Annotated in this window: 105 protein-coding genes, 1 tRNA gene and 2 rRNA genes (2 of these 108 cut by a window edge); 48 read left to right on the forward strand and 60 right to left on the reverse strand. The window is 36.1% G+C overall.

All coding sequences use genetic code 11. From position 1 onward, the window contains the following. The 4 genes from PFY09_RS16220 to PFY09_RS16235 all read left to right on the forward strand — a co-directional run. A 23S ribosomal RNA gene (locus tag PFY09_RS16220) occupies positions 1–2,592 on the forward strand (it extends 163 nt beyond the left edge of the window). A gap of 164 nt (positions 2,593–2,756) precedes the next feature. Then, positions 2,757–2,864: ribosomal RNA gene (gene rrf, locus PFY09_RS16225) — 5S ribosomal RNA — on the forward strand. 529 nt (positions 2,865–3,393) lie between these two features. Then, positions 3,394–4,515, forward strand: a complete 1,122-nt coding sequence (locus PFY09_RS16230) for a vWA domain-containing protein (protein ID WP_271160363.1) — start codon at positions 3,394–3,396, stop codon at positions 4,513–4,515. Between the two features lie 40 nt (positions 4,516–4,555). Then, on the forward strand, positions 4,556–5,995 hold the full coding sequence (locus PFY09_RS16235) for an AAA family ATPase (RefSeq protein ID WP_271162356.1): 1,440 nt from the start codon (positions 4,556–4,558) through the stop codon (positions 5,993–5,995). A 146-nt stretch (positions 5,996–6,141) separates the two neighbouring features. Here PFY09_RS16235 and PFY09_RS16240 read toward each other — a convergent pair whose 3' ends face one another. The 4 genes from PFY09_RS16240 to PFY09_RS16255 form a co-directional block, all read right to left on the reverse strand. Continuing rightward, positions 6,142–6,660 (reverse strand): hypothetical protein, encoded by a 519-nt coding sequence (locus PFY09_RS16240; protein ID WP_271160364.1) that lies wholly within the window; start codon positions 6,658–6,660, stop codon positions 6,142–6,144. A gap of 95 nt (positions 6,661–6,755) precedes the next feature. Then, positions 6,756–8,378 carry a VWA domain-containing protein gene (locus PFY09_RS16245; RefSeq protein ID WP_271160365.1) on the reverse strand — a complete coding sequence of 541 codons (1,623 nt, stop codon included), beginning with the start codon at positions 8,376–8,378 and terminating at the stop codon, positions 6,756–6,758. Between the two features lie 18 nt (positions 8,379–8,396). After that, positions 8,397–9,632, reverse strand: coding sequence for a hypothetical protein (locus PFY09_RS16250; RefSeq protein WP_271160366.1), 1,236 nt, complete (start codon positions 9,630–9,632; stop codon positions 8,397–8,399). A gap of 2,537 nt (positions 9,633–12,169) precedes the next feature. Then, positions 12,170–13,798 carry an acyl-CoA carboxylase subunit beta gene (locus tag PFY09_RS16255; protein WP_271160367.1) on the reverse strand — a complete coding sequence of 543 codons (1,629 nt, stop codon included), beginning with the start codon at positions 13,796–13,798 and terminating at the stop codon, positions 12,170–12,172. A 415-nt stretch (positions 13,799–14,213) separates the two neighbouring features. On the opposite strand from PFY09_RS16255, the gene PFY09_RS16260 reads away from it, so the two are divergent. The 3 genes from PFY09_RS16260 to PFY09_RS16270 are packed head-to-tail and all read left to right on the forward strand — an operon-like array spanning position 14,214 to position 16,955. Continuing rightward, the gene (locus PFY09_RS16260; RefSeq protein ID WP_087711657.1) at positions 14,214–15,092 is read left to right on the forward strand and encodes a DMT family transporter; all 879 of its coding nucleotides are present in this window, start codon (positions 14,214–14,216) and stop codon (positions 15,090–15,092) included. 12 nt (positions 15,093–15,104) lie between these two features. Continuing rightward, positions 15,105–16,187, forward strand: a complete 1,083-nt coding sequence (locus PFY09_RS16265) for a putative type IX sorting system protein PorV2 (protein ID WP_076396673.1) — start codon at positions 15,105–15,107, stop codon at positions 16,185–16,187. A 12-nt stretch (positions 16,188–16,199) separates the two neighbouring features. Beyond that, a complete protein-coding gene (locus PFY09_RS16270; protein WP_271160368.1) occupies positions 16,200–16,955 on the forward strand; it encodes a hypothetical protein in 756 nt (251 codons plus the stop codon). 190 nt (positions 16,956–17,145) lie between these two features. Here the strand turns inward: PFY09_RS16270 and uvrC are convergent, their stop codons facing one another. Both uvrC and PFY09_RS16280 read right to left on the reverse strand, forming a co-directional pair. After that, positions 17,146–18,936 carry an excinuclease ABC subunit UvrC gene (gene uvrC, locus PFY09_RS16275; protein ID WP_271160369.1) on the reverse strand — a complete coding sequence of 597 codons (1,791 nt, stop codon included), beginning with the start codon at positions 18,934–18,936 and terminating at the stop codon, positions 17,146–17,148. A gap of 168 nt (positions 18,937–19,104) precedes the next feature. Next, the gene (locus tag PFY09_RS16280) at positions 19,105–19,866 is read right to left on the reverse strand and encodes a hypothetical protein (RefSeq protein WP_271160370.1); all 762 of its coding nucleotides are present in this window, start codon (positions 19,864–19,866) and stop codon (positions 19,105–19,107) included. A 132-nt stretch (positions 19,867–19,998) separates the two neighbouring features. Between PFY09_RS16280 and hutH the strand changes: the two genes are divergently transcribed. The 5 genes from hutH to PFY09_RS16305 all read left to right on the forward strand — a co-directional run bounded on the left by hutH (position 19,999) and on the right by PFY09_RS16305 (position 24,687). Then, a complete protein-coding gene (gene hutH, locus PFY09_RS16285; RefSeq protein ID WP_271160371.1) occupies positions 19,999–21,486 on the forward strand; it encodes a histidine ammonia-lyase in 1,488 nt (495 codons plus the stop codon). 6 nt (positions 21,487–21,492) lie between these two features. After that, positions 21,493–21,948, forward strand: coding sequence for a DUF2059 domain-containing protein (locus tag PFY09_RS16290; protein ID WP_271160372.1), 456 nt, complete (start codon positions 21,493–21,495; stop codon positions 21,946–21,948). Positions 21,949–22,114: 166 nt separating this feature from the next. Beyond that, positions 22,115–22,561, forward strand: a complete 447-nt coding sequence (locus PFY09_RS16295; protein ID WP_268052840.1) for a GNAT family N-acetyltransferase — start codon at positions 22,115–22,117, stop codon at positions 22,559–22,561. A gap of 105 nt (positions 22,562–22,666) precedes the next feature. Continuing rightward, complete coding sequence (locus PFY09_RS16300; protein ID WP_271160373.1) at positions 22,667–24,163, forward strand: S8 family peptidase; 1,497 nt, start codon at positions 22,667–22,669, stop codon at positions 24,161–24,163. Between the two features lie 257 nt (positions 24,164–24,420). Next, a complete protein-coding gene (locus PFY09_RS16305) occupies positions 24,421–24,687 on the forward strand; it encodes a hypothetical protein (protein WP_116100027.1) in 267 nt (88 codons plus the stop codon). A gap of 55 nt (positions 24,688–24,742) precedes the next feature. On the opposite strand, the gene ygiD is transcribed toward PFY09_RS16305, so the two are convergent. Next, complete coding sequence (ygiD, locus tag PFY09_RS16310; RefSeq protein WP_271160374.1) at positions 24,743–25,570, reverse strand: 4,5-DOPA-extradiol-dioxygenase; 828 nt, start codon at positions 25,568–25,570, stop codon at positions 24,743–24,745. Positions 25,571–25,646: 76 nt separating this feature from the next. Then, complete coding sequence (locus PFY09_RS16315; RefSeq protein WP_076396693.1) at positions 25,647–26,159, reverse strand: YceI family protein; 513 nt, start codon at positions 26,157–26,159, stop codon at positions 25,647–25,649. An 848-nt stretch (positions 26,160–27,007) separates the two neighbouring features. On the opposite strand from PFY09_RS16315, the gene PFY09_RS16320 reads away from it, so the two are divergent. The 3 genes from PFY09_RS16320 to PFY09_RS16330 all read left to right on the forward strand — a co-directional run bounded on the left by PFY09_RS16320 (position 27,008) and on the right by PFY09_RS16330 (position 31,352). Next, positions 27,008–29,149: a S9 family peptidase gene (locus PFY09_RS16320; protein ID WP_271160375.1), complete on the forward strand. Its 2,142-nt coding sequence runs from the start codon at positions 27,008–27,010 to the stop codon at positions 29,147–29,149. A gap of 16 nt (positions 29,150–29,165) precedes the next feature. Continuing rightward, a complete protein-coding gene (locus PFY09_RS16325) occupies positions 29,166–30,248 on the forward strand; it encodes an acyltransferase family protein (protein WP_271160376.1) in 1,083 nt (360 codons plus the stop codon). A gap of 78 nt (positions 30,249–30,326) precedes the next feature. Continuing rightward, a complete protein-coding gene (locus tag PFY09_RS16330; RefSeq protein ID WP_271160377.1) occupies positions 30,327–31,352 on the forward strand; it encodes an LLM class flavin-dependent oxidoreductase in 1,026 nt (341 codons plus the stop codon). A 101-nt stretch (positions 31,353–31,453) separates the two neighbouring features. Here the strand turns inward: PFY09_RS16330 and PFY09_RS16335 are convergent, their stop codons facing one another. The 6 genes from PFY09_RS16335 to PFY09_RS16360 form a co-directional block, all read right to left on the reverse strand. Further along, positions 31,454–31,951, reverse strand: coding sequence for a hypothetical protein (locus PFY09_RS16335; RefSeq protein ID WP_271160378.1), 498 nt, complete (start codon positions 31,949–31,951; stop codon positions 31,454–31,456). A 94-nt stretch (positions 31,952–32,045) separates the two neighbouring features. Beyond that, positions 32,046–33,080, reverse strand: a complete 1,035-nt coding sequence (locus PFY09_RS16340) for a T9SS type A sorting domain-containing protein (RefSeq protein WP_084196513.1) — start codon at positions 33,078–33,080, stop codon at positions 32,046–32,048. 21 nt (positions 33,081–33,101) lie between these two features. Continuing rightward, on the reverse strand, positions 33,102–33,743 hold the full coding sequence (locus PFY09_RS16345; RefSeq protein ID WP_271160379.1) for a pirin family protein: 642 nt from the start codon (positions 33,741–33,743) through the stop codon (positions 33,102–33,104). A 132-nt stretch (positions 33,744–33,875) separates the two neighbouring features. Beyond that, positions 33,876–34,628, reverse strand: a complete 753-nt coding sequence (locus tag PFY09_RS16350) for a dioxygenase family protein (RefSeq protein ID WP_271160380.1) — start codon at positions 34,626–34,628, stop codon at positions 33,876–33,878. 251 nt (positions 34,629–34,879) lie between these two features. Beyond that, the gene (locus PFY09_RS16355) at positions 34,880–35,554 is read right to left on the reverse strand and encodes a LytR/AlgR family response regulator transcription factor (RefSeq protein ID WP_271160381.1); all 675 of its coding nucleotides are present in this window, start codon (positions 35,552–35,554) and stop codon (positions 34,880–34,882) included. A 6-nt stretch (positions 35,555–35,560) separates the two neighbouring features. After that, positions 35,561–36,655, reverse strand: coding sequence for a sensor histidine kinase (locus PFY09_RS16360; protein ID WP_271160382.1), 1,095 nt, complete (start codon positions 36,653–36,655; stop codon positions 35,561–35,563). 120 nt (positions 36,656–36,775) lie between these two features. Between PFY09_RS16360 and PFY09_RS16365 the strand changes: the two genes are divergently transcribed. Next, positions 36,776–37,027: a VF530 family protein gene (locus tag PFY09_RS16365; RefSeq protein WP_076396707.1), complete on the forward strand. Its 252-nt coding sequence runs from the start codon at positions 36,776–36,778 to the stop codon at positions 37,025–37,027. Between the two features lie 80 nt (positions 37,028–37,107). Further along, positions 37,108–37,608, forward strand: coding sequence for an FKBP-type peptidyl-prolyl cis-trans isomerase (locus PFY09_RS16370; RefSeq protein WP_076396709.1), 501 nt, complete (start codon positions 37,108–37,110; stop codon positions 37,606–37,608). Between the two features lie 223 nt (positions 37,609–37,831). Here PFY09_RS16370 and PFY09_RS16375 read toward each other — a convergent pair whose 3' ends face one another. Together PFY09_RS16375 and PFY09_RS16380 are read right to left on the reverse strand one after the other, a co-directional pair. Then, a complete protein-coding gene (locus PFY09_RS16375; RefSeq protein WP_108409723.1) occupies positions 37,832–38,209 on the reverse strand; it encodes a YchJ family protein in 378 nt (125 codons plus the stop codon). 191 nt (positions 38,210–38,400) lie between these two features. After that, entirely contained in the window at positions 38,401–40,542 is a 2,142-nt protein-coding gene (locus PFY09_RS16380) for a M3 family metallopeptidase (RefSeq protein ID WP_256038549.1), read from the reverse strand. 58 nt (positions 40,543–40,600) lie between these two features. Here PFY09_RS16380 and PFY09_RS16385 point away from each other — a divergent pair, with 58 nt between their 5' ends. Further along, on the forward strand, positions 40,601–41,419 hold the full coding sequence (locus PFY09_RS16385) for a head GIN domain-containing protein (RefSeq protein WP_271160383.1): 819 nt from the start codon (positions 40,601–40,603) through the stop codon (positions 41,417–41,419). Between the two features lie 120 nt (positions 41,420–41,539). Here the strand turns inward: PFY09_RS16385 and PFY09_RS16390 are convergent, their stop codons facing one another. The 5 genes from PFY09_RS16390 to PFY09_RS16410 all read right to left on the reverse strand — a co-directional run bounded on the left by PFY09_RS16390 (position 41,540) and on the right by PFY09_RS16410 (position 46,035). Continuing rightward, positions 41,540–43,417: a monovalent cation:proton antiporter-2 (CPA2) family protein gene (locus tag PFY09_RS16390; protein WP_076393107.1), complete on the reverse strand. Its 1,878-nt coding sequence runs from the start codon at positions 43,415–43,417 to the stop codon at positions 41,540–41,542. Between the two features lie 7 nt (positions 43,418–43,424). Beyond that, positions 43,425–43,946 (reverse strand): NAD(P)H-dependent oxidoreductase, encoded by a 522-nt coding sequence (locus PFY09_RS16395; RefSeq protein WP_271160384.1) that lies wholly within the window; start codon positions 43,944–43,946, stop codon positions 43,425–43,427. A 250-nt stretch (positions 43,947–44,196) separates the two neighbouring features. Then, positions 44,197–45,015 (reverse strand): TPM domain-containing protein, encoded by an 819-nt coding sequence (locus PFY09_RS16400; RefSeq protein WP_271160385.1) that lies wholly within the window; start codon positions 45,013–45,015, stop codon positions 44,197–44,199. Continuing rightward, a complete protein-coding gene (locus PFY09_RS16405) occupies positions 44,996–45,427 on the reverse strand; it encodes a TPM domain-containing protein (RefSeq protein WP_116098465.1) in 432 nt (143 codons plus the stop codon). The genes PFY09_RS16400 and PFY09_RS16405 overlap by 20 nt, the downstream gene beginning before the upstream one ends. After that, positions 45,427–46,035 carry a LemA family protein gene (locus tag PFY09_RS16410; protein ID WP_271160386.1) on the reverse strand — a complete coding sequence of 203 codons (609 nt, stop codon included), beginning with the start codon at positions 46,033–46,035 and terminating at the stop codon, positions 45,427–45,429. The genes PFY09_RS16405 and PFY09_RS16410 overlap by 1 nt, the downstream gene beginning before the upstream one ends. 76 nt (positions 46,036–46,111) lie before the next feature. On the opposite strand from PFY09_RS16410, the gene PFY09_RS16415 reads away from it, so the two are divergent. Continuing rightward, positions 46,112–46,597, forward strand: a complete 486-nt coding sequence (locus tag PFY09_RS16415) for a dihydrofolate reductase (RefSeq protein ID WP_271160387.1) — start codon at positions 46,112–46,114, stop codon at positions 46,595–46,597. 101 nt (positions 46,598–46,698) lie between these two features. Beyond that, complete coding sequence (locus PFY09_RS16420) at positions 46,699–47,268, forward strand: hypothetical protein (RefSeq protein ID WP_076393095.1); 570 nt, start codon at positions 46,699–46,701, stop codon at positions 47,266–47,268. Between the two features lie 50 nt (positions 47,269–47,318). Here the strand turns inward: PFY09_RS16420 and PFY09_RS16425 are convergent, their stop codons facing one another. The 4 genes from PFY09_RS16425 to PFY09_RS16440 form a co-directional block, all read right to left on the reverse strand. Further along, positions 47,319–47,849 (reverse strand): hypothetical protein, encoded by a 531-nt coding sequence (locus PFY09_RS16425; RefSeq protein ID WP_256038541.1) that lies wholly within the window; start codon positions 47,847–47,849, stop codon positions 47,319–47,321. A 3-nt stretch (positions 47,850–47,852) separates the two neighbouring features. Beyond that, complete coding sequence (locus tag PFY09_RS16430; protein WP_076393091.1) at positions 47,853–48,485, reverse strand: trimeric intracellular cation channel family protein; 633 nt, start codon at positions 48,483–48,485, stop codon at positions 47,853–47,855. A 68-nt stretch (positions 48,486–48,553) separates the two neighbouring features. Beyond that, complete coding sequence (gene coaD, locus PFY09_RS16435) at positions 48,554–49,021, reverse strand: pantetheine-phosphate adenylyltransferase (protein WP_072885455.1); 468 nt, start codon at positions 49,019–49,021, stop codon at positions 48,554–48,556. A gap of 91 nt (positions 49,022–49,112) precedes the next feature. Next, on the reverse strand, positions 49,113–50,099 hold the full coding sequence (locus tag PFY09_RS16440) for a D-alanine--D-alanine ligase (protein ID WP_271160388.1): 987 nt from the start codon (positions 50,097–50,099) through the stop codon (positions 49,113–49,115). A gap of 155 nt (positions 50,100–50,254) precedes the next feature. On the opposite strand from PFY09_RS16440, the gene PFY09_RS16445 reads away from it, so the two are divergent. The 5 genes from PFY09_RS16445 (at position 50,255) to murI (ending at position 55,625) form a co-directional block, all read left to right on the forward strand. Next, positions 50,255–51,358, forward strand: coding sequence for a PASTA domain-containing protein (locus PFY09_RS16445; protein ID WP_271160389.1), 1,104 nt, complete (start codon positions 50,255–50,257; stop codon positions 51,356–51,358). Between the two features lie 73 nt (positions 51,359–51,431). Next, on the forward strand, positions 51,432–52,505 hold the full coding sequence (locus tag PFY09_RS16450) for an RluA family pseudouridine synthase (RefSeq protein ID WP_268052862.1): 1,074 nt from the start codon (positions 51,432–51,434) through the stop codon (positions 52,503–52,505). 51 nt (positions 52,506–52,556) lie between these two features. Beyond that, the gene (locus PFY09_RS16455) at positions 52,557–53,507 is read left to right on the forward strand and encodes a PorP/SprF family type IX secretion system membrane protein (RefSeq protein ID WP_116547704.1); all 951 of its coding nucleotides are present in this window, start codon (positions 52,557–52,559) and stop codon (positions 53,505–53,507) included. A gap of 52 nt (positions 53,508–53,559) precedes the next feature. Then, on the forward strand, positions 53,560–54,684 hold the full coding sequence (gene hemW / locus PFY09_RS16460) for a radical SAM family heme chaperone HemW (RefSeq protein WP_271160390.1): 1,125 nt from the start codon (positions 53,560–53,562) through the stop codon (positions 54,682–54,684). Positions 54,685–54,794: 110 nt separating this feature from the next. Beyond that, on the forward strand, positions 54,795–55,625 hold the full coding sequence (gene murI, locus PFY09_RS16465) for a glutamate racemase (RefSeq protein WP_271160391.1): 831 nt from the start codon (positions 54,795–54,797) through the stop codon (positions 55,623–55,625). A 303-nt stretch (positions 55,626–55,928) separates the two neighbouring features. On the opposite strand, the gene PFY09_RS16470 is transcribed toward murI, so the two are convergent. Continuing rightward, positions 55,929–56,528 carry a nitroreductase family protein gene (locus tag PFY09_RS16470; protein WP_271160392.1) on the reverse strand — a complete coding sequence of 200 codons (600 nt, stop codon included), beginning with the start codon at positions 56,526–56,528 and terminating at the stop codon, positions 55,929–55,931. A gap of 79 nt (positions 56,529–56,607) precedes the next feature. Here PFY09_RS16470 and PFY09_RS16475 point away from each other — a divergent pair, with 79 nt between their 5' ends. Next, positions 56,608–56,964 carry a winged helix-turn-helix transcriptional regulator gene (locus tag PFY09_RS16475; RefSeq protein ID WP_271160393.1) on the forward strand — a complete coding sequence of 119 codons (357 nt, stop codon included), beginning with the start codon at positions 56,608–56,610 and terminating at the stop codon, positions 56,962–56,964. A gap of 18 nt (positions 56,965–56,982) precedes the next feature. Here PFY09_RS16475 and PFY09_RS16480 read toward each other — a convergent pair whose 3' ends face one another. From PFY09_RS16480 to PFY09_RS16495, 4 genes are all read right to left on the reverse strand, one after another. After that, positions 56,983–57,567, reverse strand: coding sequence for an RsmD family RNA methyltransferase (locus tag PFY09_RS16480; RefSeq protein ID WP_087705788.1), 585 nt, complete (start codon positions 57,565–57,567; stop codon positions 56,983–56,985). Positions 57,568–57,638: 71 nt separating this feature from the next. Next, a complete protein-coding gene (locus tag PFY09_RS16485) occupies positions 57,639–58,355 on the reverse strand; it encodes a DUF3822 family protein (RefSeq protein ID WP_087705790.1) in 717 nt (238 codons plus the stop codon). Between the two features lie 18 nt (positions 58,356–58,373). Beyond that, positions 58,374–58,868: a Smr/MutS family protein gene (locus PFY09_RS16490; protein ID WP_076393067.1), complete on the reverse strand. Its 495-nt coding sequence runs from the start codon at positions 58,866–58,868 to the stop codon at positions 58,374–58,376. Positions 58,869–58,949: 81 nt separating this feature from the next. Beyond that, positions 58,950–59,447 (reverse strand): metallophosphoesterase family protein, encoded by a 498-nt coding sequence (locus tag PFY09_RS16495; RefSeq protein ID WP_271160394.1) that lies wholly within the window; start codon positions 59,445–59,447, stop codon positions 58,950–58,952. Between the two features lie 493 nt (positions 59,448–59,940). On the opposite strand from PFY09_RS16495, the gene PFY09_RS16500 reads away from it, so the two are divergent. Beyond that, positions 59,941–61,485, forward strand: a complete 1,545-nt coding sequence (locus PFY09_RS16500; protein ID WP_271160395.1) for a serine hydrolase — start codon at positions 59,941–59,943, stop codon at positions 61,483–61,485. A 471-nt stretch (positions 61,486–61,956) separates the two neighbouring features. Here the strand turns inward: PFY09_RS16500 and PFY09_RS16505 are convergent, their stop codons facing one another. Further along, a complete protein-coding gene (locus tag PFY09_RS16505) occupies positions 61,957–62,436 on the reverse strand; it encodes a SixA phosphatase family protein (protein WP_076393059.1) in 480 nt (159 codons plus the stop codon). A 114-nt stretch (positions 62,437–62,550) separates the two neighbouring features. Between PFY09_RS16505 and ruvX the strand changes: the two genes are divergently transcribed. From ruvX to PFY09_RS16525, 4 genes are all read left to right on the forward strand, one after another. Further along, on the forward strand, positions 62,551–62,967 hold the full coding sequence (gene ruvX, locus PFY09_RS16510; protein WP_116098477.1) for a Holliday junction resolvase RuvX: 417 nt from the start codon (positions 62,551–62,553) through the stop codon (positions 62,965–62,967). Beyond that, entirely contained in the window at positions 62,964–63,536 is a 573-nt protein-coding gene (gene def, locus PFY09_RS16515; protein WP_271160396.1) for a peptide deformylase, read from the forward strand. The genes ruvX and def overlap by 4 nt, the downstream gene beginning before the upstream one ends. 77 nt (positions 63,537–63,613) lie before the next feature. After that, positions 63,614–64,174: a DUF5606 family protein gene (locus tag PFY09_RS16520; protein WP_271160397.1), complete on the forward strand. Its 561-nt coding sequence runs from the start codon at positions 63,614–63,616 to the stop codon at positions 64,172–64,174. A gap of 265 nt (positions 64,175–64,439) precedes the next feature. Beyond that, the gene (locus PFY09_RS16525; protein WP_271160398.1) at positions 64,440–67,553 is read left to right on the forward strand and encodes an SIR2 family protein; all 3,114 of its coding nucleotides are present in this window, start codon (positions 64,440–64,442) and stop codon (positions 67,551–67,553) included. 83 nt (positions 67,554–67,636) lie between these two features. On the opposite strand, the gene PFY09_RS16530 is transcribed toward PFY09_RS16525, so the two are convergent. Beyond that, on the reverse strand, positions 67,637–67,984 hold the full coding sequence (locus PFY09_RS16530; RefSeq protein WP_271160399.1) for a helix-turn-helix domain-containing protein: 348 nt from the start codon (positions 67,982–67,984) through the stop codon (positions 67,637–67,639). A 1,181-nt stretch (positions 67,985–69,165) separates the two neighbouring features. Between PFY09_RS16530 and PFY09_RS16535 the strand changes: the two genes are divergently transcribed. From PFY09_RS16535 to PFY09_RS16550, 4 genes are all read left to right on the forward strand, one after another. After that, entirely contained in the window at positions 69,166–69,690 is a 525-nt protein-coding gene (locus PFY09_RS16535; protein WP_271160400.1) for a hypothetical protein, read from the forward strand. Positions 69,691–69,929: 239 nt separating this feature from the next. Next, positions 69,930–70,697 (forward strand): nucleoside triphosphate pyrophosphohydrolase, encoded by a 768-nt coding sequence (mazG, locus tag PFY09_RS16540; protein ID WP_116098482.1) that lies wholly within the window; start codon positions 69,930–69,932, stop codon positions 70,695–70,697. Then, positions 70,698–71,777, forward strand: coding sequence for an FUSC family protein (locus PFY09_RS16545; protein WP_271160401.1), 1,080 nt, complete (start codon positions 70,698–70,700; stop codon positions 71,775–71,777). 2 nt (positions 71,778–71,779) lie between these two features. After that, positions 71,780–72,652: a hypothetical protein gene (locus PFY09_RS16550; RefSeq protein WP_271160402.1), complete on the forward strand. Its 873-nt coding sequence runs from the start codon at positions 71,780–71,782 to the stop codon at positions 72,650–72,652. 465 nt (positions 72,653–73,117) lie between these two features. Here PFY09_RS16550 and PFY09_RS16555 read toward each other — a convergent pair whose 3' ends face one another. Then, positions 73,118–76,834, reverse strand: coding sequence for a metallophosphoesterase (locus PFY09_RS16555; RefSeq protein WP_271160403.1), 3,717 nt, complete (start codon positions 76,832–76,834; stop codon positions 73,118–73,120). Between the two features lie 26 nt (positions 76,835–76,860). Between PFY09_RS16555 and PFY09_RS16560 the strand changes: the two genes are divergently transcribed. Next, complete coding sequence (locus PFY09_RS16560) at positions 76,861–78,033, forward strand: Pycsar system effector family protein (RefSeq protein WP_076393039.1); 1,173 nt, start codon at positions 76,861–76,863, stop codon at positions 78,031–78,033. A 47-nt stretch (positions 78,034–78,080) separates the two neighbouring features. Here PFY09_RS16560 and PFY09_RS16565 read toward each other — a convergent pair whose 3' ends face one another. From PFY09_RS16565 to PFY09_RS16650, 18 genes are all read right to left on the reverse strand, one after another. Next, on the reverse strand, positions 78,081–80,384 hold the full coding sequence (locus PFY09_RS16565) for a GAF domain-containing protein (protein WP_076393037.1): 2,304 nt from the start codon (positions 80,382–80,384) through the stop codon (positions 78,081–78,083). A 76-nt stretch (positions 80,385–80,460) separates the two neighbouring features. Further along, positions 80,461–81,846: an NADH-quinone oxidoreductase subunit N gene (locus PFY09_RS16570; RefSeq protein WP_271160404.1), complete on the reverse strand. Its 1,386-nt coding sequence runs from the start codon at positions 81,844–81,846 to the stop codon at positions 80,461–80,463. 16 nt (positions 81,847–81,862) lie between these two features. Beyond that, positions 81,863–83,356 (reverse strand): complex I subunit 4 family protein, encoded by a 1,494-nt coding sequence (locus PFY09_RS16575; protein ID WP_271160405.1) that lies wholly within the window; start codon positions 83,354–83,356, stop codon positions 81,863–81,865. Beyond that, the gene (gene nuoL / locus PFY09_RS16580) at positions 83,356–85,269 is read right to left on the reverse strand and encodes an NADH-quinone oxidoreductase subunit L (protein WP_271160406.1); all 1,914 of its coding nucleotides are present in this window, start codon (positions 85,267–85,269) and stop codon (positions 83,356–83,358) included. The genes PFY09_RS16575 and nuoL overlap by 1 nt, the downstream gene beginning before the upstream one ends. Before the next feature lie 2 nt (positions 85,270–85,271). Further along, positions 85,272–85,601, reverse strand: a complete 330-nt coding sequence (nuoK, locus tag PFY09_RS16585) for an NADH-quinone oxidoreductase subunit NuoK (RefSeq protein ID WP_034703571.1) — start codon at positions 85,599–85,601, stop codon at positions 85,272–85,274. Between the two features lie 4 nt (positions 85,602–85,605). Beyond that, positions 85,606–86,103 carry an NADH-quinone oxidoreductase subunit J family protein gene (locus PFY09_RS16590; protein WP_076393029.1) on the reverse strand — a complete coding sequence of 166 codons (498 nt, stop codon included), beginning with the start codon at positions 86,101–86,103 and terminating at the stop codon, positions 85,606–85,608. Further along, positions 86,103–86,660: a NuoI/complex I 23 kDa subunit family protein gene (locus tag PFY09_RS16595; RefSeq protein WP_027380121.1), complete on the reverse strand. Its 558-nt coding sequence runs from the start codon at positions 86,658–86,660 to the stop codon at positions 86,103–86,105. Before PFY09_RS16595 ends, PFY09_RS16590 begins: the two co-directional genes overlap by 1 nt. A gap of 91 nt (positions 86,661–86,751) precedes the next feature. Then, positions 86,752–87,816, reverse strand: coding sequence for an NADH-quinone oxidoreductase subunit NuoH (gene nuoH, locus PFY09_RS16600; RefSeq protein WP_271160407.1), 1,065 nt, complete (start codon positions 87,814–87,816; stop codon positions 86,752–86,754). Positions 87,817–87,895: 79 nt separating this feature from the next. Next, positions 87,896–88,894 (reverse strand): 2Fe-2S iron-sulfur cluster-binding protein, encoded by a 999-nt coding sequence (locus tag PFY09_RS16605; protein ID WP_076393025.1) that lies wholly within the window; start codon positions 88,892–88,894, stop codon positions 87,896–87,898. A gap of 42 nt (positions 88,895–88,936) precedes the next feature. Beyond that, on the reverse strand, positions 88,937–89,821 hold the full coding sequence (locus tag PFY09_RS16610; RefSeq protein ID WP_271160408.1) for a hypothetical protein: 885 nt from the start codon (positions 89,819–89,821) through the stop codon (positions 88,937–88,939). 1 nt (position 89,822) lies between these two features. Continuing rightward, positions 89,823–91,181, reverse strand: coding sequence for an NADH-quinone oxidoreductase subunit NuoF (gene nuoF, locus PFY09_RS16615; protein ID WP_076393023.1), 1,359 nt, complete (start codon positions 91,179–91,181; stop codon positions 89,823–89,825). 102 nt (positions 91,182–91,283) lie between these two features. Next, positions 91,284–91,793 (reverse strand): NADH-quinone oxidoreductase subunit NuoE family protein, encoded by a 510-nt coding sequence (locus PFY09_RS16620; protein ID WP_076393021.1) that lies wholly within the window; start codon positions 91,791–91,793, stop codon positions 91,284–91,286. 103 nt (positions 91,794–91,896) lie between these two features. Beyond that, positions 91,897–93,120 (reverse strand): NADH dehydrogenase (quinone) subunit D, encoded by a 1,224-nt coding sequence (nuoD, locus tag PFY09_RS16625; protein ID WP_076393019.1) that lies wholly within the window; start codon positions 93,118–93,120, stop codon positions 91,897–91,899. Positions 93,121–93,182: 62 nt separating this feature from the next. Next, positions 93,183–93,677 carry an NADH-quinone oxidoreductase subunit C gene (locus PFY09_RS16630; protein ID WP_076393017.1) on the reverse strand — a complete coding sequence of 165 codons (495 nt, stop codon included), beginning with the start codon at positions 93,675–93,677 and terminating at the stop codon, positions 93,183–93,185. Between the two features lie 5 nt (positions 93,678–93,682). Next, positions 93,683–94,243 (reverse strand): NADH-quinone oxidoreductase subunit B, encoded by a 561-nt coding sequence (locus tag PFY09_RS16635; RefSeq protein WP_271160409.1) that lies wholly within the window; start codon positions 94,241–94,243, stop codon positions 93,683–93,685. Positions 94,244–94,347: 104 nt separating this feature from the next. After that, the gene (locus PFY09_RS16640; RefSeq protein ID WP_027380112.1) at positions 94,348–94,719 is read right to left on the reverse strand and encodes an NADH-quinone oxidoreductase subunit A; all 372 of its coding nucleotides are present in this window, start codon (positions 94,717–94,719) and stop codon (positions 94,348–94,350) included. A 121-nt stretch (positions 94,720–94,840) separates the two neighbouring features. Next, complete coding sequence (locus PFY09_RS16645) at positions 94,841–95,017, reverse strand: hypothetical protein (RefSeq protein ID WP_271160410.1); 177 nt, start codon at positions 95,015–95,017, stop codon at positions 94,841–94,843. Between the two features lie 42 nt (positions 95,018–95,059). Further along, entirely contained in the window at positions 95,060–96,187 is a 1,128-nt protein-coding gene (locus PFY09_RS16650) for a GNAT family N-acetyltransferase (RefSeq protein ID WP_268052888.1), read from the reverse strand. Positions 96,188–96,292: 105 nt separating this feature from the next. On the opposite strand from PFY09_RS16650, the gene PFY09_RS16655 reads away from it, so the two are divergent. Together PFY09_RS16655 and PFY09_RS16660 are read left to right on the forward strand one after the other, a co-directional pair. Continuing rightward, positions 96,293–96,982: a zinc metallopeptidase gene (locus tag PFY09_RS16655; RefSeq protein WP_076393013.1), complete on the forward strand. Its 690-nt coding sequence runs from the start codon at positions 96,293–96,295 to the stop codon at positions 96,980–96,982. A 124-nt stretch (positions 96,983–97,106) separates the two neighbouring features. Next, positions 97,107–98,222: a hypothetical protein gene (locus PFY09_RS16660; RefSeq protein ID WP_271160411.1), complete on the forward strand. Its 1,116-nt coding sequence runs from the start codon at positions 97,107–97,109 to the stop codon at positions 98,220–98,222. A 126-nt stretch (positions 98,223–98,348) separates the two neighbouring features. Here PFY09_RS16660 and PFY09_RS16665 read toward each other — a convergent pair whose 3' ends face one another. The 9 genes from PFY09_RS16665 to rbfA all read right to left on the reverse strand — a co-directional run bounded on the left by PFY09_RS16665 (position 98,349) and on the right by rbfA (position 106,720). Next, on the reverse strand, positions 98,349–98,951 hold the full coding sequence (locus PFY09_RS16665; protein ID WP_271160412.1) for an IMPACT family protein: 603 nt from the start codon (positions 98,949–98,951) through the stop codon (positions 98,349–98,351). 126 nt (positions 98,952–99,077) lie between these two features. Next, positions 99,078–99,242 (reverse strand): bacteriocin-like protein, encoded by a 165-nt coding sequence (locus tag PFY09_RS16670; protein WP_268052890.1) that lies wholly within the window; start codon positions 99,240–99,242, stop codon positions 99,078–99,080. Between the two features lie 9 nt (positions 99,243–99,251). Then, positions 99,252–99,434, reverse strand: coding sequence for a bacteriocin-like protein (locus PFY09_RS16675; protein ID WP_214588570.1), 183 nt, complete (start codon positions 99,432–99,434; stop codon positions 99,252–99,254). 101 nt (positions 99,435–99,535) lie between these two features. Beyond that, on the reverse strand, positions 99,536–100,567 hold the full coding sequence (gene ribD / locus PFY09_RS16680; protein ID WP_271160413.1) for a bifunctional diaminohydroxyphosphoribosylaminopyrimidine deaminase/5-amino-6-(5-phosphoribosylamino)uracil reductase RibD: 1,032 nt from the start codon (positions 100,565–100,567) through the stop codon (positions 99,536–99,538). Positions 100,568–100,627: 60 nt separating this feature from the next. Beyond that, on the reverse strand, positions 100,628–102,433 hold the full coding sequence (locus tag PFY09_RS16685; protein WP_271160414.1) for a DUF349 domain-containing protein: 1,806 nt from the start codon (positions 102,431–102,433) through the stop codon (positions 100,628–100,630). 78 nt (positions 102,434–102,511) lie between these two features. Further along, positions 102,512–103,249, reverse strand: coding sequence for a shikimate dehydrogenase family protein (locus PFY09_RS16690; RefSeq protein ID WP_271160415.1), 738 nt, complete (start codon positions 103,247–103,249; stop codon positions 102,512–102,514). Between the two features lie 61 nt (positions 103,250–103,310). After that, positions 103,311–105,104: an endonuclease gene (locus PFY09_RS16695; protein ID WP_271160416.1), complete on the reverse strand. Its 1,794-nt coding sequence runs from the start codon at positions 105,102–105,104 to the stop codon at positions 103,311–103,313. A gap of 47 nt (positions 105,105–105,151) precedes the next feature. Continuing rightward, positions 105,152–106,357 (reverse strand): ABC transporter permease, encoded by a 1,206-nt coding sequence (locus tag PFY09_RS16700; protein WP_076392999.1) that lies wholly within the window; start codon positions 106,355–106,357, stop codon positions 105,152–105,154. 3 nt (positions 106,358–106,360) lie between these two features. Continuing rightward, positions 106,361–106,720 (reverse strand): 30S ribosome-binding factor RbfA, encoded by a 360-nt coding sequence (rbfA, locus tag PFY09_RS16705; RefSeq protein WP_076392997.1) that lies wholly within the window; start codon positions 106,718–106,720, stop codon positions 106,361–106,363. Positions 106,721–106,810: 90 nt separating this feature from the next. Between rbfA and mce the strand changes: the two genes are divergently transcribed. The 10 genes from mce to PFY09_RS16755 all read left to right on the forward strand — a co-directional run. Further along, positions 106,811–107,209, forward strand: coding sequence for a methylmalonyl-CoA epimerase (gene mce, locus PFY09_RS16710; RefSeq protein ID WP_271160417.1), 399 nt, complete (start codon positions 106,811–106,813; stop codon positions 107,207–107,209). Positions 107,210–107,271: 62 nt separating this feature from the next. Beyond that, positions 107,272–107,345, forward strand: a tRNA-Ile gene (locus PFY09_RS16715). Positions 107,346–107,468: 123 nt separating this feature from the next. Then, entirely contained in the window at positions 107,469–108,188 is a 720-nt protein-coding gene (locus tag PFY09_RS16720; protein ID WP_271160418.1) for a hypothetical protein, read from the forward strand. Between the two features lie 123 nt (positions 108,189–108,311). Beyond that, the gene (locus tag PFY09_RS16725; RefSeq protein WP_271160419.1) at positions 108,312–108,590 is read left to right on the forward strand and encodes a helix-turn-helix domain-containing protein; all 279 of its coding nucleotides are present in this window, start codon (positions 108,312–108,314) and stop codon (positions 108,588–108,590) included. After that, positions 108,583–108,972 (forward strand): hypothetical protein, encoded by a 390-nt coding sequence (locus tag PFY09_RS16730; protein WP_271160420.1) that lies wholly within the window; start codon positions 108,583–108,585, stop codon positions 108,970–108,972. The genes PFY09_RS16725 and PFY09_RS16730 overlap by 8 nt, the downstream gene beginning before the upstream one ends. A 4-nt stretch (positions 108,973–108,976) precedes the next feature. Then, entirely contained in the window at positions 108,977–110,293 is a 1,317-nt protein-coding gene (locus PFY09_RS16735) for a DUF3987 domain-containing protein (RefSeq protein WP_271160421.1), read from the forward strand. 84 nt (positions 110,294–110,377) lie between these two features. After that, entirely contained in the window at positions 110,378–111,580 is a 1,203-nt protein-coding gene (locus tag PFY09_RS16740) for a site-specific integrase (RefSeq protein ID WP_271160422.1), read from the forward strand. Positions 111,581–111,668: 88 nt separating this feature from the next. Beyond that, on the forward strand, positions 111,669–112,547 hold the full coding sequence (locus tag PFY09_RS16745) for an ATP-binding protein (RefSeq protein WP_271160423.1): 879 nt from the start codon (positions 111,669–111,671) through the stop codon (positions 112,545–112,547). Continuing rightward, positions 112,525–113,607, forward strand: a complete 1,083-nt coding sequence (locus PFY09_RS16750; RefSeq protein ID WP_271160424.1) for a DUF3871 family protein — start codon at positions 112,525–112,527, stop codon at positions 113,605–113,607. Before PFY09_RS16745 ends, PFY09_RS16750 begins: the two co-directional genes overlap by 23 nt. A 69-nt stretch (positions 113,608–113,676) precedes the next feature. Beyond that, positions 113,677–115,343 carry the beginning of a YobI family P-loop NTPase gene (locus PFY09_RS16755; protein ID WP_271160425.1) on the forward strand. It continues 2,164 nt past the right edge of the window, so the window shows 1,667 of its 3,831 coding nt (coding positions 1–1,667); the start codon lies at positions 113,677–113,679; the stop codon falls past the right edge of the window.

Genomic DNA, 115,343 nt, shown 5'->3' on the forward strand with positions numbered 1-115,343 from the left:
CAAACCAGGAGAACTGAAACATCTAAGTACCCTGAGGAAAAGAAATCGAAGAGATTCCGTAAGTAGTGGCGAGCGAAAGCGGATTAGCCCAAAAGTCTTTATATGTTTAAAAGAATGTTCTGGAAAGAACAGCCATAGAGGGTGATAGCCCCGTATTTGAAAGGCATACATAGATGATAAATGAGTAGGGCGGGACACGTGAAATCCTGTCTGAATATGGGGGGACCATCCTCCAAGGCTAAATACTCCTGAAAGACCGATAGTGAACAAGTACTGTGAAGGAAAGGTGAAAAGCACTTCGAATAGAAGGGTGAAATAGAACCTGAAACCGTACGCCTACAAGCGGTCGGAGCAGATTAATTCTGTGACGGCGTGCCTTTTGCATAATGAGCCTACGAGTTAATTTTACTAGCGAGGTTAAGGACTTCAGGTCCGGAGCCGGAGCGAAAGCGAGTCTGAATAGGGCGCATAGTTAGTAGGATTAGACGCGAAACCTTGTGATCTACCCATGGGCAGGTTGAAGCTTTGGTAACACAAAGTGGAGGACCGAACCTATTGACGTTGAAAAGTCTTCGGATGACCTGTGGGTAGGGGTGAAAGGCCAATCAAACTGGGAGATAGCTCGTACTCTCCGAAATGCATTTAGGTGCAGCGTCGTATATAAGTTTATTAGAGGTAGAGCTACTGATTGGATGCGGGGGTTTCACCGCCTACCAATTCCTGACAAACTCCGAATGCTAATAAATGTTCTACGGCAGTGAGGGCATGGGTGCTAAGGTCCATGTCCGAGAGGGAAAGAACCCAGACCAACAGCTAAGGTCCCCAAATTTCTGTTAAGTTGAAGCAACGCGGTTGGACTGCATTGACAGCTAGGATGTTGGCTTGGAAGCAGCCATTCATTTAAAGAGTGCGTAACAGCTCACTAGTCGAGCGGTCCGGCATGGATAATAATCGGGCATAAACAGAATACCGAAGCTATGGATTTATAATTAATTATATCTGGTAGGAGAGCATTCTATCGGCGCAGAAGCAGTATCGTGAGGTATTGTGGAGCTTATAGAAAAGAAAATGTAGGCATAAGTAACGATAAAGGGGGCGAGAAACCCCCTCACCGAAAGACTAAGGTTTCCTCAGCCATGCTAATCAGCTGAGGGTTAGTCGGGACCTAACGCGAACCCGAAAGGGGTAGTGGATGGACAATGGGTTAATATTCCCATACTTGCTCACACTAAAAAGGGGACGGTTCGACGTAGCTATTGAAGACGGACGGAAGTGTCAAGGCCTAGCCTTCGGGCGAAGCTGTTATAGTGAAATCGGATCCAAGAAAAGCCGAAGTGAAGCAACCCGTACCAAAACCGACACAGGTGGTCGAGGAGAGAATCCTAAGGTGCTCGAGTGAGTCGTGGCTAAGGAACTAGGCAAAATAGTCTCGTAACTTCGGAAGAAGAGACGCCAACAGCAATGTTGGCCGCAGTGAAGAGGCCCAGGCGACTGTTTATCAAAAACACAGGACTCTGCTAAATCGAAAGATGCTGTATAGGGTCTGACACCTGCCCGGTGCTGGAAGGTTAAGGAAGGGCGTTAGCGTAAGCGAAGCGTTTGACTGAAGCCCCAGTAAACGGCGGCCGTAACTATAACGGTCCTAAGGTAGCGAAATTCCTTGTCGGGTAAGTTCCGACCTGCACGAATGGTGTAACGATCTGGGCACTGTCTCAGCCACGAGCTCGGTGAAATTGTAGTATCGGTGAAGATGCCGATTACCCGCAATGGGACGAAAAGACCCTGTGAACCTTTACTATAACTTCGTATTGACTTTGAGTAAGTAATGTGTAGGATAGGTGGGAGGCTTTGAAGCAGGCACGCTAGTGTTTGTGGAGCCGTCGTTGAAATACCACCCTTTACTTACTTGGAGCCTAACTTCTTTCAGAAGGACATTGCGTGGTGGGTAGTTTGACTGGGGTGGTCGCCTCCAAAAGAGTAACGGAGGCTTTCAAAGGTACCCTCAGCACGCTTGGTAACCGTGCGTAGAGTGTAATGGCATAAGGGTGCTTGACTGTGAGACCAACAAGTCGATCAGGTGCGAAAGCAGGACATAGTGATCCGGTGGTTCCGTATGGAAGGGCCATCGCTCATAGGATAAAAGGTACTCCGGGGATAACAGGCTAGTCTCCCCCAAGAGCTCACATCGACGGGGAGGTTCGGCACCTCGATGTCGGCTCGTCACATCCTGGGGCTGGAGAAGGTCCCAAGGGTTGGGCTGTTCGCCCATTAAAGTGGCACGCGAGCTGGGTTCAGAACGTCGTGAGACAGTTCGGTCTCTATCTATTGCGGGCGTTAGATGTTTGAGAGGGCTTGATTCTAGTACGAGAGGACCGAATTGAACAAACCTCTGGTGTATCAGTTGTACCGCCAGGTGCACCGCTGAGTAGCTATGTTTGGAAGAGATAAGCACTGAAAGCATATAAGTGCGAAACTCGCCTCAAGATGAGACATCTTTTAAGGGTCGTGGGAGATGACCACGTTGATAGGCTACAGGTGTAAAGTTGGTAACAGCATAGCCGAGTAGTACTAATTACCCGTAGATTTATAGCCTATTCATAAGTAATGAGTAATAGGTAATGAGCAATCATGCTTATCATAACTTAGCTTAAGTATTTATAAGTGCAACACTGGTTTTGCCTTTGTGATGAAATTTACCGATAAAAAGCTAATGGCCAATGGCAATAAGCCAATAGCCAACAGCTATATACAACCTTTAGGGTGGTTTTAGCGGTGGGGCTCACCTGTTCCCATTCCGAACACAGAAGTTAAGCCCACCAGCGCCGATGGTACTGCGCAAGCGGGAGAGTAGGTCGCCGCCAGTTTTTATTTAAAAGTCTCATAGATTAAATTCTATGAGACTTTTTTTTGCTCATAACTCTCCATCTCTCATCTTAATCTATCCCTTATCAAAGGAAAGAAGCAAGGGAAAAGTAAAAAGAATCAAGGTAAAAGTAAAAAGAACCAGGAGAAAAGGAAAGAAGCCGGAGAATGTAATCAATCATCATTCATCAATTATCAATTATCTTTATTACTCATTACTCATTACTCATTACTCATCAATTATCAATATTGTTTGCCATCTTCTAGCCGCGATAGGAACAGTTACCCCGCAGCGGGAACAGGAAAAGTGAGGGCACTAACCCGGGAAGCAGGGCGCGAGGAGTAAGAGTGGATAGCGGGATAAAGCTCCTGAAAAGCTATTTCACATATTAAAGACGTTTTATCTAAAGTAGCGGATAATTTTTCTTTCCATAACTTGAGAATTTTCTTTGATTCAATTATTTTTATTCTTAAAATGTAAAATAGACTAAATCTCTTAAGCCCTCTTAATTTATATCGTAAATTTATCATATGAAAGAGCATATTGTAAGAGGTTTTAGGTTTAATACTTATCAGGAACCTGAACTGTCTGTTTTTGACCGATTGCTGGAAATTTTTACTGATTTACTGACTCATACTTCAGGTGATTTTGATGAAGCAATTGACTGGCTTCGGATGTTGGATGAAGAATACCAATTAACCACTCCTGAATATACAATAGATGACTTTATTGAAGATCTTAAGAAGAAAGGATATATTCGGGAAGAGATTAATCCAGATGGAAATGGCAATGGAGTTACCCTAAGTGCGAAAATGGAACAGAATATTCGTAAACAGGCACTTAAACAAATATTCGGAAATCTTGAAAAGAGCGGAAACGGAAATCATAAAACGAATAAAAGCGGAGCAGGTGAAGACTTAACCGGAGAATTCAGAAATTATAATTTCGGTGATTCTGTGGAAAAAATTTCAATGACGGAGAGTCTAAAGAATGCACAAATTAATAACGGGATCGGAGATTTTCATCTTACGGAAAATGATCTTATTGTTGAGGACAGCATACATCAGTCTCAAATGAGCACTGTTTTAATGATCGACATCAGCCACAGTATGATTCTTTACGGCGAAGACCGCATTACTCCGGCTAAAAAAGTTGCGATGGCACTTGCTGAATTAATCACAACGCGTTATCCGAAAGATACGCTGGATATTATTGTTTTCGGGGATGATGCATGGCCGGTAAAGATTCAGGAACTTCCTTACCTGCAAGTTGGTCCTTATCATACGAATACTGTTGCAGGACTTCAGTTAGCAATGGATATTTTGCGCAGAAAAAGAAATACCAACAAACAAATTTTTATGATTACCGACGGAAAGCCAAGCTGTGTGCGCGAACCGGATGGTACTTATTATATGAATTCTTACGGACTGGATGAATATGTAGTTCAGAAATGTTACAATATGGCAGCTCAGGCAAGAAGGCTCCATATCCCAATTACTACTTTTATGATTGCGCAGGATTCTTATTTGCAGCATTTCGTGAGCGAATTTACAGAAGCCAATCAGGGAAAAGCATTTTATACAGGTCTTAATGGTTTAGGAAACATGATTTTTGAAGATTATGAATCCAATCGTAAAAGAAGAATCCGTTAAAATTATACTCAATAAAAATTATCAATTAGATTTAAATACAATGACTGCAAAGCCAGAAATAAAAACGCTTGGTGCGTTAAAAGCATCAGGTTATACATCAAAACATATTAAAGACGAATTACGGGATAATTTAAAAACTAAAATTCGAAATAGAGAATCTGTATTTGAGGGAATCTTCGGATACGAAAACACGGTAATTCCTCAATTGGAGCATGCCATTCTCAGTAAGCATAATATTAATTTATTAGGATTGCGAGGTCAGGCTAAAACAAGACTGGCAAGAATGATGACAAGCTTATTGGATGAATGGATTCCTTATGTGGACGGAAGCGAGATTAATGATGATCCTTTTAACCCGATTTCCCGATTTGCAAAAGAATTAATTGAAAAAGAAGGCGATAGCACGCCCATTGAATGGCTTCACCGCGATGAAAGATTTTTTGAAAAACTTGCCACTCCGGATGTTACTGTTGCCGATCTTATTGGTGATGTAGATCCGATAAAAGCTGCCAATCTTAAATTATCTTATGCAGACGATCGTGTGATCCATTTTGGAATGATTCCGAGAGCCAACCGCTGTATTTTTGTAATTAACGAGTTGCCGGATCTACAGGCAAGAATTCAGGTTTCCCTGTTTAATATTTTACAGGAAGGCGATGTTCAGATTCGTGGATTTAAAGTGAGAATGCCTTTGGATATTCAGTTTGTCTTTACCGCCAATCCGGAAGATTATACCAACAGAGGAAGCATCGTTACTCCTCTGAAAGACCGTATCGGATCGCAGATTTTAACGCACTATCCTGAAAATATCCATATTGCGAAAGAAATTACAAAATATGAATCCAGTCTGGACAGCCGCCAGAAAAACGGAGTGTATGTTCCGGCTTTAGCCCATGATCTTCTGGAACAGATTGGTTTTGAAGCCCGCGAGAGCGAATATGTAGATGCAAAAAGTGGTGTCAGTGCACGTATGAGCATCACCGCTTTCGAAAATTTGTTGAGTACGGCAGAACGTAGGGCTTTGTTGGCTGGCGAAGAAAAAACTTCGGTGAGGCTGAGCGATTTTGTTGGCGTTATTCCTGCGATTACCGGAAAGGTAGAACTGGTTTATGAAGGAGAGCAGGAAGGAGCAGAATCTGTGGCACAACTTTTAATAGATAATGCGGTAAAAACTCTGTTTACCACGTATTTCCCCAAAATAGAAAAACTGGAGAAAAAGAATGTAGACGGACCATTCAGCCAGATCACCGACTGGTTTTTACAGGATGACGGGTTTTTAGAAATTACCGACGAATCTCCGGATGAAGTCTACGCGAAAAACCTAAATCGAATTACTCCGCTTGATGAAATCATTGAAAAATACCAACCCGATACCCAACACGAAGATCTTCTATTTTTAAAAGAATTTATTCTTTGGGGATTGGCTGTGAATAAAAAACTGAATAAAGAAAGATTCAGAACGGGAGTTTTCTTTTCATAATAATATATATTAAAAATCCCCATGATTAAGAACCAATCTATTATGGGGATTTTTTAATAAGCCTCCAGCCAAATTGCAGTGCAGAAAATATTTACAGATAACAACAATTGATTATGCTGAAGGCTACTGATAATATAATATTAAGATTATGGTTTCCAAAAGCTCCATACCGTACCGTTAAATACGGCAAGTTGATGGGCTGTTGTATCATATACCATTATTCCTGAAGATGGGCTAATGATATTAAGATGAGGACTGGAAACTTTTGGTAAGACCATTGCTTTATTTGTATCGGTAAGAACCAGAATACCAGGTGTAGAATCTGTAGCAGCATTTGTACCTATCGAGGTTTTGGCAGAAGATACATCGGTAAGTGTGTTTTGCAGAGAAGTGTCAACAATACCTGTATTATCTATCGTAAGATCAAACCAGAATCCAGCTTTTAAATATTTGATTTTTTTATCTGTAATATCATAAATGATAGTACCATCTACAGCATAAGTAACACTAGAAACAGATGTTACCCAAGGGAGTAATATGCCTCTGTTTTCGTTACCAAATTCTAAAGAAACAGATGGGTTTGTGATATTAGATTTACCTATTGCTACCTGTGAAAAAGAAAGTAAAGAGATAAATAAGAATGCGAATAATATGGTCTTTTTCATTTGCATAAAAATTATTGTTTTTATTGAGACCCTTTGCGGCAGGATATTTCTACCGCAATAGGATCTCTTCTCAATCATTTATGTTTTTTTATTGATTAGGGACAAGTCTGTGTGTTAAAACATTGCCAGCTATATGTTCCACCATTATCAGTAGTGGTATATATTTTAAGACAGTTGTTAGTAGTGTCATATACCATCATTCCCTCTACGCAGTTTGCAGTAGGTATTGCCGCTATTTGTGCTGCTGTTAATCTGTTTACAACAAACCCTTTAGTTTTAGCTTCCAAAGCAATCCATGCACCTTTTCTTACCATAGGCCAGTTGCCATTATTTGCTCCAGCTCTACCAAGTGCAGTAATACCAAGTTTAGTGTCTAGTACAGTTCCAGATGTAATTGCAGGTTTATAACAAGCTGAAAAACAATTAGAAATAGCTACTATTATAGGAGTAGATAAAGGGCTGTAACAATTATTGGTAGCATCATAATAAGTTGCATGATAAGTACCATTACTTACAGCATTAGGAGTATTTATTAATGTACTACTATTAAGTGCATATACATTACTGGTATTATGCCACTGTAAGGTAGTGCCAGATGGAGGAGTACCTGTACCGTGTGTAGTAAGATCTACCGTAGTAGTAGGGCATGTATTCGTGATACATTTAGCTATATAAATAGGTTCACTTACAGGGCTATAACAATTATTGGTAGCATCCCAATAAGCTGCATAATAAGTGCCAGTAGAAGCTGTAGTAGGATTTGATATTTTATTAGCATCAGTAGCAGGAAAGCCTGTATGATAGGTAATAGTAGTGCCAGATGGAGCCGTAGAGGTAACTAATGTAGTTAAATCACCCGTAGCTATAGGGCAAATATTAGCTATTTTATTGCTACCAATAGTAGGTGCAGTATTACCTGCTTGGCATGGAGGAGCTATAGAACATATATTATTAGTAATGGTTTGTATATCGCTGTTTGAGATAGTAAAAGTTGGGCTTATTACAGCCATTCTTGGTGTTGTTCCACTCCCTTCAGGATCTCCAGCATTTGCTTCTACTGCACCTGTGTAAGAGCCTCCAATAGAAGCAATAGCTGCTATTGTCTCTGGAGCGTGATTTGGGGAATATGGCCCCGCATATAAACAGACAAATTTAGCTTGTCTATCAGTTTTAAATTGATTATAAACCCCGAGAGGTGGCAAACCAAAAAATTTAATTATGTAAGAACCGTCCATAGCTCTGGTAGCGTCTGTAAAATAAAATACAACTAATTTATTTGTTGAAGATTTATTTAGTGTCTTTTGTGTACTTAAGATATTATTATTGGTAACGTTATCTAAAGCATTACCTATTAACTCAAGCGACTCAGATGCATAATCATATATTCCTATATCATTAGTCCTCCTCACAAAACTTTTAACAGCGGTTGCATTATTTGAAAAGTCCGATTCAATATATATTTTTGCATGGTCTGGCAATGGGCTAGTTGCCGCATAATGAACTACAGCTATTCTGTTATTAGAGTTACACCCTAATATTTCATCTATTAACGTTTTTGTAGTGTTACTCATGGCAACCCATTCCGTATTGTCTATAGATCCACTATTATCTAACCAGAAAACTACATCTACTCCCTGTGCTTTAGTATTATAGCTCAGTGATGTGAGGATAAATAAAGTAAAGAGAATAATGTTTTTATAAAATTTATTTTTTATCATTTTTAAACTATTTTGTGATTATTGAATACCTGGAGCTGTAGTGCCAGTACACACCGCAGAACAAGTATTTACAGTAACTATTACTGCGTTAGACGCAGAGCTATAACAATTATTAGTAGAATCATAATAAAAAGCATAATAAGTACCCGCTGTAGCAGCAGTTGGAGTTGCGTAAGCTGCTCCTGTATGCGTATTATTTGTAAACCAAACCAAACTAGATCCTGAAGGCGTAGTGCCTGTATGTATAGAATTAAGGTCTACTGTAGTAGTGGGACACGTGTTTGTTATAGTAGTCCCACTTAATGAAGGAGCTGTAGTACCAGCTAGGCAATCACTTAAAGATACCCCCATAGTAAATACATCACCTGATTGTGAAGTAATAGCTTGTGTCCAATACAATGCTTGTCCCTGATTAGGATGCACCCCTTTTATATACACCCTAAAAGTAACACTGGTAATGTTATTCCCATTCACCATTACAGAACCACTCATGGCTCCTGAACCAGTAGCAGCATTAGGCAGAACTGCGCTATTAAGTATTTCAGTAGAATTAGGAACCGAAAATTCTGTAGAGCCAGATAATCTGGTGAGTGATAAGCCTGATGTGATTAATTCAAATTCTGGAGTGAAGTTAATGTTATAAGAACCAGCAGAACCAATAGATCCTCCACATCCTGAAAAATGAATGATAGGGTTATTTACAGCTCTGTTAAATGTAATGACCAAATCTGCGTATTGATGTCTTATAGGGTTACCCACAGTAGGTAATGCCGCTCCATTTTCATATAGGGGACGTAAACTTAAGTATAATGCTACATTCCTATTTGCTGTAACATCTATACCAGTACCAGCGCTAGAGTTACCTGAAGTGAAAATGGTATTTGTAGGAGCTCCAGCTCCATTTACTAAAGGAAATAGAGTGAATGCATTAACAACAGCACCTGTAGAATTACTAGTTGTACCACCAAACATCAAGCCGACATTAGGAGATGGGATCATAGTACGCTGTTGATTCGTTAAAGAAAACATAGCCGTAGTGGTAGGCGTATAAGCGGTAAAAGTATTACCCGTAGGATTATTGGTGTTTTTTTGAAACGTAATCACTTGATTAGCCACTGTGGGACCATTGCCCGTAGGATTACCTGCTCCAGAGGTAAATTCTAAAGTTGCCTGAGCAAATATACTGCTCGGTATAAATGATACGAATAATATATATAAATATCTTATATTATTTTTTAATGTTATTTTTTTCATGCCTCGTTTTAAATTTTATTTAGTTATCTACTGAAAATATTTAATTATCCTAACCTAAAAAGGAATATAAGTTCTGTATATGTAATCAAATTTCAGAAAATGGTGGAGATGCTCTGGAAATAAATGGACTGTAATAATGGTAATACGCTCGTACATAAATATGGGCTTTACTTTCTTTTGAAATAGATAGTTTATACTTTTATAATTAATACTATGGTAATAGATATTTTTATACTCTTTTACTTTTGTTCCGTAATTAATAGTGAGACCAGATTTTACAACAAGGTTTGTAATAAATGAATGATCAGGTAATGAAGAGGCAAACTCGTCCGGCTTAGCTTCTCTTTTTTATTACTCTTTTTGACTAAATATTTATTAAATGATATGTTTGAAGAAAAAACATAATCGCCCACTGTTGCAAACATCTTTTTTTGCGGATCCGATATTGTAATAAAAAATAAAAATGTAAATACAGAAATATGCGTACATATAAAAGTCAGATCTTTTTGTAAAAATTTTGTTTTAAAATAGCTTGTTTTCAGTATGCTGTTTTCTGTATTCATAATATAAAAAATGTATGGCTGCATTTTTTTAAACATATGTTTCAAAGATAAAAGAGATGAGTCTTTGATGAGAAAATTCCATATACTTACATCTACTTTGTGGTTTTGTAAAATATTAAATTGCTGAATTATAGTATTTTATATTTTTGTGTAATATAGGTTTGCTTATTTTTTGAGTAATTTATATTTATTTTTGAGTAGGTAAAATGCTAAATAAGTACAATGAAGTATATTGAAAAACGACACGAAAACGAAGTAGTATGATTGGAAAATCATTTTTAAATAAATAAATCAATTTTTATCCGTTTCTTCAATAAACAAAAAGAGACAGTATTATGAAGTATTTGAATTTTTAAAGCTGAATTTTAATTAACGTGAGTTCGATGAAAAAACAATACAAAATATCAATAGGCTTTAGTTCATTTTACTAATTAAGAAAACAATTGGCTTTAGCCCAAACTTATTCAGATACGGAAAAGATTGGTTAACCATCTCAAAATACATCAAGATTTAAATATTTCACGGACTTTAAATAACTCACAGATTACGCTGAAAAAGATAAATTAAATGTGTAGAAATTGTCGAATAATAATTTTGAAATTAGAAAGATACAACCGCTGATATTCAATCAAAAAAGATAATATTGAATACATCGGTTATATTTATCCTTCGTATAATCAGCTTGTTTTTAGAGTTATTCTTTAAATGATAGCTTTAGATGGATAAGAATCATTAAATCCTGATATTGCAAAAAATACCAAAAAGTTATGGGCAATTATAATTAGAAATTCGAAATAAAAAGAGCAAGATCCTCCTTAGATTCTAATTCTATTTTTTTTCTGATTCTGTACTTCTTATTCTCAATAGACCTTAAGCTCGAGTTTGAATAGATAGCGATCTCTTTTGTTGAATAATTAAGCTTTAGATAAGCACATACCATGATTTCATTATGGGTTAGTGAAGGATAGTTTTTCTTAATTTTTTGAATAAAAAATGGAAAAGTTTGAGAAAATTTTAGAAAAAACAAAGAACTGTTTTCTTTGGCAAGATTATTTAAATCGTACAGATCATCAGGAGAAACATTGTTTTTATTTACAAATTCCTGTAATTTCGTCTCAGTTTTTATTTTAGTTTTATATAATTTGAGAACAAAATTTTTAATATTAAGCATTAATATAGTACTGATAATAGTATTTAGAATATTAAATAAAGTACTTATTTTAAATACTTTAGATTGCAGCTCCTGTGGAACGGAGCGATTATAAAAAAGACGATGGTCTGTACCAAAATTAATTAAAAGTTCGAGGCAGATGAAAATGAAAATAGGCATCATTTTTCTGGATTGCAACTTGAGATTAACAGAATATGGAATGCAGAGTATTAAGCTTATATAGTACAAATCTATACCAGATTTAGTTCCTAGATAAGAGCTTACATAAAATATGATCACTGAAAACAGAGCATAAACAATATACATGAATGTGAGTGAATAATAAATAGCTTTCGAAAAAACTAAATATAAAAGGAATGCTGTACAAGTGAGCAGAATGGCGGTTAAAAAATATAAACCATAAGTATAGAGAAGTATAGTGTTAAAAATAAACACAATACAAAGGCTGAGAGCATACGTATTGAAAAGCCTTTTTAATCTTATTAAAATTCCTTTCGCTTCATGATAAGAAAAATGCGGACTTCTGTAATGCATAATAACTATTTGTGTTTTTTATAATAAAATTATTTTGAATGTCCGTTTAATAAATGAGGTAACTCATTTTCCTTCAAAATAGATAAATCGCTGAATCGATTGATATTCTATTTATAAAAAATCTAAAGGAAAAAACATAAGAGAATTTCTCTATTAAACGGACAGGCTAATTAATCTTGTTGAAAGCTGTTTAACATTTTTCTGTTAAAAAGAATTCTGGCAGATTAATCTATTCATGCATACAAATTACATTTGTAATTAATCAATCATCAAACCTGTATCACTCCCAGATTAAACTTCTCGGTAATCGGAGAATGGTTCGCAGCTTCAATTCCCATAGAAATCCATTTTCTGGTATCAACAGGATTAATAATTGCGTCGGTCCACAACCTCGCTGCTGCATACGTTGCTTCCGTCTGTTTCTTATATTTTGCCGAAATAGAATCCAGAATTTCTTTATGTTCTTCCTCAGAAATTTCTTTTCCTTGCTTTTTCAGAGTAGACTCCTGGATTTGTGCTAAAACTTTTGCAGCCTGTGCACCGCCCATTACGGCAAGATCTGCCCATGGCCACGCAACAATTAATCTTGGATCATAAGCCTTTCCGCACATCGCATAATTTCCGGCTCCGTAAGAATTTCCTGTAATAATCGTGAACTTAGGAACTACAGAATTAGAAACAGCATTTACCATTTTTGCGCCATCCTTAATAATTCCTCCGTGTTCAGATTTAGAACCTACCATAAAACCGGTGACATCCTGTAAAAACACCAAAGGAATTTTTCTCTGGTTACAGTTCGCAATAAATCGGGTTGCCTTATCCGCAGAATCAGAATAAATCACCCCTCCAAACTGCATTTCACCCTTTCCGCTTTTTACAAGCTTTCTCTGGTTCGCTACAATTCCTACAGACCATCCATCGATTCTTGCCGTGGCACAGATAATGCTTTTCCCGTAATCAGGCTTATATTCTTCGTACTCAGAATTGTCTACAAGACATTTTATAATATCGTAGGTATCATACTGATCCGCTCTTGAAACAGGCATAATCCCGAAAATATTCTCAGGCTTTTCTTTCGGCTGTACACTTTCAATTCTGTCAAAACCTGCTTTCTCAGTACTTCCCAAAGACTTCATGATATTCTTAATTCTGTTCAGCGCATCCTTATCATCTTTAGCCTTATAATCCGTAACTCCCGAAATCGAACAATGTGTAGTTGCACCTCCCAGAGTTTCATTATCAATACTTTCCCCGATTGCCGCTTTTACCAGATAACTTCCTGCAAGGAAAATAGAACCCGTTCCCTCCACAATCATCGCTTCATCACTCATAATCGGAAGATAGGCACCTCCGGCAACACAGCTTCCCATCACAGAAGAAATCTGAATAATTCCTGCAGCACTCATTTTAGCATTATTTCTGAAAATTCTCCCGAACATCTCCTTATCAGGAAAAATCTCATCCTGCATCGGTAAATAAACCCCTGCGGAATCTACCAGATAAATAATCGGAAGTCTGTTTTCCATGGCAATTTCCTGAGCTCTCAGATTTTTCTTACCCGTGATCGGAAACCATGCTCCCGCCTTTACAGAAGCATCATTTGCCACAATGATGCATTGTCTTTTAGAGACATACCCCATTACCACAACAACCCCTCCGCTTGGACAGCCTCCGTGTTCCTCATACATCTCATATCCTGCAAAAGCACCAATTTCTATGGAATCAGAATCCTTATCAAGAAGATAGTCAATTCTTTCTCTTGCCGTCATTTTTCCCTCATCACGAAGCTTCTGAAGCCTCTTTTCACCACCCCCCTTTTTAATTTCTGTCAATAAGCGATTGATGTCGGATAATTTTAGTCTGTTCTGATCTTCTCTTTTGTTGAATTCAATGTCCATAAAAATTTCAATTTTTTCCGTTTAAAGATACTATTTTTTACATGGAATGAAAATGGATATAAACAAATGTTTAATAAATTGGTTTTCAGAATTTTATGAAATATTTAACAAAAAATATATTTTTTATGGTTCGTAATTTGCTAACTTTACATTAGAGAAAGGGAGAGTGAAATCTCATCCTTCCTCTAAGTTCCTAGTTTATTTTTTTAATAGTTTATTATTTGAAGGCCCTGAAAGTTGAATAAATTTTCAGGGTTTTTTTATTTTATGTTAAATAGGAATCTTAATTCCTGATTTCCTTCAAACAATTCGCGTTTTAAATTTTATCAGAAAATCAGAAGCTTTACTGAAAAATTATTACACGAAATGTAAAACCTATTTGTATTTTTGCAGAAATAGTAAAAGAAGGTAGGATATGCATAAATTGGCTCTTTTCAGATTGCATTTGATAGTGTTTTTGTGGGGATTTACAGCAATTTTGGGAAAACTGATTCATGCGAATGCAGAAATTCTGGTTTTTTACAGAATGCTGTTTGCGGCGATCTGTCTTTTTGTGTACATCCGTGTTTTCAAAAAAGACAGCATTAAGGTTTCGAAGAAAGTATTTTTCCAGCTGGCTGCAATCGGCTTTTCGATGGCGATTCACTGGTACTGCTTTTTTTATTCCATTAAAATATCGAATGTTTCCATCGCATTAAGCTGTCTGTCTTTATCCACCTTATTTGCATCCATTCTGGAACCTTTGATTTTCAAAAGAAAGATTGACGTTTCGGAAGTCGTCATGGGAGTGGTAATTGTCGCCTGTATTTTGTTGATCTTCAAAACAGAATTTCAGTACAAAGAAGGAATATTTTACGGAGTGCTGTGTGCCATTTTCGGAACCATTTTTTCGGTTTTCAACGGAAAGATGTTTGGAAAAACAAGCTCAGGAAATATTATTTTTTATGAAATATTCTCAGGATGGTTTATTTTATTGATATTTTATCTCTTCTCAGGACAAATTTTTTCGATAAATGAAATAAGTTACCGCGATATCGCGTTAATAGGTTTACTGGCAAGTGTTTTCACAGCTTTCCCGATGCTGGAATCGGTGAATCTCATGAAATATATTTCGCCTTTTACATTAATTTTAACAGTTAATTTAGAACCGGTTTACGGAATTATACTAGCTTTTTTTATCTTTGGGGAATCAGAACACATGAGCCCGATTTTTTACATCGCTTCAGGAGTTATGATACTGGCAATCATTGCTAACGGATTGATAAAAGCTAAAAAACAAAAAACTTTAAATTAAGCATCAATTGATATGATGAAAAAATATTTTTTACTTGCATTCTCTCTGGTTTTCGGGATATCGCAATCCCAGATCATCAGAAAATATTCCAACGAATTTCTGAACATCGGAGCCGGAGCAAGAGGTCTTGCCATGGGAGGTGCGGTGATCTCCAATCAGGATGATGTCTATTCCCCGATGTGGAACCCCGCTGGATTAATGGGCGTGGAAAAAGACTGGCAGGGCGCAGCAATGCACGCCGAATATTTCGAATCTATCGCAAAATACGATTATTTAGCCTATGCAAAAGTTCTGGAAACCGGAGTTTTTGGAGTTTCTGTTGTAAGATTGGGAGTAGATAATATCTTAAATACCACACAGTTAATCGACACCGAAGGAAATATTGATTATGACAAAATCACCAAATTCTCCCAGTCCGATTACGCAGCAATTCTTTCGTATGCATTCAACCCGGGAGGAAATCAGAAGCTTGATGTGGGGATTAACGCTAAAATCGTTTACAGAAATGTAGGGAAATTTGCCAACGGATATGGTTTCGGTTTCGATGTGGGGGCTATTTATAAAATGGACAACGGGTGGAAACTGGGAGGTATGCTGAGAGATGCAACCACTACAGTCAACTTCTGGAGCGTCAACCAGAAAGAACTTTCCACAGTGGTTAACGGAGAAGAATTCAACCCTGCGCCAAAAGATAAAATGGAGCTTACGATGCCGAAATTAAATGCAGGTGTAAGTAAGATGTTTGAAATCAACAGCAGTGTGTATGTATTGCCGGAAGCGGGAATTAACGTAGATTTTGCAAAAACTGCTGCATTGGTTTCTACCGATTTTGCGAGTTTAACACCGTATGCCGGAGCAGAATTAGGCTATCAGAAAATGATTTTCGTGAGATTGGGGGTGAACAGATTCCAGTCGATTACAGATATTGAGGATCTCAGAAGAAAAGTTTCTTTCCAGCCGAGTGCGGGAATCGGGATCAGATACCGAGGTCTTACGCTGGATTATGCAATTACAAACTCCGGAATCGGAGGATCTAATTTCTATTCCAATTTCTTTTCTCTGAAACTGGATATCGGGCAATTCAGAAACGACTAAATTTTAAATTAAATGAAAAAAATATCACTTATCATATTAACAGCCAGTTCGATGTTGGCTTTCGGACAGAAGGTTTCGGATTATAAATATATCTCTCTTCCTTCGAAACTGGAAACTTTTAAAGAAGATTTCGGGTTGAATGATTTATTAACCAAAACCTTAAGAAGTAAAAATTACTCGGTAATTCCGGCAGATAAGTTACAATGGCCCGCTGAAGCGCAAAGTAATCCATGCAATGTTTTGATGGCAGATATCATCAACGACAGTGGTTTTTTGCGAAACAAAGTATTGGTTCAGTTTAAAGACTGTAACGATAAAGTAGTTTCATCCATTAAAGGCGCTTCTAACATCAAGGAATACAAAGAAGGTTATCAGGATGCGCTGAAACAGACTTTTGTTTCCATTTCTCCGGCTAATCCTACAGCACAGCCTGCTTCTCCGGTAAAAGTTCAGGAAACCGTAACAACAAACTCTACGCAGGTTGTTACCAACAGCTCATCTTCATCTGTAGACAATACCGCGTTGAAATTCAGCAACGGAAAGATGGATCTTCAAAAAATTCAGATCGACAATTCTCAATTTATTCTGGTAAATTCTAACAGCTCTTCACCGTTTGCAACTTTCAAAGCAACGACAAAAAGCGATGTTTTCAGAGTAAAACTACAAAACGGAGAATCTACATTAGGATACTACGAAAATGGAAATATTATTATAGAAATGCCTTTGTCCGGCGGTGAGTACGGCAAAGAAATATTTTATAAAAAGTAACGGCATTACAGCATAAATCAAAAAGTCCTCATAACGAGGACTTTTTTTTGTAAATTTAAATATGAAGAAGTTCTTGAGTTAAGTAGTCTTTAACTTCATCTAATTTATAAAAAATATTTAAATTAACAAATATTATAAAAATTATTTTCATAAAATAATTTATTATTTGCTATTTATTTCGCGTTTATCCTTATTCGTTGAAAAAATCGTAAATGATTTTCGCTTTGCTTTTCCCTAAAATCTCCTCCAATGTCTCAAGATTAGATTCCTTGATTCTCTTGACTGATTTTAATTTTGAAAGCAATAATTCAATTGTTTTTTCCCCAACTCCCGGAATTTCCTCCAGCTCAGATTTTATCGTAGAATTTTTTCTTCTGGTTCTGTGATGTTTCACGCCAAATCGGTGTGCTTCGTCTCTCACACGCTGCAAAATCTTCAGCGTTTCAGACTTTTTATCCAAATATAAAGGAATAGGATCTTCCGGAAAGAAAATCTCTTCCAGACGTTTCGCAATGCCTACAATGGTAATTTTTCCGTATAATCCTAACAGTCTCAGACTTTTTACCGCAGAAGATAACTGACCTTTTCCACCGTCAATTAAAATCAACTGAGGCAGATCTTCGCCTTCATCCAGCATTCTTTTGTAACGGCGGTAGATCACTTCCTCCATTGTAGCGAAATCATTGGGACCTTCCACGGTTTTCGGATGAAAAATTCTGTAATCGGCTTTGCTTGGTTTTCCGTCTTTGAAAACAACACACGCAGAAACAGGATTCGTTCCCTGAATATTGGAGTTATCAAAACCTTCGATATGTCTTGGTTCAACCGGCATTCTCAGCAATTTCTGCATTTCAGACATAATTCTGTTCGTATGTCTTTCCGGATCAACGATCTGAACCTGTTTTAATTTTTCTAAACGGTATTCTTTCGCATTCTTTTCAGAAAGCTCAACGATTCGCTTTTTATCACCTACTTTCGGAACGATCAGTTTTACATTCGGAATTTCAATAGACAGGTGAAAAGGCAGAAGCACTTCTTTTGAATGGGAATCGAATTTCTGACGGATTTCCACCAAAGCCTGCTCCATAATGTCTTCGTCGCTTTCTTCAAGGATTTTTTTGATCTCAGTGGTATAACTCTGGATAATATTTCCATTCCTTATTTTAAAGAAATTAACGTAAGCTGCCGTTTCGTCACTTGTCATTCCAAAAACATCCACATCATCAATACTCGGATTCACCACTGTATTTTTAGTCTGATAATCTTCAAGCGCATCAATTCTTTCCTTGATGATCTGAGCATTTTCAAACTGGAGATTGGTGGCATATTTCATCATCTGGTTCACCAGATATTCTTTTGCTTTACGGAAATCTCCTTTGATGATTCCGCGGATGGCATCTATTTTTTCATCATAATCTTCCTTGCTTTCCAAGCCTTCGCAAGGTCCTTCACAGTTTTTGATGTGATATTCCAGACAGACCTTGTATTTTCCTTCATCAATTTTACTCGGAGCTAAATTGAGATTGCAGGTTCTTAATTTGTAAATATGCTTTATCGTATCAAGAAGAATCTTTGCAGGACGTACTTTTGCGTAAGGTCCGTAATATTCGGAACCGTCTTTAATTTTGGTACGCGTAAGAAAAATTCTCGGAAAATCTTCGTTTTTAATACAGATCCACGGATACGTTTTGTCATCCTTCAGCATGACATTATAAAACGGCTGATGTTCCTTAATTAAATTATTTTCCAGTAAAAGTGCATCATATTCACTGTTAACGATCGTTGTTTCCAGTCGCTGGATTTTTCCCACCATGATTTTGATGCGGTACCCTGAAAGATTTTTGTTGAAATAGGAGAGAACCCTTTTTTTCAGATTTTTAGCCTTTCCTACATACAAAAGCTGATCATTTTTGTCATAATAACGATAAACACCGGGCTCGGAAGGTAAAGTTTTGAGTTGTAATTCTAAAGAAGGATTCATATAACAAAATTACGGAATTTAGAAGCACAAAAAAAGCTGTAAAAATGCTACAGCTTTATAATATTTGTTAAAATTGATCTTAATTAACCACAAAAAGGAGCAAAATAATTTATACGCTGGTTAACTTTATAAACTGCTGATTTTTTGTGTATTTTTTGGGTAAAAAATTTAGCTTTGGCTCATTTCTGTGTACTGATACACTAAAAAGCTGAAATAATCCCATTCCACGGAATTCTTAGGATATTTTTTCATAAACTCAGCATTGTCTCCGAAAAGAAAATCATAATTGTCTTCGAAATCATCTTTATGAAGCCACATTACTTTATCTCCTTTTTTTACATAGTAGGATTTTGTAACACCGCCGCCCAATTGTGGAGAACCCATCACCGAAAATCCGCCGGTTTCTTTTGCTCTGGGATCATGATAAATGGAAATGATATCATCAAATTCCGGATTGATGACCTGCATTAAGAATTCTTTGTCGTCCTTCTTATTTTTCAGGGAAACGGTCTGGTTTACAAAGTGAATACGGTCTTTGGTGGTTGAGTTTTTTAATTTCTTGGTCTGATAGTTTCTGATGTTGCCCATGTACTTAAAAACTTTCCCCACTTTTTCAGCCTCATTCGGATACAGGTACATTTCGCTGATGTTATCGGCAACAAATACCGATGGCTTTTTAGAAATACTGTCTTTCAGCGTAACCTCAAAAATCTGACCTTTTTTCGTATCTGTTTTGCTGCAGAAACCTTTATGAGTCGTTCCGTCCTTTAATATTACGGTAGATGTCTTTTTTACAGAGGGAGCGTTAAAACCTTCATTAAAAAGGTACTGTTCCATTTTTTTAATTTCTTCCTTGGAGTATTTTACTTTCTGTCCGAAAGAAGCCGTGCTTACAAGAAACAGCGTAAACACTAAAGTTTTAAGTTTCATGGGATATTAATTTTTATATTTCGGCGGTAAAAATAGCAAATTAATTCACTTATTCTCAGAAAAATACAGACTGTTGAAATTTAGTTTTTCCAATCGTTGCCAAATGTGTAATTTTAAGACAAAATTTTGAGAATGATATACGGTGTAGATGTTTTCAGTTTCCATGATGTTTTGGAGATCTGCAAAACTCCAAATAAAGCTAAATTAAACAAAACCGCTAAAGAACAGATTTTAAAATCCCAGAAAAATGTACAGCAGATTGTAGAATCAGACCGATGTGTTTATGGGATCAATACAGGTTTCGGACCTCTTTGCGATACAAAAATATCGGCGGATGAAACTGCGCAGTTGCAATATAATCTGATTATTTCTCACGCAGTAGGCGTAGGAAAACCAATTGATAAAGAACTTTCTAAAATTATGATGATAGCGAAAGTTCATGCACTGTCAAAAGGTTTTTCAGGAGTTTCTCTGGAAGTGATCGAAAGATTGATCTTAATGCTGGAAAAAGACATCATTCCTGTAGTTCCGGAGCAGGGTTCTGTAGGAGCTTCGGGAGACTTGGCACCTTTGGCGCATCTTGTTTTACCGCTTTTAGGGCTGGGAAAAGTTTGGGTTGGAAATGAAATTTTTGAAACAGCCGAAATTTTAGAAAAAAATAATCTCGAACCTTTGGTTTTAGGACCGAAAGAAGGATTGGGATTAATCAACGGAACGCAGTTTATTCTTGCGCATGCGATTAAAGGATTAGAAAAATTTGAATATTTGCTTGATCTTGCGGATATGACGGCTGCAATGAGTATTGAAGCTTACAGAGGTTCTGCAAGTCCGTTTAAAAAAGAGCTGCATGAGATCCGTCCTTTTGAGGGAAGTAAAAAAGTTGCGGCAAGAATGCTTAAATTTTTAAAGAGTTCTGAAAACCTTAAAGCACACGAATATTGCGACAGAGTTCAGGATCCGTATTCCATGAGATGTGTTCCGCAGGTTCACGGTGCAAGCAGAAACGCCTTCGAACATCTGAAAATAATGGCAGAAACGGAACTGAATTCGGTAACGGATAATCCAATCGTTTTAAGCGCGGAAGAATCTATTTCCGGAGGAAATTTCCACGGACAGTTGATGGCTTTACCTTTGGATTATGCAACTTTAGCTGCTGCCGAACTGGGAAATATTTCAGATAGAAGAAGTTACTTGTTGCTGGAAGGAAAATACGGCTTACCAAGATTGCTAACGGAAAGTTCAGGTCTGAATTCCGGATTTATGATTCCTCAATATACTTCTGCTGCGTTGGTTACGGAAAATAAAACATTGTGTTTTCCGGCTTCTGCGGATTCTATTCCGACGAGTTTAGGACAGGAAGATCATGTTTCGATGGGAAGTATTTCCGGAAGAAAATTCAATCAGGTTCTTGGCAATCTTGTGAATATTTTGGCGGTTGAACTTATGTTTGCAGCACAAGGTTTAGAATTCCGAAGACCGGCAAAATGTTCAAAAATTATTGAAGAAAATTTTGAAATCCTTCGTTCAAAAGTAGCTAAGCTTGAAGATGACCGACTGATTGGTCAGGATATGCTTGCAATCGCAGAATTGATAAATGAAAGAAAATTTATAGTTAATTAAAACAAGATGAAAAAAATTTTAGTAGCGTTTGTTCTTTTTATAGGTGTTACAGGCTTTGCCCAAACATCAAAAGAAGCAAAGATCAAAGAATTAATTGAAGTTACCGGAGTCAGTAAAATGGCGGTACAGGGAGCTCAGCAATTTGTAAATACATATAAAGAAAATTATAAAGATATTCCTGATGAATTTTGGAATGGATTTTTAAAAGAAGTTTCCACAGAAGAATTTTCTAAACTCTATATTCCTATTTATGCAAAATATTATACAGAATCGGATCTTGATGAGCTGATAAAATTCTACAAAACTCCTATCGGACAAAAAACAATTTCTAACATGCCTTTAATCATGAATGAAAGTATGGAAGTTGGCAGAGAATGGGGGCAGAATTTAGCAAAAAAGCTGATTGATAAAATTAACACACAAAAAGGGTATCAATCTCCACCGCCACCAAAAAGTAAATAATGCAAAGGCTTCCGGAAATGGAAGTCTTTTTTATTTTTTAAGATTTAAAAAAAATATTTGTATTGAATTGTGAAAATATGAGTGTTACTTGGGTTAAAAAATATAACCTTTGAAAAAGTATTAAAATTTAAAAACAAAATCTTTAATTTAGCCTAAAACCATTTCCATGACAATCAAAAGAACAGATTCTTCCAATAAAGATTTTCAAAATTTAGTACAGCTTTTAGATGCGGATTTAGCCATTCGCAATGGGGAAGATCATGCTTTTTACGATCAGTTTAACAAAATTGATGCGATCAAAAACTGTATTGTTATTTATGTGGATGAAATTCCTGCGGCTTGTGGAGCATTTAAAAAATTTGACGAAAAAACAGTTGAAATTAAAAGAATGTACACCAATCCTGATTTCAGAAAGAAGGGTTTGGCAACAACGATCGTTAAAGAACTTGAATTTTGGGCAAAGGAATTGAATTATACAAAAGCGGTGTTGGAAAGCTCATTGGAGCAGAATGAAGCCCTTTCTGTTTATGAAAAAAGCGGTTACACAAGAATTCCAAATTACGGACAGTACATCGGAATTGATAAAAGTGTCTGTTATGAAAAAGTTTTATAGCTTAATTTCATAGTATTATTTTAAGCATAATAAATTTTTAAATTCTGTTGTTCGGTAATTCATTGTAAATTAATATCTTGGTTTTACCAATCAAATAGTATTTATATGAGAAAAAATGTTTTTTACCTTTTATTGTTATTCTTTGTTTTCACGGCATGTAACAGAGACGATCTTCAGAACAATGTTGCCAGTACGGAAATTACCCAGAAAGATCCTTTAACGGCAAAACAGATCAATGAAAAAATCAACGAAACCATCAAAACGAAAGGCAGATTTTCATGGAATGAATCTTCCGATCATTTTCTGTGGAGCGGGATTTTTCAGGGAAATAAAATTGCTTCCATCGGATTTGGCTCTTCTTTCGACAGAAGTCTGGATGCAGACAACAAAGCCATTGAAAACGAAATTTTAGACCTGATTAAAAAATATGAAGGAAAGACCGACAGAATTTTACTGTCTTCAGACCAATATCTGAATCAGATCGACGTTGCCATCGAAAAGCAGGAAACGGTGATTGCACTCAGAAAAATGAAAAACATCCGTTATCTGGAACCTGCAGATTACCGTTATTTCGAAAACGAAAAACAATTCGGGGCAACTGCAAAATCCAGCAGCAGTTCTTCAGGATGCGGATTTGAATCTACCGCTTTGAATGCTGCGGATTATACAACCGTTTCTCCTAATGCAAAAGCACCGTGGTCATTTACGAAACACAATATCATTAATGCATGGAGCTACAGCACAGGAGCAGGAGTGACCATTGGAGTGATAGACAGCGGTGTTTCTCCGGAGCAGTCTTTATTAGGAAGCAGCTTTAATAACGGACTTTCTACAGGAAGAACTATCAGCAAAAATGGAGTGTATGTAGATTCAGTCTGGCCGTGGAGTACAGGATACGACGGTTCTGCGGATAAATGCGGCCACGGAACAAGCATGGCTTCTGCTGCAGCCGCTCCGAGAAATAATCAGGGACAGCCGGTTGGTGTGGCTTACAATGCCAATCTGGTAACGTACAGAGCAGCTTCTAATGTAGTTCTGGACGGATATCATGAGCAAAACGGAGTGAAAATAGCGTTTACAGAGCTGGGAAATAATAACAGTGTAAAAATTATTTCAATGTCGATGGGACATATCTTTTCTGTCGGGAAAATTGAAGATGGCGTAAAATATGCGTATTCAAAAGGAAAATTAATTTTCTGCGCAGGAGGAACTTCCACCAGCTTCACGAACTTCGTAGGCGTTATTTTTCCGGCTTGGATGCCTGAAACACAAGCGATAACAGGAGTAAAAGAAAATACGTCCAATCAGAAATGCGATGTTTGCCACTCAGGAAGCGAAATCGATTTTACTTATCAGATGGAAAGAGGTTCAGGAAGCAATATTCCGGTCTTAAGTTACTATAACGGACAAACGGATTATGTAGGTGGTTCTTCTGTAGCAACAGCTTCCACCGCAGGAATTGCGGCGTTGGTCTGGGCTAAAAATCCTTCATGGACGAGAGATCAGGTTATTAATAAAATGAGACAGTCTGCAACCTATTATCCGACTCCGAACTCAGATTACGGATATGGAAATATTAATGTTTTACAGGCGGTACAGTAAAAATTCAAACTAAAAATAGAGGAAAGGGAATATTGTTAATTAACGATATTCCCTTTTTATTTCTCCTGAATCATCATATTAAGTATTTCTACGTAAAGTGAAAAAGTGGTAAATCTACGCTAACCGCTCTAGAGGAAGTGTGGTATCTTTGAAAGGTGATCACAAACAAAACTTAATAATCATGGAGACCAGAAACCATTCAAACGGGGCGAAATCCGAAAAGCCAGAAGAGTAGGAACACAAAATAAAATTAAAACATGGAAACAAAAGAATTAGTAGGAGGCTGGACAGCGTATCATCCTTTAACACCGGAAGATCAAAAAGTATTCGACGAAGCAATGAATGGATTTGTTGGAGTAAAATATCAACCGCAATCTGTATCTACACAAGTGGTAAACGGAACAAACTACCGTTACCAGTGCCTTGCTTCCATGCCGCCTTCTGAGGTAGTTTGGAATGCCGTTGTAGAAATCTATGCTCCGATTGACGGACAACCTCATGTTGTTGGTATTCAAAGAATCTAATGATAGCATTGCCCTTAATAAAAAAGAAACGGAAGAAAATTTCTTCCGTTTCTTTTTATCCTATTCTCACACTCGTCATACTCAGAGATCCTGCAATTAATTCATCATTAAATAAACTCAGGTTTTCAGATTTCTCTTTCAGCCCTAAAGTATAGAGTAAAGGAAGATAATGATCGGGAGTGGGAACCGCATATTGCAACGAAGTTCCCTGTTTCTGGTAATCGATGATGTTCCGGAAATTTCCGTCCAAAAGCCAGTTGTTGGTTTTCTCTCTGGCTTCAATCGCCCAGTCCCATCCGGCTCCGACAGTATTGATATTTCTCCAGTCGATCAGTCTCAAATTATGAACAATGTTTCCGCTTCCGATAATTAAAATTCCTTTTTCGCGGAGCTTATTGAGTTTCTTAGCTAAATCAAAATGATACTGCGGAGGTTTTGTATAATCAATACTCATTTGAATAACAGGAATATCTGCATTCGGATACATATGTTTAATCACAGACCATGCTCCGTGATCCAGTCCCCAGTTGTGATCTTCCTCTACGACAACCGGAGCCAGCAATTCTGCTGTCTCTTTTGCCAACTCAGGATTTCCCGGAGCCGGATACTGTACATCAAACAAAGCCTGCGGAAAACCTCCAAAATCATGAATTGTTCTCGGCATATCCATTGCCGTTACTTTCGTTCCCTGTGTAAACCAGTGTGCCGAAATACAGAGAATGGCATTCGGTTTCGGAATTTCAGCCGCAGCTTTTCGGAAACCCTGTACAAACTGGTTTTCTTCAATAGCATTCATCGGCGAACCATGTCCCAGAAAAAGAACAGGCATTTTCTGAGTATTTCTAAAATTTTCGCTGATGTTTTGTAAATCGTTGAGGTTCATTTTTTTATTCTCAAAAACAGAAAAGAGCAAAGGAAAGTTACATTACCTTTGCTCTTTTACCTTGATTTTTATGTTCTTATGCTTGTTTTACAAACTGTAATTCTCCGGCGATTTTTACTTCCTCGCTTACCATTACACCTCCTGCTTCAAGCGCAGCGTTCCAGTTCAGTCCGAAATCTTTTCTGTTGATTTTCCCTTCGAAAGAGAAACCAGCCTTTGTATTTCCCCAAGGATCAACATTAATTCCGTTGAAATCCACATCAAGTGTTACAGGCTTTGTAATTCCGTTAATCGTTAAATTTCCTGTTACTTCGTTGTTCAGTGCAGAAGATTCGAAAGTAATCGTAGGATTGGCTTCAGCGTTAAAGAATTCGGCAGATCTTAAGTGGTTATCTCTGTCTGTATTGTGAGTAGAGATAGAAGCTGTCTGAACTGTTGCCGTTGTTTTAGCATTTGCAAAAGTATCGTCTTCCGCATCAATTTCAGCCGTAAAATCTGTAAAGTTTCCTTTGATATTAGAGATCATCATGTGTTTTACTTTAAAAGTAATTTCACTGTGAGCAGGGTCTAGGTTCCATTTTGTTGCCATTGTATTAATATTTTTTGTTGTTAATTATACTGCAAATGTATATCAGAAGAGAGGTACAAATCATTGACGTAGGATAAGAAATGCTTTTCGCTGTATTTTTCACAATCCTGTCATTTCAACGAACGAGAAATCTTAAAAATATTTTTAAGGAAAAAGCAAAACAACTCTATTTCTATTACCCTTACACCCTCATACGCTTCAACCCTCCAACTCCCCAACTTTAAAACTCTCAAACTCAATCAGGAGCTTTATCGCGCTTTCCGCACTCGCTATTTCTTTAGTTTCGGCGCGGCGAAGCCGCGCCGAAACTAAAGAAATGAGCTCAGACAATTGCTGCAATCACGGCTAGGATTGAAGCCGGTTATTCATTACACGTCATTGCGAGCAGAAGGTCTGCGAACGTAGTTCTGAAGAGACGAAGCAATCTCAATAAAACAAAAGCCTCTCTTTATCATTCAGCAAAAATCAAACCCGAACTTCAAAAATGGCTCGGAACTACATTACATATTCTTACAAAACAAAAAAGCATACAGTTCATTTGCTGAGTGAAAAGTTTATGCTAAGCTTGTCGAAGTACCTTTGCGACCAAAAATCCGCCTAATCATTAAAACAAAACCCTTGCGTATTTTGCGTTAAAATTCTAACCCAGTCATTGTGACGTAGAAATCTCAATAAAGCAAAAGTCTCACTTTATCATTTAATAAGATTTGAAATTACTTCAAATAAATTCAAAATAAACAACAGCAAACAGCCATCAACAACCAACAAAAAACCAAACTCCATTTTACTTTAACACTTCTTAACCATTGATATTTATTTCTTATTTTTGAAGGATTCAATTTTATACAATGAAATTATATAAATTATCTTTATGGATGCTGGTTTTGGGAAGCAGCGCATTGGCTCAGACCCAAAAATTTACAATGGCGGAGGCAGTAAACGGGATGAGAACCAACTTAGCCGTTAAAAACATCTCGCAGTTTTCATGGTCTGCAGATGGAAAATCTTATATTCAGGCGGTAAAAGGCGGATATTTAATCACCGATCTGAAAACCAACAAGCAGGATACGCTGGTTTCTTTATCCCAGTTGAATAAGAATTTAACAGACAATAAATTCAAAGCAGTTCCACAAATTAAATTCATCAGCAATTCTCAGGGATATTTTAATTCCGGCGGAAAAATGGTATGGGTAGAAAAATCAGGCAGCGACTGGAAAACAAAAAATTCCGTTGCTCTGGACGAAAATGCTGCCAATATGAAGATTTTTGGAGATAACCAGACCTTTGCATTTACCGTAAAGAATAATTTATTTGTTAACAAAAACGGAAAAACCATTGCGGTAACCAACGATACCGATGAAAATATCCTGAATGGAGCTTCCAATGTTCACCGTAACGAATTCGGAATTGATACCGGAATTTTCCCGGCTCCAAATTCTGAAAGTGTAGCTTTTTACAGAATGGATCAGACGATGGTTGCTGATTATCCGATTATTGACTGGTCTGTAACTCCTGCTGTAAATCACAATATCAAATATCCGATGGCGGGAAAAACGTCTCATCAGGTAACTCTGGGAGTTTTCAATATTAAAACTCAGAACACAACCTTCTTAAATATCGAAGGCGAAAAAGATCAGTACTTAACGGCTGTTACCTGGAGTCCGGATTCAAAGTATATTTTTGTAGGCGTTCTGAACAGAGGGCAGAATTACCTGAAAATGAATCAATATGATGCTTCGACAGGAAATTTAGTAAAAACTTTATTCGAAGAAACAAGTGATAAATATGTGGAACCTCAACATCCTTTAACATTCTTCCCGAATTCCAATACAGATTTCATCTGGCAGAGCCAGAGAACAGGGTATAACCATTTATTCCACTACAATCTGGAAAAAGGACTCGTTGCACAGATTACAAAAGGAGATTGGCTGGTAACGGATATTTTAGGTTTCAATGAAAAGAAAAAAGAAATCTATTTTACCTCCACGAAAGAGACTTCGTTGGAAAAGCATTTGTACAGAATCAACTGGACAAATTTTAAGATGCAGAGAATGGATAACGCAGAAGGAGTTCACTCCGGAGTGTTAAGCAGCGACGGAAATTTCCTGTATGATGTCTACAGCAACGCCGATACGCCAAGAGTTGCCAACATCATCAACACAAACACATTAAAGACAAACAATCTTCTGACTGCTGAAAATACACTGAAAAATTATCAGCGCCCGGAAATTAAAAATATCAACTTAAAAGCCGACGACGGAACAATTTTGTACGGAAAAATGATTCTTCCGACCAATTTTGACCAGAATAAAAAATATCCGGTGATTGTTTATCTATACAACGGTCCGCATTTGCAGCTTATTACCAATTCTTTCCCTGCATCCGGAAATCTTTGGTACGAATACATGGCGCAAAACGGGTACATCATTTTCACGATGGACGGAAGAGGTTCTTCTAACCGTGGGTTAAAATTTGAGCAGGCAGTTTTCAGAAATCTGGGAACTACAGAAATGAACGACCAGATGAAAGGAGTAGAGTATTTAAAATCTCTTCCTTACGTAGATTCCGAAAGAATGGGAATCCACGGATGGAGCTTCGGAGGATTTATGACGACAAGTTTCATGCTTCGTAAGCCGGATGTTTTCAAAGTGGGTGTTGCAGGAGGACCTGTAATCGACTGGAGTATGTACGAAATTATGTATGGCGAAAGATACATGGATACTCCGCAGGAAAATCCACAGGGTTATGCAACAGCCAATCTTCTGGATAAAGTTCAGAATCTGAAAGGAAAATTATTAATGATTCACGGAGCACAGGATGATGTTGTGGTTTGGCAGCATTCCGTTAAATTCATCAAATCTGCGGTTGATAATGGTGTTCAGTTGGACTATTTTGTGTATCCTGGACATCCGCACAACGTGATCGGCAAAGACAGAGTGCATCTTATGCAGAAAGTAACAGATTATTTTGATCAGAATCTGAAAAAATAATCCTGAAATATTGATAATGAACTTCACCAAAAAAGGCAGAGTACACTTTCATACGTTCGATTCGTTGAGGTTTCTGTCTTTTTTATTGGTTTTTTTACGCCATTCCCCTGTTCCCGAAGATAGTTTTTTATACTATTTTTCCAAGGAAGGGGGGATTGGTGTTTCTTTTTTCTTCGTACTGAGCGGTTTCCTCATCACCTATATTCTTATTCTCGAAAAAATGAACAATAAGGGAACAATTCCGCTGAAAAAGTTCTTTATGAGAAGGATTTTAAGAATATGGCCGCTTTATTATGCCATGGTACTTTTTGCGATATGTACGCCTTTTGTTCTTGATTTTTTTAATATGTCCTATTCCAACGAAGGATATCAGCCAAATTGGTGGTTTACCCTTACTTTTCTGGAAAATTATATGGCGATGTATACCAATCAGCTTCCCAATGTATCGCCGATTACCGTGATCTGGTCTTTGTGTATCGAGGAGCATTTTTACATTTTCTGGGGACTGGCTTTTTACTTTATTTCCCTTAAAAATATTCCGAAACTTCTTCTGGGAAGTATTGTTTTTTCATTCATCATGCAGATGGTGTATGGAAAATTACAAATACCGACTTTAGATCTCTTTACCAATATTCACTATTTTGCTTTCGGAGCCATTCCAGCGTATATTTTTGTCTTTAGAGAAGATCTAATCCAAAAGCTTGAAACGGTTCCTGCTGTTTACAAATACAGTTACGCTTTTTTGGTGTTGGCATTTATTGTTTTTATAGGGAATTCAAAAATAATTTCAAATCCTGTACTGATTTCATTTCTTTTGAGTGTTTTATTTTCAGGGTTAATTTTATCTACTTTAGGAACAAAAAATGTTTTTAAAATTTCAGATAAAAGTATTTTGGCAAAACTTGGAAAATACACTTACGGACTGTATATTTTTCACACCATTTTAATCATGTTTTTTATAAAAATAGGAAATAGATTCAATCTCAACTGGATGTTAGTCGTTGCGCTGTCATTTATTGCTTCAGTTGTATGTTCCGTGCTTTCTTACCATCTTTTCGAAAAACAGTTTTTAAGACTTAAAAGCAAAATAAGCACTTAATATCCCATTTCCTTTCTTATCAAACATCAATGTATCTGATTTTCAGTTGCCGTAAATTTGTAGTATAAAATCAACAATATGGAATTAGGAATAGGAATGTTTGGCGATCTTGCTTTTGACCAGACAACAGGAAAATATGAAGATGCAGGAGTAAAGATTCGTGAAATTCTGGAGCAGGTAAAATTCATGGATGAGGTAGGAATTGATGTATTCGCAATGGGAGAACATCACCGTCCCGATTATGCGGTTTCTTCTCCGGAAATTGTTCTGGCTGCAGCGGCAAGTATTACAAAAAATATAAAATTAGCGAGTGGTGTTACGGTTTTAAGTTCATCAGAGCCTGTAAAAGTATATGAAGATTTCTCGACTCTGGATTTAATCTCAGACGGTCGTGCTGAAATTTTCGTGGGGAGAGGAAGTTTCATTGAATCATTTCCCTTATATGGATATTCTTTAAACGATTATGAGGAACTTTTTGATGAAAAATTAGACTTATTGCTTAAAATCAATTCTCAGGAAAATGTAACCTGGAAAGGAAAACTTCGTGCACCGATGCAGAATCAAACCGTTTATCCGAGAGCAAAAAATGAAGGAAAACTGCCCATCTGGAGAGCTGTCGGCGGAACTCCGCAGTCGGTTTTAAGTGCCGCAGAATTAGGAATGCCTTTAGTGGTGGCAATTATTGGAGGAATGCCGGTACAATTCAGAAATTTAATTGAATTCTACAAGCAGGAATACAAAAAAGCGGGACACGACGTTTCAAAAATGCAGATTGCTGTTCATTCGCATACTTTTGTAAGTGATGATCCTGAAGTGATTGAAGGATATTTCCACAACTATAAATCGCAGATGGACAGAATCGGTTCTTCCAGAGGTTGGGCTCCTTACACGAAAATGCAGTATGACGGCGGAAGAAGCAAAGAAGGAGCTTTGTTCATCGGTACTCCAAAAGAAGTGGCAGATAAAATTGCCTACCTGAAAGAAATTTTCGGCATTACAAGATTTATCGGACACATGGATGTGGGAGCTCCGGAGCATGATCTTATGATGAAATCTATCGAGCTGTTTGGCAAAGAAGTAAAACCACTCATCCAAGATCTTTAAAAATAAAACCTCCGCTGAATTTCAACGGAGGTTTCTCTTTAATAAAAATCATCTGTAAAAATGAAACAACATCCTGTTGTTTAGAAATTAATCAATATAAATTATAAGGCTTTATAGTAAGCTATTGCAACCTGCGGATGAAAGGCAAACATGAACGTTTCAAAACAGTCTCCTGAAGTATTTTTGCTTAAAAGATACTTATTGTCGATGATATCGATCAGCAACAATTCAGGCGTGTAAAAAGTCAAACCTATTTTATGCTTTGAAGGATCTTCCACATTGGAGCTGATAAGATCCAGCTTAAAATTTTCAATCGGGAAAAAAGTATTTCCCAAAACATCCGGAAGACTTCTGATCTCACCGTTAAGCTGGGCAACATAGTTCACCACTGCTGAACTCAGCAAAAACGGAATTTTTTCCGCATGAGGATTTTTTCTCAGCAATTCCCAGTAATTTTTCACCGGATTTTCTTTATCATCAAAAACCTGATGCTGGATTTTATATTCAAAATACGTATCCTCAAAAATATATTTATCCCAGACAATTTCAGAATTCTGATCAATTACAATCCGGAATCCCAGTTTTATTTTAGCCTTCATCATTTTAAATTTTAATAAAACAGGGCAGTCTTTTTCTGATTCTGCCCTGATCCTAAACAAAATTGATATGAAAAATATCTAATACTCAATAAGTTCAGTTTACAAGCACTTTAAAATCTTCTGTAAACGTTCCCTTCGTATTATCAATCGTAATTTTTGCGACATACATTCCGGATTTCAACTGATTTTTCGTCATTTTGATCTGCTGACTTCCGGATGCAAGTTTTTGCTTGTCGATCACACTGAAAAGTTTTTTTCCGCTCACATCAAACAGTTCAATACTTACTGTTGATCTTTCGTTGAGGGTAATCGGGAAAATAGTCTCTTCTCTGAAAGGATTTGGATAATTCTGTCCCACATTAAAATTTTTGGTGTTTGCTGCTTCCTGAGTTCCTAAAACGGCTCCTGCTACATAAATGGTATGAGTTAAAATATATCCCGCAGATAAAGAACCCGTTACGGTACTCATCTCATTGCTGGTTCCGTCTGAAAATACATTATCACTCGCATTATAGGTATAACCTGTCATGCCTTTTGTATAGCCGTATGAAGTTCCGTTTACATTCACATTATAAACAGCACTGCCTGTTCCCTCCGGAAAAGCAATCTGCGTTACCAGAAGGGAAGTTCCGTCCGCTTTGTAAATATGAACATGAATGTGGGTGGCTCTGCTCTGATACCATCCCGGAAATATGCTCGTGAAACTTACAAGTCCGTTTGCATCTGTGGTCTGTCTTCCGCGAAGAAAATGATTGTTGGTGTAATTTGCAGCCTGCATTGCCGTACCTCCGTACTCGGAATAGTTGCCGTCTTTGTCACAATGCCAAACGTCTACCAGAACTCCTTGATAGGCAGCACAGTTTCCGTTGGTGTTTTTTATATAAATATTCATCGTAAAGGCAACTCCGGTTCTGTCTCCCACAATATTGGTTTGTACCAGACTCGACGGAGTATGTGTAGGAAAAGGACCCTCTGTTTCCGAATTGGTGACACTGCAGGTTAAAACATTTTGAGAAGACTTTTCCGGCAGCATTTCCTCATGAAAAATTTCCGATCGGAAAAGAACAGGTGCAGCAACAGCTATTCCTGCCAGTCCGAATGAGTTTTTTAAAAATTTTTTTCTGTCCATGTATTTAGTTTTTATTTTAAATTAAACTTCAAGGAAAAGTAAAAGCGCATTTTCACTTAATGCTTCAAATTCCAGAGTTTCGATTTCAGAAATGATGATCGCGTCTCTGGTTTCTAAAAGTCTGTTCTGAAATTCAAAAGCGCCGTTAATCACCATTCCGAAAATTGATTTTCCTTTGTGGTGAAGAGCATATTCATCCTCTTTCCTTCCTTCATACAATCCTATGAAATTGGGATATTCCACTTTCTCAGAAATCTGGATCAAATGATTTCTTTTGTTGATCTTGAGATCTTCGACAGAGAAAAAAGTATCGGTTTTTATGCTTTTCAGTTCAAAAATTAAAATATCGGCTTTTTCATCCTGTCTGTTATTTCTGAGGTTCAGGATATTTTCTTCTTCAGATTTTAACGTAAAAATATGCTCCGCAGAAACGGGTTTTTTAAAATCATTAATGGCGATTTCCCCATAAAGAACAATGATGAGAACAGTAGAATTTTTTTGATAGTTAAAATCAAATGTTTCGTTTTCACCGAACACAACTTCAGTTATTGTACGCAATCCTGAATGTTCATCAGGAATCATCTCGTTCAGAATACATGAATTTTCTTTCTTCCAGACAGAAAGATCCGATTTAAAAATACGTGATGGACTTTGAACTAACATTTTGATTGGATTTTTTTTGAGGAATTCCACACTGCACAGATAAACACATCTAATCACTTCACACCCGTGTAAATCTGTGCTTTTTGTGGAAAACTAATAAACTAATAGTAAAACAACCTCTGTTTTATTTTTTTAAGCCGAAACTTTTATTGTATGAGTAAGAGCGTAACCTGCGCTTACACTTCCGGTAATCGTAGACATCTCATTAGACGTTCCGTCGCTGAATACATTATCACTTGCATTATAAGTATATCCGCTCATTCCTTTATATCCTGTACTTGAAGCTACCTGAACCACTGCGCTGTCGCTGCCTTCAGGAAATGCAATCTGCGTTACCAGAAGGGACTGCCCCGCAGAATTGTAAATGTGAACATGAATATGGGTCGCTCTGCTTTGATACCATCCCGGAAATATACTTGTGAAAGAAACTTTTCCGTTGGCATCGGTTGTCTGTCTTCCTCTAAGGAAATGGTAAGACGTATAATCGGCAGTTTGCATCGTCGTTCCTCCGTATTCAGAATAGTTTCCGTCTTTGTCGCAATGCCAGATATCAACAATAGCTCCCTGAAGATTGGCGCAGCTTGCATTTATATTCTGAATGGTAATTGTAATTGTGAACGGAACACCTGTTCTGTCTCCTACAATATTAGTCTGTACAAGTGTAGAAGGTGATTTTGTAGGAAAAGGTCCTTCAGTCTCCGAGTTGGTAACAGAACATGCCGATGAAGATGATCCGGAGGAAGATCCTGAACTTGAAGATGAACCCGTTGTGGTATCTGTGATATCGTCATCACTTCCGCATCGTATCAAAATAGGAGCTGCCACTGCGGTAACACCTGCCAAACCAAGAGTTTTTAAAAACCCTTTTCTGTCTATTGTTTTCATAATATGTTTTTTTAAAGGTTACTATTTGAATGATTTCAATGTCATTCTTTAATTTCCTGTAACAAATGTATTTTGAAAAAAAAAGCTTATGAAATTTATGAGGTAAACAGCAAAAATGTGTCGGTAAATGGATTTTTTTTAAGAAATATTAAGAATAATATGATAGAAGTGAAGGGAAATTACCAAATAGAAATTCGGGATGTCAAAAATTCGAAGAATTTTTGACGGGGTGGTTTAAAGATGAATTAAAATTATTTATTCACAATCTCCATTACCACCCCTTTAAATGTTTCCCCAATCGGAATGATAAATTCCCCAATGTGAATATTGCGGTTTACAATCGTTTTAATAAGTTTTACGGGAACAATATAAGAACGGTGCACCCTCACAAAATCTTTTTCTGAAAGTTTTTCCAGAATATTTTTCATGGAGGAGCGTGCGGTAATCTTGGAATGATCTGCAAGATGGATCTGAACGTAATCGTCTAAACCTTCGATCAAAATAATATCATCAAAATTAATTTTGTGAAGTTTATAATCTGCACGGATGGAAAGATATTTTACATCGGCAGATTCACTACTCACTTTTACTTTTTCCACAGCCGCTTTAAATCGTTCAAACGAAAAAGGTTTTAATAGATAATCTACCGCATTGATACTGAAAGCATCCACCGCATATTCAGAATAAGCCGTGGTAAAAATAACTTTTGTATTTTGAGAAATACTTTTATAAAAATCCATTCCGTTTTTGGAAGGCATTTCAATATCTAAAAAAATCAGGTCAACAGGATATTTATTGAGATGTTTCTGGGCATCGCTTTGTATATTGAAAGTCTTTTCCAGAGAAAGATTTTCAATTTTTCCGGCATAATTCTCAATAATTTTAAGAGCCAGAATCTCATCATCCAGTGCAATGGCTTTTATCATCATGTATCAGATTAAATTAATTTTTAGATCTACATCGTATGTCTTTCCGTCGCTGGTTATAACAAGGGTTTGTTTTTCCCCATAAATCTGTTGCAAATGTTCAATCGTATTTTTCAGTCCCACTTTCAGGCTGCTTTCATCCGTTATATTTTCGTTCACGATATTATTGAATACATTAAAATTTAAAATACCTTCCTGGACAACGGCTTTTACAGAAATTTTGGAATTTTTTTCCGCATTGAAGCCATATTTGAATGCGTTTTCAATAAAATTAACCAAAATGAACGGCGCAATTTTCAATCCTTTCATTTCTCCGATCTCCGTGTAGGAAAAATCCAGACTGCTGTCGGTTCTTATAAGTTGTAAAGAAATATAGTCTTTTATATAGTCAATTTCCTGACTTAATTCCACAAAATCTTTGCTGCTTTCCTGCACCACATACCGCATTACGTTGGAAAGCTTTAAAATTCCGTCCGGTGTATCATCAGACTTTAACAGAGCCAGAGAATAAATAGAATTCAGAATATTGAACAGAAAATGAGGTTGTAGCTGATATTTTAAATTCAGCAGCTCAGCTTTTGCCTTTAATTTTTCCAGTTCTTTCTTTTCGTTGCTTCTGTAAATAAAGAATGAGGATAAAAACGAAAAAAGAAACGGCAGCAGAGAAGTAAATATCATCTGATGATAAGAACCATCATTTCTTTTAGGGGCAAAATTTCTAAATCGCGCCCTTCCTTCCATTGAAGGTTTCGGAAAACTGCCATTTGGATCAGACATTTCAGAAGGACTCATCTGTATTTTCGGATATTCTTCCGGAAACAGATTTTCCGGAGAAATATAAGTAGGAAGAAAAACCATACCCCCAAAACAGAAGAGGACAAAAAGTGTGAAAAGAACATATTTTTTTCTTCGGTAAAATTTTGGAAGAAAGATTTTAAGATTTAAATAAAAGAAAATAATAACCAGCACGAAACGGATAAACTCCCTTTGAAAAGGAGGAACCCTGAAAACAGAAAGCGTTCCGTCGAAATCCGGAGAAGAAACAATCGGGATTGTAAGAAGCAACAGAATAAGGATAATATGCGGCAAAAGCTTTTTCATTGAACTAAATTATTAATTTGAATTCATAATTTGTGAAAAATTATTTAAAAGCATTACTTTTTTTAGTTTCCTTAAAATTATTTTATTTGCCATAAAATACAAATTCTCTACTTTTACGGCATGGAACAACAATCTAAAGATCCTCTGCACGGAAAAAGACTAGATGCCATTCTTGAAGAGCTGGTAGAATATTACAATGGTTTTGAAAAACTTGGCGAAAAGATCAATATCAGATGTTTTACAGACAATCCGAGCATTAACTCTTCTCTGAAATTTTTAAGAAAAACAGACTGGGCAAGAGCGAAAGTAGAAAGTTTATATCTTTTTGTGCAGAGAGAAAAAAAGCGTAATGAAAGAAAAAAAGACAGATAAATATTTCTTCGGTCAATGATTTCAAAAACAGTATCTTTGTGCCGTTAATCGTGAAAGAAATCACGAAAAAAGAATAAAATATGACAATCGAAAACAATCACGTTGTAGCTGTAAAGTATATCCTACATACTATTGAGCCGGATGGAAGTAAAATTCTTGTAGAAGAAACAACAGCAGAAAACCCACTTACATTTTTGTATGGAGTAGGAATGATGATTCCAAAATTTGAGCAGAATATCCACGGCTTACAAGCTGGTGATAAAGCTGATTTTACTATTCAGCCTGAAGAAGCGTATGGCGAAAGACAACCGGATGCAATCGCTCAGTTGCCGATCGATATGTTCCAGGAAGCTGGAATTCCGCCTGTAGGAGCAATTTTACCATTATCAGACAATCAGGGAAATAACTTTCAGGCAATTGTGGTTGAGGTAACTCCGGAAGCTGTTGTGGCAGATCTTAATCACCCGATGGCTGGGAAAACGTTAGATTTCCAGGTTGAAATCTTAAATACACGTCCTGCGACAGAAGAAGAGTTGTCTCACGGTCACGCTCATGGAGTAGACGGAAACGAAGCTCACTAAAATATAAAAAGAATGTCCGGTTTTTAATCGGACATTTTTATTTTCTGGATTTCACAAAAACGCAAAGTTTTATTTTTGTGGGGACGTTTTAAAGTGCAATAAATCAAAGCTGTTCAGAATTCGGCACTGTCAATTTTATCGAAGATAAAATCCTTGCGCCTTAAAATCTTAAAGTATGCTAAAATTTGCGACTTTGCAAATATCAACCAATAATAATAACTTTTTATTCTAAAAATTCACCGCTTACATAAAACCAGCGGTTCTGGATCATTTTAAAGGTAGATAATTCGTGATGAACATGGTTTCCTCCGTTTTCATCAGTGTAAAAAGCCTTGAATTCCACTTTATTCATGGAAGGTTTATTTACAATTTCCAGTTTTGTCCACTCATTAATTTCTCCCCATTCCTGTAAATCTTTTGTATTGTGAAACTGCCTTTTACTCGGCGAAGTGGTTTCCATTAAATATTTTCCGTTCGGAATCGCAAATGCAGAAAACCTTGAACGCATCAATGCTTCTGCTGTTGGAGCAAATTTTTCTTTTGTATGATAAGGTTTACAGCATTCTTCGTAGGTCTTTCCGGAACAGCAGGGACAGTTCATTGTTTTAAATTTTAAGAAACAAATTTACACTTTTTGCTAGCCATGAATTCAAGAATTTTTATCTTTTATAATTTTAAAATCTGTGTCATCTGCGAAATGTTTTATTGAGCTATTTGTCAAAAATATTTGTGTCATTCGTATTTAAATAAAAAGAAAAAAAAGCATCCAAAAAATTGAATGCTTTTAAAAATTTATTTAATAAAACCTCTGTTTCTCAATAAAGGCTTAATATCCGGATCGTGTCCTGTAAAATCTCTGAATGCCTGATTAAGATCAACAGAATTTCCTACAGACAGAATATATTTTCTGAAGCGGTCTCCGTTTTCTCTTGTCAATCCTCCATTTTTAGAAATCCATTCCCAGGCGTCGTTATCCAGAGTTTCAGACCATAAATAAGCATAATATCCTGCAGAATAACCACCGCCCCAAATGTGTGCAAAATAAGGCGTGTGATATCTCGGAGGAACCGTTGCCAAAGTAAATCCGTGTTTCGTTAAAGATTCTTTTTCAAAATCTAAAACAGGGATTAACTGACTTTCATTCGTCACTGTATGCCAATCCATATCTAATTCAGCCGCAGAAACCAATTCCGTGGTCATATAACCCTGATTGAAAGTTGCCGCTTTTTTAATTTTATCAACCAAAGTTTGCGGAATGGGCTGTTTTGTTTCGTAATGTAAAGCGTAGTTCTTTAAAACAACAGGATCTAAAGCCCAGTGTTCGTTGATCTGTGAAGGGAATTCCACGAAATCTCTCGGTACATTGGTTCCTGAAAGCGAAGGATATTTCTGGCTGGCAAACATCCCGTGAATAGAATGTCCGAATTCATGGAAAATAGTGGAAACATCATCATAACTGATTAAAGAAGGTTTTCCGGGAGCCGGTTTCTGATAATTGTAGCAGTTTACAATTACAGGTTTTGTTCCCAGTAAATAAGACTGCTCTACAAAATTGCTCATCCACGCTCCTCCGTTTTTAGAATCCCTCGTGTAGAAATCCAGATAATAAATGGCAATGGATTTTCCGTCATGATCGAAAACTTCATACGTAACCACATCCGGATGATAAACCGGAAGATCCGTTCTCTTTTTGAAAGTTAACCCATAGAATTTTTCAGCAGCGAAGAACACTCCCTTTTCCAAAACGGTTGTAATTTCAAAATAAGGCTTTATTTCACTTTCATCAAGATCAAATTTTGCCTTTCTTACCTGTTCAGCATAAAAATTCCAATCCCATGGTTCAACCTTGAAACCTCCTTTCTGCTGATCGATCAGATCCTGAATGTCTTTTGCCTCACGTCTTGCCGTTTCTACCGCGGGAGTCGCAATCTGATTCATTAATTTTGTTGCAGCTTCCGGCGTTTTTGCCATCTGATCCTGCAATTTCCATTCTGCGAAACTTTTTTTACCTAAAACCTGAGCTTTTTTCAGTCTTAATTTCGCTAATTTTTCAATGGTTTCTCTTGTATCGTTTCCATCCCCTTTTTCAGCTCTTGTCCATGATGCTTTGAAGAGTTTTTCTCTCGTTGCTCTGTTTTTAAGATTCTGTAAAAGAGGTTGTTGTGTTGTGTTTTGTAATGCTAAAAGATACTGTCCCGGTTTTCCGGCATTTTTAGCATCAGAAGCTGCCGCAGCAATTTCATCAGCCGAAAGTCCTTCAAGTTCTTTTGCATCCGTAAAGAAAACGCCGCCCTGCTTTCTCGCTTCAAGCAATTTGTTGGAATATTGCGTAGACAGTGAAGCCAGTTCCTGATTGATCTGCTTTAGTTTCTCTTTATCCGCAGAAGAAAGATTCGCTCCTGCGATTTCGAAATTCTGCTTGTAATATTGTAATAATCTTTTGCTTTCAGCGTCTAAACCATTCTCAGAAATCGCTTTTATTCTTTTATAAAGATTTTCATTCAGATACATTTTATCAGAATGGGCTGCAAAGATCGGAGCATATTCTTCATCAAGAGCCTGTAAAGTCGGGTTTGTATTGGCGCTGGTAAGATTAGAGAATACAATGGTTGCTCTTTTCAGAACTTCACCGCTTTTTTCCAGAGCTACGATGGTGTTTTCAAACGTTGGTGCTTCAGAATTGTTGGCAATTTTTAAAATTTCAGCGTCGTGCTGTTTCAAGCCAAAATCAAAAGCGGGTTTAAAATGTTCATTTTTAATTTTGTCAAATTCAGGAGCTTCATACTGAAGTTTGCTTTTTTTCATGAAAGGATTCGATGAAAGCGATGCGTCCGGAGCTGGAACTTCCTGTTGGCTATCGGTGTTTTTCATTGTTGTACATGATTGGTTGAATGCTAATGCAGAAATTAATAATACCGATGTAATATTTTTCATAAATTAGTTGTTAATAAGGTATAAAGATACTTAAAACTTAATTCATAAAATAATAAACATGAAATCACAGACTATTTTTCTTTTTTCAGTTGTTGCACTTCTGGCTTCTTGCGATAAAAATGACAGACATCATAACGGGAACGATCAGAAAAACTGGGTGGAAAAGGTGACCACGAAAGACAACGGACCGATGAGTCATAAAGAAGTGACGGGCGATTTCGATGAAATCGAAGTTTCACAGGCAATCGAAGCTGAAATTATAAAAGCTGATTTTGAAAAGGTCGTAATTTCTGCTCCCAAAAATATTATCGATGAGATTTTGGTGGATAACAACGGAGGAGAGCTTCATATCCATTACAAACCGGGAATCCGTGTGATGAATACACACAATGTTTCTGCGAGAATTTATACGAAAGATTTTTCAAAATTAAATGCCAATTCTGCAGCCAGCGTTAAAGTGAAGGATAAATTTGTGCAGGATAAAATGGAACTTGAAGTTTCGAGTTCTGCAGCGGTTTCCGGAGATCTTGAAGCAAATACATTTAATATTTCCATAGACAGCAGCGGAAGTTTCGACGGAAAAATCTGGGCGGTAGATCTTGATGTGGATGCTTCATCCGCTGCAAGTGTGGATCTTTCCGGAAAATCTAAAAATGGCAAAATCAGTGGTTCATCTGGAAGCAGTATTTCTGCAAAAGATGTTATTATCCAAAATCTGAAAGCAGAATCTTCCAGTGGTGCAAGTGTAGACATCAGTGCCTCTTCTTCCATCAATGCAGAAGCGTCTTCAGGAGGAAGTCTTACGATTTATAAAAAAGGAAACGTTACCAGTATTACCAAAGACGAAAGCAGCGGCGGAAGCGTAACTATTCAGTAGTGTAATCTTTGCAGAATGAAATGCCATTGCGAACGGAAAATTAAACGTTTGAGATAAAATCTTTGCAGTCATAGCGTTAAAATGATGACTGATTTGCTCATTTAAATCAAACATAAGCTATTAATTTTCATCTTCATCCTCTTCGTCGTTTGAAGAATCTTCCCATTGCTGATTATCAAAATTAAGATTATCATACGCCAGTAATTCCTCCTCTCGCAGGAGGATTTCTTTTGTGGTAAAAAGATGGATTTCATCATCATGATCCGATTTGGCTAATTTTCGGATGGAAGCTTTATCGATGGTCATGAATCTTTGTCCAAGACGTCTCGCTGCGTATTTCCTCATTCCGGTTGCATGAAGTACATCAACTGCCATATCTACGGCGGTTCCCAGAGTTTCACGGTAGATATTATGAATTCCGCTGTTTAAATATTCATAAGAATCTATTCTGTTTTTGGCACGCACAAAAATTTTTACCTGAGGATAATTTTCCCTTACGATATCGGCAACAAATTTATTGTCTTCGGGATCATCAAGACACAGAACAAGAATTTCGGCATCCTCAATTCCTGCTGCGCGTAAGGTAGGAATTTTTGTGGCATCTCCGTAATACACCTTAAAACCGTAGCTTCTCAATAATTTCACACGGTCAGAATCTCGATCCAAAACCGTAGCCGGAATTTTATTGGCTTTTAAAAGCCTTCCTACCGTACTTCCGAAATGTCCGAATCCTACAATGATAATTTTCTTTTGCTGAATATTACCGTCCAGAATATTAAAATCATTATCGGGATCAGGAACTTCTTTTATGAATCTCGGAGTAATAAGTTTATCATTAATAATTAATAGAAACGGTGTGATGCACATGGTAATTGCTGTTACAGCCATCATCTGCGCATTCAGTTCAGAAGGCAAAAGATACAGACTTGAAGCATAATTAATCAGTACAAAAGCAAATTCTCCTACCTGCGAAAGGGCAAAAGCATAAAACAGGCTCTGTGGAGTATCTATTTTGAAAAATTTTCCGATAAGAAATAAAACGACAAATTTTATGGCTAAAACTGCGAAAACGGTGGTGAAAATAAAAGTAGGATCTTTCTGAATGACGTTAAAATTCATCGTGGAACCCACACTTACAAAAAATACGGCAAGCAGTAATCCTTTGAAGGGATCAATCTGTGCTTCCAGTTCGTGGCGGAATTCGCTGTTGGCTAACATGACTCCTGCAAGGAAAGCTCCTAAAGCGGGAGATAAGCCAATAGCAACCATGAGTTCTGAAACTCCGATGACCAAAAATAGGGAAGAGGCCGTTAAAAGCTCCGACATTCCGGATTTTGAGACATATCTTAAAAAAGGAACAAAAACATACCGCCCCAGTAATATTAAAATAACCACTCCCAAAATAACGGTCGCGAACTGCATCCATTCCGGAAGAGTCTGTATAAGTACCTGAATTTCGTTATCGTGATGTCTGGATTTGTAATTGGCAATTAAAGGAAGAATCGCCAAAATAGGAATCACCGCAATATCCTGAAACAGTAACGTGGAAAATGAAGCTTCTCCGGCTAATGTTTTTAAATTGTTTTTTTCCTGTAATGTCTGCAGCACAATTGCCGTAGATGACAACGCAAAACACATGGCAACGGCTATGGCTTTGTCGATTTTCCAGCCTGCCCAGATAAATACGAGAAATAGCAGGGAAATCGTTAAAAGCATCTGCGTTAAGCCGAGTCCGACAATTTTCTTCCGCATATCCCAGAATTTTCGGGGTTCAAGCTCCAGACCGACTAAAAACAAAAGCATGATGACCCCAAATTCACTGGCGTGCATAATGTCGTTGACATCTTTTCCCGTTAATTTTAAAACATAAGGACCAATGATAATTCCGCCTGCAATATACCCGATGACAGAACTTAGCCCGAATTTTCTCGCCAGCGGAACCATAATGATGGCTACGCCTAAGAAAATAAGTGTGTTCATTGCTAAGCTTGTTTCCATAAAATTTTTATTGGTTGAGAAGTTCTACAAACTGCTGTTTGTGTACGATAATTTCTTTTTTTGAGAGCTTGTTGGCTTCGTAAACGATTTTGATATTTTTGATGTTTGCTTTAAAAACATTCAGCGATACGATAAGTCCGCTGATCAGCTCCTCTACGGTAAACCGATAGGTTCCTTCCTTGCTGAACGATCTTTCTTTTCCGCCTGTGGTTACCAGAATGTAAACCTCTTTTCCCTCCAAAGGATTGTGATGATCTTCTTTAAGCCAGTCGCGGTCGAAAACTTCATCAATCCAGAGTTTTAACAAAGGCGGCATTCCGAACCAGATGAGTGGAAACTGGAAAATAAAGCGGTCGTAATTTTTTATTCTTTTTCTTTCCCTGAAAGCGGCAATATGAAAATTAGGATACTCTTCATAAATATCCCGAAGCGTAAAATGCTGATGACGAACATAGAAATTAATGAGCTCTGCATTCGAGTTGGAATGCTCTAAATAAGGATGCGCAAAAACTACCAACGTCTTCTTCATAAACCTGTTTTACGTAAATATAATGAAAAATTTTTGAAGTAAAGGAGGGTTTTGTAGCAGTTTAATAATTTTTTAATAGTAAAAAGGATACTTTTGATAATATAAATGGAATAAATGATTTTGATTTTTAACGTATTAACATTTTATAAAACTGATAATAAAAAAAATCGATCAAAAAATGACCGATTTTTTATTGTATGTGTTTATTTCAATTTAAAAACTGAGTGAATTTAAAGCAGGAATAAAAATTCTACCATCCTCCTGAAGCACCACCGCCTCCGAAACTTCCGCCACCGCCGAAGCCTCCAAAACCACCGCCTCCGCCTCCGGAACTTCCACCACCAAATCCACCGCCGCCAAAGCTGCCCGGAAAAGGGAAAAATCCACCCGGATAATTTCTGCGACCTCTTCTGGAAAGGATCACATCGTCATCGTCATAATTTCCGCCGCCTTTTCCTCCTCCTTTGTTTCCGAAAAGGATGGCAATAATGATGAAGATAACAAATGCAATGATGATAATTTTAAAAATACTTCCGTCTCCATTTCCGCTTTCACGGTTGTTCAAAGGTTTAAATTTCCCCTGAACCGCTTCCATAATTGCAGAAGTACCGCCGTTAATGCCTTCGTACCACTCGCCTTGCTTAAAATGAGGGGTAACAATGTAGTCCAAAATCTGTCCTGCAACAGATGCCGTTAAATATTGCTCCACGGCTCTTCCCTGTTGGATAGCCATCGTATGATCTTCCGTTGCAATAAGAAAAACGATACCGTTATCCACATCTTTTTTTCCGATCCCCCATTTCTCGCCAAACATCGTTGCCAGAAAATTAATGTCTTCTCCTTTTGTGGAAGGAATAATAACCACTTCAATCTCTGTAGAGGTAGAATCTGCAAATGCGATCAGTTTTTTATTAAGCGCATCTTTTTCCTGTTGATTCAATAAATTGGCTTCATCAAACACAGGATAAAGAACAGCCGGTTTGGGCGGAATGGTATATTGTGCCGATACAAAAGTGTAAAAGCATACCAGTAAAAATGAAAAAACTATTTTAAGAGAACGTAATTTCATTAGGAAGTTCGTTGTGGTTTTCTCCCGTTACAGGAAAATATTTTTTAAGTTCCAGGCCAGTTTCCAGAATTCCGCTTTTTAAAGCCTGATAATAATTTCCTTTGGCAAATTCAGACGTAATATAGTCGTGCAGATGATCCCAGTAAGATTGGCTTACTTTTGCATGAATTCCTGTATCTCCGATGATGGTAAGATATTTCTGTTCGAAATTGACATGAAAAAGCACCGCATTTTTTTCTTTGGTTTTATTCAGACATAACTCTTCAAAAACCTTGAAAGCAATTTTTGCATTGTCTTCATCCGTATTCGAATCGATATGCACTCTGATCTCGCCGGTAGAATGCTCTTCTGCTGACTGAATAGCTTCCACAAGGGAAGCTATCTGCTGATTTGTTAAGAAACTGGTTGCCATTATTCTGAGAATACTTCAGGTGCCTTTTCTGCTCCTGCTTCCGCTTTGAACAAAGGTTTTTCTTTAAAGTTGGTGAAATTCGCCAGAATATTATTTGGGAATTGCTTTATAGAAACATTATAATCTTTTGCTGCATCATTGTAGTAAACAGTTTCTGTTCTGATGCTGTTTTCTATCGCAATATACTCTCTTTGGAAATTAATGTATTGCTGATCTGCTTTTAAATTAGGATAAGATTCCACCACTGCCATCAATCTGCTTAAAGCTCCGGATAATTCTCCCTGTGCAGCCTGAAATTTAGCAATATCCTGTTCAGTCATATTGGTAGGATCAATATTGATGGAAGTTGCTTTAGAACGTGCCTCAACAACTTTCGTTAAGGTTTCCTGCTCGAATTTGGAATAAGATTTTACCGTTCTTTCAAGATTCGGGATAAGATTTGCTCTTTTCTGATAAACTGTTTCTACGTTAGACCATTTTGCATTTACAGTCTGTTCCTTGTCTACAAAGCTGTTGTAGCCGCTTTTGCCCCATAAGAAAATGAAAAAGACAATAGCAATGAGAACTAAACCGATAATTATTGCGCTCAGACAACCTTTATTTTTCATAGTTTGAATTTTTTTAATATGTTTTGTGCTAACCAAATATACAAATTATGTGCTAATTTTGTAAAAATTTATTTTAATGACAACAATTGTGGTGGCAATGGGAGAAAAGAACGAAATTGGTTTTGAAAATCAGTTGCTTTGGCATCTTCCGAAAGATCTGAAACACTTTAAAGAAATCACTTCCGGGCATCCGGTGATCATGGGAAGAAAGACATATGAAAGTATCGGGAAACCGCTTCCCAACCGTACCAATATTGTTGTGTCCAGAAAAACCGACTGGTTCGAAGAAGGAATTTTAATCGTCGGAAGCATTAAAGAAGCCGTAAAATTTGCTAAAAAAATAGATGAAGAAGTTTTCATCATCGGAGGCGGGAAAATCTATGAACAGACCATTGATATTGTTGATAAACTGGAAGTAACTTTGGTAAAAGCAGATCTTGAAGCAGATACTTTCTTTCCAAAGATCGATCCTAAAATCTGGAAAAAAACAGACGAAATCTGCCATGAAAAAGACGAAAAAAACCAGTATGATTTTTGTTTTCAAACGTTCGAAAGAATTTAATGTTTAAAGTTCTCAGTTCAGAATTCTATACAAAACTTTAGCCTCTGAACCTTAAACTTTGAATCTTAAATTTCTTATCTTTGCACTTCTAAAATTTAATAATGAATAAATATATAAAAATTGCAGTTGCAGCAGTTCTTATTCTTTTAGGACTATGGATGATTATTTTCACAAGAGAGAAAGGTTGGGGAATTGTAGTTTTCCTTTTGGCAGGAGCTCCTATTCTGCTTTTCTTTAAAAATGAATATATTCTTTTGGCTTTCTGGCAATTAAGAAAGCAGAATATGGAAAAAGCAGGGGAGTGGCTTAAAAATATCACAGATTACAAAAACCAGCTTCATAAAACGCAGTATGGATATTTTCACTATTTAATGGGATTAACTCAAGCTCAGGATCATCCTACAAAAGTGGAACCTTTCATGAAAAAAGCTTTGGAATATGGTCTTAACATGAAGCATGACAGAGCTATGGCAACTTTAAATCTTGCTGCAGCAGCAATTTCTAAAGGAAGAAAACAGGAAGGTCAGAAACTTCTGGACGAAGCAAAACGATTAGACAGTGCAGGAATGATGACCGACCAGATTAAAATGATGAAGGAGCAACTGAAAATGCCAACCATGCAAAAACATATGCATAACCCGAATATGAGAAACAGAGGTAAATTCTTTTAATGAATAACTCCAGTAAAAATAACAAAAGCATCTAATTTTTTAGGTGCTTTTTATTTTGCGAATTTAGGAGGTGGAGGTTCTGGTGATTTAAAGAATGTATCATTAGGATAAATTTTCTTTCGGAGTAATCCAAAACGATCTAATTTTTCAAATCTATCTCGCAGATCATCACTGTAAAAAGATTTTGCTTGGGCTTTGTTTTTATAATGAATGCTTACAATTGCAGAATTTGTTTCCGTTTTTGGTTTATTTTCTTTGGATAAATATTTAAAATAATTCTCAAAGCTCAATTGATTTTTATTGCTTGCGTGGTAAACTATTTTTGGTAATGTCTGTTCTCTTTTTTCAAATGAACTTATTTCCGAATAGGTCTGAAGAAATACAGTATCTTTTTGTTTGATAAAAGTATACAATTCATGAGATAAAAATAGACAGGCTGAATGATTTACACTTACTTCAATAGTATCGCCATTTTTCATTTTGTCTGAAAATTGATATAAATCTTTTTCTAAATCAAAATTACTCTCATGGTGACAAGAGAGAAACAATGAGAAAATCAAAAAAGAAATGCATTTTTTCATACATTACATCTCAGAATTATTCTCATACCCGTAAAATTTCGGGATCTGCCAATGATATTTCACAGCTAAAGTTCTTATGGAAACAATTAATAGAATGGTAAAAATCTGAACAATAGTATACGTTAAAGTAGTAAATTTTGTCAGCAGTAAAAAGGCGGAACCTCCCACAATGCAGGCGGTTGCATAAATTTCTTTCCTGAAAATTAAAGGAATTCTGTTGAGCAATATATCCCTTATAATTCCACCGAAACAACCTGTGATTGTTCCCAATCCGATACAGATTAATGGATGAATATCCGCGTTTAAACCCTTCTGAACGCCAATAATCGTAAACAATCCCAGTCCGAAACTGTCAAAAATAAATAAAGTAACCCGAAAGTTTTTTTCAAAAGATTTAAAAATCATAGTGAAAATACTGGTCAGAATAATCAATGCGCATGTAAGCAAATCATGCATCCAGAAAACCGGAATATCAAGCAGAAGGTCTCTCACGGTTCCACCGCCAACAGAAGTTACAAAAGCAATAATCAGCACGCCGAAAGGATCGAGCCGCTTTTGCATCGCCGCAAAACTTCCCGACATCGAAAATGATATCGTTCCCAAAACTTCTATGGCAAAATTGAACTGTTCGTGCATGTTTTATGAATGATAAATGATAAATGATGAATGAAAAATCAATGATCAATCATCATTTATCAATTATTCTATTTTTTCTCTACTCTCACCGAATCCGGAACCAAAAGCTCATATTCTCCGCCGTGATTGATGATTTCTCTTACAATGCTGCTGCTGATGAAAGATTTTCCTGAAGACGTTAATAAAAATACCGTTTCCAGTTTTTTGTGCGCTAAAGTTCTGTTGGTGTGGGCAATCGCTTTTTCAAACTCAAAATCGGCAGGATTTCTTAAACCTCTGATGATGTATTGTGCATTTTTTTCAAAGCAGTAATCAACGGTTAATCCTTCAAAATAATCCACTTCCACGTTTGGGAATTCCGCAACGGAATTCTGGATGAATTCCATCCTTTTCTCCAGCGGAAACATATATTTTTTCTGGGAATTCTGCCCGATAGCAATAATCAGTTTATCAAAAAGCGGCGCCGCTCTCTCAATGATATCGTAATGTCCTAAAGTAATCGGATCGAATGACCCCGGAAAAACAGCAATTTTCATGCGTGATAAATTATAGTTATAAATTATGAATGATGAGGTGAGAAATATAGAGTGATAAACTTCCGGCTTCTATCCTTCATCTTTCAGCCTTTTAATTTTTTTGTAATGCTTTTTCAACCTCGTTTCCGCAAAGATCTGTAATGGAAATTCCGTAGATTTTTGCCTGCTGCGGAAGAATACTTGCAGGAGAAAATCCCGGATTCGTATTCATTTCCAGCATATAAGGAATTCCGTCCATCAGAATATATTCACTTCTTGAGAAACCACTCATCCCAAGAGAATTGTAAGCTCTTTTTGCGATTTCCTCTACGCGGATTCTTGTTTCATCGTCGATTCTTGCAGGCGTAATTTCCTCAGAAGCCCCTTCATATTTGGCTTCATAATCGAAAAATTCGTTGGTAGGAACGATTTCTGTAATTCCCAGAACAATTGTTTCTCCTTTATAATCGATCACTCCTACGGAAACTTCCATTCCGTCAAGAAAACTTTCAATTAATATTTCATCATCTTCTTTGAATGCAATTTCAGTTGCGGCAAGGAATTCAGCCTTTTCTTTCACTTTAGAAATTCCCAAAGATGATCCCGACTGATTGGGTTTCACAAAAACAGGCAAGCCAAGAGTTTCTATAATCTCATCAACCTTAATTTCTTCTCCTTTTCTTAAATAAACACTCTTCGCAGAAGGAATTCCGTATTTTGAAAGTACCGCTAAAGTATCTTTTTTATTGAATGTTAAAGCACTCTGATAAAAATCGCATCCCGTATATTTCTGTCCGATCGCGTCCCAGTACGCCTGAAGAATTCCGTTTTCGCCCGGTGTTCCGTGGATGATATTGAAACATACATCAAATTTCAATGGGGCATTGTTATCTAAAGTCACAGAAAAATCTCCTCTGTTTATGGGAAATTTCTGCCCATTTTCGCCTAAAAAATACCATTCATCTTTCAGGATAACTACTTTATATACATCGTAAAGATTTCTGTCTAAAGAATCGTAGATTAATTGTCCGCTTTTCAATGATACAACATATTCGTCTGAATAGCCTCCCATCACTACGGCAACTTGTTTTTTGCTCATTTTTGTTTAGTATCAATTAAGGCAAATTTAATGATTTTATACAACGCGTAAACCTAAAACCTGAAATTTTAAAATCAAAAGTGAAATGTGTTAAATTAAAAGCACATTCTAAAATTATTAGTTATATTTGCTGTCTAATTATAGTCATTTTAAGTATGCTTAAATCACTTTTCAATTGGAAAGTTTTACTGAACTTAGTCGTAGCCATCGGTGTTTTTGTGGGGTTGGTTTGGCTTACGTTTCGTTGGTTAGAATATCATACCAATCATGGTCAGGAAATTCCCGTTCCAAATATCGTTAACAAATCTGTACAGGAAGCCATCAAAATATTGGATGATTCGGGATTGGAATATGAAGTGGACAGTTTTAATTATGATCCTAAATACAGACCTTTTCAGGTTTTACAGGTGTATCCCGTTCCGGGTTCCCGTGTAAAAGACGGAAGAGCAATTCAGTTAAGAGTAAATCCAAGAACTTGGGCTAAAGTTGAAGTTCCGGATGTAATCAATAAATATTCAGGTCTTGCTTTCCAGCGTCTGGAACAGGTAGGTCTGAAGGTCGGAGATACCATCTATGAGCCAAGCATTCAGAAAGATGCTGTGATCCGTATATTATTTAACGGAAATGAAGTAAAACCGAAAACAAAACTGGCAAGATTCTCTACGGTGGATGTCGTGATAGGTTCCGGACCAATGAGAAACATTGCGATTCCTAATGTTGTAGGATTAACGGTGAAAGAAGCGAGACAGGTCATTGCAAGAAGTATGTTTGAAGTAGGTCTTGTGGATCATGAAGACGGAAGCAAGGACGAATCCGATGTTATCTATTATCAGGATCCTGCAGCCGGAGATGTTCGGGATCAGGGAATGCAGATTGACCTTTGGGCGAGTAAAAGAACCCTTGCAGAATTGAGCGCTAAAATAGAACAGTTGAATTCTACCTACAGAATGAAAGTAGATACCGCTTTGCCTCCGATTCAGTATCAGGAAATGCCAGTTCGTCAGGAACCTTCACAGGACGTTCCTCCACCACCTGTAACTCCGAGAAGAGAAAATCCTAAACCGTCCACAGATGCGGTAAAGACAGATGCTTCTAAAGCTACTGTAAAGCCCGCTACATCGGTAACTGAAAATAAACCAAAGACTACTACTTCCAATACAGGTAGTAGTTCTGGTAATAATACATCAGCAAATAAACCTGCTGCTGCAACACAAAAACCTGCAGAAAAGCCAAAAGCTAAAAAGGTAGTTGTAGAATAAAACGATAATTATTATAAAAAATACAGGCTTCAACTTTCATTATGTTGAAGCCTTTTGTATAAAAGATAAAACAATGGCAGAAGATAACGAAGATTTTTTGGACGAAGAATTATTAGATCAGAACAGTATTGATAATCTTGATATTGATGAGGAAAATAAAGGACTGTATGAACATCTTAACATAACGGTAGACAAAAGTCAGGAACCATTGAGAATCGACAAGTTTCTGTTGATTTTCCGTCAGAATTCTTCCAGAAATAAAATTTCACAAACCTGCAGAGCGGGAAATGTTATCGTAAACGGTGTTGCGGTAAAACAGAATTACCGTGTAAAACCCGGAGACCAGATTTCTGTACTTTTGGCACATCCTCCGAGGGAAAATGTTATCATTCCGCAAAATATTCCTATCAATATTGTATACGAAGATGATGATCTTATCGTTGTAGATAAAGATCCGGGAATGGTAGTACATCCGGGATTCGGAAACTGGGACGGAACTTTGGTGAATGCTTTGGCGTATCATTTCGAGCAGAATGGCGAAAAATCCGATCTCGACAGGGTAGGACTGGTTCACAGAATTGATAAAGACACTTCCGGATTACTGGTTGTTGCAAAAAACGAATATGCGCTGAGCTTTTTGGCAAAACAATTTTTTGACAGAAAAACGAAAAGGTTATATTGGGCATTCGTTTGGGGCAATGTGCAGGATGATGCGGGTACAATAAAGGGGCATATCGGGCGTCACCCGAAAAACAGGATGCAGATGCATACGTATGAAGACGGAAGCCAGGGAAAGCATGCCGTAACGCATTACAAGGTTTTAGAAAGATTTAAATACATGACCTGGGTAGAATGTAAGTTGGAGACAGGAAGAACCCATCAGATCAGAGCACATTTCAAACATATCGGTCATACACTGTTTAATGATGAAAGATATGAAGGACATACGCCTCTCCGTGGAGTGAATCTTCCTAAGTATAAGCAGTTTATAAAAAATGTGTTCGAAATTTTGCCCAGACACGCGCTTCATGCCCATACTTTAGGATTTATACATCCCACTACCAAGAAGGAATTATATTTTGAAAGCCCAATGCCGAAAGATATGGCGGATGCTGTAAAAAAATGGAGAAATTATTTAGAAAACTAAAAATATATTGAGAATTTTTTTATATTTGTTGAATTGAAATCAAGATTTGTTATGAGAAAACTATATGCTATCGTATGTTTAGCTCTTTTGTCAAATGCATACAAAGCACAAGAAACTTTACCGTACTATCAACAATATCTTTTAGATGGTGAGTTTTTGTTCAACCCGGCACAATACGGAAAGACCGACTATGTGCAGCTTAATCTTAACTATCAGCAGCAATTTTCGAAGTTCAGTGAGTCTCCAAACGTTCAGTCGGTAGGGATCAACGCGAACATCTTTGATAGAGTGGGAGCAGGTTTGTCTGTATTCAGAGACAGCAACGGTCCTATTTCTGCGGGCGGTATTACAGCGGGTGCTTCATATTTTATTCCTCTTAGCAGCGACGGAGACAGAAAAGATCAGTTCTCTTTCGGTACAAGCGTTAGCTTCTACAACATGAATTTTGATTATTCAAAGATTAACACGCAGGATGCTTCAGATCCATTATTGCAGGGAAGTGAAAGTAATATTTTCATGGCGTATGCAAACTTCGGAGCACAGGCTACTTACAGAAATATTTTTGCAGGAGTTTCCGTTAACGATATTGCCCTTACCAACGATGAAGCGATCGTAAACGGACGTGAGCCTTCTCCAATCAAGTTTTTCTTAAACTTAGGATATGACTGGCATATTGGTGATAATATCTATTTCACGCCTTCAGCATTAATCAACCTGAATACGAACTCTACAAGAACGATTGATTATAACTTAATGGCAACGTTCTTCAACGATATCAATGCATTCTCTTTCGGGGTAAGCTACAGATCTGTTCAGAACAGATTCGACAGCCAGCAATTACAGATTGCTCCGGTTGTAAAAGTAAGATTCAACAAATTTATGATTGGAGCTACTTACAACTTAGGTTTGTCTGATATTCAGGAATATGGAGGAAACAGCTTCATGATCGGGTTAGGATATAACTTCGATAACTTCATTAACCACAGAGGTTATAGATATTAATTGATTTAATTTAAATAAATTTGAGCTCTGAATTTTTTCAGGGCTTTTTTTTATGATTTACATTCACATTCCGTTTTGCAAGCAAAAGTGCAGCTACTGCAACTTCCACTTTTTAACATCTTTAAATTTTAAGGATGAAATGCTGGCTGCGATGAAGAAAGAAATCTTTCTCCGAAAATATGAATTGCAAAACAAAAACTTACAGTCACTCTATTTTGGTGGCGGAACGCCTTCCATTCTTTCGCCGGATGAAATCAAATTTTTAATTGATGAGGTATTAAAACATTTTACTTTTGAAAAGGATATCGAAATCACTTTAGAAGCAAATCCTGATGATCTGGATAAAAACTTTCTGAAAGGACTGTCGGAATCTCCGATAAACAGATTATCAATCGGGACCCAAAGTTTTTTTGAAGAAGATCTGAAATTAATGAATCGGGCGCATACTGCAAACGAAGCCGAAGATTCCATCAAAAGAGCGCAGGATTTTGGTTTTGAAAATTTAAGCATTGATTTAATTTACGGTTCGCCAACTTCCAATCTGGAAATCTGGAAAGAGAATTTAAATAAAACCATTGCGCTTGAAGTTCCGCACATTTCTTCTTATGCTTTAACGGTTGAGCCGAAAACGGCTTTAGAAAACTGGATCTCAAAAGGAAAAGTAAAAAGCCCGAAGGAAGAAGAACAGAACAGAGAATTTTACTACTTATCGGATTTTCTGAAAGATAATGGTTTTGAGCATTATGAAGTTTCGAATTTTGCGAAACCGGGTTTTTATTCTAGACACAATTCTTCTTACTGGAAATATAAAGAATATCTGGGAATTGGTCCTTCTGCACATTCTTATAACGGCTTCGATGTGAGAAGCTGGAATGTCGCGAACAATCAGCAGTATATCAAAAAATTAAATTCAAATCTTTTGGCTAAAAAGGAGGAATTTCTTTCTCAAAACGATCAGTTTAATGAAATGATTATGATTGGCTTACGAACAATGTGGGGCGTTGATCTGGGAAGCTTAAAAGAAAAATTTAATGACAGCATTTTAGAACATTTTCAGAATGAAATCAAATCAAGGCTGGAAGAAGGAATTCTGGTAACAGAAAATAACCACCTTAAAATTCCGGAAAAACACTGGTTTATGGCAGACGGAATTGCTTCGGATCTGTTCATCGTCTAAGATGAAAGTCTAAAGCCGGGAGTCGGAAGAACGGTTTGTGAAAAACTTATAACATCCATCTTCCTGCATCCAACAATTTCACTATTTTTGTATAAAATTTCAGCTCAATTTTGAAAACTAAAAAGCAAGATTATTCGCATCTTTTCCCAAACCAGCCTATCGGAATTTTCGATAGCGGAGTGGGCGGACTTACGGTTGCCAAAGAAATAAAAAGACTTCTTCCAAACGAAGATCTGATCTATTTCGGCGATACCAAACATCTTCCGTATGGTGAAAAATCGAAGGAAGCGATTATCGAATATTCTACAAAGATCACCAATTTTCTGTTGGAGCAAAACTGTAAAGCGATTGTTATTGCCTGTAATACAGCAACGGCAAATGCGCTGAATGAAGTGATGCTGTCTGTTGCAGGAAAAGTTCCTGTGATTGACGTAATTAATCCGGTTGCAGAAAAAGTTTCCTATGAAATTCATAATAATGTGGGGGTCATCGCAACAAAGGCAACGGTGAATTCAGGGTTGTATAAAAAAAGCATCAGAAAGCATAATAAATGGATCAAGGTGGATGAACTGGCAACACCTTTATTGGTTCCTGCTATTGAGGAAGGTTTTAAAAATCACCCGATTACCCATGCAATTATATACAATTATCTGAGCAACAGTAAATTAAAGAATATTGAGACTTTAATTTTAGGTTGTACGCATTATCCGTTACTGATAGATGAAATCAAGCAATATTACGGAAACCGTGTCCGCGTAATTGATTCCCCGAATATAGTCGCCAATCATTTAAAAATCATTCTGGATAAGTATCATCTGCTGAATGAGCAGAATCCAAAACCGAATTACCATTTCTATCTTTCGGATTTAACGAAAAACTTCGAAAAAATCTCAAAAAAATTCTTCGGAAAAACAATCGATTTAGAATTGAAAGTATTATAAAAAGTAAAGCTGTCTCCATCTGAAACAGCTTTTTTTGTACATCAATCTGTAATTTTTATCAGCTTGATTTGTCATCCTGAAGGATCCAAAACAATTCATAAAGAAAATATTTCGGTCGAGATTTCTGCGGAATGACAAAACAGGTGTATTAATACTATTGAGTAAGCAGAAATAGCCCCGATTGAAGTTTTGTTTGAGCTCATTTATTACTTTTTGGGCTGCGGCAGCGAAGCTGCCGCAGCCCAAAAAGTAATAAATAGCGAGTACGGAAAGCGGGAAAAAGCTCCCAAAATATAAGCTCTATTAAATTTCCAGAATTACATTTTTACTTTCCAGTCTTCTTTTCGGGGTATGAACCGGCTGGTTTTTGTCGTCTTCAGACTTTACGCCAATCACTACCGCAAAAACACTTTCGTACTTTTCGTTCTTTAAAATAGAATCATACTTTTCAGTTTCAATTCCTTCCATCGGAGTAGAATCTATTCCCATATCTGCACACGCAGAAAGCAAAACGCCCAATGAAAGATAAACCTGATGTTTCAGCCACGATCTGATCTCGGCCTCTCCTTTCGGTTTTACAAAAGTTTTATAATAAGTTACCGAACCTTCCGGAAGATTTTCTTCAATCTGCTTTTCAAAATCTTCAGGATTTTTAAGTGCCTGAAAAACGATAAGGTGACTTCCGTCCAGAACTTTTTCTTTGTTAAAATAAGAGGCTTCGGCAAGCTGTATTTTTGTTTTAGGATCCGATACAAACACAAAATTCCATGGCTGACTGTTAATGGAAGATGGACTTAAATGCAGAATTTCTTTAAGCTGCTGAATCTGTTCTTCACTTATTGTACCTTGAGGATTATACTTTTTTACGGTATATCTCGATTTCATTTTTTCTAAAAAGTTCATAATTTTTATACTATATTTTTTATAGTTGCAAAATTAATGTATGTTTGATATATTTGCAATAACGGTCTAAAATGATAGTATGAAAAAAACGTATTCCATAGATAATAAAGAATATCCGTGCTGTACAACAGTTACCATGAGATTTATCGGCGGAAAATGGAAAGCCGTGATTTTGTTTTATCTGATTGATGGGGCAAAAAGATACAACGAGCTAAGAAAATTAATTCCCACAATTACAGAAAGAACGTTAAGTTTACAGCTAAAACAGCTTGAAGAAGATCATATTATCGACAGAAAAGTGTACACAGAAAAGCCGCCTTTAATGGTGGAATACACTTTAACAGATTTCGGAAAAACGTTGCTTCCTCTTTTAAAAGAAATTGCAAAATGGGGTGAAAGCGCAGTTGTTTCTTCTGAAAAAGTGAAAATTGTTTAAAACAAAAAATCAGGAAAATTATTCCTGATTCTGTATTTCTGTAGTTTCTTCCTTATTCGGTTCAAAAAAGCTGAAACTTACATTTCCGTATTTTCGGGTATCGATTAAATTCGGATGATCAAATTTCATTCGGCTTTGGTGTTCTATCACTAGAATTCCGTTTTCCTTCAGATATTTATTGTTTAAAACCAGAGAAATAATTTCCTGATACTTTTTTTCTTCCATTTCGAAAGGAGCATCGGAGAAAACAATTTCAAAAGATTTTTTGTTTCTGAATTTCTTCAGCCAGTCGAATACATCACCCCGCTGAACATTTACCTGCAGACTGAATCCAAGTTCAGAAGCGGTAGAATTAAGAAAAGACGTATGTTTCGGATTCATTTCTACGGACGTAATATCCTGACATCCTCTTGAAGCAAATTCAAACGAAATAGAACCGATTCCCGCAAAAAGATCCAGTACGGAAACCGACTGCATATCGTAGGTGTTTTCCAGAATACTGAAAAGTGCTTCTTTGGCAAAATCCGTGGTCGGTCTTACATCAAAATTCTTCGGAGCGGCGATTTTCTTGGCTTTCCATTTGCCGGATATGATTCTGTACATAATTGATAGGTTTTAGATTGTAGGTAAAAGATTGCAGATAAACTAAAACCTGCTATCTGATCTTCTGCAACCTAATTTAATATAAAATTTTTAGAAGGAATATTATCAAATACAATTTTCAGATTCTTTACGAATTTCTGAAGCTCTGAAATAAAGGTTTCATTTTCAGTAGTTTCTCCGTACGCGTAGAAATTGGTTTCATTGATTCCGAAACCGATTTTGCTTAACGTAAACATCACGAAATAAAGAAAATCTACTTCAGAATTAACGTCCAGATTGTTGTATAAAATAATTTTTTTGTTGTCTATCGCGAAAAACTCACACTGGTTATGATACAGGTTGATGTGAATTTCTTTGCTGTTTTTATTATTGATGGAATTTAAAAACTTTTCACCGGAAAAATTAAACTGAACAGGCAGCGCGAGTTCTTTAATCTTTTTGTAAAAATGCTTCGGGAATGTATAATAAAACTGAATTTTAAACTTTTCATTAATCGAAAGCATCAGTTCTTCTTTCTCTTTATCCACAGGAGCGTTGAAGGCGATAAGATCGAATCCGGCTTCATGCTCCGAAAAACCTTCCGGCATTAGCGTGAAATGATTGAGTGCGGAAATCACATGGATCTCATCAAATCTCTGCAGAAGAAGCACTTTATCCAGCATATCCGAAATAAAGTTTTCCGGAGATTCTTCATCCACGAAATACGACTTCTCTTCCACAATGCTCTTATTTTTAGCAATCTGGTAGATTAATCCGTCTTTGGTAAAAAGTAAATTAAGTATATTCATAATTTGATTCCTGCAAATTTAGTGAAATTCTACCATTACCGCACCCGATTGATGATGAAGTATTTCCTTATTATAAAAATCCACATTCGTCTGGCTTTCCAATGTATCGAATACCATTTTCTGCAAAACTCCGTCTCCGATTCCGTGTACGATTTCCAGCCTTTTCAGATTGTGTTTTCTGCAAAAGTTGATGGTTTCCACCAATCTTTCTTTTTGGATGAAAAGTCTTTCAAAACTGGTGTAATCATTTGGATTTTTAACTAAATTATGAAAATGAAGATCAAGAACCAAATGATTTTTCTGATGTGCTTTGGAAATTACCTTTTTCGGCTCCGCTTTTTTTATGATAGGAGTATTTTCATAAAAATCCGAAATTTTCGGAACCAGTTTCTCCTTCGGATATTGATGCGTAAAACCGTATTCATCTTTAAAAACCACGATATTTCCCTTCACGGAAGTTACCACCCCGCTTAAATCTTCATCTACTACAGAAACTTTATCGCCTATTTTCATAGTACTGTCATTGCGAGGAACGAAGCAATCTCTTATTATTCTTAACTCCTCAATTTTTTTCTTAATGGTTTAAAAATTATTTTAAAACTTCGGTCCCAATTCAATAACCTCCAAATCCTTTATTTCCGTATCATCGATTACAAAACGCATCATTGTCCGCATTTTATGCCATCCCTGTTTTCCGCACGCTCCGGGATTCAGGTGGAGAAGATTGTTTTTTTCATCAAACATTGCCTTCAAAATATGCGAATGTCCTGAAATAAACAGCTTCGGAGCTTTTTCAGCAATCTCCTGCTTTGCCAAAGACGTATATTTTCCGGGATAACCACCGATGTGAATCATCAGAACTTCTACATTTTCGCACATAAAACGACTCACTTCCGGAAATTCAGAACGGATTTTCGCATTGTCGATATTTCCGTAAACCCCTTTCAGTGGTTTTATCTTTTCAAGCTGCTCAATTACATCCATACTTCCGAAATCTCCGCCATGCCAGATTTCATCAACCTGACCTGCATATTCTAAAATACGGTCGTCGATATAAGAATGAGAGTCGGAAAGAAGCAGGATTTTCGTCATTATTTAAAATTCTCTGCAAAGATAAGATTTGAAATTATTTTTTCTTAAGATTTATAAACATCTTTAATGTTAACTGTTATTATTTGAGGCTTGTAATGATATTCATTAATAAAAACTTGTTTAAGCTTTTTTACCACAAAAGATGCAAAAGATTTTAACACTTTAGTTTTTTAAGTTTACTACTTAAATGAAAAAAAAGAGCATATAAGTTAAAAAAATCAAAGATTTTCTTTTTGCAGGATTTTAAAATTAGTTTAAACCAAATTGTAATTTTAGTTTCAGAACTGTCATTCAGAATGAAATTTTGCGAAACATTATGGAATGAAGAATCTTTTGCAGATAAGTCCTTTTTAAATTTCAGTATTTTGTTTCGAAGAATCAATACAAAGTAATAATTAAAGCTTTAAATAAAAGTTTAAACAGACTTTTTGTTATTGAGTATAATATGAAAAGTTTAAACCGCATTATTTACTACATTTGAAAAAAATTAAAAATGAAGCAGAAACTTTCTTTTTTCCTTCTTCTTTTATCGGTTGGGATTGCGAATGCGCAGGTTGAAGAGAAAAAACTGGATGAATTGGTCCAGAACACTTTAAAAACTTTCGACGTTCCGGGAATGTCGGTTGGTGTGATTAAAGACGGAAAAGTAATTTATTCCAAAGGTTTTGGGGTACGTTCTTTAACTTCCAAACAACCGATGGACGATACTACATTGGTCGGAATCGCCTCCAATTCCAAAGGTTTTACCTGCACCGCTTTGGCAATTTTAGCAGACGAAGGAAAACTGAACTGGGAAGATAAAGTTTCAAAATACATTCCGGAATTTCAGATGTACGATCCGTATGTTTCGCAGAATGTTACTATTAAAGATCTGGTGACACACAGAGCCGGATTAGGTTTGGGACAGGGAGATTTAATGTTCTTTCCGGAAGGCGGAAATTTAACGGTAAACGATATCGTTCACAACGTAAGATATTTAAAGCCTGAAAATCCTTTCAGAACAACTTTAGACTACAATAACATCATGTTTATTGTAGCCGGAGAAGTAATCCACAGAGTTTCAGGATTAAGCTGGGCAGAATTTATCGAGCAGCGCATTATGAAACCTGTAGGAATGACATCCAGTTTCGGAAGCTATAACAGAGCCAAAGCTGTTGCGAACAAAATTGACGCTCATGCACCGGTAGACGGAAAAGCTATTGCCGTTCCTCACGACTGGAACGAAACAGCCAACGCAGCCGGAGGAATTATGAGTAATATTAAAGACATGACGACTTGGGCAGAATTCCTGTTGAATAATTTCACAACGAAAGACGGTAAAAAATTGGTTTCAGATAAAAATGTTCAGCAGTTGTGGAGTTTACAGATTCCGAGTGGTGTGGCGGCGAAAAATCCTTATGATACCAGTTTCTACGGATACGGAATGGGCTGGTTTTTAAGCGATGTGAAAGGTCATAAACAAATTCAGCATACAGGAGGACTGATCGGAACGGTAACGCAGTTTACGCTGATTCCGGATATGAAGCTGGGAATTGTTGTTTTAACGAATCAGCAATCGGGAGCGGCTTTCAATACGATTACCAATACCGTGAAAGATTCTTATCTGGGAATTGCAGACCGCAACTGGCTGAAAACCTACGGCGACCGGATGAAAAAAATGGAGGAAAGTTTTGATAAGCAGAAAAAAGAAGCTTTTGCAAAATCTGAAACATTTAAAAAAGATAAAAATTTACAGCCAAAACCGGAGCAGTTTGTAGGAATGTACAACGACCAGTGGTTTGGTGATGTGGAAATTGCGCAGCAGGGAAGTACCTACAGAATCTCATGCAAAAGTTCTCCACGCCTGAAAGGAGAACTTCTTCCGTATTCCAATAATTCTTTCATCATCAAATGGGACGACAGAAGCTACGATGCCGATGCGTATATCATTTTTAATTATGATGAAACCGGAAAAGCACAATCCGCAAGATTAAAAGCAATTTCAGACGTTACAGATTTCAGTTTTGATTTTGATGATCTGGATCTGAAAAGAAAATAATTCAGGAAAAATCATTCAATATGATTATCAATAGGGACGGGCTTTTGCTCGTCTTTTTGTTTTGAAGTGAGAAAAGGGCTTAGCCAAAATTATTGATTAAACTAAACTTTTTTATTTAACTTCTAAAGGCACAAAAAAGCTTTTAACACATAAGTCACAGAAGAATTTTTTAAACCATTGAAAATATTCAGAACATATTAGAAAAAAATCAAAGATTTTTAAAAACTAAAGTGTTCTAAAATATTCGCAAACCTTATCTTTTATCTTATGTGACTTAAGTGTTAAAAAGCGTGTGGCTATATACTCATCGAACCCTCAATTTAAGGTTAAATTTGAAATTAATTAAATATAGTATTAAACCAAAAATTGATCCTTCATAAATTCACTTATCTACATTCTAAAACCACCCCGTCAAAAATTCTTTCGAATTTTCGCCACCCCTCCAAAGGAGGGGAATTTTTTTCAGACGATTTATTTAATCTTTCCCGGATCGTAGAAAAACAGCAGCTTCTTTTTGGCTCCGTCGAATTCCGACCACGAATTGCAGTCGATCTCGAAACCGGCAACACCGCAGGTTGGAAAATGGAAAATATCTTCGGAAATGGAATTCGCAAAATTGGAAATTCCGTTGTTGTGAGAGAAGAAGGCAACCGATTCGTGGCTGTCGTCCAGATCGTAGATTACGGATTCGAAATTGCTTTCGGAAGGATTATAAAGTTTCTCATTCGTATTAATGCTGATCTGGTAAGTCTGGTTGAAAATTTTGCACGTATTCAGTGCGCGTACTGCGGGACTCGATACAAAGTAATCGATCGCTACGTTATTGTTTTTCATGAATCGGGACATATGCATTGCTTCTTCCAAACCCTTGTCTGCCAATGGTCTGTCAAAGTCTTCCGTTTCTTCCGGCCAGTCGCTTTTCGCATGTCTTACGAGGATGAGTTTCTTCATAATTTTGTTTTTGAATAACTAAAATTATAAAAAAATTAGCGGATTAAAACATTGATTTATAAAAAAAACTGTGTTTGGAATAAAATCATTAAAATTTACTAAATTTGCAAACCTATGGGACAAATCCTTGCAATAGACTACGGAAAAGCTCGTTGCGGCATTGCTGCGACGGATGATATGCAGATTATTGCGAGCGGTCTGGAGACGGTGCAGACTTCATTAATTATTGATTTTCTGACGAAATATTTCGGTGAAAATCGGGTGGATGAAGTGGTAATCGGTCTTCCGACAGATTTAAAAGGGAATGTATCCGAAGTGGAAACAGATATTTTAAAATTCATTGAAGTTTTTCAGAAAGAATTTCCGATGATAAAAGTACACCGCTTCGACGAGAGATTTACCTCCAAAATGGCTTCGTTTTTTATCTCCCAAAGCGGAAAGAATAAAAAGAAAAGACAGGAAAAAGGATTAATAGATAAAGTAAGCGCAACCATCATATTGCAGAATTTTTTAGAACAAAGAACAAGATGATTTTACCGATAAGAGCCTTTGGTGACCCAGTTTTAAGAAAAGTAGGGAAGGATATAGATAAAGATTATCCCGAGCTACAGGAATTGATAGGCAACATGTTCGAAACCATGTACAGCGCCAACGGAATTGGTTTGGCTGCTCCACAGATCGGACTGGATATCCGTCTTTTTGTGATCGACGTAAGTCCTTTGGCAGAAGATGAAGATTATGAGGATATTAAGGATGAACTGGCAGAATTCAGGAAAGTATTCATTAATGCCAGAATTCTTGAAGAATCCGGAGAAGAGTGGAAATTCAACGAGGGATGTCTTTCTATTCCGGATGTAAGAGAAGACGTAAAAAGAAAAGGAACCATCGTGATCGAATATTATGACGAAAATTTTGTAAAACATACAGAAACTTTTTCCGATATTAGAGCCCGCGTAATTCAGCATGAGTACGATCACATAGAAGGAATTTTGTTTACAGACCATTTAAGCGCCTTGAAAAAGAAGCTTGTAAAAGGGAAACTGTCGAAAATTACTCAGGGTGATGTAAGCATCGGTTACAAGATGAGATTTCCAAAATAAAGTTTGAATTAAAATAAAAAGAATATTAAATAGCAAAAGGCGGAATGCCGATTGCAGAATTTACAAAAAATAAAATTATGCTGTTAGAAAAAATAATTTCAATTTCAGGAAAACCAGGACTTTTCAAATTAGTTTCACAATTAAGAAACGGATTTATTATTGAAGACGTTACCACGAAGAAAAAAGTAAGCATTGGAAACTCCAGTCAGGTAAGTTTGTTGGATAACATCGCGATGTTTACCTTTGATAAAGAAGTTCCGTTGTTCGAAGTTTTTGAAAATATTGCTAAAAACTACGATTACAAAGAAGCGATCCACCATAAAGCAACAGATGCTGAACTGAAAGAATTCATGACGGCTTCTCTTCCAAACTACGATACCGAAAGAGTATACGCTTCAGACATCAAAAAACTGGCGCAGTGGTACAACATCCTTCAGAAAGCAGGATACATTACTCCGGAAAGCTTCGTAAAAGCAGAGCCTGAAACTTTAGAAGGTGAAGCAGCAACAGAAGAAGTAAACGTAGAAAAAGAAGCGCCTAAAAAAGCGCCAAAAGCAGAAAAACCTACAGCTCCAAAAGTGAAAGCTACTTCTGCCGCAAAATCTGCTCCTAAAAGCACGCACAGAAAGCAAGGATAATTCATTTACTTGAATTTAAAATATAAAACCTCGTCAGAAATGATGAGGTTTTTTGTTGCATAAATTTTTGAGATAAAAAACTAATTTATCATATATAAATTCCGTATAAATACGGATTGCCGTAAACATGAATAATTTCTTATTATTACATTTGTGAAGGAATGTTTTAAATTAAGTTACTGTTATTTTTACTTAATTTAAATGTGTACTTATTATCATTTTGATTATAAGTAGTTTTTTTAATATTTAAAACTAAAAAATAACTATGGAAATCCCGAAGTCTCTTGTTGATCAGATAAAGACAGGAAATGTTGTTTTGTTTTTAGGAGCAGGTGCATCATATGATGCAATACATCCTGAAGGTAAAAAAATTCCTTTAGGAAATGTTTTATCTGATATGATTGTTGATGAATTTTTGACTGATGATTACAAAGGAGAAGCACTACAAATAGTATCAGAGTTAGCAATCAGCGAATGTAATTTATATGACTTACAACAATTCATTTATGAGGTTTTTGAACCATTCCAACCTAATGCAACACACAGTAAGATTCCAAATTTTATATGGAAAGCAATAGTTACTGTTAATTATGATTACATAGTTGAAAGAGCATATGAGGGTAAAAAAACAAGTCAGAAACTGGCTAAGTTTATAAAAAATGGAGATAGATATCGAGATAAGGTAAAAACTAATAAAGACTTACCATTTTATAAGATTCATGGTTGTATTTCAGATATTTCAGATATTCATACACCTTTAATTCTTACTCCTAATCAGTATATAACTCATAGAAAAAATAGAGATCGACTATTTACAAAATTAGAAGAATTGGCAGGAGAATACTCATTTCTATTTGTTGGCTTTAGTTTTAGAGATCCTGACATTAGAGAAATTTTAATTCAATTGGAACAGCTAAAAGATGGTAAACCTAGATCATATATGGTTGGACCGGGTATTAAAGATTCTGAAGTTAGATTATGGGAAGGTAAAAAAATTACTTCTATTAAGGCGACTTTTGAAGAATTCATAAATGAATTAGAAAAAAAAGTTGATAACAACTCAAATGCTTTAGCATTAAGCTTCGTTCCAAATAAGAAATTTCATAAAGTTTTTGAAAGAACGAGTCTCAGCTTGGAAGAACATAAACCTTCTGAATCATTAATTGATTTACTTGATAATGATATAGAATATATTCATGAAAATTTCACGTCTGTAACAACAGATCCAAAAGAGTTTTATAAAGGTTATTTTGTTAATTGGGATCCAATAATAAAGGATTATGATTCAAAAAGGACAATTACGGATAATATCTTATATGAAGTATTTCTACAAGAAAAGTTACATAGCAAAGAAAATTTACAATTCTTTATGCTTTTAGGTTATGCAGGCTCTGGAAAATCTGTAAGTTTGAAAAGAATAGCATGGGAAGCTGGTATTCAGCTTAAAAGAATATGTCTCTTTTTAAAACCTAATACAGTAATAAAACCTGAACCTATAATAGAACTTTTCAATTTTGTAAAAGAAAGAATTTATATTTTTATCGATGATATTTCTGAAATTTCAACTGACTTAGATGTATTTTTAAGAAAAATTGAAAAAGAAAAAATTCCTGTAACAATTTTAGGCTCTGAAAGAATTAATATTTGGAATACTCAATGCCAAGATTTATCCACTAAAACAAATGATATATATAAACTAGAGTACTTAAATGATAGAGAAATAAAATTGTTAGTTGATAAATTAGATTATTACGATTCTTTAGGATATTTGAAAGAAAAAAGCGAAAGTGAAAGAATAAATGCTTTGTCATATAAAGCTGGTAGAGAACTTTTAGTTGCTTTATATGAGAGTACAATGGGCAAACCCTTTGCTGAAATTGTTGTTGATGAATACAATTCAATACCTGATGATAAGGCAAAATCAGTATATTTAACGGTTAGTATTTTGCATAGATTAGGAGGTCAAGCTAGAGCTGGTTTAATTTCCCGTATTCATAATATTTCTTTTTCTAGGTTCAAGGAACAGCTTCTAAAGCCTTTAGAATTCATTGTTTTTGATAGATTAGATAATCGGCTTGGTGATATAGTCTACATTACTAGACATAGGCAAATTGCTGAAATTGTTTTTTCTGAAGTTTTGAGAACAAAACAATTAAAGTTTGACGAATATTATAGGTTACTATCATTTTTAGATATAGACTATGAAAATGATAGAAATGCATTTTTATCTATGATTAATGCAAGAAATTTGATGGAGTTATTTTCTGATCCTGAAATGATAAGGGAATTGTATCAAGTTGCCATTAAAAAGAATCCAAGAGATGCCAAATTATTACAACAGAATGCAATTTTTGAAATGTCTGCTAAAGGAGGAAATATTAATAAGAGTGAACAATTACTTAACGAAGCAACCAAAATTCAGAAAAATGACAGTGTTATTCAACACTCATTTGTTGAACTGGCTTTAAATAAGGCTGAAAGATCGAAAAATCCTATGGAAATTAATGCTAGCTTAATTGAGGGAGAAAGAAAAGCAAAAGCTTTAATAAATAAAAAGAAAGATGAACCATATCCTTATCATTCATTATTAAAAATAAATTTATTTAAATTAAAGAGTGCTATATCAGGAGAGGACGCACCAACTATTGAAAGGATAATTAAAGAAACAGAAGAATTATTTAGTAACGTAAATCAATTATTTCCACATCAGGAATTTCTTTTAGAAGCCGAATCAAAATTTAATGCCATTTTACAAAATAGTCCTAAAGCAATAGAATTGCTTGAAAAAGCATATAACTTAAATAAAAGAAGTCCATATTTGTGCTTGAGATTAGCAGATATTTATGAAAAAAATGATCAATTCGATAAAGCTATTGATACTTTAGAAGAAACTTTAAAAATTATTCCGAATGATAAAGACATTAATTTTAGATATGCTTTAGTTTTAATAAAATATAAACCAGGAGATCTTACTGCTATACAGCATCATTTAAAAAGGTCTTTTACAAAAGGGGATAATCGTTACCAAGCACAATTTTGGTATGCAAGAACATTATATTTAATTGGGGAAATACATGATGCAAAACAAATATTTAATGACCTTTCAAAAGTTAAAACTACACAGTCAATAAAAAATATGCCTCGTGCAAAAGTTAGAAAAGAAGGAAATTTAATAAGATTTAAAGGTATAATTTCTACAATAGAATCGCAATATGGGTTTATAAAATTAGATAAAATTGGAGATGATATATTCTTCTATAAATATCAGAATAAATCTTCTGAAAATATTTGGAATTCACTGTCTAAAAATAAAAGAGTATCTTTTAATTTAGCTTTCAACTATAAAGGAGCAATTGCCGTCAATATTAGAACTGAATAACTAAAGCCATAGTTATTTAGGTTATAATTCACGATTATAAATTATATACCAACCAAAAACTCCTGAAAAACTCAGGAGTTTTTTTATTCAATCCCCTCAATTCCCACCACTTCACTTTCCATCACCTTTGTTCCGGTTTCGTTGTAAACCTGCTTTACGGTCACTTTAATTCGGTCGTGTTGTGGAGTGGGGAAGTCCATGAGTTCGGAAATAGTTTTAAAGCCAAAAGCTTTTGCCAGTAACGAAATATGGCGGGTAGAGTATTTTTGATGTTGCTTATAAGATTCAACATTTCCTATAAATTTTTTAGCAACTCCCATCTCGATGCTAAGTGTTTCTTGAGACCAACCTTTTGATATTCTTAATGCCTTTACATGTTCAATAAAAGCAAAATCAAATTGATAAGTCTCAAACGTAAATATTTTTTCCATTTTTTTACCCTACTATAGTGTGGTATAAATTATTTTTTTTATATTTGTATCAGCGAATTAGCAAAAGCTTCGAAAGACCTATTGAAAAGACGCATTCCGAGCCGACAACAAAAAGTTCAGCACTTTTTCGTCGGTGAAAATGTGGTCTTTGGATAGGTTTCAGGTACAAATTTTCAAAATACACAGATGATGAAAAAGAAGATCTCAACCCTGCTGTTTTCAGCACCTCCCGAATAAACGGAGTTCTGCTGCAAAACCAACAACAGCGCTACACCGAGACTGCCCGCAAAAGCAGAAAGTAGGAGTACAGTTTTACCCAAAAACCTTTACCCTTCGAAATTCCTTTACGCCAAAAGGAAAGCCGAAGTACGCTAAAAATCACCCTTAAAAGTACTGGCTTTCTTTTAATTTTCCAAATTATTTTCATCCCGAAAGGAATTTAAAAAATGTAGAAGGTTTCTCTGCCAAAGATCGGGAAGCGCTGTTGTTCCATTTGGCAAACTTTTGCCATCAGAATAAATGAATTTCAGAAATTTTTAAAGAGCTTATTTAAGCTTTTTTATAAATAAGAATATTGACTTATCCTGTCAATTAATATTGGAAAATAACGATTAATAAGCGGTTTTCTAATAGTGTCCCTTCGACAAGCTCAGGGTGACATCTCGAATACTAACTGCAATACTTTAACATTGTCAGGCTGAGCTTGTCGAAGCCTTTATTAGTAAAAGGGATAAGCCAATAAAATATTCTTGTTGGAAAAACGCTAAGGCGCAAGGTTTTTTTATTCATATCAAATCTTTAAGACGCAAGAAAATCAAAGATTTTCGATAAAGGATTGATGTTAATTTTATCGCAGATAAAATCTTTGCGCCTTAAAATAAGACCATATTTAATGAATATTTAGCGCCTTTGCGATGTCTATAGCTATTAAGTTAAATTTAAGAATAAGAATCTATATAAATATTGGAAAAACGCTAAGGCGCAAGATTTGATGAAAGTCCTATTCTTTCAAGACGCAAGGAGAAAATCTTTATAATGTTGATGTTTAATTTTATCGCAGATAAAATCCTTGCGTCTTAAAACATACTATTTTAAAACAACTTCGCGCCTTTGCGAAAATCCAACCTATTAAAAACCAACCTGTTGAAATTCATAGAAACCAATAACCCAAAAACAGACTCATGAAAAAGAAAAAAACAAATTTCGAAGCCAAATTCTGGTCAGGAACGAGAAAACATACCGCCATAAGTTTACTGGAAATCTTTTTCCAGTTCAATGATCTTGCTGCAACGAAAGAAATCCTCAATGAAATGGTACAATCTTCAGTACAGAAAAACACGCGAATCGCAAAAGAACCCGCCGAAATTTTCCATTTGTACCAATCGTTGCGGTCATTCATTCTCGCCGCTCATCAGATCGCGAAAAAAGCTAAAAAAGGGAAGTTTAAAAATTCAACGGAAGTCAGTTTTCCCAAAACAGCAATAAGCCTTTCAGAAAAAGAACACAGGAATCCGTTACGCGCATTTCAGAACGCTTTTACAGTCTGCACTTTGCAGGATTTTGATGATTTTCTGTCGGCAACAGTTTATTTCTCGTTAGGAAATTTCAGTTGTGACACGGAAAAGAAGATCATTATTCCCTACTTCCAGCTCATAAAATTACTGGAAGCTGCCCCGCTGATTGTGGAAAATTGCCAAAAAGGATGAAGGGATAAGGTTGGCTGAGCGTAGCGGAAGCCAACCGCAAAATGTAATGAATTGTAATGTTGGCTTCGGCTCCGCTCAGCCAACTATGGTGGTTTGTAGAATAAAACCGAAAATCATAATGGGAGGAGCAACACCGTTGGCTGAGCGGAGCCGAAGCCAACGACAACCTTCATTTATTCCAATACAAAAGAACTTTCACAAAGATTTCCCGTAAATTTGTAAGACTTGAATTCTCAATTATGAATACCAAACAGGAAAAACTGGAAGCTTTCGGAAGATTATTAGACATTATGGACGACCTGCGCGAAAAATGTCCGTGGGATCAGAAACAGACGCTGGAATCGCTCCGCCATTTAACGCTGGAAGAAACTTACGAACTTTCGGATGCCATTTTGCAGAATGATCTGCAGGAAATAAAAAAAGAATTGGGAGATGTACTGCTTCATCTGGTTTTTTATGCCAAAATAGGCTCTGAGAAAGGCAGTTTCGATATTGCGGATGTCATTAATTCTTTAAACGAAAAATTAATTTTCCGCCATCCTCACATTTACGGAGACACGGAAGTGAAAGACGAAGAGGAAGTAAAACAGAACTGGGAAAAACTGAAACTGAAAGAAGGCAACAAATCTATTCTGGGCGGCGTTCCGAAAAGTCTGCCGAGTCTGGTAAAAGCCTACAGAATTCAGGATAAGGTAAAAGGAATCGGCTTCGAATTTCATGATGCGGAAGATGCGTGGAAAAAAGTGGATGAAGAAATTCAGGAGTTTCATGCGGAAACAGATCTGGATAAAAAAGAGCAGGAATTGGGCGATGTATTTTTCTCATTAATCAATTATGCCAGAATTTCAGGAATCAATCCCGATTCTGCACTCGAAAGAACCAATCTTAAATTCATTTCAAGGTTTCAGAAAATGGAAACTTTAGCTTCAGAACAGAATCTGAATCTTGCCGATCTGTCTCTGGAAGAAATGGATGTTTTGTGGGAAAAAGCTAAACGTTTACAGTAAATGAAGGTACAGAACCCGACGCAGAACAGATTTCAGTATCTCTTGGAGTTTAAGCAGACGGAAAGGAAATGGCATTTTCCTTTTCTTGCCGCGCTTTGTATCGGAAGCTGCCTTTTTATCGGATATTTTTTAGGAAAACCGAATTACGGCGCGCTTTCGAGTTTAGGCGCTTTAACGATTTTATATTTTACTTCGGCGCCGATTACACAGAGAATGATTCATCTCGCGATCTGTGCTTTCGGAATTGTTTTCTCTTTTACGGTAAGTTCTTTTTTCGGGTTTAATATTTATTTTGCCGCTCTGTCGGTTGCGGTTATTTCTTTTCTTGCGCATTTTATTTCTTCGTATTTTAAAATTCCGCCGCCGGGAAATTTTTTCTTCATCATGGTCGCAGCAATGGCGAGTACATATAAGTTTGATCTGGAAATGATCCCCACAAGAGTAGGGTTGGTTGCAATGGGAGCAATACTTTCCTGTTCCTTCGCTTTTCTGTACTCCGTTTTTATTGAAAAAAGCAAAGTGGTAACCGTACCGAGAAGAAGTTTCAACAAAAGAAGATATACGAAGTTTGTAGAAAGCACCATCATCGGATTTTTTATGGCGCTAACTTTAATCATAGGTCATCTTCTGGAATTTCAAAACACTTACTGGATTTCCATTGCGGCAGTCGCCATTATGCAGGGAAGGAATTTTGAACACGTGCGACAGAGAAATATGCACAGAATTCTGGGAACTTTCATCGGAATTGGTTTGGCATGGGTGATTCTGCTTTTTAATCCCGAAAAGATCATCATGATCGTTATCATCACCGTTTTACAGTTTATTATTGAATTGTTAATTGTAAGAAACTACGGTTTTGCGGTGGCTTTCATCACGCCTTTAACGATTCTTCTGGCGGAAACGGCAAGTGAAATTCATCATGATGTGGAAATTTTAATGAAGGCAAGATTATTGGATACCATTATCGGAAGTCTTATTGGTTTGGCGGCAGGATTTTTTCTCCATCATCAGCAGATTATTAATAAATTAGAGAAAAATATAAGGTTCTCTTATTTTCAGTTTAAAAAATTAAAAAAATAAATATGTTGCGCATCGTCGTTTTATCGTCATTTTTACTGTTGAGCTGTAATCCCAAAGCTCAGGAAGCTCCCAAAACCGATGATCTGAAGGTTGAATTTTCTTTGCCTAAAAAACTAAAGGAAGTTTCCGGTATTACTTTGTCTCAGGATAACAATACAATCTGGGCAATTGAAGATCAGGGAAATAAAAACGTTATTTACGGAGTAGACCGAAAAGGAAACCTTACGAGTGATGTTCTGGTAGAAAATGCAGAAAACCACGATTGGGAAGATATTACCAAAGATGCAGCCGGAAATATCTACATCGGCGACTTTGGAAACAATGAAAACGACAGGCAGAATTTATCCATTTTAAAAGTTGATTTAAAAGATGCTTCCCAAAAATCCACAAAAGTTACCCAAACCACAACTTTTCACTATGAAGGACAGACGGAATTTCCGCCAAAGAAATCCAACTGGCTATACGATTGTGAGGCTTTTGTAGAGATGAATGGAAATTTCTACCTTTTCACCAAAAACAGAAGCAAAGGTTTCGACGGTACTTTTTTAGTTTTTCAGGTTCCTAACAAAGCAGGAGATTTTGAAGCAAAACTGATTGGGAAATTAAAACTTGATGGAGGGTACAGCGATGCGGCAATTACTTCCGCAACCATCAACAGCACGAAAGATAAAATTGTTCTGCTGAATCATAAAAATATCCAGATCCTCACTGGTTTTTCAGTGAATGATTTCAGCAAGACCAAGATTGAAAAAGTTTCACTCAACCACAATTCTCAAAAAGAAGCCGTTGTTTTTGCTGATGATAAAACTTTACTTATCGCCGATGAAAAGGATGGGAAAGAAGGTGGAAATGTGTATCAATTTAGTTTAAAATAAATGAATTTAGACAGATAAAACGTCATGCAGAATGATGTCATACTGAAAGGATCTCAACAACGCATTTTCAATAATGAACACTATATTTTAATTGCCTGTTTTTATCAAAAAGACTTCGACAAGCTCAGTCTGACACAATCATAAAACAACAGTTAGTATTAGGAATGTCTTGCTGAGCCTGTCGAAGTATCTTTCAAATTATAATATAATGAAATAAAAGAGATTTGCTCCTTTAGGAGCAGAATCTGTGTAGAAATAAGAATTAATGTATCAATCAATCCGTAGGATTGATATCTGTAATACGATAAATGTTCTAAAGATAGCGTTCCTACGGAACGCTGAACCTACTCCTAATATGATTTCTATACAGATAAAACTCCAAAGAGTTTTCTGGCATTTTACTGTAAACTTTAATAACAAAATCCGCAGAAACTTCTGCGGATTTTTATCTTGATTGTATAATGTTTAAAAAGTCATTCCCACGCCTCCTGAAACTCTTCCTCCGTCGCTTCCGTAGAAATAATTCAGTCTTGCGGAGAACATTTCTACAATACTCAGCCAGAATCCTGCGCCTACAGACTGATGCCATTTTTTAGAGTCTTCGTTGTCATTCCACACTCTTCCGACATCATATCCCAGTAAAACGCCCATGTTTGCCGGAACAATATTGTTTTTTACCCTTCCGAAATCCCAACGGATCTCCGAGTTATTGGTAAAATAGGATTTTCCTGAGAATCGGTCGTTTCTGAAAGCTCTCATTCCGTTGTTTCCGCCGATGGCTGCAGCCTGATAAAAATCAAAATTGTTATTGTTGATCCACATTCCGTTGCTGGAGTTGGCAAAAACAAAATTTCCGCGGCTGTCTAACCTGTGATCTATGGAAAGCGTTCCTTTTAAGATCAGAAAATTTCTTTTGGTATCGGCAAGATTGGTTTTCCAGTCTGCATTTACTTTAAATTCCATTCCCATGGTCGGGAAAGCATTGTTATCCAGATTTTTATAACTGAAGGTGTAATTTCCCCCTGCAAACTGCTGATTATCGAAAACTTCAGGTCTTACATCGGGTGAAAGATCCACAAAACGGTCGCCGTTTCGCTGTACTTTATTATTTTCAAAAGTCAACTGAAACTGGTTGAAAACATTCGTCCAGCTTTTTTTGGAAACAGAAGGTGCAAAATTGATCTTTGAAATTCTTGCCCTGTTGAATCTTCTGTCATCTGCTTCCTTATCGTAAATACTTTCATTGGATAATCCGAAGAAATTTTCGGCAAAGCGCGGTGTGGTAAATCCTGCATCGAGATTAAAATCCCAGCTTCCGATGGCTTTTTTAAAAATTCCTTTATAATAGGCATTAAAACCTCCGGTTGCCGTATAGTAATTAACTTTCAGGCTGTGCTTTTGGGTGAAAGGAGAGCGGATAAAATTGTTCACCGTGTAATTAACCAACGCACCGAGAATCACTCCGTCATCCGGATTGTAATCTGCATTCGGATATCCTGCTACAAAATTGTATTTCGGATGTTTGTAGTTGTAAGTATTGATGTCGTAATCGTCGGAAATATTTTTTGTCGCACCGTTTGTATTGTAGGTGTTTTTCTGCGATTTAAAATCGTAGATCTTTACTTTGCTTCCATTGGCAACATTGTAGGTATCGTGATTGTATCCTCCGATAAGTCGGATGTTCATTTTAGGTCTTCCGTCTCCGGAAACTTCGTAGATATCATCATCTTCCAGTCCGTAGATCCAGAGTTCCTTCGTTTTGGAATCGTCGTATGTTTTTTCGAAAACCAGTTCCGAATTTTCTTTGTTTTTGTCTAATTTATATTGCTTTACATTAACGGTGTTTGCCGTTTTTGTAATCACAAATTTATCAGGATTCACCGTTCCGGCAAGAGGAACTTTTTCCTGCAGTACCTCATAATATTGCGAAGCGTAGGTTGCTAATTTTGTCTTTCTCAGTTTCAGTTTTCGCTGAATATCTGCAATGGTTTCATCCTGAACTTCTTTCGGAAGATTGGCAAAGGTTTCATCAATATCTTTATCCGATAAATGTTCCTGAATGTATTTCGCCTGTGCAATCCAGTCTTCCTGCGTAGAACCTTTTAGAAATACCAAATCCAGAGGATAAGGTTCCATAGCAAGCCATTTTACACTTTTAATATCATCTTTAAAGGTTTTCATGTGGCGGATTGCCGGAATATTCATAATGATTTTAAAAGCAGCTCCGTCGTATTTACTGAAAGCCTGATCTCTGTCTTTGGCAATCGGTTTGTAGACTACTTTGTCGCCTTCTTTGTATTCCGCCCATTTCCATTGGTCAGAATGTCTGTCCCAGTCACCGATCAGCATATCAAAAATTCTTGCTCTGATGTAGGTTTCTTTATCTACGGAATATTTGTAATTTTTATTGAAATTCTTCAGAACATCATCTGTGGAAAGAATATCTGTTGCTTTATCCAGCGAAGCCAGCGTTTTCGGATCGGAAGAAAAACGTTCTTCGATCATGTATAATTCGTCCCCGTAGTTCAGATTGTATTCTCCCAGAGCTTTTTGCTTAGGAATATAAAACAAGCGCGGATTGCTGTGGAAAAGATCAATCTTATCTGCCATATTTCCTACCGCAAATGGTGTAAAAGGATGATTGGTCGTATAAAAATCCAAGAGGAATTTCTCAGGAAAGGTATTGTTCAGTTCGTTCCCGAATGTACTTTTCTTAAAAGCCATATTGTTCAGAAAACGGACCGCGCTTTTTTTAACGCCTCTCATCACAAATTCCGGCCCGTCCTGTGCTTTCAGTCTTAAACTGTTAGACTGGTTTCCGCCGCCTTCACGAAATGGTGTATAACCCCCGTCAAGCGTTGAAATATTCGCAGTCGGTGCTTCAATAGGCATTCCGTAATATTTTCGGTAATGTTCTCCCCAAAGCCACGCATAAAATTTTCTTTTTTTCGTTAATTTTTCAGGATAAATGGTTGAGGTTATAGCAGAAGGAAAAGAATTCGGGTAATTATTAACAAATTCTTTCGGCTGATCGATCACCTGAATATGCGAAAGCTGTTCCAGCGTATTATTTTTTGTTGAAAAATATTCTACATCCGAGCTTTTATCTTTTCTGATATTTAGAACTGCAAAACCGCTTCCTCCGTAAGAAAAATCTGTTTTCTCGCCAATTGTTGCAGGATCTACTTTAGAACCGGCTCCACTTACGATCTGTCTGATGTTTCTGAATTCGTGATACTGCAAATTATGATCGTGCCCGGAAACAAAAATGATATTTTCCTTTTCCTGAACAATGCTTTTTATTCTGTTGGCTAAATCTGCATAATGCTGGTTGTTGAGATCTTCAGGACTTACTCCCGATGAACTTCTTACCACATTGATGAGACTGGCAACTCCCGGAGCCGGAATTTTACTTTTCAGCGGAAAAAGATGAGATTTTGCAGAGGTATATCCTGCATGAGTTCCAGTGCTGATAATCGGGTGATGCAGCGCAACGATAATTCTTTTGTCCTGATTTTTATTAATTAAATCTTTAAATTCTGTGAAAAGATCTTCCCGAGTTTTAATATCGCAGTTTTTATTAATTCCCGGATAGTTGTTCCAATTTACCAGAGCCCATTCCGTGTCGATTACAATCAGTTTGATGTCTTTGGTAAGATTAATATCATCAATCGGGCATGAATTTTTAGGAAGGAATGCCTTTTTATCGTTTAAATAATTTTTTACGAGTTCTTCTTGTGCTTTTAAGCCGTCCAATCCGTTGTACCAGTCATGATTTCCCGGAATAAGGAGTGTTTTGCCTTTAAAGTTTTTTACAATGGATAATTGATCTTCCAGTTTCTGTTTTGCCAGTGGATAATTTTTATCAGATTCTTTTGGCATTCCGGAAGGATAGATATTATCGCCCAAAAAGATCAGCATCGAATTGCTGTCTGCTTTTTCAAGCTGACTTTTTAACAGATTCAGGGTGTTCTGAGCCTGTGCTTCGTCTGCATTTCCGGCATCGCCTACGAGAAATATTTTAAAATCGGTGGCAGATTTTATATCAGAATTTTTAATTTCAGATAAGTTTTTACCCTTTTTTACGTTATATGTTGCGCAGGAGTAGAGAACTCCGGCAGACAATGCTACTCTGATCACCAGAGAAGTATTTTTTAAATGAGTTTTAAAGGATAAATTCATAAATTTACATTAATAAAATTTCGATGATGAATATTTTACAAAAAGCCAAAGACTATGTCGAAACCTTATTCAAAGATAAACTATCTTCAGTATATTCTTATCATAATTTTATACATACTACCTTCACGGTAAATAAGGCCGAAGAAATTCTCAGAAGCACTCCTCTTTCTGAAGAAGATCAGGAAAAAGTGATTCTGGCTCTTTGGTTTCATGATACTGGTTACATAGAGTGTGCCAAAAATCATGAAGAGGCAGGTGTAAAGATTATGAAAAATTTTCTGCAGCAGGAAAATTATCCGGAAAGCTATATCGAGGATGTTTCGAAGCTTATTTTGGCAACCAAAATAACGTACGTTCCTCAGAATCTTCTGGAAAAAATTGTAAAAGATGCAGACTGCAGCCATTTTGCAAGCCACGATTATAACGATATTTCCGATGCATTGAGGAAAGAATGGGAGCTTACGAATGTACGGTGCTATTCTAATGACGAATGGAATGCAGGAAATCTTGATATGCTAAAAAATAAGCATCAGTTCTACACAGAGTATGCAAAAAAAGAATGGCAGCCTCTGAAGGAGAAAAATATTAAAAAAATTGAAAAGAAGTTGGAAAAAGACGAGGATAAAAAAGAGAGTTCTGAAAATAAAAAGTCGAAAGAAAAAGAACCGAAATCCGACAGAAGTGTAGATACGCTGTTCAGAGTTACGTTAAGCAATCATACAAGGCTGAGTGATATTGCCGACAGCAAAGCGAATATTCTTCTTTCTGTAAATGCGATCATCATCTCGGTTTGTCTTTCCGTTCTGGTTCCGAAGCTGGATACGCCTAAGAATTCGCATTTGATTATTCCAAGTTTTATCCTGCTTTTATCTGCGGTTCTTACCATCATTTTTGCGATCTTATCCACAAAACCGAATGTAACCAAAGCAAAATTCAGCTTACAGGATGTTGCCGACAGAAAGGTGAATCTTTTATTCTTCGGAAATTTCAACAGGATGATTTTTGATGATTATCAGAATGCAATGAATGTTCTCATCAAAGACCGCGATTATATCTATGATTCTATGGTGAAAGATTTGTATTTCCTCGGAAAGGTTTTAGACAGAAAATACAGGCTTTTATCCATTACGTACAAGATATTTATGGCAGGAATTGTAATTTCTGTTTTGTCTTTCGGATATGCGTTTTTAAGTCTTTAGATAAATACGAAACAAATTAAGAAGCTCACCCGACCGGATGAGCTTTTTTATTGTGCTAAAGAAACTCTTAATGCTAAAAGTCCTGTAATTCCCTGCAAATCTTCTACTTTTAAGAATTCAATATCGTTCTGGAGAACGCCTTTCTTTTGTAACTTATTGATGTAATCCAGATATTCTCTCTGGTTTTCCATCCCGAAATAAACGATGGTTATTTTTCCGGGACAGGTAATTCTGTCGTCTGAATCTTTTACGTGCGCTTTATCAAGACGTTTTTTTATGATTTCATAGTAGGAATTGTAAGCTCCGTCTACATCAAAACGTTTTTCGTCCATTCTGAAGCGGATATCTATTTTTTCGTTATACACAAAAATCAGCGAGGCAATATCAAGACACACCGGAAGATCTTTTTTGAAATTCCTGAATTCAATTTCCATATTGCAGATGGTCTTTAGCTGCCAGTAACGAAGTTTGTTAACAATTTTTGAATGGTAATGAAGATCGGGCGCAATGTTTTGTCCGGTGTACAAATTATGCTCCACCCCGTCTGATTTAAACCGTTCGTAATAGTGCGGAAAGATCTGCTGTGCCTGTATCTGTGCTTCATCCAGAACATCTGCCAGTTTTCTGTTGACCAAAGTTATCGAATCATCCAGACTTTTCCTGTTGGTGTAAAAGAGATCGGTCTGGCTAAAAACCTGCGCAAAATAATCTTTTATTTTTGCCTTTACTTCACTGGAGGATTTTACTTCCAGTTTAGCCTGAAGATAAGGATGAATTTCTTCTCTTACCAATCGCTGGAACCGTTGTTCGGTATCCGCTTTTATTTCATTATTGAGTTCATTTTCAAAAATATCTAAAGCCAGTAAAAACTTTTCCGAATCTGAATGGGTTAGATTAAAAATCTCGTGAAGACCATCAATCTGTTGGTTGAGGTCTTCGAGCATCAGATTATACCTTTTTTCCGAGGAAGAACGGATGTCTGAAAAGCCAAAGAGCGGAGTAAGATTTTTAAATGAAATCTCTTTTAAAGAATATATTTTATTGCCAAGAGAAGCATTGAAATATTTTTCGGCTTCGTTTCTGAATTTCCACACTACACTGTCGTGAATCGTTGTATATTCACGCTGAATGATCGCCTCGATCTGATAATTTTTTTCAAAACTGAATCGGCTCAGCGAGAAAATAATCATGTTGCTGAACGATTCCATTTTTTTCAGTTTCAGACCGTTGAAACTGTTCGGAATAGGGGAGGTAAATTCCATAATAGCCAAAAGCTCATTGTCTTTCACAATCGGAATAACCATAAAGCTGTTGATGTTATTTTCCTTTAAAATGCTGAACGAAGGTTTTGCTTTCGCCTCTTCATCTAGATGATTGAGGTTTGAGATGACAATAGGCTTCGGATTGTAATGCAGATTGATGATTGTACTTTTCCGGGTATTTTCGTCTATGGCATTGATCCAGAAGTTCAGAATATGATTGGTGAAAATATTTTCATACACCGGCATTTTTTCCAGCCGCTGTTCTTTCTTATTGTAAAGCATCAAACCAAAATTCAGCTCTGCAATATCAAAGTAAGATTTAAATATTTCAATAAGGTTTTTATCCTGCGAGAAATTTTCAGTATCTACTTCAATCATGGTAGATTTCAGATCAGACAGGGCTATTTCTGTAGTGCAGTCTACCAGAGAAATAATGGTAAAACCTTTTAAGATCCATGATTCCGGAGGGAAATATTTTCTCCAGAGCTTAAAATCGTCTAAGTTTTCCAGCAAAATATCCAGAATTTCATCCGAAGGTATTTTTGTTCCTTCAGCCGGATAGATTTCTGTGAAATCTGCATTCACGGTAATTTTATAGTGCTTCATGATTCCCTGCGCATTGGGAATGTCATAATAAAAAGGAATGGTACTTTTGATGTCTTTTTTAAAATAGCTCTGCAAAATAAGACAGCAGCAGAATACATAAAATTCGTCGTCATCAATATCACGCATCTCAATTTCAAAGTCTTTTCCCGCATCTTTTAAGATGGCTTTAAAACGGTCTGTATAATTAAAGGTGATATTGGAAACCGGAACGCTTGCCGCTTTTATTTCGTTGTTTGTAAGTCCGGTAGGGAAGAGGTCTGCAAGCAAAAGCTTGATGAGGTCTTCGTTTTTTTCCAGAAAAGATACTTCCTGAAATCCCTCGCGGAATTCGCTGAAATTTTTGGTTTTCTCAATTAGAGATTCAGCATAATTGGCGCGGTATTCCAGACGGTCGTTGTACCGAATGTGTTCCAACACATCCAAATACTTTTTGAACGAAATAAAAACCTGAAATGGAGTGTCTTTTTTATATAGCTGTGACACAAAAACTGAAATTTAGAGTAAAGGTAAAAAAAAACCACAACTTAAAGGTTGTGGTTCTCTATTTTAATAAGATTTTTTATAATCCGAACAGTCTTGCAAACAGATCAGGGAAAACTCCCAGAACAACGATTGAAGCAATAACAAATACTCCTACGATGTTGTACGTGATCATAACTTTTTCTGATGATTTAAATGTGCTTTCTTTGAAGAAGAACATAGAAATAATCAGTCTTAAATAATAAGCAATGGAAACGGCTGAACCTAAAACAGCGATCAACACAAGGAAAACTCCGTGCTGAGAATTCATCGCCTGAGAAAATAAAGAGAATTTCCCCATGAAACCTGCGGTTAAAGGAATTCCTGCCATTGAAAGCATGGAAACTGATGCAGTAGTTGCCAATAAAGGTTCTGTTTTTGCCAATCCTTTGAACGCTCCGAAAGAGGTTTCTCTTTTCAGTTTTTCAACATAAATCAGACACATGAAAACTCCCACTGTAGCCAAAGCGTATGCAAATAAATAGAACGCCAGATTATAAGTAGAAAGACTTGTCATTCCGAAGAATACCAAACCGATGTATCCTGCGTGAGAAACTGAAGAGTATGCCAACATTCTTTTCGCATTTGTCTGAGCCAATCCCATAACGTTTGCCAAAAGCAATGTGATGATTAAAAATACTCCGAAAACATTAATCCAGTTTTCGGTAACTCCGCCAAATCCTATCGTCATTAATCTGAATAGTGCGAAAAATCCTGAGATTTTTACCACACTCGCCATGAAAGCCGTGATTAATGAAGGCGCTCCGTAATAAACATCCGGACTCCACATATGGAAAGGTGCCAATGCAACCTTAAATGCCAATGCACAAAGAATCAGAAGAACGCCTAAGATGAACATTACATCTTTAGGGGTTGAAACTCCGAAGTCCTGAATTTTATATAAATCGAAACTTCCTACACTTCCGTAGATAAATGCGATCCCGAATAACAGGAAACCTGTTGCGAATGCACCCATCAGGAAATACTTGATGGAAGCCTCGTTTGATCTCAGATCTGTTTTGTTAGCTCCCGCCATTACATATAAAGGAATAGAAAGGATTTCAACTCCTAAGAACAGCGTTACCATATTCTGATATCCGAAAAGGATAATCCCGCCACAAAGAGCGAAAAGCATTAAAGCATACAGTTCAGACTGGTGGCTTCTGTGGTTGCTGAATGCAAAACCGCCCAGAAAGAATAACAATAATGTCGTTACGATTGATATTTTTGTGAATAGCGCAGTATTGGCGGTGTAGTCATACATATGTTTGTACTGTCCGAAGAAAGCACATTCCGGCACGAAACTTACCCATAATGCGATGATTAATCCCAAAATCCCAATGTATCTTGCGAATTTCCCTTGTTCAAAAACTCCTGAAAATAACGCAACAACTGCTGTTAGGAAAACAATAATTAAAACACTCATTTCTTAAAATATCAAATTAGCTTACCATTGATTGGTAGATAAACTTCAACGAACTATTCACCATTTCGATTATCGGTTGTGGGAAAATACCAAATAAAATCACAAAAACCGCTAAACTTGCCAATACAGAGAATTCTACTGCAGAAAGATCTTTTACTGTGCTTAAAACAGCTTCATCACCCTGTCCGAACATTGCTTTTCCGTAGAATCTCAATAAATAGACAGCACAAAGGATTACGGTAAGACCTGCAATTACTGCTGCCAATCCGTTAAAATCGTACACCGATTTCAACAGGATAAATTCCCCGATGAATCCATTGGTCAACGGAACTCCCATTGAACCTAATATAATGATCAAGAACAATACGGCAAACTTAGGAGCAACTTTCGCCAAACCTCCCATCTGTCTGATGTCTCTTGATTTAAATCTCTTGTATAAAATATCACAGCAGTAGAACAGACCTACAACGTTAATACCGTGAGCGAAAGTCTGCACCAAAGCTCCTTCAGCTCCTTCTATATTGAAGTTTCCTCTTAAGGTTATTACGGCTGAAGCAAAAATACCTGCCACCATTAATCCAACGTGAGAGAAAGAAGAATATGCAATAATTCTCTTCATATCAGTCTGAATAATCGCGATTAAAGCTCCGTGAACAATTCCCACAATAGCTAAGATAATCACAATCTGTCCCGAAATTCCTGTAATCGGAAGGGGAGTGATCGGTAATAAATAACGCATAACTCCATAGATCGCCATTTTCAGCATGATCCCTGATAAAAGCATGGAACCTTGTGTTGGCGAATAGGTATACGTATCCGGCTGCCACGTGTGGAAAGGGAAAACCGGCAATTTCACTGCAAAAGCAAAGAAGATAAACCAGAATACAACGGTTTGTTGTGTTTCGTTTAACTGGGCATTATAAAGATCTGTCAGCGCAAAAGAGGCAGAGTGATTGTATACATAAATCAATCCTGCTAACATGAATAATGATCCAACGAAGGTATAAACGAAGAATTTCGTAGTGAATTCAAATCTTTTATTTTCCTGACCCCAGATTCCGGCAATGAACCAGATCGGAATCAAAGTAACTTCCCAGAAAATGTAGAACAGCAAACCGTCCAGCGAAGTGAAAACCCCTACAAGACCGAACTGCATTAGCAGAATTAAACCATAGAATGTATTTCTGTAGTTTACATTTTCATTAAAAGAAGATAAAATAATGATCGGCGCCAGAATATTGGTTAACAATAAAAGAAGTAAACTCATCCCATCGATACCGAAGTGAATTTTACTCTTAATAAATTGTGACCAAGGGTAATTGATCTCGTGTTGTAATGTACTATCTACCGTTAATCCAAAATTAAAATCCGATACGATATAAAACGTTACAAGCATCTGAATCAACGCAATTCCCAGTGCCAAATATTTGCTGGATTTATCTTTCCATGCAAAAACTAATCCCGAACCTACCAGAGGTAATAGTAATAGTGTTAATAATAAACCAGACATTATTGTAATATAAAGTTAACAATCAGTATAATTCCCACAGCCAAAGACATGATTAAGATGTAATTCTCAACATTTCCGTTCTGGATACGCTTCATGGCTTTTCCGCTGTCTTCAGCTCCTTCACCTACGAAGTCCACAAAACGATCAAGAATACCTTTATCAAACATCTTTCCTCCGCGTCCTAATCCTTCAACAGTTTTTACAATTAATGCATTGTAAATTTCGTCAATGTATAATTTTTTAGCAGACAGTTTTTCCCATCCTGTGTACTGCTGTTCCGGTAACGCCTGTTTTTTCTTATTCACATAAGTATTTTTAACAAGGAACCAAACGCAGAAGAACATTACAACTGTTGCTCCTAAAAGTATCATTTCAGTTCCAAACGGAACTCCCGAAAGAGTTGCTTCCATTTGTTTAAAGCTTTCCTCTGTAAGAACCGGCTTCAGCCATTCCATTAATTTGGCATAATGACCGTGACCGATGAAGTGAGGAAGGTTAATTAATCCACCCAAAACGGAAAGAACAGCCAGTACGATCAATGGTAATGTCATATTCGAAGGGCTTTCGTGTAAGTGGTGTTTTTGTTCTTCTGTACCTCTGAACTCTCCGTGGAAAGTAAGATAATACAATCTGAACATATAAGTAGCCGTAACAGCCGCTAAAACAAATAAAATTACCCAGTATACCGGATTTTTAGCAAAAGCTGCCACTAAAATTTCGTCTTTGGAAATCATCCCTGAAAGCAAAGGGAATCCAGAGATTGCCAATGTTCCGATAAGGAATGTAGCGTGTGTGATCGGAATGTATTTTTTCAGACCTCCCATAAAACGCATATCCTGTTCGTTGCTCATCGCATGGATTACAGAACCTGCTCCCAAGAATAATAATGCCTTGAAGAAAGCGTGTGTCATTACGTGGAACATCGCTGTTGTATAAGCTCCAAGACCTAAAGCGATGAACATGAATCCTAGCTGAGAAACGGTAGAATACGCCAGTACTTTTTTAATATCGTTCTGACGAAGTGCGTAGAATCCAGCTAAAGCTGCCGTTAAGAATCCGATGAATAAAATTACTCCCTGAACGGTAGGTGCCAAAGTGAATAAGAAGTTGGATCTTACCACTAAATAAATACCTGCCGTTACCATGGTAGCTGCGTGAATTAACGCTGAAACCGGAGTAGGTCCCGCCATCGCATCCGGCAACCATGTATATAATGGAACCTGAGCAGATTTACCGGTAGCACCAATAAATAAACTTGTTGTAATGAAAATGATTACCGTTCCGTCCAATTCAAATTTTCCTGCATTTTCTTTGATTGTTAAATAATCCACAGCATTTGTCTGTGAAGCTAACATGAAAATACCTATTAATAAAGCAAGGTCACCAATTCTGTTCATGATGAACGCTTTTCTTGCCGCTTTACCATACTCTTCGTTGGTGTACCAGAATCCGATCAGTAGATAAGAACACAATCCTACACCTTCCCATCCGATGAACAGGATTAAGTAGTTGCTTCCCATTACCAATAACAACATAGAGAAGATAAACAGATTCAGATAAGTGAAAAACTTATAGAAACCTTTATCGTGGCTCATATATCCGATAGAGTAGAGGTGAATTAAAGATCCGATCCCTGTGATGATCATCACCATCATTAATGATAACTGATCGATCTGGAACCCGAAATTAATCTGAACTCCATTTACTCTGAACCATTCAAAAGCTTTTACAATGACAGGCTGGCTTTCAGAATCAAAATTCATGAAAATACTTACTGCGATGCAGAAAGATGCAAAAACCATTATTGTAGCTAAACTACCAACAACAATTTTTGGAAGATTTTTTCCGAAAAGTCCGTTTATAAGAAAACCTAAAAGTGGTAAAAGTATTATTGCATACACTAAATTTTCCATTCTTATCCTCTTAATTTATTAAATATACTTACATCAACAGAACGGGTATTTCTATACAGCATAGCAATAATTGCCAGACCTACCGCTACTTCCGCAGCAGCAACCACCATAATGAAGAAAACTAAAAGTTGTCCGTCGCCGTTACCTTTGTATGCAGAAAACGCAGCCAGTAAAAGGTTTACAGAATTCAGCATAAGCTCTACACAACCCAAAATAACAATCGCGTTTTTTCTCAGCAATACTCCTAAAACTCCCAAACAGAACAGTACTGATGAAAGTATGATGAAATAATTCAGAGGGACGCTTTGTATAAATGTATTTACTTCTCCCATAATTTTATAGATCTTTTTTACCGATTAATACCGCACCTACAATACCTGCCAAAATAAGGATGGATGCAAGCTCAAACGGCAAAACATATTCATTAAACAAAAGTCTTCCCAGATTTTTCGTCAAACCAACTCCGTTGTCTACATTTTCAACAACGATCTGGTTCTGCTGAACACCTCTGAAAACGCCTAAAACTCCAATTAACAAAAGTCCTGCTGTAAAAACTCCGGCAAATTTTAAAGTATTGCCCTTCTTACTTTCGTCTTGTTTATTAAGGTTAAGCATCATCAGAATGTAAAGGAACAATACCATGATCGCTCCGGCATACACAATAATCTGGATAATCGCAAGGAACTGTGCATTCAGAAGGATGTACATGCCCGCAATAGAAAACATTGTAACAATTAATGACAAAACAGCGTACAGAGGATTTCTTGCAAAAACGAAGTAAACCGCACTTGCCACTGCTAAAAACGCCACCAAGAAAAATAAAAACTGATCCATTATTTTACCGCATTTTTTTGTTTCTCGGATTGTCTTTCTGTGATGTCAATCCTTTCATTTATTTTTTCTACCAATTTATCTTTTCCGTAAATGAAAGAACCTCTGTTGGTTTCCACGTCCACCAATCTGTCGGTAAGATAGATCGCAGATTTCGGACAGGCTTCTTCACACATACCGCAGAAAATACATCTCAGCATATTGATTTCATATACCGATGCATATTTTTCTTCTCTGTAAAGATGCTTTTCTTCCTTGGTTCTCTCTGCAGCAGTCATGGTAATTGCTTCTGCAGGACATGCCACCGCACAAAGTCCGCAAGCCGTACATCTTTCTCTGCCTTCTTCGTCTCTTTTCAAAACGTGCTGACCTCTCCAGATTTCTGCTCTCGGTTTCTGTACTTCCGGATACGAATATACTGCGGGAGCCCCTTTCAATACGGTTCTTACAGCATGCTTAAATGTAATCCCCATTCCTGTAAAAATCGCAGGTAAGTAGATTTTTTCAGCAAGGGTCATTTCTTTATTAGAAACAACTTTTGATCTGTTCGTAAGTTTCATTTTTTTTATTATTAAATGTTAGAAGATGGAAGCCGGGAGATGGAAGTTGATCGCATCATCACATTTTCACATCAGCTCATTTTCAAATTAATTAATTTCCAAATGCTAAAATTACAGCTCCTGTAACCAGCAGGTTAACCAATGCCATTGGAATTAAAGTTTTCCATCCTAAGTGCATCAATTGATCATATCTGAATCTCGGAAGTGTCCATCTGATCCACATAAAGATCAGAATTCCGATGATGGTTTTAATTAAAAACGCCACAATACTCAAAATTCCGGCAGTATTTTCTCCCCAGTTCTGAGTAACCCATTCAATTCCGGGATAATTGTAACCTCCGAAGAACAGAACAACCATGAAAGCATTCGAAATAAACATATTCACGTATTCACCGAACATATACAATCCTAATTTCATGGAAGAATACTCTGTAGAATATCCTGTTACCAATTCAGATTCACACTCAGGTAAATCGAAAGGGTGTCTGTTGGTTTCTGCCAAAGCTGCTACAATAAATACTAAGAAAGCAACTGGTTGGTAGAAAATATTCCAGTTAAGCCCCGAAACCCAAGGAATGAATCCCCATAATTTTCCGTTTGTCTGGCTTTCCGTAATTTCTTTTAAATCTAAACTTCCCGTCATCATAATGATGGAAAGCAAAGCCAATCCCATTGCTAATTCATAAGAAATCATCTGAGAAGAAGCACGGATCGCACCTAATAATGAATATTTGTTGTTAGAAGCCCAACCTCCGATCATAATTCCGTAAACTCCGATGGAAGCCATTCCGATGATGAATAATACTCCGACATCGATGTTTGCCACCTGAAGATCATAAGAAGTACCTGCAATATTTAAACTTTTACCCCAGGGAATAACAGCTCCTGTAATTAATGAAATAAACATTACCAAAGCCGGTCCCAGTACGAAAAGGAATTTTTCTGCATTCGCAGGGGTAAAATCTTCTTTAAAGAAAAACTTTCCACCGTCGGCTAAAGGCTGAAGCAATCCGAAAGGTCCTGATCTGTTAGGACCAATTCTGTCCTGCATAATAGAAGCTACTTTTCTTTCTGCCCAGGTAGAGTAGGCTGCAATCGTTAACGAAAGCAGGAAAAGCGCAAATACAAGTATAAGTTTAAATGTAAGTAAATCCATTCTGAATTTTAGATTTTAGATTCTAGATTATAGATTGTAATTCATTTAAAATCTATAATTTAAAATTTATAATTTAGTATTATTTTTCGTCTTTTTCACTGATTTCCTTTGCCATCGGATTATCTAAAACTCTTAGTTCATCTTTAGGCTTTTCGTAGTGGTTCAATGAAATTACTGAGTGTCTGTCGATATGTCTCGGACCTTCAATATTCCAGTCAGAAAGCTCTTTTCTGTCGAAACGGCAGGTGTCGCAGATAAATTCTTCAACTTCTCCCCACTGATCTTTTCTTGCGGTAACTCTCACGATTTCGTCACCTTTCATCCAGACTACGGCTTTTCCGGAACATTTATCACATTTACAGGTAGCGTTCATTGGTTTTGTAAACCAAACTCTGCTTGAAAAACGTGCTGTTCTGTCGGTTAATGCTCCAACCGGACAAACATCGATGACGTTTCCGATGAAATCATTATCCAAAGCTTTATTTAAGTAGGTTGAAATTTCAGCGTGATCCCCTCTGAATAAAATTCCGTGTTCTCTTTCTCCAGTTAGCTGGTTTGCAGCGAGTACACATCTTGCACAAAGAATACAACGGTTCATATTCAGTTTGATGTGCGGACCCAAATCATCGGCATCGTACGTATTTCTTTCGAACTCCGTTCTGGTTTCAAGATTTCCGTGTTCGTAACCTAAATCCTGAAGATGACATTCTCCCGCCTGATCGCAGATAGGGCAGTCTAACGGATGGTTTACCAAAAGGAATTCCGTAACTGCTTTTCTTCCTTCCTGAGCTTTTTCAGAAGTAAGATTTTTTACTTCCATCCCGTCCATTACGTTGGTTCTGCAGCTTGCTACCAATTTCGGCATAGGACGCGGATCTGCTTCAGATCCTTTGGAAACTTCCACAAGGCAGGTTCTGCATCTTCCGCCACTGGTTTCCAGTTTGCTGTAGTAGCACATTGCAGGAGGTACAGATTTTCCGCCGATTTGTCTTGCAGCTTCCAGAATAGAAGTACCCGGCAAAACTTCAGTAGTCTGTCCGTCTATCGTTATTTTGAATTTTTTAACCTCTTCGCTCATATTCTATGCTTTTCGCTTTTGCCTTAGCAATTAAGCTCTGTTTTAATTATACTTTTTTGTATTAAATGTATACCCGATTCCGGCGAGAACCTGTCCGAAAACAAAATCCTGTCTGGCTTTATCCGGTTTATTATTTAATGTTGTTTTAATGTCCCACATATTGATGTATCCGGCTTTTACTTCTGCTCTCAGCATCCAGTTTTTCCAGAATACAAGGTTAAGACTGGATCTTAAATCGGTTCCCATTCCGGCAATGTGAAAACGGTCGCTTCTCTCGTTACCAAAAAGCTTTACATTACTTTTCGGAAACATAAACCCGATTCCGGCTCCATAAGACCATACCAGATCGATGTTCTTTTTATGAACCAGATTTTTATATTTTTCAAGCCCGACATTTTCATAATTTAATCCGTCGGTATGCTCAAAAGTAAGAAACTTTTCATCGGCAAGATTTACCTGCCCGTTCTGTACCATTGCTGCATATTTCGGATCCGAAATATTTCCTGAAAACCCAACCGTCTGATCCTGGTTCATTACATATTTCATGTGATCAATTCCTAAAACCAAAGCTAAATTATCTTTAATAAAATAACCAAGTCTGAAATTATATTGGGTCACTGTAAACCAGCTTGGATCGAAATAAACAATTCCGAATTTCGTTGGTCTGTCTTTCGCAGATACATTATTTAACTGAAAATCATAACCGTTTCCCGAGAAATGAATGTCAGAATTGCTGTAAGCCGCTCTGTTCCATCCGTAGAAAACGAAAACCTGACCTTTTGTGCTTAAGGGTAAAGGTTTTTCTTTTTTTTCAGCTTTGTATGGAGTCGCCTCCAGTTTATATTCTTTTTCTTCTAATGTATCTTTTTTTACCTGTCCGAAAACAAAACCCGACATCATTAGACCTACTGCCAATATTTTTTTCATCTTAAGCATTCTTCTCAACTGCAGGAATCGGATCTGCATAATGTGCCAATCCGTAGTTCTGAGTCTGTGATAACTCAGGGTTTTTAATGTGCCATTCGAATTCATCTCTGAAGTGACGAATAGCCGCTGCAACAGGCCAAGCTGCTGCATCACCTAACGGACAAATTGTGTTTCCTTCGATTTTTCTCTGGATGTCCCAAAGTAAATCGATGTCTTCCATTTTTCCTTCTCCTTTCTCGATTTTCTTTAAAATCTTGTACATCCATCCCGTTCCCTCACGGCAAGGCGTACATTGTCCGCAACTTTCGTGATTGTAAAATCTCGCTAAAGTCATGGTATGTTCTACGATACACTGATCTTCATCCAAAACAATGAATCCTCCTGAACCCATCATGGTTCCGGTAGCAAATCCACCGTCAGCCAAAGATTCGTAGTTCATGTATCGAGGTTCTCCGTTTACGGTTTTTAATAATAAATTAGCCGGAACAATCGGAACAGAGCTTCCTCCCGGAATACAGGCTTTTAATCTTTTTCCGTCTTTAATTCCTCCGCAATATTCTTCAGAATAAATGAATTCTTCAACCGTAATGGTCATGTCGATTTCATACACTCCGGGTTTGTTGATGTTTCCACAGGCAGAAATCAATTTTGTTCCTGTAGATCTTCCAACTCCTATTTTAGCATATTCAGCTCCTGTAATTTCAATGATCGGAACAACTGCCGCAATGGATTCAACGTTGTTTACTACCGTTGGTCTTTCCCAAAGTCCTTTTACAGCCGGGAATGGCGGTTTCAGTCTCGGATTTCCTCTTTTACCTTCAAGAGATTCAAGCAATGCGGTTTCTTCACCACAGATATATGCTCCACCACCTCTCTGAACGTAAATTTCACAATCGAAACCGGTTCCTAAAATATTTTTACCTAAAAATCCTGCTGCCTTCGCTTCTTCAATGGCTTCTTCCAGAATATCGGGAATCCATGAGTATTCTCCACGGATGTAGATATAAGAAACATTTGAACCTAAACAGTATGATGAAATAAGCATTCCTTCGATCAGTAAGTGAGGAAGAAACTCCATCAGATATCTGTCTTTGAACGTTCCCGGTTCAGATTCGTCGGCATTTACAACAAGGTGTCTCGGAACACCTTCCGGTTTTGCAAGGAAGCTCCATTTCATTCCTGTTGGGAATCCTGCTCCACCACGTCCACGAAGTCCTGAAGCTTTTACTTCTTCAAGAATTTCGTCAGGAGTCATTTTTAAGGCTTTTTCAGCAGCTTCGTAACCTCCGTTTTTACGGTAGGTTTCAAAGTAGCGGATGCCTTCAATATGTGCGTTTTTAAGTAAAAGTTTTTTACTCATTGTTATTTGCTTCTTGCAATAGGCTTTTGGCTTCTTGCATTAATTATGATTAAACGTTAAGTGAATAATTTAAAATCTAAAATGTAGAATTTAAAATTTCTATTAGTCTAAAGCGATCTGTCCTTCTCTGCAAAGATCAAGGATCTCGTCTACTTTTTCTATCGTTAAATTTTCATGGAAAAATTTCCCCAACTGCATCATCGGAGCATATCCACATGCTCCCAGACATTCAGCAGGTTTTAAAGTAAACATTCCGTCTTCCGTAGTCTGTCCGTCTTTAATGTTCAGTTTTGTACGGATATGGTCTAGGATTTTTTCACTTCCCGAAACCATACAAGGTCCGGTTCTGCAAACTTCCAGAACATATTTACCTACCGGCTTCATGTTGAACATGGTGTAGAAAGTAGCTACTTCATAAACTTCGATAGGTTTGATACTCAATAATTCTGCAACATAATCCATTACCGGAACGTCTAACCAGCCTCCGAATTCTTTCTGTGCCAAATGAAGTACAGGAATAAGGGCAGATTTTTGTCTTCCTTCAGGATATCTTGCGATAATTTTGTGTACCTGTGCTAAACTTTCCGGTTTAAAAGCTATTGTTTCGCTCATTTTATTTAATGTATTATTGTACAACGTACAATGTACTAATGACTTATTTATTTTAATCACTGCAAAATCATGAATACATTTTACAATGATACTTCTTACAATTTTATGCGTCTAATTCTCCCGCAATAATATTCATACTACACATCGTAACGATCGCATCTGAAATTACAGAACCTGTAATCATTTCAGGATATGCCTGATAATAGATGAAACAAGGTCTTCTGAAATGCAATCGGTAAGGACTTCTTCCGCCATCACTCACAAGATAGAAACCTAATTCTCCGTTTCCGCCTTCTACTGCATGATAAACTTCTCCTTTCGGTACATCTGTTTCTCCCATTACAATTTTGAAATGGTAAATCAGTGCTTCCATTTTCTTGTAGACATCTGCCTTTTCAGGAAGATAGAAATCCGGAACATCCGCGTGGAATGGTCCTTCAGGAAGGTTTTCGTATGCCTGTTTGATGATTTTTATAGATTCCCAGATTTCCTGCTGACGAACCATGAAACGGTCGTAGGTATCTCCGGAAGTTCCTACCGGAATGATGAAGTCGAAATCCTGGTAAGAAGAATAAGGCTGCGCAACTCTCACGTCATAATCCACACCGGTTGCACGTAAATTCGGACCTGTGAAACCATAGCTTAATGCTCTTTCTGCAGAAATAGATCCTGCTCCGATGGTTCTGTCCATAAAGATTCTGTTTCTTTCTAATAATGTACAGAATTCTTTGAATCTTGGCGGGAACGTTTTAAGGAAATCCTTTAATAACTCATGGAATTTTGGAGTGAAATCTCTTTCAAAACCTCCGATTCTTCCCATATTGGTCGTCATTCTCGCTCCGCAGATCTGCTCATACATATCGTAGATACGTTCTCTTTCGATGAACATATAGGTAAGACCGGTAATTGCTCCGGAGTCCATTCCCGTTACACCGTTACAGATCAGGTGATCTCCGATTCTCGCAAGCTCCATTAAAATAACACGCATATAGTCTACACGTTTTGGAACTTCAACGCCGATCAGCTTTTCAACCGTCATGTGCCAACCCAAATTGTTGATGGGCGCAGAACAGTAATTCATACGGTCGGTAAGGGTAGTGATCTGAGAGTAGTTTCTTCTTTCAGAAATTTTCTCAAATGCTCTGTGGATATATCCCACAGTCTGCTCTGCATGAAGGATTCTTTCTCCGTCCATCGTTAAGATATTCTGGAAAATACCGTGCGTTGCAGGGTGGGTGGGTCCTAAATTGAGGGTGTATAACTGTCCGTCAATCTGTTCCTTACTTTCGTATTGGTTTAGTATATTAGATAATGAGTTATCTTTCATAATGATTGCTTTTAGCTATTTGCTTCTGGCTATTGGCTAGCTGCCATTGGCCATTGGCCTTTTTATCTTCCGAACATGCTGTCGTTCTTGTCTGTTCTTGTTCCGTCTTCCAGACGATATTCTTTCAGCATCGGGTGGTAACCAAGATCTTCCATATTTAAAATAGGTCTCAGATCCGGATGTCCTTTAAATTTGATTCCGTAGAAATCATACGTTTCTCTTTCCATCCAGTTGGCTCCTGCATACAATTCCACTAAAGAGTCTACTTCGATGTTTTCTCTGGACATGAATATTTTCAGACGTAATCTGAAGTTCGTCATCATATTGTGCAGGTGATAAACCACACCGATTTCCTTTTCCGGAAACTCAGGATAATGGATTCCGCATACATCGGTAAGGAAATTGATTTCCAGTGATGAATCTTTCAGATAGTGAACGATTTTTTTCAGATCTTCCTTCTTTACTTCAATCGTCAACATTCCATAAGGCTCTGAACTTGCAATAACAGACTCCGGAAATTCTCTTGTAATTGCTTCTAATACAAATTCGTTTGTCATTTCCGTTAGTTGCTAATGTTGTAAGAATCTAGTAATTTCTGATATTCAGGCATATCTCTTCTTCTGATGCTTTCGCTTTCTGCCAAAGCCTGAACCTGCATTACACCTTCAATAATCTGTTCCGGTCTCGGAGGACATCCCGGAACGTAAACGTCTACCGGAATAATTTTATCAATACCCTGTAAAACAGAATACGTATCAAAAATACCACCGCTGGAAGCACAGGCTCCAACTGCAACCACCCATTTCGGCTCTGCCATCTGAGTGTACACTTCTTTAAGTACCGGTCCTAATTTTTTGGATATCGTTCCGCAAACCATTAACATATCTGCCTGTCTTGGGGAGAAAGAGTTTCTTTCCATACCAAATCGGGAAGCATCATACGTTGGATTCAGGGTAGCCATAAACTCGATACCGCAACAAGAGGTTGCAAATGGTAACGGCCAAAGAGAAAATTTTCTTGCCATCCCGATTACACTGCTCAGTTTTGTTGCGAAAAACCCTTCTCCTTCAAATCCTTCCGGAGTAAGTGCATCTGTTCTTATTACTGGTTTGTTATCTGACATTTTAGTAGATTTTAGATTTTAAATTTTAGATTCTAAATTATTGTTAATGTTAACTTTAATCGAAAATCACCATCTAAAATTTGTAATTTAAAATTTATAATTTCTTATTTATCCCAATCTAAAGCGCCTCTTTTCCATACATAGAAAAATGCCATGAAGAAGATCGCTACGAATGTAAGAACGGCAAGGAATCCTTCCATTCCGAATTCTCTGAAGTTTACCGCGTACGGATAAAAAAATACGATTTCAATATCGAATAATACGAATAATACCGCCGTCAAAAAGTACTTAATGGAAAACGGTGTTCTTGCATTTCCTTCTACCGGGACTCCACACTCCCAGCTTTGGTTTTTCACAGAATTTCCTTTTTTCTGTTTCGGACCTAAAAAATGCGCTCCAAGCAAAGAAATGGCTACGAAACCGATCGCAACACCTGCTTGTATAAGGATTGGAATATAACTTTCAGGTAAATTCATTTTTGCATTATTATCTCAATTTGCAAATTTAGCGAATAAACAAGAAAGCATGAAATTTATGAGGTTAAAAGTGGCTCCAAAATAGGCAAAACGGATAATTTAGAATCATTAAAAATAACAGTTATTTTTTCATTTTTCTGATGAGAGAATACGCCATAAAGGAAATATAGGCAAAAAGGAGACTTGCGTAGATAGTATTCACTGCCGTATTGGTTCTGTCGTCCGCCAACTGGAAAAATAAATTGTATGCAATAAATCCGGCAATTAAAATTCCGAAAATGATGAGTTGTGGTTTCATATTTTAAAACTTACAATAAGTCTACTTTTTGATGATGAAAAATTATTTAATTTCCAGAGCGTAGGTTCTCCTTCTTTTATGGTTCACGGGATTGTAATCCTGCCAAAGAAGCTGAATGCTTTTGTTTTCTTCCAGTTCAGGATTGGTTTCCAGATATTTTACTCCTTTTTTGTTGAAGATATCCCAGATTTCCTTAAAAATAATGGAAGTAACGCCACGTCTCTGATAATCGGGATGAATACCGATCAGGTAAAAATTAGCCCTGTCGTTTTTCTTTCCTGCCTGTAAAAAATGCCACCATCCGAAAGGAAGCAATTTTCCTTTGGATTTTTGCAGAGCTTTTGAATAGGAGGGCATTGTAATGGCAAAAGAAACCAGATTGTTATTTTCATCTGCGATACACACGATGAAATCTTTATCGATTAAAGGGAAATATTTCTCTTTGTAAGTTTTTCGCTGTTCATCCGAAATAGGAGTGTAGGTAGAAAGATGCTTGTACGTTTCATCCAGCAGATCAAACATCGCATCCACATACTGCAGAATTTCTTCTTTAGATTTAAATCTTAGAACTTTCAGATGATATTTCTGGGAAATCAGTTCATTGAACTTGTAAATTTTCTCAGGAAGGGAATCCGGGAACATAATTTCAAATTCCACCCATTCCTTTTCTTTGGTTAAACCCAGTTTTTCCAGATGTTGAGGATAATACGCATGATTGTAAATTCCGATCATGGTTGCCAGTTTATCGAAGCCTAAAGTCAGCATTCCGGCTTTATCAAGATTCGTGAAACCCATCGGTCCTTCAATCTTTCCGATGTTTTTTTCTTTGGCGTACTCAACTGCTTTTCCGATGAGTGCCTGAGAAACTTTTTCATCATCAATAAAATCAATCCAGCCAAAACGTACTTTTCTTATCCCTAGTTCGCGTTCTTCTTTATGATTGATCATTAAGGCGATTCTTCCGACAACTTTGTTGTTTTTGTACGCCAGAAACTGTTTGGCTTCAGAGTATTGCAGCGCAGGATTTTCTTTCGTGCTCCATATTTTAATCTCATCATTAATAAGAGACGGAACGTAATACGGATTGTTTTTGTACAGATCCATGGGAAATCTTACGAATTGCTTTAGCTGTTCGCTGTTTTTTACTTCAATAACTGAAATCTCTGACATGATTTTTTCGTGAAATTATGGAACAAATATAACTAAATTAATACAATACTTTGGCACAGTTTTTACATCATATCGGATGAAAAGTATATTATAAAGATTACAGAGATGAATGGTTATTATTTGATTATTATTGTTTCGATGGCGGTGAGCTGGTTTGTTTCGTGGAGACTGAAATCGAAATTCGAACAATATTCTAAAGTCTATCTTAGAAACGGGCTTTCAGGAAAAGAAGTGGCGGAGAAAATGCTGAGAGATAACGGGATTAACGACGTTCAGGTAATGTCGGTTCCGGGACAGTTAACAGATCATTACAATCCGGAAAATAAAACAGTTAACCTTTCTGAGGCAGTGTATATGCAGAGAAATGCAGCGGCAGCGGCTGTTGCAGCACACGAATGCGGTCATGCGGTTCAGCATAAAGTAGGATATTCCATGTTGCAGTTACGGTCCAAATTGGTTCCGGTAGTAAGCATAAGTTCCAACCTGATGCAGTTTGTAATTATGGGAGGACTTGTAATCATGGCATTTAGTGGAAGTAAACTTGTTCTTACAATAGGGGTTATTATGTTTGCTTTCACGACGCTTTTCGCATTTGTAACACTTCCGGTGGAATATGATGCAAGCAACAGAGCCATGAAATGGCTTCGTGATACGGGAACGGTAACAACAGAAGAATATGTAGGCGTAAAAGACAGTCTGAAATGGGCGGCAAGAACGTATGTAGTGGCTGCAATCGGATCTTTGGTACAGCTTCTTTATTTTATCTCCTTATTAATGGGAGGAAGAAGGGATTAATCTTTGAATTTGAATGAAACATACTGCATCTCGGATCGTTTTTCCGAGATGTTTTTTTGTGCAATAAATGATACTGCAGATTCAATTGAAATTAATATTTTTATGAAATAATCAGAAAACATCAATGCGCGAAAAGTATTTATTAGAAAAGCAAACCAACTATTTAATCAAGGGCATCGCTTTTTTCTGGTTTTTAACCAAAATTGGGAGCTACAAAACTTGGATTACAGAAAGAGTATATCCTGTAATTCCCCCAATAAGCAGTTTAGAAAACATTCCTGCTTTTGTGCATCAGTTTTTATTCGGAGCTTCTCTATCTGCATTATTGCTTGTTGTATGTATTAAACCCAACAGATGGTTGCTTGCTGTTTTATTTTTATTAGAAGTAATGAGCTGTTCTTTGGATACGGTGAGATGGCAGCCTTGGGAATATATGTATCTGTGTTTTTTGCTCTTGGTCATTCTTAATTTCTACAAGCGTGAAAATATTTTAATATTAGGTCATTTATTTTTAGTGTCGGTCTATATTTTCAGTGGTCTTCATAAATTCAGTCGCAGTTTCCTTTCTTTGGTATGGCTAAATATGTTTTTAAGAGATTTTCTTGGGCTGTCGATGCATTTTATTTTAAAGTATAAGCTTTTTTTCGTGGGCTTATTAATTCCTTTTTTTGAAGTTCTTTTAGCATTACTGTTATTGGTTTCAAAGTCAAAGAGAGTGATTAGTTATCTATTAATAGGTATGCACGTAAGCATTCTTATTTTTATCGGACCATTCGGGCTGAAATATAATTCTATAGTCTGGCTCTGGAATTTTGCCATGATATTTATTTTAGGCATTATCTATTCAAAAACCATGGAAGGTTTTAATAAGAAAACCATTGCCACAAATGCATTGTTTTTGGTACTGTGGTTTGTCCTGCCTGTTTTTAGTTTCTGGGGAAGTTGGTATCAGTATTTTTCATTTAATTTATATTCCGGAAAAGGCTATCAAATGAATATCTGTATTTCAGGAAATATAAAAGAATTAAAACCGTATTTTGAAGCTGAACCCAATAATTTTTGTAAAGAAAGTCGGTATATAAATTTACAGGAGTGGGCGTTTAAAGAAATAAAATCGGCACCGATTGCGGAAATTGAAATTCAACGGAAGATCGCAGTTTATTTGAAGAAAAAATATCAGAAAAAGAGTATTCAAATTATACTTTATAACTGGGAAGAAAATAAAATGATAAAACTTTGATCTTAATTGATCTGAGTATCATATAATAACATTACAAAAATATCGATAGGAATTGCCTTTACCTAAACTTATCATCAATTTCAGTTGAAGCCATTTTTTGATTTGCAATCTTTACGTGAATTCCTTTTAATTAAGCACTTTATATTCCACAAATTGCATATTGATTAAGGATTCCAAAATTTCATCTTTGTGTCTTAATTTTATTTTTGCTGAAATTATTGCTCTTTCCTGTGCATCAAAATAGATGATTTTCGCGTCATACTTAGACAGCAAAGTAAAAATTATATTCTGCTGATTAAAATTAAACTGAATCTCAATAGTCGTTTCAAGCTCTTTCGTAACAATATTTGCTTCTTCCAGTGTAATTTTTGCCGATTCTTTGTACGCTTTTACCAAACCGGAAACGCCCAGTTTTGTGCCTCCGTAATAACGGACGGAAATAACCAGAACATTGGTGATTTCATGTGCTAATAACTGGTTGTAAATGGGCAGTCCTGCACTTCCGGAAGGTTCTCCGTCGTCATTTGCCCGATAGTTTTCTCCGTTAAGTCCCATTCTGAAAGCATAGCAATGATGTGTTGCCTTCGGATGTTCCGCACGAATCTTTTCCAAAGCATTTTTCAGTTCTTCCTCATTGTTCACGGGAAACGCAAAACCCAGAAATTTGCTTCCCTTTTCTTTTAATAAAGTATTTTCTACCGGAGATTCTATCGTCTTAAAATTGAACATATATAATAGAGAAAAAATGATTCTGCTGAGAATGTTAGATTTAATTGTTCAAAGGTAAAATTTTTTTAAGAAAAGTCCCGCAAACAGATAACAAAAAAGAGAACCTTTACAGTTCTCTTTAATCCATTAACAAGGAAAGCTTCCTTCCAGCCAAGGTGGAGGACAACTCATACTCGAAGGTGTTTTACAGCATCTTTGTAGGTTTGCAGGATAATAAGAACAGCAAACCGGTGCTATTCCGCCCACAAGATTTTTAAGCTCTTTTCTCGGTAGTTTTTTCAGATTTTTCATATAATATTTTTAAAGTGAAATAGGTGGGTTTAAGCAAGCCTGTCCGATCGGAATACAGACACCATTGCAGTTATATTGCGTGTGGATGTTGCAAGGACACACTTTTGTTCCGTTTTGAAGATAATAACATTTTTCGATTCCTCCCAAAACACTTTTTAGTTCATGTTTTGATAATTTTCTCAGATTTTTCATGATGATGATTTTTAGTTCATCATAAAGCTACATATTTAATTTCAAACTGTGGTGAAAAATTACAAAATATTTATTATGTTAAATTTTTGATTATTAAATATTTAAATGTTTTCTGAAAGAAAAAAATCAACACGGTTATCTCTGATAATTTCAGTTTTAAATGGATTTGACTGGTCAAAAACAGGAGCTTGGGTTCCGTTCTTAAGAAGAAGATGTTCATTGGTAATAACAATCGCTTCGTCCCATAGATTGGCATCTGTAAACTGCTGTAAAGTGAATTTTCCCCCCTCAATAATAACAGACTGAATCTGCTCTTTATACAGAGCTTCCATAAGATTCTGAAGGAAATTGTCCTTTTCAGTTTTAATAAAATGAACATGATTTGCAATTTCTTCTTTTACAGAATTAATCACGATTGTTTTCGCTTCTTCGTTATAAATTTTAAAATCCTGAGGAACTTTAAGATCAAAATCAATTAAAATTCTCACAGGATTAATGCCTTCCACATTTCTTACCGTTAAACTTGGATCGTCATTCAGTGCGGTCTGTGTTCCGACCAAAATAGCGTGTTCATCTGCTCTCAACTGATGTACGAACTGATTTACTAAAGAATTTGAAACTGCGGTTGGTTTAAAATCCTTATCCAGAAATCCGTCTCCCGATTGCGCCCATTTCAGAATGATGTAAGGTCTTTTCTTTTCATGGTAGGTGAAAAATCTTTTATTAAGATCAATACATTCTTTTTCCAGAACGCCTGAAACTACTTCAATTCCGGCATCCTGAATAATTTTTTTTCCTTTTCCGTTCACTTTGTCATGAGAATCCATTGCTCCCACTACGACTTTTTTAAAGCCTAATTCCTTGATTTTTAAAGCACAGGGCGGCGTTTTTCCGTAATGCGCACAAGGTTCTAATGTAACGTAAATAGTGGATTCGGGGATTAAAGATGGGTCTTCAACAGAATTAATGGCGTTAATTTCCGCATGAGGTTCTCCTGCTTTCTGATGATAGCCTTCGCCGATAATTGTACCGTTATGAACAATCACACTTCCCACTAAAGGATTCGGATAGGTTTTTCCGATGGCTTTCTGAGCCAGTTCGATGGCTCTTTTAATATAAAATTCGTCCTGCATATTGAATGAAAAAAGCGAAGTCAAATTGCTTTGCTCCGCTTTCTAATATTTTAAATAGTTTTATTCTCCCGCAATAATGCTGTGAAGATTTTGTTTTAAAGTTTCCAGATGAGCTTTTTTCTCGTCGATAGATTCGTACGTATCTCTCAGCATCGGGTTTTCTCTTGAAGGATTTTTAAAGAATGCGAGATTGTTTTCCAGCTTCACAATTTCAGCTTCAAGATCAGAAATCTGGCTCTTGATTTTTCTTGCTTTGTCTGTAAGCTGATTTTCAGATAATCCTTCTTCTTTAAGTTCCAGCTCGTTGATTTTATTTAATTTCAATTTTTCTCTCAACGTTTTGTTGAATTCTGTATTGATGGAGATTTTATCTCTCGGTACTTTTCCGATGTTGTTCCATGCGGTTTTAATGGCTTCAATTCTTTCGATGCTTCCATCTTCGTTCCCGATTGTTTTTAACTCATCAAGAATTGCCTTTTTATGCTTGTAATTTTCCTTCCAGTTATCTGTAGAAGCGTTGCTTTTTTCACGGTAATTGTTGAAGAACGCATTACATGCATCACGGAATTCATCCCAGATTTTATTCGTCATGCTTTTCGGAACATGACCTATTTTTTTCCAGTCTTCCTGAAGTTTTTTGAATAAAGGAACGGCGATGTCCCACTCTTCATTATTCTGGTTGTCTTTTGCAGTTTGGATCAGTTTTAATTTTTCTTCCAGATTCGCCTGCTGAGAACCTTTTAATGATTTATAATAGGTGTTTTTTGTCGTATTGAATCCTCTCAGAATCGTTTTGAACTCGTTCCAGTTCTGGTTAGAGAGCTTTCTCGGAACGCTTCCTGTTTTCAGAAATTCTGAACGGAGATCTTCCACTCTGCGGATGGCGTTCTGCCAGTAATTATGGTTAGGATTTTCACCGGGCTCAGAAAGTTTCTTGATTTCAGCGATGATCTGATTTTTCTTTTCCAGATTTTCGTTCTGCTCCGTTTCAATGGCAGCAGAAAGTTCAGATTTTCTTTCGTGGATTTTATTTGAAATTTCTTTGAATTCTTCCCATGTTTTCTCACGGAATTCTTCAGCAACCGGTTCCGCTTCTTCCTTCCATAATTTGTGAAGATATTGCAGCTCATTCAGCGCTTTCTGAATCACAGGCTCATGTTCAAGCTGTTTTGCACGCTCAATGATGTGTTGTCTTTTTTCAAGATTGTGGCTGTACTCCTGCTCCAGAAATTCTTTATTCAGATCAAGCATCTGATAAAACTGGTTCAGATGATGAAAATAATTGTTGTTAAGAATCTTGAATTCAGATTTGGCAACCTGTCCCGCTTTGGACCAGTCTTCTTTAATCTCTCTTATCGATTTGAAAAGATTGGTTCCCGGTTCGGAATTCGTATACAGATTTTTAAGCCTTTCGATGATGGTTTGGCGATGTTCCAGATTTTTCTTCTGTTCTTCTTCCTGCCCCTTTTGGTATGCATCGTGCTTTTCTCTGAAAATATTCACCAAAGCAGAGAATTTCGCCTGAGAAGGATGCTCATAACTGAAATTTTCAGGAGCATTTCCCGCTTCGGCATATTCATGCTTTTTATCTTCCACTTCATCATGGATGTAATGACTTGCTTTTTCTTTGAGCTGATTGAATTTTTTGAAATCTTCACCTGCATTGGGTGCATTGATGATTTTTTCCATTTCCTTCAGGGCATCGGCAAGAGAAATTTCTACTTCTTCGTGCTCTTCTTCATGTTCCGTTTCCTCATGATGAATGCTTTCATCCTGAGGTTCTGCAGGTTCTGATGTTTTTTCCTGAGGGACTTCGTTAGAATTTTTGTTTTCCTCGTTTTCAGAAAGGTTGTTTTCTGTAATCATAGCAAATCGTTTATGTGAGTGGCATTAAAATATCCTCTAAATATAGAGCTAAAAAGCTAAATACAGTACTAATTTATGTTATTTTTTTTGAAAATTCCAAATTTCCCAGGCTTTTTCTGCCTGTTGTTCCAGCATATAATATCCGTTCACTGTTTTGGCTCCTTTTTCAGAGGCATTGATGATGAATTTGGTATAGTTTGGGTTGTAAATTAAATCGATAATCAAATGGTCTTTTGAAAGCCCTTCGAAAGGGAAATTCAGGCAGTCTTCCACATTCGGAAAAGTTCCTACCGGAGTACACTGGATAATGAGTTTATGATCCTGTACAAAAGCAGCATCTAAATTGTCATAATTAATTTCCGTGCTTCTGGAAACCGTAACCGATGGAATTCCGTGTTTGTCCAAAACATATTTTACCGCTTTTGCTGCACCTCCGTTTCCTAAAATGATGGCTGAATCATGGTGGGTTTTTTTGTGAAGCAGCAAAGTCTTTTCGAACCCGAAAGCATCCGTGTTATAGCCTGTTTTCTTCCCGTTTTCAATCAGTACACAGTTTACGGCTCCGATGTTTCTCGCCTCATCGCTCAGTTCGTCCAGATAATCGATGATTTTTTCCTTGTAGGGAATCGTTACGTTAAAGCCCAGTAATTCCGGAGCAGAAAAGACATCTTCTACTTCATCAATTTCGTTTAAATCAAAAATGTTGTAAGAATAATCTTTCAACATCAGTTTCTGGAATTTATCTTCAAAGTATTTTTTCGAGAAAGAGTAGGAAATGTTTTTCCCGATCAAGCCTAATTTTTTGTTGGAATCCATAGGATAAAATTAAAAAAAAAGACCGGAAAAACCGGTCTTTGAGATAAATATTTTTTTTGTTTTATTCTACGATAAATTTCGCTGACGAAGAATCTGTTTTCAGAATATAATTTCCTTTTGCCAAACCTTTCAGATGAATTTTATTAGAAGTTCTGAACGGATTTTCAATCGTTTCGATCAGCTTTCCGGACAGATCATAAATCTGAGCTTTCGAAATTTTATTCAGATTTTCTCCTTTTACAAACAATTCATTGTTTTTTACAGGATTAGGATAGATGGTAAACTGATATTTATCTTTAGAAACTTCCGCAGTTGCCAATGTAGTGAAGCAAGTCCAGCTTAAATCATCAATAGAAATTCTTTTTCCTGTTTCAGAATTGATTATTTTAATAACCACATTGTTAGGAACATTGATGTTGCTGATTGTAGTAGTGGTAGCTGAATTAGTAAAAGGAATAGTTCCCGCATTAGTTCCGTTAATCTGTAAAGTCAGATTACCTGCAGAGTCAGAAAACGGTAATTTCGTAGTCACTGTTAAACTTCCGATTCCGCCTGAAATTGTAGAGCTTGTAAGATTTCCGTTTCTGATGGTAATAGCCCGGCTGTTAATTGTCTGATCGGTTCTTGCATCAGTGGCAGTCCATGTAATGCTATTGCTCGTCCATGTTTGTGTTGTGTAGCTTGAAGCCGCCGCCGGAATATTGGAAAAATCCTCTGTTCCGCAGCTTCCGCCCGGCTGTCCTCCTGCAAGAGTTGTTCCTGAAGCGGTATTGCTCACTGTAGAAGCATTTCCTGCTGCATCTTTAGCAATCACATAAAAATTATAGGTAGTAGAAGGATTCAGCCCGGAAACCGTAGCCGTTGTTCCGGTAACCGTAGCATATAAAACGCCGTCTTTATAAATTTCATATCCTACAACACCGATGTTATCTGTAGAAGCCGTCCAGCTTAAAGAAATGGTGTTGGAAGTAGGGTTGCTGGTCGCCAAATTGGTTGGAGCAGTCGGAGCCTGTGTATCGGCAACCGGAGTTCCCCAAATTTCAGCAACGTATTCAGGATGATCGATGTATGGATTTCTGTTTCCCTGATAAGTATAAGAAGCGTTGTTTCTTGCAATTTCGGTAGCAGAAACAGGATCTGCGATATGCCATGCCAATAATTGGTTCAGTTCCCAGGTCTGTAATCCCGGAAATGCGGAACCTCCCAACATATTTCCTGTTCCGAAACCTGAAAGCTGAGTTTCATATCTTGTTACGAAATATAAAACCATTCTCGCGATATCTCCTTTAAAAGCATCAACAGGCTCAAAAACCGTCCCCGAATATCCCGGAGAGACAGAAGTTCCCAGTTTTGATCCGTTTTGAGAAGTGAAAGAAGCCGATCCTACTTTTCCGAAAGGAAAGTTTGATCTCATTCCGTTTACTTTTCCGTCGGTCGGTCTGATGAAATGAATATCTGAAACCATCGGAGCATTGCTGTTGAATAAACTTTGAGGAACGATATGCTCTCTGTTGTAGCAGTCGCCTTCGCTGTTATAATTTCCGCACTGCGCTCCCGGATAGCTGTATGAGTAAGGATCTGTTCCGTTAGGATTCTCGGAATACATGTCTAAAACCGTATTATCGTTTTCCAGTCCCGGAATTCCTGCAATATTATCGCGATCCGTTGTTGCATAACCACTATATAGTGCACTATATCCATTGTCTACGTGACCGTTGGTAATAATCTGTTTCAGTTTGGTTTTTAAAGCAGCTCCGGAAAGACCTGCAGTTCCGTCGTAATATCCCGTAGGAATCTGAGCAAAGGTACTTATCAAGACAAAGCTCAATAAAAAAGAGAATAATTTACGTTTCATTTTTAAAAATTGGGACGCAAAGATACGAAAAAATGAAAGCTTATGTATTAATTTTTAGTAATATAATCTTTGCTGATCTTGGAAAATGCCCATGAAATTCCAAAGCCGAATAAGGATGCGGTAACCGCAACAGTGATGTAATTTTTACCCACTATTTTCACCGGAAAAGGTAAGGTTTCGTTGGCTTTAAAGAACTCTGTGAACTGCTGGAAATAGCAAAGTCCGGTTCCTATAAGTAAGCCTGAAATAATTCCTAGAACGACAATTAAAACTCCGGTATAAAAGTAAACCTGTCTTAAATGACTTAACGGAAAACCTAACGAAATAAGGGATTTTGCCTGTTCTTTTTTATCCAGTTGAAGAATGATGATTGCTCCTGCTAAATTGAAGGTGGTAATAAAGATTACCAAAGCAAAAATTAAATAGATAAAAAGCTTCTCGGTATTGATCATTTTCCAGAAAGCCGCATTTTCTTCCTCTTTGGTTTTTACTTCAATGTTTTTTCCAAGGGAAGAAATAAGCTGTTGCTTTACGGAGTCTGTATTTTCAGGATTCTTTAATTTGATAACGATTTGATAAGCGGAATGTTTTGGGAGATTTAAAAGCTCTTCAGTCAATTCAACAGGAGCAATAATATAATTGTCCAGTTGGTCTTTTCCAGCAAAAACTCCGGAGACGAGGATGTCTTTCTTGTTGTAAATATCTTCTTCTTTATTAATGATTCCGGTTCCCGGTTTCGGCATAAAGATCGTCGCATAATCTGAACTGGATGGTACAGGAATCGAAAGTCTGTTATCCAGAGAGTTTTCCATTAAAACTTCGTTGGAATACTTAAAGCTGGGATAAGCGCCGTAAAAAACATCCTTATTGATGGGGTTCACTTTCGTGTAGGCAGAATCTACCCCTCTTAAATAAGCAATATCTCCTTTGCCATTATAGCTAATGTATACCTTTTCTTCAATAACTCTCGAAAAGTTACTGATCTCTTTATTGTTTTTGAGAACGGAATTAATTTTATCGAAATCTTTCAGTGTTTTTCCGGAAGAACTTTTGAGGGTAAGATCGGCATGAAGATTTGAAATCAATTCTTTATTGAGGTCTTCAAGCCCCGAAAAAACGGAGATAATAACGAACATTGCAGTTACGGCAACCGTCATCGCCCCAACTGCCAACCACGTAATAAACGTAACGGCAGTACTTCCTTTTTTAGACAAAAGGTATCGGGAAGCGATATAAAATGCAATGTTTTTCAAGGGTTACAGAATAGGGTTGTCACCTTCACCTCTCAATTCACGTTCCAGTTTTTCAACGTCGTCCAGAGAAGTGTCTAAGTAGAAATTAAGATTAGGGATTACACGAACCTGCTTTGCCATTTTCTGACCGATGAAGTTTCTGTATTGTGCTTTATTTTCTTCAATTTCCTTCATCACGGCTTTGCGGTGCTCCTGCGGAAATATGCTTAAATAAATTTTGGCAATACCCAGATCCGCCGTTACTTTTACATCCGAAACCGTTACCAGAATGCTTTGTTTGCTTTCTGAAGCCTGTTTGCGGAAAAGTTCTGCGAAGTCTTCCTGTATAATCTGTGCTACTTTTCTTTGTCTGTTACTTTCCATAATTTCTGCAAATTTAGTACTTTTGTTTGAATTGATACTTTGAAATTTGTTTGCTGTATCAAATTTACGACTTAATTTATTTAAATATTTATGAAATTAGAACATATCGGCATTGCCGTAAAATCTTTAGGCGTTTCTGATGAACTTTTTGCAAAGCTTTTAGGAAAGGAATCTTACAAACAGGAATCTGTGGAAAGGGAAGGGGTGGTTACTTCATTTTATGCTGCCGGAGAAAGCAAAATTGAACTTTTGGAGGCGAGTAAAGAGGATAGCCCGATCTCAAAGTTTATTGAAAAAAAAGGAGAAGGCATCCATCATCTGGCTTTTGGCGTCGAAAATATTCTTGAGGAAGTGCAAAGACTGAAAAAAGAAGATTTTGAATTTATCTCGGAAGAGCCGAAAGAAGGTGCTGATAATAAATTAGTTGTCTTCCTTCATCCCAAATCCACGAACGGCGTACTGGTAGAACTTTGCCAAGAAAAGCAATAAAAAATTTTGTAGTGAAAGAAATTTTACTATTTTTGCAAACACAAAATTTAACCAAGTTTTGAGGTCCTATAGCTCAGTTGGTTAGAGCACCTGACTCATAATCAGGTGGTCCCTGGTTCGAGCCCAGGTGGGACCACTTTTTAAATCAAGCACTTACAGAAATGTAGGTGCTTTTTTTATTTTTGCCTGCAACAATACTGCAACATTTTATTATTTTTGAATTGTGAATGATATTTACTATTTCAGACAAATCGAAACTTTGTCAAATTCTGTTGCTAATGAAATTGTACCATTAGAAAAATGTACCATTATTCCGATTGATATAGGTAATTTCAAATTTAAACAATTTTCCATTCCTTCTAACATCCTGAAATTGCTTGGTGAATTAGTAAAGTTATATAATTTAGAAATATTTTCTTCTGATTTTATTACACTTTTAGCTTTCACTCAAAATACATATTTTAATGAAAATGAACATCTATCAATTATTAATTCGATGGATGAAGACTATTTAAATTTATCTAAAAATTTATCTTCACTATTTGATATTTTAGAAGAATATTTGTTCTCTAATAATTATAATTATTTAAAAAGTATTTATTTTAAAAATAAGAATGGTAATAATCTTACTGTTGATAATTTTTTCGTAGTTCAAGATATATACTCTTCAATAATTCATTATTACGGATTTAATAAGGATAATTTCAGCTCTAAGAGAATGCAAATACTGGAAGATGAATCGACTGTTCAATTCAAGAATACATCTGAAAGCTACAAAAAGCAATTCATTAAGCGATTGTATTCTTTTTTAATTGACCAAGATTTAAAAAAATCAGATTCTCTCAGATTTATAGGTGTTTTTCTACATTTTACTCAAATTCAAAGCAATAATAAATATCCTATTGAGATTTACGATACTCTTAAAGAAAATATTGAGAGTATAGATTTAAAGAATCTATACAATTATATTTCCAGATAAATTGAAACAAGATTTCAGTTTTTATTTTTTTTCTGTTTCACAATAATTTTTTCACTATACAGAAATTTGCCATGCAATTGAAGTCCAAATTGAATGATATCAGGACTTCTCAAATTTAAAATTATGGTAAATAAATTAAAAGAAGAATATCCTACGTTACCAACATTTGTTGGAAAGGATATTTTAAGCTTCAAGGAAGCTACCCAATATCTTGATTTATCAGAAAGCTCACTGTATAAATTAACATCTGAATCGAAAATTTCATTTTCCAAACCTAATGGTGGGAAACTGTACTTTAAGAAATCTGATTTAGATAATTGGATGCTCCAAAATGAAAATAAAAGTATAGATGCCTTAGAAGAGGTATTGTTGAACAATTTAAAATTTAGAAAAGATGTATAAAAATTTAGAATATTATTCAATTGGTCATGCGGTTGAAATTGATTATCATGAATTTAATAAAAGGATTTTAAGAACTATTGAAAACTTATCAATTATTGAGACTGCCACTAATGGCTACCTTTATGAAATAGATCAAAAAACTAAAAGAGGTATAACTGTAACGTATTATCCAAAAAAAATTCAAATTTCAATTCCTCCTTTGAGTAGTAAATATGATTATAAATTGGCAGATGTTTTAGTGAATTATTTAGTTTTTTATACAAATGGAGTTTTTTTTGACTCTTTATCTAAAAAAGAACCTCCTTATGATGATAGAATGAAGAATGATAATAAAGGATACTTTATTTTTCCTAAAGTTTTTGAAAGCAAAATTAATATGTAGAGGTATGGAAGAAGTTAAATATAATAATGGAATTGTTAATGAAATGCTTGATGATAAAGTCTTTAAATTATTACCTTCTGTATTGAAAAATCTAACAAATAATTTTGAAGGAAGAGAAAGAGATATAGTATTAGTATCTTCATTATCTGTGTTAAGTGCATGTTTACCTAATGTTTATGGAGTTTATGATAGTGATAAAGTCTATTCGAATCTTTATTCAATGATTATTGCGCCTGCTGCATCTGGCAAAGGCGTTATGAATAAGTCAAGGATTTTAATTGAGAAAATTCACGATAGATTATTGGAATTAAGCATTCAGGAGCAGAAAGAATGTAGAGAAGAAAAGAAAAAAGCGAAAGAAAGAGATTTTGAAAATTGTCCTTCACCTGAAATCAAGATTTTGCCTGCCAATATTTCAACTGCGGAAATGTACTCCTATTTATCTAAATCAAAGAACGGTTTAGTTATAATAGAATCTGAGGCGGATACAATGAGTATTATGCTAAATAATGATTGGAGTAATTATTCTGATGTATTGCGTAAGGCATTTCATCACGAGCCTTTATCAATTAGCAGAAAATTAGAGAATATTTTTGTTGATATAAAAGAACCAAAATTATCAATATTATTAAGTGGAACACCACAACAGCTCAAAAGTTTAATAAAGTCTAAAGAGAATGGATTGTTTTCCAGGTTTATTGTTTATTCTTTTGATGAGATCTCTGGATTTAAATCTGATTTGTTTTTAAAGAAAACAAATGATATCAACACTATATTTCAAAATGAAGCTTCTGTAATATTTGATTTTTATGGGAAGCTGAAAGAATTAGATTGTGAAATAGAATTTTTATTTACAGAGTCACAAAATAAAGCTTTTACAAAAGAATTTGAGATTTTACATGAGACAATTATAAACGGACATTCTCACTCATTTTTATCTAATTTACGTAGACATGGTCTTATATGTTATAGAATCGCAATGATTTTATCAGCGTTAAGAAATTTAGATAAAACTATAGAAGGTAAAAAGTTGCTATGTGAAAATGTTGATTTTATCTTAGCTATAAGAATTACAAAGACATTATTAAAACATTCATTAGTAACATTTAATTCATTTGATGATTCATTCTTATCAGAAAATGATGAGCAATTTCTTTTTTCATTACCATCAACTTTTACAAGAGCGGAAGCAATACAAAAAGGTGAAACTTTAGGTATTCCAACCAGAACGGTTGACGATAAATTAAGCCAATGGAAAAAAAAGAAAATAATTATTCCGGTCAAACATGGTGAATATCGCAGAGATAGAAAGATGGTGTAAACCTGCAATTATTGCAGTTTCTGCAATTTAATTTAACTGCCCAGCTTCTTGGGCAGTTTTTCCTAAACTTTAAAATTAAAATAGATGAATACAAGTATTAAAATAGTGCTTGACAGTAGACCTATGTCCAATGGTCAATACTCTGTTTATTTACAAATCATAAAAGCACGTCAAAGAAAAAAGATAAATATTGGTTTAAAATGCTATAAAGCAAATTTTGAAAATGAACAGTTTCTTAAAGGACATCAAAATTACAAAGCTGAAAATAAGATTCTTAATAAAATTAAAGTCAAAGCTGAAGATATAGTTAGAGATTTTCAGTTGGATGATAAAGATTTTTCTCTCGAGGAATTTGAAGATAAATTTAGAGGAAAACAAATAAATAAAAAATTAGTAATTCCTTTTTTTGATGAAATTATTGATGAACTAACTACAGCTCATAGGCTTGGTAATGCAAGGGCTTATAGCGAAACTAAAAATGCACTTTTAAAGTTTTCTAATGATAAGATTAAATTTACTGATATAACTCCTGAGTTCTTAGAAAAGTTTGAAGTTGATATGAGGTCAAGAGGGAATATAGATGGTGGTATTGCCTTTAAAATGAGGGAATTAAGGTCATTAATTAATAAAGCAATTCAAAGGAAAATAATGTCAAAAGAAGATTATCCATTTGATGAATATTTGATTTCAAAACTAAAAATAAAAACTAAGAAAAGAGCATTAACGGAAGAGGATTTTAGAAAATTTAAAAATGTTGATTTGTCTGATAGACCTGAATTGTTGGAAGCTTATCATTATTTTATGTTTTCATTTTATACACGAGGGATGAATTTTGTTGATATGATGAAGCTGAAAAAATCTGATATTAAAAATAATAGAATCATTTATACTCGTTCAAAAACAAAAGGAGATTTTAGTTTAGAATTGAATAATAAAGCAAAGGATATTATTAATTACTATAGTAATAGAAATAAATCAGAGTATGTATTTCCCATTTTGCTCCACAATGAAATGACACCTTTGCAGATTGAAAATAGAAAGCATAAGATACTTTCAAGATTCAACAATAAGCTTAGGGAGATAGCTAAGATAGCTAAAATTGAAACTCATTTAACTTCTTACGTTGCAAGACATAGTTTTGCAACAATTATGAAGAATAGGGGAGCAAGTACAGATATAATTTCTGAATTGATGGGACATAGCAATGTTCAGGTTACAATGACTTATCTGAAAGAGTTTGGCAGTGATGTATTAGATGATGCTGTAAAAACATTAGATGATTTATAATCTTAACTATTAAAAGTAGGAGGAAAGGTTAGGCAAATTTGCTTAACCTTTTTTCATTTTAAATATTAATCATTAAACAAAAAATATTATGCAATTAAGGCAAAGCGAAAGAAAAAGAGCCAAAATCAAAATGGCTCTGCAAGGTGCATCAGGAACAGGGAAAACTTATTCTTCCTTACTTATAGCACAAGGACTGACAAATGGTGACTTGTCAAAAGTAGCTGTAATTGATACAGAGAATGGAAGTGCTGATTTATATGCTCATTTAGGTAACTACAATGTTTTGACAATGTCACCTCCATTTACACCTGAGAATTATATTAAAGCTATTGAAGTTTGTGAAAATGCAGGAATAGAGGTTATTATTATTGATTCCATTTCTCATGAATGGGATGAACTATTAGATTTTCATTCCAAATTAGCAGGAAACAGCTTTACTAACTGGGCAAAGGTTACACCAAGACAAAAGGCATTTGTAGATAAGATTCTTCAAGCCAATGCTCATATTATTGCCACTATGAGAACTAAACAGGACTATGTACTTAATCAAAAAGATGGTAAATACATTCCTGAAAAAGTAGGTCTGAAATCAGTTCAAAGAGATGGATTGGATTACGAATTTACTTTGGTTTTTGACATTGATATAAAACATTTTGCAGTATCAAGTAAAGACAGAACAGGCTTATTCATGGGGAAACCTGAATTTCAGATAAGTGAATTGACTGGGAAACTGATTTTAGATTGGTGTAATAGTGGAACACCTGGACACCAGCATATTCTTAATGAAGAGCAGATAATTCAACAAATCCAATACTGTAATAATATAGCTGAATTACTGGCTTTGTACAAACAATATCCCGAATTTCAAGAAAACCTTAAAACTCATTATGAAGAGAAAAAGAGTTTCTTAATACAACTATCCAATCCTAAAAATTATTCGACAAATGGACACACTAAGACACATTAAGCCTGCCACATTAGAGCAGGCTTTTGATTTAAGACCAGTCAGCGACACAATAATTGAAATGTTACCTGGAGATGATACATATATTCCAGTTCCAGGTAACTTGCGAATTCACTCAGAATCTTTACAAGCTCAAATTGAATATGCTAACAAACCTTTTATAGAAGCCAATACGCAGGAGATTCATTTACAGCATTTGAAAAATGAATGCATCATACCTGTATTCAGCAAAGACAATGAGAAGACCATTAGTCACCAGGAATTCATAGAAATATCCCAAAATTGCATTGCTAATGTATTTCCTAATCATTCTATCAGTGAACCTGAAATAAGGGTTTCTCATCAAATTAAAGGTAGGACTCCAGGTGCTATTTATAAGAATGTGAAGGATTTGTTAGACCATGAGAAAACTATTTATTATGAAAGGATGGCTTTTATTGTTAAAATACCTGCAATTACAGATGTTATTAACGGTAATGAACTATCATTAACAATTGGCGGAGTTAGAGCCTATAATCAGGAGAATCTGTATAATAAGAAAACTTTTGAGAAGTTTAAATTCTTTGTTGGTTTTCAGAATAAAGTATGCTGTAATCTTTGTGTTTGGAGTGATGGGTTTGTTGATGATTTGAAGGTTAGCTCTTATGAGGAACTACAATCTAAAATATTCCAGGTACTTAACAATTATAATGCAGAGAAACATTTATCCGAATTGAAAGAATTTGCTGATTATTCATTAACTGAGCATCAATTTGCTCAATTGTTGGGTAGAACAAGATTATATCAGCATTTACCTAAAAGAGAAAAATTAAAGATACCATTACTCCAATTTACTGATGGTCATATCAACGCCATTACAAAAGATTATTATGAAGATGAAAGTTTCTGTAGAGATATTTCTGGAGATATAAACCTATGGAATCTCTACAATCTTTTTACACAAGCTAATAAGAGCAGTTATATAGATACATTTTTAGATAGAAATTTGAATGCTTTTTATTTCACTAAAGGTATTCAACAAAGTCTCAATGGTAGTTCTGATTATCATTGGTTTTTGAGTTAGAGGAACTGTCCTACAGAAATGTAGGGCAGAATTTCCTAATAATTTGTAATTTGCAAAAAACTATAACTTGTGCTAAAAGTAATTTTAAACAAAATAAATGAGAATTACATTTCCCTTAAAAATCAGATGACAGAAATTTATTTTAATGCTCTGTCAAAAGCAATTTTTAGTTTGGGAAAAAGAAAAAACAAAATTCTAACTAAAAATAATCCTAATTACAATCATTTAGAAGACCTTACACCATTCATTGTTAAAGAAGATGAAGATAATTATAACCTAAAAACTTATTTAGAGTCTATAAGATGGGGAATTTTAAATCAAAATGTGAAAAATATTGCAATTTCTGGTTCTTTTGGCACAGGAAAAAGCACAATTCTTAATCTTTTCAAGAAGAATAATCCGGAGTTTAAAACATTAGATATCAGTCTTGGAAAGTTTGAAAAAAATGAACAAAAGGAGATTGATATTGAGACAAGTATTGTTCAACAAATTTTGTATTTTGAGAAGAAGAGAAATTTGAAGGATTCAAGATTTGAACGTATTAATAATGATAGATTTATTTTATTAAAAGCTATTTTATTCATTATTTGGATATATTCAATATTATATATATTCTTCGATAAAATATATAATAAATTAATTTTAACTGATAAGATAGAATTTTCATATTATAATCTATTAATAAAATTTATCTTTTTGACAGGCTTCTTTCTCATACTGAAGAAGTTGTTTAGACAAATTTTTAAACTAAAAATCAATAAAATAAGTTTTAGTGACGCAGAATTTGTACCGAAGGAACATAATGATATTTCGATAATTAATAAACATATTGATGAGTTAATATATTTTTTTGAAAAGACTAAAACACAAGTTGTTTTTATAGAAGATATTGACAGATTTGAATCTGCTGCAGAAACTTTTATAAAATTAAGAGAGTTAAATATACTTATAAATAATTCAAAGGATATTCTCCAAAAAGTAACTTTTGTTTATGCTGTGAAAGATGAGTTATTTAGTAGAAATGATGAAAAAACAAAATTTTTCGACCTAATAATTCCGATCATACCAATAATTGATTATAGTAATTCAAGTACACAATTTATTAAAAGACTCAAGAAGGATTTTATCGAAAATAACATTATTTCTGAAGATATTATCTATGATATAGCTCCATATATAAATGATATGAGAAGTCTTATCAATATTATAAATGAGTTCAGAACTTACTATAAAATTAAATTTAACGAGAATTCTGATATCAATGGGAATAGCTTATTTTCATTAGTAGTCTTGAAAAATATATATCCAAATGAATTTAAATGTTTGCAAAACAAACACGGAGTAATTTATTCAATTTTTCAGAATAAAATTCATTTTTATTCTGAGCTGAAAGCAATTTTAGAAAATAAAATCAGTGACCTAAAAATTGAAAATAAAGCAATACTTAACGAACAACAAGATAATATCCAAGAATTACGGAAGCTATATTTATATGAGATATTACTTTTAAGCAAGAATGCAAATATTTATTATTTGGGCGACTCTCAGATTGAATTTAAAGATTTGCTTACTACTGAGAGTTTTGAAAGAATGGTTGAGCTGAATGCGATATCGCATTATCACATAAGGAAAGAATTTCTAAGATTCAGTGATATAGAAGCAAAAGTGTCACCAAAACCTTATAAAGAAAGAAAACAATTAATAATACATAAATCTAATAATAAATTAAAAAATAA

It is taken from the genome of Chryseobacterium gambrini (assembly GCF_027920505.1).
GTDB lineage: Bacteria > Bacteroidota > Bacteroidia > Flavobacteriales > Weeksellaceae > Chryseobacterium > Chryseobacterium gambrini.

Coding starts and splice junctions, on each gene's coding strand:
- PFY09_RS16750 (WP_271160424.1), top strand. CDS start 112,525: ATGGACACACTAAGACACATTAAGCCTGCCACATTAGAGCAGGCTTTT.
- def (WP_271160396.1), top strand. CDS start 62,964: ATGATTTTACCGATAAGAGCCTTTGGTGACCCAGTTTTAAGAAAAGTA.
- PFY09_RS16350 (WP_271160380.1), bottom strand. CDS start 34,628: ATGAAAACAATAGACAGAAAAGGGTTTTTAAAAACTCTTGGTTTGGCA.
- PFY09_RS16400 (WP_271160385.1), bottom strand. CDS start 45,015: ATGAAATTACGTTCTCTTAAAATAGTTTTTTCATTTTTACTGGTATGC.
- PFY09_RS16485 (WP_087705790.1), bottom strand. CDS start 58,355: ATGAATATACTTAATTTACTTTTTACCAAAGACGGATTAATCTACCAG.
- PFY09_RS16280 (WP_271160370.1), bottom strand. CDS start 19,866: ATGAAACTTAAAACTTTAGTGTTTACGCTGTTTCTTGTAAGCACGGCT.
- PFY09_RS16425 (WP_256038541.1), bottom strand. CDS start 47,849: ATGAAAAAATGCATTTCTTTTTTGATTTTCTCATTGTTTCTCTCTTGT.
- PFY09_RS16505 (WP_076393059.1), bottom strand. CDS start 62,436: ATGAAGAAACTCATCCTCGTAAGACATGCGAAAAGCGACTGGCCGGAA.
- PFY09_RS16440 (WP_271160388.1), bottom strand. CDS start 50,099: ATGAGCAAAAAACAAGTTGCCGTAGTGATGGGAGGCTATTCAGACGAA.
- PFY09_RS16330 (WP_271160377.1), top strand. CDS start 30,327: ATGGAATTAGGAATAGGAATGTTTGGCGATCTTGCTTTTGACCAGACA.
- hutH (WP_271160371.1), top strand. CDS start 19,999: ATGATATACGGTGTAGATGTTTTCAGTTTCCATGATGTTTTGGAGATC.
- PFY09_RS16340 (WP_084196513.1), bottom strand. CDS start 33,080: ATGGACAGAAAAAAATTTTTAAAAAACTCATTCGGACTGGCAGGAATA.
- PFY09_RS16665 (WP_271160412.1), bottom strand. CDS start 98,951: ATGTTCAATTTTAAGACGATAGAATCTCCGGTAGAAAATACTTTATTA.
- PFY09_RS16740 (WP_271160422.1), top strand. CDS start 110,378: ATGAATACAAGTATTAAAATAGTGCTTGACAGTAGACCTATGTCCAAT.
- PFY09_RS16320 (WP_271160375.1), top strand. CDS start 27,008: ATGAAATTATATAAATTATCTTTATGGATGCTGGTTTTGGGAAGCAGC.
- PFY09_RS16590 (WP_076393029.1), bottom strand. CDS start 86,103: ATGGATCAGTTTTTATTTTTCTTGGTGGCGTTTTTAGCAGTGGCAAGT.
- PFY09_RS16575 (WP_271160405.1), bottom strand. CDS start 83,356: ATGTCTGGTTTATTATTAACACTATTACTATTACCTCTGGTAGGTTCG.
- PFY09_RS16390 (WP_076393107.1), bottom strand. CDS start 43,417: ATGGAAACAAGCTTAGCAATGAACACACTTATTTTCTTAGGCGTAGCC.
- PFY09_RS16380 (WP_256038549.1), bottom strand. CDS start 40,542: ATGAAAAATATTACATCGGTATTATTAATTTCTGCATTAGCATTCAAC.
- coaD (WP_072885455.1), bottom strand. CDS start 49,021: ATGAAAATTGCTGTTTTTCCGGGGTCATTCGATCCGATTACTTTAGGA.
- PFY09_RS16630 (WP_076393017.1), bottom strand. CDS start 93,677: ATGACAAACGAATTTGTATTAGAAGCAATTACAAGAGAATTTCCGGAG.
- PFY09_RS16385 (WP_271160383.1), top strand. CDS start 40,601: ATGAAATCACAGACTATTTTTCTTTTTTCAGTTGTTGCACTTCTGGCT.
- PFY09_RS16570 (WP_271160404.1), bottom strand. CDS start 81,846: ATGAGTGTTTTAATTATTGTTTTCCTAACAGCAGTTGTTGCGTTATTT.
- ribD (WP_271160413.1), bottom strand. CDS start 100,567: ATGCAGGACGAATTTTATATTAAAAGAGCCATCGAACTGGCTCAGAAA.
- PFY09_RS16235 (WP_271162356.1), top strand. CDS start 4,556: ATGACTGCAAAGCCAGAAATAAAAACGCTTGGTGCGTTAAAAGCATCA.
- nuoK (WP_034703571.1), bottom strand. CDS start 85,601: ATGGGAGAAGTAAATACATTTATACAAAGCGTCCCTCTGAATTATTTC.
- PFY09_RS16525 (WP_271160398.1), top strand. CDS start 64,440: ATGGAAATCCCGAAGTCTCTTGTTGATCAGATAAAGACAGGAAATGTT.
- PFY09_RS16555 (WP_271160403.1), bottom strand. CDS start 76,834: ATGAATTTATCCTTTAAAACTCATTTAAAAAATACTTCTCTGGTGATC.
- PFY09_RS16360 (WP_271160382.1), bottom strand. CDS start 36,655: ATGAAAAAGCTTTTGCCGCATATTATCCTTATTCTGTTGCTTCTTACA.
- PFY09_RS16685 (WP_271160414.1), bottom strand. CDS start 102,433: ATGATTACAGAAAACAACCTTTCTGAAAACGAGGAAAACAAAAATTCT.
- PFY09_RS16620 (WP_076393021.1), bottom strand. CDS start 91,793: ATGAGCGAAACAATAGCTTTTAAACCGGAAAGTTTAGCACAGGTACAC.
- PFY09_RS16325 (WP_271160376.1), top strand. CDS start 29,166: ATGAACTTCACCAAAAAAGGCAGAGTACACTTTCATACGTTCGATTCG.
- PFY09_RS16560 (WP_076393039.1), top strand. CDS start 76,861: ATGAATATTTTACAAAAAGCCAAAGACTATGTCGAAACCTTATTCAAA.
- PFY09_RS16695 (WP_271160416.1), bottom strand. CDS start 105,104: ATGAAACGTAAATTATTCTCTTTTTTATTGAGCTTTGTCTTGATAAGT.
- PFY09_RS16240 (WP_271160364.1), bottom strand. CDS start 6,660: ATGAAAAAGACCATATTATTCGCATTCTTATTTATCTCTTTACTTTCT.
- PFY09_RS16420 (WP_076393095.1), top strand. CDS start 46,699: ATGAATAAATATATAAAAATTGCAGTTGCAGCAGTTCTTATTCTTTTA.
- PFY09_RS16490 (WP_076393067.1), bottom strand. CDS start 58,868: ATGAAAATAGGCGATAAAGTTTCTGTAGTAGATGAAGATTTAAGCGGG.
- mce (WP_271160417.1), top strand. CDS start 106,811: ATGAAATTAGAACATATCGGCATTGCCGTAAAATCTTTAGGCGTTTCT.
- PFY09_RS16595 (WP_027380121.1), bottom strand. CDS start 86,660: ATGAAACTTACGAACAGATCAAAAGTTGTTTCTAATAAAGAAATGACC.
- PFY09_RS16415 (WP_271160387.1), top strand. CDS start 46,112: ATGACAACAATTGTGGTGGCAATGGGAGAAAAGAACGAAATTGGTTTT.
- PFY09_RS16365 (WP_076396707.1), top strand. CDS start 36,776: ATGGAACAACAATCTAAAGATCCTCTGCACGGAAAAAGACTAGATGCC.
- PFY09_RS16670 (WP_268052890.1), bottom strand. CDS start 99,242: ATGAAAAATCTGAAAAAACTACCGAGAAAAGAGCTTAAAAATCTTGTG.
- PFY09_RS16495 (WP_271160394.1), bottom strand. CDS start 59,447: ATGACGAAAATCCTGCTTCTTTCCGACTCTCATTCTTATATCGACGAC.
- nuoD (WP_076393019.1), bottom strand. CDS start 93,120: ATGAAAGATAACTCATTATCTAATATACTAAACCAATACGAAAGTAAG.
- PFY09_RS16530 (WP_271160399.1), bottom strand. CDS start 67,984: ATGGAAAAAATATTTACGTTTGAGACTTATCAATTTGATTTTGCTTTT.
- PFY09_RS16550 (WP_271160402.1), top strand. CDS start 71,780: ATGTTGCGCATCGTCGTTTTATCGTCATTTTTACTGTTGAGCTGTAAT.
- PFY09_RS16645 (WP_271160410.1), bottom strand. CDS start 95,017: ATGAAACCACAACTCATCATTTTCGGAATTTTAATTGCCGGATTTATT.
- PFY09_RS16650 (WP_268052888.1), bottom strand. CDS start 96,187: ATGTCAGAGATTTCAGTTATTGAAGTAAAAAACAGCGAACAGCTAAAG.
- nuoF (WP_076393023.1), bottom strand. CDS start 91,181: ATGAGTAAAAAACTTTTACTTAAAAACGCACATATTGAAGGCATCCGC.
- PFY09_RS16265 (WP_076396673.1), top strand. CDS start 15,105: ATGATGAAAAAATATTTTTTACTTGCATTCTCTCTGGTTTTCGGGATA.
- PFY09_RS16535 (WP_271160400.1), top strand. CDS start 69,166: ATGAAAAAGAAAAAAACAAATTTCGAAGCCAAATTCTGGTCAGGAACG.
- nuoH (WP_271160407.1), bottom strand. CDS start 87,816: ATGGATTTACTTACATTTAAACTTATACTTGTATTTGCGCTTTTCCTG.
- PFY09_RS16605 (WP_076393025.1), bottom strand. CDS start 88,894: ATGAGCGAAGAGGTTAAAAAATTCAAAATAACGATAGACGGACAGACT.
- PFY09_RS16345 (WP_271160379.1), bottom strand. CDS start 33,743: ATGTTAGTTCAAAGTCCATCACGTATTTTTAAATCGGATCTTTCTGTC.
- PFY09_RS16335 (WP_271160378.1), bottom strand. CDS start 31,951: ATGAAGGCTAAAATAAAACTGGGATTCCGGATTGTAATTGATCAGAAT.
- PFY09_RS16250 (WP_271160366.1), bottom strand. CDS start 9,632: ATGAAAAAAATAACATTAAAAAATAATATAAGATATTTATATATATTA.
- uvrC (WP_271160369.1), bottom strand. CDS start 18,936: ATGAATCCTTCTTTAGAATTACAACTCAAAACTTTACCTTCCGAGCCC.
- ruvX (WP_116098477.1), top strand. CDS start 62,551: ATGGGACAAATCCTTGCAATAGACTACGGAAAAGCTCGTTGCGGCATT.
- PFY09_RS16295 (WP_268052840.1), top strand. CDS start 22,115: ATGACAATCAAAAGAACAGATTCTTCCAATAAAGATTTTCAAAATTTA.
- PFY09_RS16500 (WP_271160395.1), top strand. CDS start 59,941: ATGAAGCAGAAACTTTCTTTTTTCCTTCTTCTTTTATCGGTTGGGATT.
- PFY09_RS16305 (WP_116100027.1), top strand. CDS start 24,421: ATGGAAACAAAAGAATTAGTAGGAGGCTGGACAGCGTATCATCCTTTA.
- PFY09_RS16375 (WP_108409723.1), bottom strand. CDS start 38,209: ATGAACTGTCCCTGCTGTTCCGGAAAGACCTACGAAGAATGCTGTAAA.
- PFY09_RS16730 (WP_271160420.1), top strand. CDS start 108,583: ATGTATAAAAATTTAGAATATTATTCAATTGGTCATGCGGTTGAAATT.
- PFY09_RS16270 (WP_271160368.1), top strand. CDS start 16,200: ATGAAAAAAATATCACTTATCATATTAACAGCCAGTTCGATGTTGGCT.
- PFY09_RS16290 (WP_271160372.1), top strand. CDS start 21,493: ATGAAAAAAATTTTAGTAGCGTTTGTTCTTTTTATAGGTGTTACAGGC.
- PFY09_RS16690 (WP_271160415.1), bottom strand. CDS start 103,249: ATGGATTCCAACAAAAAATTAGGCTTGATCGGGAAAAACATTTCCTAC.
- PFY09_RS16260 (WP_087711657.1), top strand. CDS start 14,214: ATGCATAAATTGGCTCTTTTCAGATTGCATTTGATAGTGTTTTTGTGG.
- PFY09_RS16675 (WP_214588570.1), bottom strand. CDS start 99,434: ATGAAAAATCTGAGAAAATTATCAAAACATGAACTAAAAAGTGTTTTG.
- PFY09_RS16450 (WP_268052862.1), top strand. CDS start 51,432: ATGGCAGAAGATAACGAAGATTTTTTGGACGAAGAATTATTAGATCAG.
- PFY09_RS16455 (WP_116547704.1), top strand. CDS start 52,557: ATGAGAAAACTATATGCTATCGTATGTTTAGCTCTTTTGTCAAATGCA.
- PFY09_RS16725 (WP_271160419.1), top strand. CDS start 108,312: ATGGTAAATAAATTAAAAGAAGAATATCCTACGTTACCAACATTTGTT.
- PFY09_RS16635 (WP_271160409.1), bottom strand. CDS start 94,243: ATGTCAGATAACAAACCAGTAATAAGAACAGATGCACTTACTCCGGAA.
- PFY09_RS16445 (WP_271160389.1), top strand. CDS start 50,255: ATGCTTAAATCACTTTTCAATTGGAAAGTTTTACTGAACTTAGTCGTA.
- PFY09_RS16470 (WP_271160392.1), bottom strand. CDS start 56,528: ATGAACTTTTTAGAAAAAATGAAATCGAGATATACCGTAAAAAAGTAT.
- PFY09_RS16430 (WP_076393091.1), bottom strand. CDS start 48,485: ATGCACGAACAGTTCAATTTTGCCATAGAAGTTTTGGGAACGATATCA.
- PFY09_RS16480 (WP_087705788.1), bottom strand. CDS start 57,567: ATGTACAGAATCATATCCGGCAAATGGAAAGCCAAGAAAATCGCCGCT.
- PFY09_RS16370 (WP_076396709.1), top strand. CDS start 37,108: ATGACAATCGAAAACAATCACGTTGTAGCTGTAAAGTATATCCTACAT.
- PFY09_RS16735 (WP_271160421.1), top strand. CDS start 108,977: ATGGAAGAAGTTAAATATAATAATGGAATTGTTAATGAAATGCTTGAT.
- PFY09_RS16255 (WP_271160367.1), bottom strand. CDS start 13,798: ATGGACATTGAATTCAACAAAAGAGAAGATCAGAACAGACTAAAATTA.
- PFY09_RS16640 (WP_027380112.1), bottom strand. CDS start 94,719: ATGAATTTACCTGAAAGTTATATTCCAATCCTTATACAAGCAGGTGTT.
- PFY09_RS16745 (WP_271160423.1), top strand. CDS start 111,669: ATGCAATTAAGGCAAAGCGAAAGAAAAAGAGCCAAAATCAAAATGGCT.
- PFY09_RS16660 (WP_271160411.1), top strand. CDS start 97,107: ATGCGCGAAAAGTATTTATTAGAAAAGCAAACCAACTATTTAATCAAG.
- PFY09_RS16475 (WP_271160393.1), top strand. CDS start 56,608: ATGAAAAAAACGTATTCCATAGATAATAAAGAATATCCGTGCTGTACA.
- PFY09_RS16355 (WP_271160381.1), bottom strand. CDS start 35,554: ATGATAAAAGCCATTGCACTGGATGATGAGATTCTGGCTCTTAAAATT.
- mazG (WP_116098482.1), top strand. CDS start 69,930: ATGAATACCAAACAGGAAAAACTGGAAGCTTTCGGAAGATTATTAGAC.
- PFY09_RS16655 (WP_076393013.1), top strand. CDS start 96,293: ATGAATGGTTATTATTTGATTATTATTGTTTCGATGGCGGTGAGCTGG.
- PFY09_RS16405 (WP_116098465.1), bottom strand. CDS start 45,427: ATGGCAACCAGTTTCTTAACAAATCAGCAGATAGCTTCCCTTGTGGAA.
- ygiD (WP_271160374.1), bottom strand. CDS start 25,570: ATGAACCTCAACGATTTACAAAACATCAGCGAAAATTTTAGAAATACT.
- PFY09_RS16545 (WP_271160401.1), top strand. CDS start 70,698: ATGAAGGTACAGAACCCGACGCAGAACAGATTTCAGTATCTCTTGGAG.
- PFY09_RS16245 (WP_271160365.1), bottom strand. CDS start 8,378: ATGATAAAAAATAAATTTTATAAAAACATTATTCTCTTTACTTTATTT.
- PFY09_RS16300 (WP_271160373.1), top strand. CDS start 22,667: ATGAGAAAAAATGTTTTTTACCTTTTATTGTTATTCTTTGTTTTCACG.
- PFY09_RS16410 (WP_271160386.1), bottom strand. CDS start 46,035: ATGAAAAATAAAGGTTGTCTGAGCGCAATAATTATCGGTTTAGTTCTC.
- PFY09_RS16520 (WP_271160397.1), top strand. CDS start 63,614: ATGCTGTTAGAAAAAATAATTTCAATTTCAGGAAAACCAGGACTTTTC.
- PFY09_RS16395 (WP_271160384.1), bottom strand. CDS start 43,946: ATGAAGAAGACGTTGGTAGTTTTTGCGCATCCTTATTTAGAGCATTCC.
- nuoL (WP_271160406.1), bottom strand. CDS start 85,269: ATGGAAAATTTAGTGTATGCAATAATACTTTTACCACTTTTAGGTTTT.
- PFY09_RS16230 (WP_271160363.1), top strand. CDS start 3,394: ATGAAAGAGCATATTGTAAGAGGTTTTAGGTTTAATACTTATCAGGAA.
- hemW (WP_271160390.1), top strand. CDS start 53,560: ATGATTTACATTCACATTCCGTTTTGCAAGCAAAAGTGCAGCTACTGC.
- PFY09_RS16315 (WP_076396693.1), bottom strand. CDS start 26,159: ATGGCAACAAAATGGAACCTAGACCCTGCTCACAGTGAAATTACTTTT.
- PFY09_RS16610 (WP_271160408.1), bottom strand. CDS start 89,821: ATGAAAAAAATATTGGCAGTAGGTCTAATGATGTCGGGTTTTGTTTTC.
- rbfA (WP_076392997.1), bottom strand. CDS start 106,720: ATGGAAAGTAACAGACAAAGAAAAGTAGCACAGATTATACAGGAAGAC.